The organism is Methylocystis sp. SC2, assembly GCF_000304315.1.
Taxonomy (GTDB): domain Bacteria; phylum Pseudomonadota; class Alphaproteobacteria; order Rhizobiales; family Beijerinckiaceae; genus Methylocystis.
Genome location: NC_018485.1, coordinates 3,532,951 through 3,648,293 on the forward strand (window position 1 = coordinate 3,532,951; position 115,343 = coordinate 3,648,293).

100 protein-coding genes, 3 tRNA genes and 1 pseudogene (1 of these 104 running past the window's edge) are annotated in these 115,343 nt (G+C 62.5%); 42 read left to right on the forward strand and 62 right to left on the reverse strand.

Going from position 1 to position 115,343, the window contains the following annotated elements:
- Both BN69_RS17095 and BN69_RS17100 read right to left on the reverse strand, forming a co-directional pair.
- Window positions 1-932 carry the beginning of a circularly permuted type 2 ATP-grasp protein gene (locus tag BN69_RS17095; protein WP_014892907.1) on the reverse strand. The gene continues 1,564 nt to the left of window position 1, outside the view, so the window shows 932 of its 2,496 coding nt (coding positions 1-932); it begins with the start codon at window positions 930-932; the stop codon falls past the left edge of the window.
- Between the two features lie 7 nt (window positions 933-939).
- On the reverse strand, window positions 940-4,248 hold the full coding sequence (locus BN69_RS17100) for a transglutaminase family protein (RefSeq protein WP_014892908.1): 3,309 nt from the start codon (window positions 4,246-4,248) through the stop codon (window positions 940-942).
- 295 nt (window positions 4,249-4,543) lie between these two features.
- Between BN69_RS17100 and BN69_RS17105 the strand changes: the two genes are divergently transcribed.
- Window positions 4,544-5,626, forward strand: coding sequence for a zinc-binding metallopeptidase family protein (locus tag BN69_RS17105; protein WP_014892909.1), 1,083 nt, complete (start codon window positions 4,544-4,546; stop codon window positions 5,624-5,626).
- A gap of 205 nt (window positions 5,627-5,831) precedes the next feature.
- Window positions 5,832-6,965 (forward strand): FMN-dependent L-lactate dehydrogenase LldD, encoded by a 1,134-nt coding sequence (gene lldD / locus BN69_RS17110; protein WP_014892910.1) that lies wholly within the window; start codon window positions 5,832-5,834, stop codon window positions 6,963-6,965.
- Between the two features lie 102 nt (window positions 6,966-7,067).
- Here the strand turns inward: lldD and BN69_RS17115 are convergent, their stop codons facing one another.
- Window positions 7,068-7,835: a carbonic anhydrase gene (locus BN69_RS17115; protein WP_014892911.1), complete on the reverse strand. Its 768-nt coding sequence runs from the start codon at window positions 7,833-7,835 to the stop codon at window positions 7,068-7,070.
- A gap of 344 nt (window positions 7,836-8,179) precedes the next feature.
- Between BN69_RS17115 and BN69_RS17120 the strand changes: the two genes are divergently transcribed.
- Window positions 8,180-8,371: a NepR family anti-sigma factor gene (locus BN69_RS17120; RefSeq protein ID WP_148277306.1), complete on the forward strand. Its 192-nt coding sequence runs from the start codon at window positions 8,180-8,182 to the stop codon at window positions 8,369-8,371.
- 257 nt (window positions 8,372-8,628) lie between these two features.
- Window positions 8,629-8,886, forward strand: coding sequence for a PsiF family protein (locus BN69_RS17125; protein WP_371212431.1), 258 nt, complete (start codon window positions 8,629-8,631; stop codon window positions 8,884-8,886).
- A gap of 43 nt (window positions 8,887-8,929) precedes the next feature.
- Here BN69_RS17125 and aqpZ read toward each other — a convergent pair whose 3' ends face one another.
- The 12 genes from aqpZ to BN69_RS17190 all read right to left on the reverse strand — a co-directional run bounded on the left by aqpZ (window position 8,930) and on the right by BN69_RS17190 (window position 20,625).
- Window positions 8,930-9,631 carry an aquaporin Z gene (aqpZ, locus tag BN69_RS17130; RefSeq protein ID WP_014892914.1) on the reverse strand — a complete coding sequence of 234 codons (702 nt, stop codon included), beginning with the start codon at window positions 9,629-9,631 and terminating at the stop codon, window positions 8,930-8,932.
- Window positions 9,632-9,807: 176 nt separating this feature from the next.
- Entirely contained in the window at window positions 9,808-10,776 is a 969-nt protein-coding gene (locus tag BN69_RS17135; protein WP_014892915.1) for a DUF5996 family protein, read from the reverse strand.
- A 30-nt stretch (window positions 10,777-10,806) separates the two neighbouring features.
- Window positions 10,807-11,769, reverse strand: coding sequence for an L-histidine N(alpha)-methyltransferase (gene egtD, locus BN69_RS17140; RefSeq protein WP_014892916.1), 963 nt, complete (start codon window positions 11,767-11,769; stop codon window positions 10,807-10,809).
- On the reverse strand, window positions 11,769-13,073 hold the full coding sequence (gene egtB / locus BN69_RS17145; RefSeq protein ID WP_041927522.1) for an ergothioneine biosynthesis protein EgtB: 1,305 nt from the start codon (window positions 13,071-13,073) through the stop codon (window positions 11,769-11,771). Before egtB ends, egtD begins: the two co-directional genes overlap by 1 nt.
- 100 nt (window positions 13,074-13,173) lie before the next feature.
- Window positions 13,174-13,890: a glutathione S-transferase gene (locus tag BN69_RS17150; protein ID WP_014892918.1), complete on the reverse strand. Its 717-nt coding sequence runs from the start codon at window positions 13,888-13,890 to the stop codon at window positions 13,174-13,176.
- 236 nt (window positions 13,891-14,126) lie between these two features.
- Complete coding sequence (locus BN69_RS17155; protein ID WP_014892919.1) at window positions 14,127-14,735, reverse strand: nucleotidyltransferase family protein; 609 nt, start codon at window positions 14,733-14,735, stop codon at window positions 14,127-14,129.
- A complete protein-coding gene (locus tag BN69_RS17160; protein WP_014892920.1) occupies window positions 14,732-15,748 on the reverse strand; it encodes an XdhC family protein in 1,017 nt (338 codons plus the stop codon). The genes BN69_RS17155 and BN69_RS17160 overlap by 4 nt, the downstream gene beginning before the upstream one ends.
- Window positions 15,749-17,998, reverse strand: a complete 2,250-nt coding sequence (locus BN69_RS17165) for a xanthine dehydrogenase family protein molybdopterin-binding subunit (RefSeq protein WP_014892921.1) — start codon at window positions 17,996-17,998, stop codon at window positions 15,749-15,751.
- 8 nt (window positions 17,999-18,006) lie between these two features.
- The gene (locus tag BN69_RS17170; RefSeq protein ID WP_014892922.1) at window positions 18,007-19,023 is read right to left on the reverse strand and encodes an FAD binding domain-containing protein; all 1,017 of its coding nucleotides are present in this window, start codon (window positions 19,021-19,023) and stop codon (window positions 18,007-18,009) included.
- Window positions 19,020-19,556, reverse strand: a complete 537-nt coding sequence (locus BN69_RS17175) for a (2Fe-2S)-binding protein (protein ID WP_014892923.1) — start codon at window positions 19,554-19,556, stop codon at window positions 19,020-19,022. Before BN69_RS17175 ends, BN69_RS17170 begins: the two co-directional genes overlap by 4 nt.
- Before the next feature lie 249 nt (window positions 19,557-19,805).
- Window positions 19,806-20,165 carry a hypothetical protein gene (locus BN69_RS17185; RefSeq protein WP_014892925.1) on the reverse strand — a complete coding sequence of 120 codons (360 nt, stop codon included), beginning with the start codon at window positions 20,163-20,165 and terminating at the stop codon, window positions 19,806-19,808.
- Between the two features lie 384 nt (window positions 20,166-20,549).
- Window positions 20,550-20,625: transfer RNA gene (locus tag BN69_RS17190), tRNA-Ala, on the reverse strand.
- 459 nt (window positions 20,626-21,084) lie between these two features.
- On the opposite strand from BN69_RS17190, the gene BN69_RS17195 reads away from it, so the two are divergent.
- From BN69_RS17195 to BN69_RS17210, 3 genes are all read left to right on the forward strand, one after another.
- Window positions 21,085-21,834, forward strand: coding sequence for an outer membrane protein (locus BN69_RS17195; protein ID WP_014892927.1), 750 nt, complete (start codon window positions 21,085-21,087; stop codon window positions 21,832-21,834).
- A 559-nt stretch (window positions 21,835-22,393) separates the two neighbouring features.
- Window positions 22,394-23,398, forward strand: a complete 1,005-nt coding sequence (locus tag BN69_RS17205) for an SIR2 family protein (RefSeq protein ID WP_158491329.1) — start codon at window positions 22,394-22,396, stop codon at window positions 23,396-23,398.
- Window positions 23,391-26,216: a hypothetical protein gene (locus BN69_RS17210; RefSeq protein WP_148277163.1), complete on the forward strand. Its 2,826-nt coding sequence runs from the start codon at window positions 23,391-23,393 to the stop codon at window positions 26,214-26,216. The genes BN69_RS17205 and BN69_RS17210 overlap by 8 nt, the downstream gene beginning before the upstream one ends.
- A 158-nt stretch (window positions 26,217-26,374) precedes the next feature.
- On the opposite strand, the gene BN69_RS17215 is transcribed toward BN69_RS17210, so the two are convergent.
- The 3 genes from BN69_RS17215 to BN69_RS17225 form a co-directional block, all read right to left on the reverse strand.
- Window positions 26,375-26,451: transfer RNA gene (locus tag BN69_RS17215), tRNA-Pro, on the reverse strand.
- Between the two features lie 67 nt (window positions 26,452-26,518).
- Window positions 26,519-27,043, reverse strand: coding sequence for a dihydrofolate reductase (locus BN69_RS17220; RefSeq protein WP_014892930.1), 525 nt, complete (start codon window positions 27,041-27,043; stop codon window positions 26,519-26,521).
- Window positions 27,044-27,049: 6 nt separating this feature from the next.
- Window positions 27,050-27,853, reverse strand: a complete 804-nt coding sequence (locus BN69_RS17225; protein ID WP_014892931.1) for a thymidylate synthase — start codon at window positions 27,851-27,853, stop codon at window positions 27,050-27,052.
- 143 nt (window positions 27,854-27,996) lie between these two features.
- Between BN69_RS17225 and BN69_RS17230 the strand changes: the two genes are divergently transcribed.
- Window positions 27,997-28,977: a TIM44-like domain-containing protein gene (locus tag BN69_RS17230; protein ID WP_014892932.1), complete on the forward strand. Its 981-nt coding sequence runs from the start codon at window positions 27,997-27,999 to the stop codon at window positions 28,975-28,977.
- 151 nt (window positions 28,978-29,128) lie between these two features.
- Window positions 29,129-31,717 (forward strand): ATP-dependent helicase HrpB, encoded by a 2,589-nt coding sequence (gene hrpB, locus BN69_RS17235; RefSeq protein WP_014892933.1) that lies wholly within the window; start codon window positions 29,129-29,131, stop codon window positions 31,715-31,717.
- A gap of 29 nt (window positions 31,718-31,746) precedes the next feature.
- Here hrpB and BN69_RS18940 read toward each other — a convergent pair whose 3' ends face one another.
- Window positions 31,747-34,413, reverse strand: a complete 2,667-nt coding sequence (locus tag BN69_RS18940; RefSeq protein WP_014892934.1) for a DUF2235 domain-containing protein — start codon at window positions 34,411-34,413, stop codon at window positions 31,747-31,749.
- 141 nt (window positions 34,414-34,554) lie between these two features.
- On the opposite strand from BN69_RS18940, the gene BN69_RS17245 reads away from it, so the two are divergent.
- A complete protein-coding gene (locus BN69_RS17245; protein ID WP_014892935.1) occupies window positions 34,555-36,054 on the forward strand; it encodes a phosphomannomutase/phosphoglucomutase in 1,500 nt (499 codons plus the stop codon).
- 59 nt (window positions 36,055-36,113) lie between these two features.
- On the forward strand, window positions 36,114-36,881 hold the full coding sequence (gene cobS, locus BN69_RS17250) for an adenosylcobinamide-GDP ribazoletransferase (RefSeq protein ID WP_014892936.1): 768 nt from the start codon (window positions 36,114-36,116) through the stop codon (window positions 36,879-36,881).
- A 4-nt stretch (window positions 36,882-36,885) separates the two neighbouring features.
- Here cobS and dusA read toward each other — a convergent pair whose 3' ends face one another.
- Window positions 36,886-37,914, reverse strand: a complete 1,029-nt coding sequence (gene dusA / locus BN69_RS17255) for a tRNA dihydrouridine(20/20a) synthase DusA (RefSeq protein WP_041927029.1) — start codon at window positions 37,912-37,914, stop codon at window positions 36,886-36,888.
- A 452-nt stretch (window positions 37,915-38,366) separates the two neighbouring features.
- Between dusA and BN69_RS17260 the strand changes: the two genes are divergently transcribed.
- From BN69_RS17260 to BN69_RS17280, 5 genes are all read left to right on the forward strand, one after another.
- Window positions 38,367-38,855 (forward strand): DUF2948 family protein, encoded by a 489-nt coding sequence (locus BN69_RS17260; protein ID WP_014892939.1) that lies wholly within the window; start codon window positions 38,367-38,369, stop codon window positions 38,853-38,855.
- Between the two features lie 28 nt (window positions 38,856-38,883).
- Complete coding sequence (hisD, locus tag BN69_RS17265; protein ID WP_014892940.1) at window positions 38,884-40,185, forward strand: histidinol dehydrogenase; 1,302 nt, start codon at window positions 38,884-38,886, stop codon at window positions 40,183-40,185.
- A 2-nt stretch (window positions 40,186-40,187) separates the two neighbouring features.
- Window positions 40,188-40,667, forward strand: coding sequence for a UPF0262 family protein (locus BN69_RS17270; RefSeq protein WP_014892941.1), 480 nt, complete (start codon window positions 40,188-40,190; stop codon window positions 40,665-40,667).
- Window positions 40,668-40,750: 83 nt separating this feature from the next.
- Complete coding sequence (locus BN69_RS17275; RefSeq protein ID WP_014892942.1) at window positions 40,751-42,178, forward strand: GNAT family N-acetyltransferase; 1,428 nt, start codon at window positions 40,751-40,753, stop codon at window positions 42,176-42,178.
- A gap of 6 nt (window positions 42,179-42,184) precedes the next feature.
- The gene (locus BN69_RS17280) at window positions 42,185-42,634 is read left to right on the forward strand and encodes an arsenate-mycothiol transferase ArsC (protein ID WP_014892943.1); all 450 of its coding nucleotides are present in this window, start codon (window positions 42,185-42,187) and stop codon (window positions 42,632-42,634) included.
- Between the two features lie 150 nt (window positions 42,635-42,784).
- On the opposite strand, the gene BN69_RS17285 is transcribed toward BN69_RS17280, so the two are convergent.
- Window positions 42,785-43,960, reverse strand: a complete 1,176-nt coding sequence (locus BN69_RS17285; RefSeq protein ID WP_014892944.1) for an amidase — start codon at window positions 43,958-43,960, stop codon at window positions 42,785-42,787.
- A gap of 124 nt (window positions 43,961-44,084) precedes the next feature.
- Between BN69_RS17285 and BN69_RS19525 the strand changes: the two genes are divergently transcribed.
- Window positions 44,085-44,243 carry a hypothetical protein gene (locus BN69_RS19525; RefSeq protein ID WP_158491330.1) on the forward strand — a complete coding sequence of 53 codons (159 nt, stop codon included), beginning with the start codon at window positions 44,085-44,087 and terminating at the stop codon, window positions 44,241-44,243.
- A gap of 35 nt (window positions 44,244-44,278) precedes the next feature.
- Here BN69_RS19525 and BN69_RS17290 read toward each other — a convergent pair whose 3' ends face one another.
- Genes BN69_RS17290 through BN69_RS17305 form a run of 4 tightly spaced genes read right to left on the reverse strand, consistent with a single transcriptional unit; the run spans window position 44,279 to window position 48,171 of the window.
- Window positions 44,279-44,749 (reverse strand): DUF2269 family protein, encoded by a 471-nt coding sequence (locus BN69_RS17290; RefSeq protein WP_014892945.1) that lies wholly within the window; start codon window positions 44,747-44,749, stop codon window positions 44,279-44,281.
- Entirely contained in the window at window positions 44,746-46,038 is a 1,293-nt protein-coding gene (locus tag BN69_RS17295; protein WP_014892946.1) for an SDR family oxidoreductase, read from the reverse strand. Before BN69_RS17295 ends, BN69_RS17290 begins: the two co-directional genes overlap by 4 nt.
- 12 nt (window positions 46,039-46,050) lie before the next feature.
- Entirely contained in the window at window positions 46,051-46,635 is a 585-nt protein-coding gene (locus BN69_RS17300) for a hypothetical protein (RefSeq protein WP_014892947.1), read from the reverse strand.
- A gap of 12 nt (window positions 46,636-46,647) precedes the next feature.
- The gene (locus BN69_RS17305) at window positions 46,648-48,171 is read right to left on the reverse strand and encodes an FAD-dependent oxidoreductase (RefSeq protein WP_014892948.1); all 1,524 of its coding nucleotides are present in this window, start codon (window positions 48,169-48,171) and stop codon (window positions 46,648-46,650) included.
- A 483-nt stretch (window positions 48,172-48,654) separates the two neighbouring features.
- Here BN69_RS17305 and BN69_RS17310 point away from each other — a divergent pair, with 483 nt between their 5' ends.
- The 4 genes from BN69_RS17310 to BN69_RS17325 are packed head-to-tail and all read left to right on the forward strand — an operon-like array spanning window position 48,655 to window position 53,626.
- Entirely contained in the window at window positions 48,655-50,442 is a 1,788-nt protein-coding gene (locus tag BN69_RS17310) for a thiamine pyrophosphate-requiring protein (protein WP_014892949.1), read from the forward strand.
- On the forward strand, window positions 50,439-51,374 hold the full coding sequence (locus BN69_RS17315) for a hypothetical protein (protein ID WP_014892950.1): 936 nt from the start codon (window positions 50,439-50,441) through the stop codon (window positions 51,372-51,374). Before BN69_RS17310 ends, BN69_RS17315 begins: the two co-directional genes overlap by 4 nt.
- Window positions 51,375-51,398: 24 nt before the next feature.
- The gene (locus BN69_RS17320) at window positions 51,399-51,995 is read left to right on the forward strand and encodes a gluconate 2-dehydrogenase subunit 3 family protein (protein ID WP_014892951.1); all 597 of its coding nucleotides are present in this window, start codon (window positions 51,399-51,401) and stop codon (window positions 51,993-51,995) included.
- The gene (locus tag BN69_RS17325; protein ID WP_014892952.1) at window positions 51,992-53,626 is read left to right on the forward strand and encodes a GMC family oxidoreductase; all 1,635 of its coding nucleotides are present in this window, start codon (window positions 51,992-51,994) and stop codon (window positions 53,624-53,626) included. The genes BN69_RS17320 and BN69_RS17325 overlap by 4 nt, the downstream gene beginning before the upstream one ends.
- On the opposite strand, the gene BN69_RS17330 is transcribed toward BN69_RS17325, so the two are convergent.
- The 4 genes from BN69_RS17330 to BN69_RS17345 form a co-directional block, all read right to left on the reverse strand.
- Window positions 53,598-54,698: an SDR family oxidoreductase gene (locus tag BN69_RS17330; protein WP_014892953.1), complete on the reverse strand. Its 1,101-nt coding sequence runs from the start codon at window positions 54,696-54,698 to the stop codon at window positions 53,598-53,600. The genes BN69_RS17325 and BN69_RS17330 overlap by 29 nt on opposite strands.
- A 32-nt stretch (window positions 54,699-54,730) precedes the next feature.
- The gene (locus BN69_RS17335; RefSeq protein WP_014892954.1) at window positions 54,731-56,008 is read right to left on the reverse strand and encodes an alpha-hydroxy acid oxidase; all 1,278 of its coding nucleotides are present in this window, start codon (window positions 56,006-56,008) and stop codon (window positions 54,731-54,733) included.
- Entirely contained in the window at window positions 56,005-56,943 is a 939-nt protein-coding gene (locus BN69_RS17340; protein ID WP_014892955.1) for an SMP-30/gluconolactonase/LRE family protein, read from the reverse strand. Before BN69_RS17340 ends, BN69_RS17335 begins: the two co-directional genes overlap by 4 nt.
- A 90-nt stretch (window positions 56,944-57,033) precedes the next feature.
- On the reverse strand, window positions 57,034-58,302 hold the full coding sequence (locus BN69_RS17345; RefSeq protein WP_014892956.1) for a family 1 glycosylhydrolase: 1,269 nt from the start codon (window positions 58,300-58,302) through the stop codon (window positions 57,034-57,036).
- Window positions 58,303-58,478: 176 nt separating this feature from the next.
- Between BN69_RS17345 and BN69_RS17350 the strand changes: the two genes are divergently transcribed.
- A complete protein-coding gene (locus BN69_RS17350) occupies window positions 58,479-61,118 on the forward strand; it encodes a TonB-dependent receptor (protein ID WP_014892957.1) in 2,640 nt (879 codons plus the stop codon).
- Between the two features lie 10 nt (window positions 61,119-61,128).
- Here the strand turns inward: BN69_RS17350 and BN69_RS17355 are convergent.
- Together BN69_RS17355 and BN69_RS17360 are read right to left on the reverse strand one after the other, a co-directional pair.
- Window positions 61,129-61,206: transfer RNA gene (locus tag BN69_RS17355), tRNA-Pro, on the reverse strand.
- A 49-nt stretch (window positions 61,207-61,255) separates the two neighbouring features.
- Window positions 61,256-61,831 (reverse strand): MerR family transcriptional regulator, encoded by a 576-nt coding sequence (locus tag BN69_RS17360; RefSeq protein ID WP_014892958.1) that lies wholly within the window; start codon window positions 61,829-61,831, stop codon window positions 61,256-61,258.
- Window positions 61,832-61,989: 158 nt separating this feature from the next.
- Between BN69_RS17360 and BN69_RS17365 the strand changes: the two genes are divergently transcribed.
- From BN69_RS17365 to BN69_RS20140, 4 genes and pseudogenes are all read left to right on the forward strand, one after another.
- On the forward strand, window positions 61,990-63,102 hold the full coding sequence (locus BN69_RS17365; protein WP_014892959.1) for a COX15/CtaA family protein: 1,113 nt from the start codon (window positions 61,990-61,992) through the stop codon (window positions 63,100-63,102).
- A gap of 10 nt (window positions 63,103-63,112) precedes the next feature.
- Window positions 63,113-64,036, forward strand: coding sequence for a TIGR04222 domain-containing membrane protein (locus tag BN69_RS17370; RefSeq protein ID WP_014892960.1), 924 nt, complete (start codon window positions 63,113-63,115; stop codon window positions 64,034-64,036).
- Window positions 64,017-64,859, forward strand: a complete 843-nt coding sequence (locus BN69_RS17375; RefSeq protein WP_014892961.1) for an MbnB/TglH/ChrH family RiPP precursor modification enzyme — start codon at window positions 64,017-64,019, stop codon at window positions 64,857-64,859. The genes BN69_RS17370 and BN69_RS17375 overlap by 20 nt, the downstream gene beginning before the upstream one ends.
- A gap of 101 nt (window positions 64,860-64,960) precedes the next feature.
- A pseudogene (locus BN69_RS20140) lies at window positions 64,961-65,167 on the forward strand (SCO6045 C-terminal-like domain-containing protein); the annotation flags it as partial.
- A 256-nt stretch (window positions 65,168-65,423) separates the two neighbouring features.
- Here BN69_RS20140 and BN69_RS18945 read toward each other — a convergent pair.
- Window positions 65,424-65,828: a flagellar export protein FliJ gene (locus BN69_RS18945; RefSeq protein WP_083858791.1), complete on the reverse strand. Its 405-nt coding sequence runs from the start codon at window positions 65,826-65,828 to the stop codon at window positions 65,424-65,426.
- A gap of 174 nt (window positions 65,829-66,002) precedes the next feature.
- On the opposite strand from BN69_RS18945, the gene BN69_RS17385 reads away from it, so the two are divergent.
- Entirely contained in the window at window positions 66,003-66,476 is a 474-nt protein-coding gene (locus tag BN69_RS17385) for a cupin domain-containing protein (RefSeq protein ID WP_148277164.1), read from the forward strand.
- 1 nt (window position 66,477) lies between these two features.
- On the opposite strand, the gene pqqE is transcribed toward BN69_RS17385, so the two are convergent.
- From pqqE to pqqB, 3 genes are read right to left on the reverse strand one after another with little or no spacing between them, the layout of a single operon-like run.
- A complete protein-coding gene (gene pqqE, locus BN69_RS17390; protein ID WP_014892964.1) occupies window positions 66,478-67,950 on the reverse strand; it encodes a pyrroloquinoline quinone biosynthesis protein PqqE in 1,473 nt (490 codons plus the stop codon).
- Window positions 67,943-68,713, reverse strand: a complete 771-nt coding sequence (gene pqqC, locus BN69_RS17395) for a pyrroloquinoline-quinone synthase PqqC (protein WP_014892965.1) — start codon at window positions 68,711-68,713, stop codon at window positions 67,943-67,945. Before pqqC ends, pqqE begins: the two co-directional genes overlap by 8 nt.
- Window positions 68,710-69,639 (reverse strand): pyrroloquinoline quinone biosynthesis protein PqqB, encoded by a 930-nt coding sequence (gene pqqB / locus BN69_RS17400; protein ID WP_014892966.1) that lies wholly within the window; start codon window positions 69,637-69,639, stop codon window positions 68,710-68,712. The genes pqqC and pqqB overlap by 4 nt, the downstream gene beginning before the upstream one ends.
- Before the next feature lie 273 nt (window positions 69,640-69,912).
- Here pqqB and BN69_RS17405 point away from each other — a divergent pair, with 273 nt between their 5' ends.
- Window positions 69,913-71,076, forward strand: coding sequence for an alpha/beta hydrolase (locus BN69_RS17405; protein ID WP_244434988.1), 1,164 nt, complete (start codon window positions 69,913-69,915; stop codon window positions 71,074-71,076).
- 495 nt (window positions 71,077-71,571) lie between these two features.
- Here BN69_RS17405 and pssA read toward each other — a convergent pair whose 3' ends face one another.
- The 12 genes from pssA to BN69_RS17465 all read right to left on the reverse strand — a co-directional run bounded on the left by pssA (window position 71,572) and on the right by BN69_RS17465 (window position 83,752).
- The gene (gene pssA / locus BN69_RS17410; protein WP_014892968.1) at window positions 71,572-72,420 is read right to left on the reverse strand and encodes a CDP-diacylglycerol--serine O-phosphatidyltransferase; all 849 of its coding nucleotides are present in this window, start codon (window positions 72,418-72,420) and stop codon (window positions 71,572-71,574) included.
- A 7-nt stretch (window positions 72,421-72,427) separates the two neighbouring features.
- Window positions 72,428-73,177: a phosphatidylserine decarboxylase gene (locus BN69_RS17415; protein ID WP_014892969.1), complete on the reverse strand. Its 750-nt coding sequence runs from the start codon at window positions 73,175-73,177 to the stop codon at window positions 72,428-72,430.
- Between the two features lie 36 nt (window positions 73,178-73,213).
- The gene (locus BN69_RS17420; RefSeq protein ID WP_014892970.1) at window positions 73,214-74,416 is read right to left on the reverse strand and encodes a molybdopterin molybdotransferase MoeA; all 1,203 of its coding nucleotides are present in this window, start codon (window positions 74,414-74,416) and stop codon (window positions 73,214-73,216) included.
- Between the two features lie 142 nt (window positions 74,417-74,558).
- Entirely contained in the window at window positions 74,559-75,038 is a 480-nt protein-coding gene (moaC, locus tag BN69_RS17425; protein WP_014892971.1) for a cyclic pyranopterin monophosphate synthase MoaC, read from the reverse strand.
- A 1-nt stretch (window position 75,039) separates the two neighbouring features.
- Window positions 75,040-75,879: an indole-3-glycerol phosphate synthase TrpC gene (gene trpC, locus BN69_RS17430; protein WP_014892972.1), complete on the reverse strand. Its 840-nt coding sequence runs from the start codon at window positions 75,877-75,879 to the stop codon at window positions 75,040-75,042.
- 123 nt (window positions 75,880-76,002) lie between these two features.
- Window positions 76,003-77,025, reverse strand: coding sequence for an anthranilate phosphoribosyltransferase (gene trpD, locus BN69_RS17435; RefSeq protein WP_014892973.1), 1,023 nt, complete (start codon window positions 77,023-77,025; stop codon window positions 76,003-76,005).
- 70 nt (window positions 77,026-77,095) lie between these two features.
- The gene (locus BN69_RS17440) at window positions 77,096-77,710 is read right to left on the reverse strand and encodes an anthranilate synthase component II (protein ID WP_014892974.1); all 615 of its coding nucleotides are present in this window, start codon (window positions 77,708-77,710) and stop codon (window positions 77,096-77,098) included.
- Window positions 77,711-77,779: 69 nt separating this feature from the next.
- On the reverse strand, window positions 77,780-78,892 hold the full coding sequence (locus BN69_RS17445) for a site-2 protease family protein (protein WP_014892975.1): 1,113 nt from the start codon (window positions 78,890-78,892) through the stop codon (window positions 77,780-77,782).
- Between the two features lie 162 nt (window positions 78,893-79,054).
- Window positions 79,055-79,564: a transcriptional regulator LdtR gene (gene ldtR / locus BN69_RS17450; protein ID WP_041927543.1), complete on the reverse strand. Its 510-nt coding sequence runs from the start codon at window positions 79,562-79,564 to the stop codon at window positions 79,055-79,057.
- 198 nt (window positions 79,565-79,762) lie between these two features.
- Window positions 79,763-80,269, reverse strand: a complete 507-nt coding sequence (locus tag BN69_RS17455) for a DUF6163 family protein (protein WP_014892977.1) — start codon at window positions 80,267-80,269, stop codon at window positions 79,763-79,765.
- A gap of 49 nt (window positions 80,270-80,318) precedes the next feature.
- Complete coding sequence (gene trpE / locus BN69_RS17460; RefSeq protein ID WP_014892978.1) at window positions 80,319-81,848, reverse strand: anthranilate synthase component I; 1,530 nt, start codon at window positions 81,846-81,848, stop codon at window positions 80,319-80,321.
- The gene (locus BN69_RS17465; protein WP_014892979.1) at window positions 81,845-83,752 is read right to left on the reverse strand and encodes a peptidylprolyl isomerase; all 1,908 of its coding nucleotides are present in this window, start codon (window positions 83,750-83,752) and stop codon (window positions 81,845-81,847) included. Before BN69_RS17465 ends, trpE begins: the two co-directional genes overlap by 4 nt.
- A 207-nt stretch (window positions 83,753-83,959) precedes the next feature.
- Between BN69_RS17465 and ppk2 the strand changes: the two genes are divergently transcribed.
- Entirely contained in the window at window positions 83,960-84,967 is a 1,008-nt protein-coding gene (ppk2, locus tag BN69_RS17470) for a polyphosphate kinase 2 (RefSeq protein WP_014892980.1), read from the forward strand.
- Here ppk2 and BN69_RS17475 read toward each other — a convergent pair.
- Window positions 84,964-85,524 carry a hypothetical protein gene (locus BN69_RS17475; RefSeq protein ID WP_014892981.1) on the reverse strand — a complete coding sequence of 187 codons (561 nt, stop codon included), beginning with the start codon at window positions 85,522-85,524 and terminating at the stop codon, window positions 84,964-84,966. The genes ppk2 and BN69_RS17475 overlap by 4 nt on opposite strands.
- A gap of 249 nt (window positions 85,525-85,773) precedes the next feature.
- Here BN69_RS17475 and BN69_RS19905 point away from each other — a divergent pair, with 249 nt between their 5' ends.
- Window positions 85,774-86,187 carry a ferritin-like domain-containing protein gene (locus BN69_RS19905; RefSeq protein ID WP_014892982.1) on the forward strand — a complete coding sequence of 138 codons (414 nt, stop codon included), beginning with the start codon at window positions 85,774-85,776 and terminating at the stop codon, window positions 86,185-86,187.
- Here the strand turns inward: BN69_RS19905 and BN69_RS17485 are convergent.
- The gene (locus BN69_RS17485; protein WP_014892983.1) at window positions 86,118-87,332 is read right to left on the reverse strand and encodes a glutaredoxin family protein; all 1,215 of its coding nucleotides are present in this window, start codon (window positions 87,330-87,332) and stop codon (window positions 86,118-86,120) included. The genes BN69_RS19905 and BN69_RS17485 overlap by 70 nt on opposite strands.
- A gap of 388 nt (window positions 87,333-87,720) precedes the next feature.
- On the opposite strand from BN69_RS17485, the gene BN69_RS17490 reads away from it, so the two are divergent.
- The gene (locus BN69_RS17490; RefSeq protein WP_148277308.1) at window positions 87,721-88,128 is read left to right on the forward strand and encodes a hypothetical protein; all 408 of its coding nucleotides are present in this window, start codon (window positions 87,721-87,723) and stop codon (window positions 88,126-88,128) included.
- 3 nt (window positions 88,129-88,131) lie between these two features.
- Here BN69_RS17490 and arsB read toward each other — a convergent pair whose 3' ends face one another.
- From arsB to BN69_RS17505, 3 genes are read right to left on the reverse strand one after another with little or no spacing between them, the layout of a single operon-like run.
- Window positions 88,132-89,199 (reverse strand): ACR3 family arsenite efflux transporter, encoded by a 1,068-nt coding sequence (gene arsB / locus BN69_RS17495; protein ID WP_014892986.1) that lies wholly within the window; start codon window positions 89,197-89,199, stop codon window positions 88,132-88,134.
- Window positions 89,200-89,202: 3 nt separating this feature from the next.
- The gene (locus tag BN69_RS17500) at window positions 89,203-89,730 is read right to left on the reverse strand and encodes an arsenate reductase ArsC (protein WP_014892987.1); all 528 of its coding nucleotides are present in this window, start codon (window positions 89,728-89,730) and stop codon (window positions 89,203-89,205) included.
- The gene (locus BN69_RS17505) at window positions 89,727-90,065 is read right to left on the reverse strand and encodes an ArsR/SmtB family transcription factor (protein WP_014892988.1); all 339 of its coding nucleotides are present in this window, start codon (window positions 90,063-90,065) and stop codon (window positions 89,727-89,729) included. The genes BN69_RS17500 and BN69_RS17505 overlap by 4 nt, the downstream gene beginning before the upstream one ends.
- Window positions 90,066-90,178: 113 nt before the next feature.
- Here BN69_RS17505 and tpiA point away from each other — a divergent pair, with 113 nt between their 5' ends.
- From tpiA to BN69_RS17525, 4 genes are all read left to right on the forward strand, one after another.
- A complete protein-coding gene (gene tpiA / locus BN69_RS17510) occupies window positions 90,179-90,931 on the forward strand; it encodes a triose-phosphate isomerase (protein WP_014892989.1) in 753 nt (250 codons plus the stop codon).
- A gap of 92 nt (window positions 90,932-91,023) precedes the next feature.
- Window positions 91,024-92,109: a hypothetical protein gene (locus tag BN69_RS17515; protein ID WP_014892990.1), complete on the forward strand. Its 1,086-nt coding sequence runs from the start codon at window positions 91,024-91,026 to the stop codon at window positions 92,107-92,109.
- 75 nt (window positions 92,110-92,184) lie between these two features.
- Window positions 92,185-92,607: a nucleoside-diphosphate kinase gene (gene ndk / locus BN69_RS17520; protein WP_014892991.1), complete on the forward strand. Its 423-nt coding sequence runs from the start codon at window positions 92,185-92,187 to the stop codon at window positions 92,605-92,607.
- 143 nt (window positions 92,608-92,750) lie between these two features.
- Window positions 92,751-95,039, forward strand: coding sequence for a patatin-like phospholipase family protein (locus tag BN69_RS17525; RefSeq protein WP_014892992.1), 2,289 nt, complete (start codon window positions 92,751-92,753; stop codon window positions 95,037-95,039).
- A 28-nt stretch (window positions 95,040-95,067) separates the two neighbouring features.
- On the opposite strand, the gene BN69_RS17530 is transcribed toward BN69_RS17525, so the two are convergent.
- From BN69_RS17530 to purM, 3 genes are read right to left on the reverse strand one after another with little or no spacing between them, the layout of a single operon-like run.
- Window positions 95,068-95,775, reverse strand: a complete 708-nt coding sequence (locus tag BN69_RS17530) for a glutathione S-transferase family protein (RefSeq protein WP_014892993.1) — start codon at window positions 95,773-95,775, stop codon at window positions 95,068-95,070.
- A gap of 10 nt (window positions 95,776-95,785) precedes the next feature.
- Window positions 95,786-96,445: a phosphoribosylglycinamide formyltransferase gene (gene purN / locus BN69_RS17535; protein ID WP_041927030.1), complete on the reverse strand. Its 660-nt coding sequence runs from the start codon at window positions 96,443-96,445 to the stop codon at window positions 95,786-95,788.
- A complete protein-coding gene (gene purM, locus BN69_RS17540; RefSeq protein ID WP_173370398.1) occupies window positions 96,442-97,503 on the reverse strand; it encodes a phosphoribosylformylglycinamidine cyclo-ligase in 1,062 nt (353 codons plus the stop codon). The genes purN and purM overlap by 4 nt, the downstream gene beginning before the upstream one ends.
- Window positions 97,504-97,651: 148 nt before the next feature.
- Between purM and BN69_RS17545 the strand changes: the two genes are divergently transcribed.
- From BN69_RS17545 to BN69_RS17555, 3 genes are all read left to right on the forward strand, one after another.
- On the forward strand, window positions 97,652-98,737 hold the full coding sequence (locus BN69_RS17545; protein ID WP_014892996.1) for a DUF2157 domain-containing protein: 1,086 nt from the start codon (window positions 97,652-97,654) through the stop codon (window positions 98,735-98,737).
- Window positions 98,738-98,907: 170 nt separating this feature from the next.
- Window positions 98,908-99,624 (forward strand): DUF1013 domain-containing protein, encoded by a 717-nt coding sequence (locus BN69_RS17550; protein WP_014892997.1) that lies wholly within the window; start codon window positions 98,908-98,910, stop codon window positions 99,622-99,624.
- Window positions 99,625-99,779: 155 nt separating this feature from the next.
- Window positions 99,780-101,438 carry an acyl-CoA synthetase gene (locus BN69_RS17555; RefSeq protein WP_014892998.1) on the forward strand — a complete coding sequence of 553 codons (1,659 nt, stop codon included), beginning with the start codon at window positions 99,780-99,782 and terminating at the stop codon, window positions 101,436-101,438.
- Window positions 101,439-101,549: 111 nt separating this feature from the next.
- Here the strand turns inward: BN69_RS17555 and BN69_RS19605 are convergent, their stop codons facing one another.
- On the reverse strand, window positions 101,550-101,717 hold the full coding sequence (locus BN69_RS19605; protein WP_014892999.1) for a hypothetical protein: 168 nt from the start codon (window positions 101,715-101,717) through the stop codon (window positions 101,550-101,552).
- Window positions 101,718-102,027: 310 nt separating this feature from the next.
- On the opposite strand from BN69_RS19605, the gene BN69_RS17560 reads away from it, so the two are divergent.
- A complete protein-coding gene (locus tag BN69_RS17560; RefSeq protein WP_041927031.1) occupies window positions 102,028-103,854 on the forward strand; it encodes an ABC transporter transmembrane domain-containing protein in 1,827 nt (608 codons plus the stop codon).
- A 13-nt stretch (window positions 103,855-103,867) separates the two neighbouring features.
- On the opposite strand, the gene BN69_RS17565 is transcribed toward BN69_RS17560, so the two are convergent.
- Window positions 103,868-105,805, reverse strand: a complete 1,938-nt coding sequence (locus tag BN69_RS17565) for an adenylate/guanylate cyclase domain-containing protein (RefSeq protein ID WP_244434989.1) — start codon at window positions 105,803-105,805, stop codon at window positions 103,868-103,870.
- 355 nt (window positions 105,806-106,160) lie between these two features.
- On the opposite strand from BN69_RS17565, the gene guaB reads away from it, so the two are divergent.
- Window positions 106,161-107,648, forward strand: coding sequence for an IMP dehydrogenase (gene guaB / locus BN69_RS17570; RefSeq protein ID WP_014893003.1), 1,488 nt, complete (start codon window positions 106,161-106,163; stop codon window positions 107,646-107,648).
- Window positions 107,649-108,287: 639 nt separating this feature from the next.
- Here guaB and BN69_RS19910 read toward each other — a convergent pair.
- From BN69_RS19910 to BN69_RS17590, 5 genes are all read right to left on the reverse strand, one after another.
- Window positions 108,288-108,431 carry a helix-turn-helix transcriptional regulator gene (locus BN69_RS19910; RefSeq protein ID WP_244435100.1) on the reverse strand — a complete coding sequence of 48 codons (144 nt, stop codon included), beginning with the start codon at window positions 108,429-108,431 and terminating at the stop codon, window positions 108,288-108,290.
- Entirely contained in the window at window positions 108,374-109,384 is a 1,011-nt protein-coding gene (locus tag BN69_RS17575; protein ID WP_014893004.1) for a hypothetical protein, read from the reverse strand. Before BN69_RS17575 ends, BN69_RS19910 begins: the two co-directional genes overlap by 58 nt.
- Before the next feature lie 106 nt (window positions 109,385-109,490).
- The gene (locus BN69_RS17580; RefSeq protein WP_014893005.1) at window positions 109,491-109,889 is read right to left on the reverse strand and encodes a c-type cytochrome; all 399 of its coding nucleotides are present in this window, start codon (window positions 109,887-109,889) and stop codon (window positions 109,491-109,493) included.
- 16 nt (window positions 109,890-109,905) lie between these two features.
- Complete coding sequence (locus BN69_RS17585; RefSeq protein WP_014893006.1) at window positions 109,906-110,979, reverse strand: metallophosphoesterase family protein; 1,074 nt, start codon at window positions 110,977-110,979, stop codon at window positions 109,906-109,908.
- Window positions 110,980-111,034: 55 nt separating this feature from the next.
- Window positions 111,035-112,183 (reverse strand): cytochrome-c peroxidase, encoded by a 1,149-nt coding sequence (locus BN69_RS17590; protein WP_014893007.1) that lies wholly within the window; start codon window positions 112,181-112,183, stop codon window positions 111,035-111,037.
- A 389-nt stretch (window positions 112,184-112,572) separates the two neighbouring features.
- On the opposite strand from BN69_RS17590, the gene BN69_RS17595 reads away from it, so the two are divergent.
- Both BN69_RS17595 and acpA read left to right on the forward strand, forming a co-directional pair.
- On the forward strand, window positions 112,573-113,610 hold the full coding sequence (locus BN69_RS17595) for a cytochrome-c peroxidase (protein ID WP_014893008.1): 1,038 nt from the start codon (window positions 112,573-112,575) through the stop codon (window positions 113,608-113,610).
- Window positions 113,611-113,730: 120 nt separating this feature from the next.
- The gene (gene acpA, locus BN69_RS17600) at window positions 113,731-115,170 is read left to right on the forward strand and encodes an acid phosphatase (protein ID WP_014893009.1); all 1,440 of its coding nucleotides are present in this window, start codon (window positions 113,731-113,733) and stop codon (window positions 115,168-115,170) included.
- Window positions 115,171-115,343: the final 173 nt, after the last annotated feature.

Below are 115,343 nucleotides of genomic sequence, written 5' to 3' on the forward strand. Positions count from 1 at the left end.
TCGAACATGCCGGCGACGCCCAGACGCGACGCGGCGTTCTGCTCCAGCGGATCGCACCAGTCGGCGTCGACGCGACGCCAGATGACGTCGGCGCGTTTCAGGCCGGCGATGGTGCGCACATGCAGCTTGCCGTCGCTCGCGACGAGATCTTCGCCTTCGACGAGCGTAAGGCCGAGATAGCGGGCGAGATGCACCTGTTCGGAATAGGTCTCGCTCCAAGGGCCAGGCGTCAGCAGGCAGATGCGCGGATCGGCACGCTGCGCGGCGCCGGAAATGCTCGCACGGAAATCCCGGAAAAACGGCGCGAGGCGACCGACGTTCATGTCTCGATAGAGACTCGGCAGAGCGCGCGACAGGATCATCCGATTTTCTAAGGCGTAACCCGCTCCCGAAGGCGCCTGCGCGCGATCGCCGAGCACCCGCCAGGCGCCATCGGGCCCGCGCCCGATATCGGCGGCGTAAAAGCGAAGCCAGCGTCCGCCGGGCGGCGTCGCTCCGCACATCGGCCGGATGAAGTCGGACGACCCGGTGACGGCCGCAGCCGGCAGGAGGCCCTCAGCGACAAGCCGCGCCTCGCCGTAGACGTCATGCAGGATCTGATCGAGAAGCTCGGCGCGCTGCGCCACGCCCGCTGCAATATCGCGCCACTCTGATTCCGGGATCAGAAGCGGCAAACGCCCCAGCGGCCAGCTGCGTTCCTTGGCCTCTCCGTGAACCCGGTAGGAAATCCCCATATCGTCGATGCGGCGGCCGGCCGCGGCGAAGCGTTGCTCAAGGCCGATATCGCCGAACGCGGCGAGCGATTCGAGGAATTGGAGCCAGTGCGCGCGCGGCCGTCCCTCTGGGTCAAGGAGTTCGTCCGGCGCGTCGCGCATCGGCGCATATTGAGCGATCCAGGCGGCGACGCGCTGCGACGCCTTGTCCGTTTCCATCGGGCGCTCAGCGGACAATGCTCCTCCGAAGATCCAGCGTCAGCGGAAACTCTTGGCCTGGCTCCTCGCGCGGCGGATCGACAGGCCCGGGCGTGTGCCCGTGATCCTCAAATCGCGCCAAGCGCCGCGCTTCGGCTTCGTTACTGTTGACGGGGAAGGAGTCGTAATTGCGGCCTCCGGGGTGCGTCGCGTGATACACGCAGCCGCCCAGCGAACGCCTGCTCCAGCAGTCGATGACGTCGAATGTCAGCGGCGCATGAACGGGGAGCGTCGGGTGCAGGCCGGAGGGCGGCTGCCAGGCCTTGAACCGGACGCCCGCCACCGCCTCGCCGGGGACGCCGATGCCGGTCATCGGGACCCGGCGTCCGTTGCAGGCGATGATGTGTCGGCCTGGAACGAGACCCTTCGCCTTGACCTGCAGGCGTTCGAGCGACGAATCGACGTAGCGCACCGTGCCGCCATTCGCGCCTTCCTCGCCCATCACATGCCAAGGCTCGAGCGCGCCGCGGATTTCCAGATGAACGCCGCCGTGCTCGACGCCGCCGGCCAGCGGGAAGCGGAACTCGCGCTGCGCCTCGAACCATTCCGACTCGAAGGCGTAGCCGGCGCGGCGCAGATCATCGATAACGCCGAGGAAGTCCTGCCAGACGAAATGCGGCAGCATGAATTTGTCGTGCAGCGCCGTCCCCCAGCGCACCAGATCGCCGTGCTGCGGCTCTCGCCAGAACCAGGCGACGAGCGCGCGCAGCAACAACTGCTGCGCCAGACTCATGCGGGCGTCGGGCGGCATTTCGAACGCGCGGAATTCGACGAGCCCGAGACGCCCGGTCGGTCCGTCGGGCGAATAGAGCTTGTCGATGCAGATTTCGGCGCGATGGGTGTTGCCCGCGACATCGACGAGCAGATTGCGAAACAGCCGATCGACCAGCCATGGCGGCACATGGCCATCGTCGGGAGACGGCACCTGCGCCAGCGCGATCTCCAGCTCATACAGCGAGTCATGCCGCGCCTCGTCGACCCGCGGCGACTGGCTGGTGGGCCCGATGAACAGTCCGGAGAACAGATAGGACAGCGACGGATGCCGCTGCCAATAAAGCACAAGGCTCTTCAACAGGTCGGGCCGGCGCAGGAAGGGGGAGTCGGCCGCGGTCTTGCCCCCAAGCACGACGTGATTGCCGCCGCCCGAACCGATCTGCCGGCCGTCGATCATAAATTTGGCTGTCGTCAACCGCGCCTGCCGCGCGTCCTCATAGAGCGCGGTCGTCGTTTCGACCGCCTCACGCCATGTGGCGGCCGGGTGAATATTGACCTCGATGACGCCAGGATCAGGCGTCACCTTGATCACTTCAAGGCGCGGGTCGTCGGGCGGCGGATAGCCTTCGATATAGAGCGGCAGCTTTGTCGCCTTGGCGCTCTCTTCCACCGCCTCGAGCAGTTCGAGATAATCCTCGAGCGTTTCGACGGGCGGCATGAACACGCAGAGATTGCCGTCTCGCGGTTCGATGGTGAAGGCGGTGCGCACGGCCCCTTCGACGATCGACTGTTCGTGCACGTCCTGGCGCGCGTGACCGACGGAGGTCGCGCCGCCGCCTTGAATGCGGCGAAAATGTCCGGGTTCCGGCAGCGGCTCGCGGGGCGCGAAAGGATCCTGCGGATAGATGAACGGATATTCGCCTTCGGGCAGCTTGGGCAAGGACGCGACGGGGAGCCGCAGCCCGATAGGCGAATCGCCCGGGGCCAGGAACAGCTTTCCGCGACGCAGCGTCCACTTCTCCGACGTCCAGCGCGACTGGGAATCGGCGCGCGCGTTCCAGCGCTGAATCGGCAGGACGAAACCCGTCGGCTTGCTCAGGCCCCGCTCGAACACCCGCATCATGCGCGAGCGTTCCTCCGCATCGTCGATCTTGGGATCGGAGGGATCGACATTGATCGGGAGGACGCTCTCCTTGATCATCCAATGCGCGGGATCTTCGTAGGCCGGCAAAGCATGTTCGGCGCCCACCCCGAGACGCTCCGCAAGATCCTGCACAAAGACTTCCGCTTCCGCCGTGGTCGCGCCTTTCGGCTCCGAGATCTCGGCGATCAATTGCGGCTGCGACCAAATCGGCTTGCCGTCCCGGCGCCAGTAAAGCCCAAAGGCCCAGCGCGGCAGGCTTTCGCCGGGATACCATTTGCCCTGGCCGTAATGCAGAAACCCGTTTGGCGCGAAGCGCGCGCGCAGCCGGCGGATAAGATCATCGGCCCGCTCTCGCTTGGTGGGACCGGTCGCCGCCGTGTTCCACTCGGGGGATTCGAAATCGTCGATCGAGACGAACGTCGGCTCGCCGCCCATGGTGAGGCGAACGTCCAACGCGCCGAGATCGGCGTCGACCTTGTCGCCCAGCGCGTCGAGCCGTCGCCATGCGTCGTCCGAAAAAGGCGCGGTGATGCGCGGCGCCTCATTGATGCGGTCGACGCGCATCTCGAAACTGAATTCGACTTGAGCGGGCTCTACGAGGCCCGACAGAGGCGCGGCGGAGCGATAGTGCGGCGCGCTGCATAGCGGCAGATGACCTTCGCCGCAGAACAGTCCTGACGTCGCGTCAAGTCCGATCCAACCGGCGCCGGGCAGAAAAACCTCCGTCCAAGCGTGCAGATCCGTGAAGTCGTGATCGGTTCCCTTCGGGCCTTCAATCGGATCGACATCGGCCTTTAACTGGATGAGGTAGCCGGAGACGAAACGCGCCGCGAGACCGAGCTTGCGTAAGATTTGCACGAGCAGCCAAGCGGAATCGCGGCACGACCCTGTTCCAAGCGTGAGAGTCTCTTCCGGCGCCTGCACGCCAGGCTCCATGCGAATGACGTAGCGAATGTCGCGGTGCAGCCGCGCATTAAGTTCGACGAGAAAATCGATTGTCCGCATTTTTTGCCGCGGAAGGCTTCGGACGAAGTCTTCCGTCAGAGGTCCGACGTCTTCGGGTTTAAGATAGGCGGCAAGCTCAATTTTCTGTTCGTCGGGATAAGCGAAGGAAAATTCTTCGGCGTAAGGCTCGATGAAGAAATCGAATGGATTATAGACGGCGAGATCCGCCAGCAGGTCGACCTCAATCTTGAATTCACGCGCGCTATCGGGAAACACCAGACGCGCCAGCCAATTGCCGTGCGGGTCCTGCTGCCAGTTTATGAAATTTTCCGAAGGCGCGATCTTGAGCGAATAGCTCAAGATTTTCGTGCGGCAATGCGGAGCGGGACGCAGGCGGACGATCTGCGGACCGAGCGAGACCGGCCGGTCATATTTGTAGTGGGTGATATGGTGAAGCGCGATCTGGATGGACACGTTAATCAGCGTCTCGTTTCAGCGCCATTCACTACACGAATTAGCGCAGGGCCACTGCCGAGAGTTTAGCGGGGCCGCGCCGCGCAGTGTCAATCTGAAGAGCCGCCAAAATGGCGGCTTTGTCCGAAATTACGGCAATAAGCCTAGCAGGTGAATACAGGCTGCGCATTCAATTGGCGCCAGAAGAGTCTGCCCCGGCCGATCGAGGCTTCCGAGCGACCACCGCTCCGCTCGACCAGGAACATTCCGCCTGCAGCGCAGTTATGGCGGCAAGCGCGCTCCCGAAAGATCCTGCATGAAAGCCTTTCGATGCCAAGTCTGCCGCCAGAGCATACTTTTTGAGAACACCAAATGCGAAAGTTGCGGGCGCACGCTCGGCTATTTGCCGGCGCATGGCGAGATGAGCGCAGTCGAACCCGTCGGCTACGGATGGCGCGCGCTCGCTGACCGAACTTGCGAATATCGCTTCTGCAAGAACTGGGAGCTGCATGGATGTAATTGGATGGTCGAGACGGGGGGGCCGTCGGAGTATTGCCTCGCCTGCCAGCACAATCGAACCGTGCCTGACTTGTCGGACGACAAGCGCCGCGCCGCGTGGCAGAAAATCGAAGCCGCCAAACGGCGGCTCTTTTACAGCCTGATCAGATTGAATCTGCCTGCGCCAACGGCTTCCGAGAACGACGGCGAGCCGCTCATCTTCGATTTTCTCGCGGAGGAGCCGTCGCAAAAGCCTGTGCTGACCGGCCACAGCTCGGGCCTGATTACGATCGCCTTGAAGGAAGCGGATGACCCCGTCCGCGAAAAAATGCGCGACGAGATGGGCGAACCTTATCGTACGTTGCTCGGGCATTTCAGGCATGAGATCGGCCATTATTATTGGGACCGCATCGTGCCGCGCTCCAGATATCTGAGGCCGTTTCGTGAACTCTTTGGCGACGAGCGGGAAGACTATGCCGCCGCCCTCAAGAGACATTACGACGAGGGGCCTCCGGCCGACTGGCGACAAAAGCACATAAGCGCATACGCCTCCTGTCATGCGTGGGAAGATTTTGCGGAAACCTTCGCGCATTATCTCCATATCGTCGACACGCTCGAAACAGGTCGCAGCGCCGGGCTCGTCGTGCGGCGCGACGACGGTTCTCCAGCGCTGGTCGATTTTGATCCTTACGGCTATCCTGACATAAATGAGATGGTGGATAGTTGGCTGGACATTTCATTCGCGTTGAACAACATCAACCGATCGATGGGGCAGCCGGACATCTATCCCTTCGTGATTTCGCCGGTCGTAAAAGACAAACTGGGCTTTGTCCAAAATCTTCTGATGGATCACGCCCAGCGGCGCGCCGCCGTCGCCGCGCCGCGCGCCGCGTGTCGCTGATCCCTCCAATCGCGGCGACAGGCCAGCCCGCAGGCGACGCGCTCATGAGCTGCGCCGAAGCGGCAAACTCCCCAAGGCGATAGATCAGTTTGACGATGCGCCGCGCGGCTGCGATCAAAGGAGCAGGGCGGCCGGAGGCGCGCCTGTGCGTTCAGGCGCGGTCGCGCGCCCCCCTTCGGCGTCCGAGCAGCCTTTGGAGAATCGAATGATCGTTTCGTCAGCTTCGGATTATCGAAAGGTCGCGCAGCGCAAGCTGCCGCGCTTCCTTTTTGATTATATCGATGGCGGCGCGAACGCCGAAGACACCCTGCAGGCCAATGTCGCCGATTTGAGAGCCGTGAACCTCAGACAGCGCGTGCTGAAGAACGTTTCCGACCTCAGTCTCGCGACGGCGTGGTTCGATCAGCCTTCCGAGCTTCCCGTGATCCTGGCGCCTGTGGGCCTGACTGGATTGTTCGCTCGTCGAGGCGAGGTTCAGATGGCAAATGCTGCGGCGAACAAGGGCCTTCCTTGCGTGTTGCCGACGCTCTCGATCTGTTCGCTCGAAGAAGTCGCGTCGCAATGCAGCGCGGGAACCATCTGGTTCCAGCTCTATGTGCTCAAGGACCGCGGATTCATGCAGTCGATGTTAGAGCGCGCCCAACGCGCAGGCGTTAAAAACCTTGTCTTTACGGTCGACCTTCCCGTGCATGGATCGCGCTACCGCGACGCCCATTCCGGCTTGTCGGGGCCCTACGCCATGCAGCGGCGCATACTGCAGTCGATAACAAAGCCCGCTTGGGCTTTTGACGTCGGCATTCGCGGACGACCGCACGATCTCGGCAATATCTCAGATTATCTCGGCAAGGCGGCTGGACTGCAGGATTACATGGGCTGGCTTGGAAAAAACATTGATCCGTCGATCGACTGGTCGGACCTCGAATGGATCCGCGATTTTTGGAAGGGCCCTCTGATCCTGAAGGGCATATTGGATCCTGAGGACGCCCGGGACGCGGTGCGGTTCGGCGCCAATGGGATCATCGTTTCCAATCACGGGGGACGGCAACTCGACGGAGCATTGTCGACAGCCAAAGCCTTGCCTCCGATCGCCGACGCCGTCGGAAGCGATCTCGAAGTATTTGTCGATTCAGGCGTTCGATCCGGATTGGACGTCGTCCGCATGCTGGCGCTCGGCGCTAAGGGCGTCCTCCTTGGCCGGGCCGCGGCCTATGCGCTCGCCGCGGCCGGACAGGCGGGCGTCGAGAATATGCTCGAGATCTTCGCCAAGGAAATGCGCGTGGCGATGACTCTGACGGGCGTCGCTTCGGTTGCGCAGATCGATCGGCGGATACTCGCTTGACAGCAGGCGCGCTTGGCCTTTCGCGCTCGATTGACGCTCCCGCGCCGCGCCCGACGTTACGCTTTGTCGCCGCGGCGAGGAGCCCGCTTCAGCTGCTGAGGCTCACGCAAAAAGATCGACCCGACCGTCGCCAAGCCGGTAAATGCCGCTTGCGATTTTGAAGCGCTTTTCATTGAAGGCGGCGCTCAGCAAAGGCGTTGCGGTCTTCAGCGTCTCAACGCCGAGTCGGGCGTTTTCCATCGTCGCATTTTCCAATTGATCGCCTGGACGCCCAGCGACTGCTTTGACCGCCGGGGCAAGAGCTGCGACGAGCGAGGGAAGGTGGCCAGGCAAAGTCGTATGATCCTGGATTGAGGAAATTGCGGATTTAACGGCGCCGCAGGCTTCGTGACAGAGCACCAGAATGAGAGGCGTCTTTAGGACCTCGACGGCATATTCCATGCTCGCAATATTGTCCGGGTTGGCGAAGTTGCCAGCGACGCGCACGACGAAGAGATCTCCGCGCGAACTGTCAAACGCGTATTCCGGCGCGATCCGCGAATCCGCGCAGCTGAGAATCGCGGCGTAAGGATTTTGTCCGCCGACGAGCGCCTCGCGCTCGGCGATGAAGTCGTGCCGTTTTGCGATCCCTTTCTGATATCGTCTATTGCCCTCCATCAGGCGCGCCATCGCCTCGTCCGGAGTCATCACATTATCAGGCTTGGGCGGCGCGCTAGTCTGCTTAGCTTGTTTTGACTGAGATTTGCGGCCCTGCGCGTGCGCGTTTGCGACGACTGTCAGCGCTCCCGCCGTAGCGGCGCCGAAGACAAAGGCTCTGCGGCGCATTTTGCCGCCATGAACGATATCGGCAAAGCCACACGCCTGACACATACGCGATCCTCCGAGAGAGAAAACAAGCGCCCTGCGCTGGTCGGGCAAACATAGCGCCAAAGCGATCGATATTGAAAGCGCCTACTCGAGCTCAGCTTTTTGGCCAGCGGTCAAAAAAGGCGTTTGACTTCAATGAAGACAAGGGCGCGATGCGATCGGCCGCCGCTGCCGAAGACCGATCGCGGGCCGATTGAGCAGGAGAGGTGTGTCCAATTTACCATAAAATTTACAAATCGTCCGTCGCAGGCCCGCCGAGGAGCGTCGCTCACATTCTGGCCGCAACCTAAGTCGACGCTCTCACGTCCGCTGTGGACAAGTGGAGGCGTAACATGCGTCGGTCCCCTATGCATGGCCGAAAGGTCGGCGATGAAATCGGCGAATTGCTACGGCAAACGTATGACGACGTTCTTCGAGAGCCGCTTCCCGATCGGTTCCGCGATCTGTTGGAGGGGCTGGAAATGGACAGGCGGTTCTCTTTAGCGGAAGCGCGAGCGCGCGAAGATAGCGACGCCGATCATGCGCTCGCGGAGCGCTGACGTCGTTGACGCTGGGCGCGTGTCATGGTCTCGGGTCAGGTCAGCGGATCGCGTCGTCATCTTGTTCAATTGCCTTAGAGCAGGTTCCGAAAAACTTGACAGACCTTGTCGATGAGAACCTGCGCCAACATTTTGATTTTGAGCGATTCCTTATCGATCACATGATTCCATGCGATCGGGAAGCGCTCTGGTCTCTTCTCCGAAGCTGCAGGAATTTCTGAGAGGACAACATGTCGACAAGAATTTTGACCGCCACTATGTGTGCGGCCGCCGTTTTGGTTTCGGCTGCTGCTTTCGCTCAAAACCCGCCAGCTGGCCCGGACTGCGCCGCCCAGGCGACTGAAAAGAAGCTGCGCGGCGCAGCGCTGACAAGTTTCATGAGAAAGTGCGACAGAGACGCCGCCGCGAGCGCCTGCGATGCCGCTGCTGCTGAAAAGAAACTGGCGGGCGCGGCTCGGACGAGCTTCACGAAGAAATGCGTCAGGGACGCTGCGGCGAAGCCGAGCGTCCACTGAATGCGTCTAGCTTCAGCTGTTTTTCGCGCAAGTGATCGGGGACTCAGTCATCGGCGAGGGTGAAGCGATGAATGAGTCCCCCGATGACGGCGCCGACGAGCGGCGCGACCCAGAACAGCCAAAGTTGTTCGAGCGCCCAGCCGCCGACGAAGAGCGCTTGGCTTGTCGAACGCGCAGGGTTCACGGAAGCGTTGGTGATGGGGATGTCGACCAGATGGATCAGCGTCAGCGCCAATCCGATGGCGATGGGCGCGAAGCCGACCGGGGCGCGGCCTTCGGTCGTTCCCAGAATGACAAGCAGGAAAAAGGCCGTCAGCACGATTTCAGCAAGCAGGCCGGACTGCCATGTGTAGCCATTGGGCGAATGTTCGTCATAGCCGTTAGCGGCAAAGCCGCTCGCGAGCGAAAAATCAATGTTGCCCTGCGCGATCTTGAGCAGCACGAAAGCCGCAAAAGTCGCGCCGAGAAGCTGCGCCACCCAAAACGGTCCGACGTCCCTCCAGGAGAAGCGGCCGGCCGTCGCGACGCCGAGCGTCACCGCTGGATTGAAATGGCCGCCGGATATGGGGCCGAAAGCGTAAGCGCCCGTTAGCACCGTGAGCCCGAAGGCCAGCGCCACGCCGAGGAAGCCAATGCCGAGCTGCGGAAAGCTCGCGGAAATCACCGCGCTGCCGCAGCCGCCGAACACGAGCCAAAAAGTCCCAAGGAATTCCGCGAGAAGCCTGCGTGGAAGAGAATGCCGCATTTAAGTTCTCCATCTGCCGCTGAACCAATGAATCTGTGAACAAAGTAAAATCTAGCGCAAAGCCTTGGTCTGTCGAGCGCCGAGATGCCGCGGCGTCGCCAAGCTGGGACCACGCCGTGCGCCGAGATCCGAGTGGGCAAGGACAGAGAGTCGCGCGCAATCGACCGGTCGAAGACCTATCCTTGAACCGGACGCGGGACGCCGACATGTCCTAACGGGCATTCGAGCGCGGCGCGGTCCCATCCGCCGGCGTCGGCGGCCGCCTCATATGTGCTCTGCAAAAAGCGAAGCAGCGTCGCATCCGGATGCTTGGCGTTTCGCACGATGTCATAGGGCAGGATGAATTCCTTGAGATCTTCGCTAAAAAATGCGCCGTCCGGCGCAACCGTCGCGCGAGCGAATTCAGGCGGCGCAGGATAGGCGTAGGAATAAAAAGCGGGAAAATCGATCGAGCCGCCGCCAGGCCAGAAGCCGGCGCTGCTCACCTCATGCGAATACGCTTCGCGCACAACGGCGTCGGAAAGATTTGGAACGCCGCCAGGATGGCGCGGCGCACGACGACCAGAAAACCTTGTCACCGCCAAGTCAAAACTCCCCCAGAAAAAGTGCACAGGGCTGACCTTGCCAACGAAGGCCGTGCGAAAGATTTTGAATACGCGGTCGGCTTGTACAAGCAATCTCCAAAAGCAGTTTGCATAAACAGGATCGTAAGCCGAATGAATCCGGTCCTTGGTGAAGGGAAGCGCATCGGGCATCTCGTTGGGATGCTCATTGATATGGACGAAAATGTCCAACTCCTCGAGCGTGCTGAAAAGATCCGCGTAAAAGTCGGCGACTGTCTGAGGTCGGAGCTGCAATTGGCGCTCTCCGCCGTCGCTCGTCGTGATGCGCAGCACGTGGTCTATGAAATCGAAATCGATCTGAAAGACTCTTGCGCCATAGGCGATGGGCGACGTGGCGAGGCCGCGCGTCGTCACATACAGCGCAACATGCCAGGAGTGGTTTAGCCAGGGAGTGAGCGACAACCGGATCTTGCCGACGATCTGAGTCCAGAGATGCAGAGTCGTATAGGTCTCTCGCCAAGCGACGTAAGGCAATGCCGGCCACGCGTCTCGCTCTGCTTCGCTCACCTTCGTGGCAGTCATTCAGCTGGTCTCGGCTGTGTCGCCTTCAGCTTAAGGCGCGTCCAATTCATGTACGCTGAACAGATTTAGCTCATCCTTCCACACGCGCAGAGGGGTCCATCCCGCCGCCTGCGCGATCAGACGGAACTCCTCGATCGTGTATTTGTAAGCGCTCTCAGTATGAATCGTCTCCGCTGCACGGAAGCGAATTTTTCTTCCCGCCACCCAGACATCCTGATCCTTCACACTGACGAGATGCATTTCAATGCGTCCTTCAAAGGGCTCGTAGGTCGCGGCATGGCGAAAAGCTTGAAGATCGAACGTCGCATCGAGTTCACGATTGATGCGCGCAAGGAGATTGAGATTGAATGCGGCGGTGACGCCATTGGCGTCATCGTAGGCTGCGACAAGCTGGCGAACGTCCTTTTTCAGATCGACGCCGATGATCAGCTTTCCGCGCGGCGAAAGCGTCTCTCGCATCGCCCGTAGCAAGCGCGTCGCCTCCGCGGGGACAAAATTGCCGATCGTCGATCCAGGAAAAAATCCCAGCTTAGGCCGCGGCGCCAGTTCGGGAGGAAGCTCGATCGGATGCGAAAAATCAGCCAAGAGCAGCTGGATGTTGAGCCCGAAAAATCGTGCCGTCAGTCGCTCTCGAGCATTAATGAGAGCGCTTTCTGAAATATCGATCGGCACATAGGCGTGTAGACGCCGCATGTGTGCAAGCAGGATTTCCGTCTTGACGCTCGAACCAGAGCCGAACTCGACGAGAACCGTCTCTTCGAGCGCTCCGTCGAGCATCTGCATCGCATTGGCTGTGAGAATCCCAACCTCGACTCTTGTGGGATAGTACTCGGGCTGGCGCGTAATGTCTTCGAAGAGCGCGCTGCCTTTAGCGTCATAAAAGAAGCGACAGGGAAGACTCTTCTTTGGCCGGGACAGGCCCTCCAGCACGCTCACGGCGAAGTCGTCCGCTTGCCGCACGAGGGGCGTTAAGCGCTCCGTCGCCTCTGACATCAGCCAATCTCCGAAGCGAGGCGCAGGCCCAGAAATTGCCAACGCTGATGGGGGTAAAAGAAATTGCGGTAGCTCGGGCGGATGTGATCTTGCGGCGTCACGCAGGAGCCGCCGCGCAGCACGTGCTGACCAACCATGAACTTGCCGTTGTATTCTCCCAGCGCGCCCTCGGGGGCGCGATAGCCCGGATAAGGCAGATAGGCGCTCTGGGTCCATTCCCAGACGTCGCCGAACATCTGACGAGGCGATCCGTTGAGTTCGGCTTCAGCCGGTCGCGGGCGCAATGCCGCCGTTCCCAGAAAATTGCCCTGCCTTGGCGCTTTGGCCGCCGCGACTTCCCATTCGAATTCCGTCGGCAACCGCTTGCCAGACCAGCGCGCAAAAGCATCGGCTTCGTAGTAGCTCACATGCGCGACCGGCGCATCGAGGCTCAGCAACTGTCGTCCTTCGAGCGACATTTCAAACCACTCTCCGTCTTGACACTCCCAATAGAGTGGCGCGCGCCAGTTCTCGCGAATGATCGCGGCCCAGCCGTCAGACAGCCACAGGGTCGCCGTTTCGTAACCGCCGTCGGCGACGAACTCCAACCATTCCCCATTTGTGACCAGGCGGTCCGCAAGCCGGAACGGGTGGAGGAGCGCTTCATGGCGGGGCTCCTCATTGTCCCAAGCGAAACCCTTTCCGTCATGGCCGATCTGGTAGACGCCGCCGGGAAAATCAATCCAGCGCAGCGGTTCAGATGGCGCGGGAATGGAGCGCGGCTGCGCCGGGCGGTAGGCCGGCCTCAGGGGATTTGCAGCGAAAAGCGAGAGGATGTCCGTGAGCATCAATTCCTGATGCTGCTGCTCGTGATGAATTCCAACCTCGAGCCTATGGATCAAGGCCGGCGGCGCGTTGCTTCGCGCAGCCAGAAGCTGCGCCAACGCCAGGTCCACATGCTCGCGATAGGCGAGGACCTGATCGAGCGACGGCCGAGTGAGAAGCCCCCGCTTTGGCCTGGGTTGCCGGGGCCCCTGGTGCTCATAGTAGGAGTTGAAGCAATAGTTGAACGCCGCGTCGAACAGCGAATAGCCAGTCAGATATGGCGTCAAGACAAAGGTTTCGAAAAACCACGTCGTATGGGCGAGGTGCCATTTGGTCGGACTGGCGTCTTCCATCGCTTGGACGACCATGTCTTCGGCGCTCAGTGGAGCCGCAAGTTCGATGGAAAGTTTGCGGGTTTCAAAAAGACGGTCGCTCAAGGCGCCGTGGGCGGGCGCCGAGAGTTGCGTATCCGGGACCACGGCTGATTTACCCATCAGCATCTCTCCAAGAAGCAAGCCGAACCCGAGCTGCATGCCCGGACAGGTGAGCATATAGGGCGAGCGATCGATCTAAGATCCGTGTCAGGGCTGACCCGGCTGATCAGCCATCGAGTTCAGGATAGCGGCGAAATATCCCTTGTTCGTTGAATTCCGCCCGGCGCGCGCTATCGAGATAGGCGCGAATGCGCGGGCGTTGCGCGACCATCATGCGAAGAGCGGCGACTCGCGGCGACTCGGCGAGAACGGCCTTTGTCGCCTTGGGAAACGCATAGAGCAAGCCTTCGACGACCTGGAACAGGGAAAGGTCGGCGTAGCTTAAGGCGTCGCCGGCGAGATGCCCGTCACCATCGGGGTTGCGTGCGAGAATCGTTTCGAACCAATCAAGATATTTTTGTATCCTTTCGTTACGGAACCACTTCGCTCTGCGCGAGGCCTCCGGTTTCTGCTCCTCATAGTACATATCGCCGCCCAAAGGGTGATGTGTGTCGTGAGCCTCGCCGACCAAATCTGCGATCGTCAATTGAATTTGGTGAACCCAGAGCCTGCGCGCCAGATCTTTCGGCGCGAGACCGTGACGATCGCCGAGATAAAGCAGTATGGCTGCGGTCTGTCCGACGATCACATGTCCGTCTTTCAAGAACGGCGGTGCGAATGACGGATGGGCGAGGTCGGTCCGTTCGAGGAAGGCTATAAGCGTCGCCTCGGCGTTCGGCTCACGCGCCATATCAATATAATTGGCGCCGGCTTCTTCCAGCGCGAGTCGGACGAACTCCCCACGCCCCTGAATGCCGGGCCAATAATAGAGCTCATAGGACATGACTGGCCTGCTGTTCACGGCGCCGGAACCCTCCTGCGCCGAAGGTCGTCTCGAACGTCAATCGCTTGTTGGCCGCTTATGCTGCAAACATATCCCTTGAGCGGCACACATCAAGGTCGCGCCGCTTTTCGGGGCGCATCAGAGCCCGGACGCAGTCACGCGGCGACTCTTTCTATCGCGCGCAAAAGTGACAAGCGGCCAATTCGCATGGCGAATTCCCCGGCGGCGAACAGCCCCTAAGGATTCGCAATGTTCCATCGCGAACGGACGGCTTCCATATCAGCGGGCGCATCAACGTCGATAAAAACGCCCTCGTCGAGGACATGCGCCTGTTTTTGAGCATTCTCGCAGTTCTGGAGCAATTGCCTGGCGCCCAACGCCCCAGAGAGCGCCGCCAGGGAAGGGAAGAATCGTCGGGGCCACAAAACTGGGTTTCGCTGCTCGCCCTTTGACGTCGTTGGATAGGTGATCAAAGCTCCCCGGCTCTCCAAAAAGACGGCCGTCAGCTCTTTGATCAGATCCGACGTCAAAAAGGGCAGATCGCCCGGGACGACAAACGCCCCTGGCGTGTGCTGGCCGAGCGCGCTGACGCCGACGGCGATCGACGATCCCATGCCGCTTTCCCAGTTCAAATTGTGCGCGAGACGCAGTGGCAGGCCTTCGAGAACTTTTTCGATCCGTGCGCGATCGCAGCCGGTAACGACGACGACGTCGACGCCGCTGCAGACGACCGCTTCGGCGACCCGGCGGATGAGCGGCTTCCCGCCAAGGTCGCAGAGAAGTTTGTTCTTTTCGCCGAACCGCTTCGAGGCTCCAGCAGCCAAGAGCACAGCTGCGATGGTCACAATGGCCTCGTTCCGCGCGCCACCTGCACAATTTCCGCGAGAATCGAGACGGCGATCTCGGCCGGGCCTTTTGCGCCAATCGGCAGTCCGATCGGGGCGCTGATGCGCGCGAGTTCCGTATCGTTGAAGCCTGCGGCGGCGAGACGTTGCAGGCGCTTGGCGTGTGTCCGCGTCGAGCCCAGGGCGCCAATATACAGGCAGTGCGAGCGCAGCGCCTCGGTGAGCGCTTCATCGTCAATCGCGGCGGCGTGGGTCAGAGCGACCACCGCGGTCCTAGGGTCGAGCCCCAAGCGCTTCAGCGAAATTTCAGGCCAGTCGGTGAGACTTTCGAAATCGCCCACACGATCGGCGCTCGCAAATGCGGCGCGCGGGTCGACGATGACGACGTCGTAGCCAATGCGGTTCGTCAGATCTGCAAGCACTTGGCCGACATGCGTGGCGCCGACGATGATCACGCGAACCGGCGGGGTGAGCGCATGCAGGAAGACTGGATCATCGTCGAGACGGGTTACCCGGCTCTCACTCGAAATGAGACATTGGGCGATTTCGGCCGGCATCGGCTCCCCGGCGTCGAATAGGCGCCGCTCGCCGCTCGCGAGCGTCGTCAGCACGGCAAGCGACGTCCGCGCGCGGCGCGCTGAAAACACTCTCTCCAGAAAGGCTGAATCTCGCTCATGACGCAGCGGCTCGACGTAGATGCTGATCGCGCCGCCGCAGGGCAGGCCGGCCCTCCACGCCAGTTCCTCACCGACTCCGAACTCTAGCAGCTTCGGCATGTCGCGCGTCAGAATGTCCGCCGCTTCGGCAATCACTTCCGCTTCGACGCAACCGCCGGAGACCGAGCCCTCGAACTGTCCGTCTGGACCAATGGCCATTTGGCCGCCGACGGGGACGGGCGACGACCCCCATGTGGAGACGACGGTCGCCAGCGCGACCTGGCCGAAGTCCTCCAGCCACCTGTGGGCGCTGGTGAGCGCGTCTCTCGATTGGCGGAGGTCTGGGACGCAATTCATTTACGCCGCGTGGTTGCTCGTGGGCTGCCTCAGTTCGAGCAGCTTATCGATGGTGATCGGAAGATCGCGGACGCGCACGCCGGTGGCGTGAAAGACGGCATTGGCGATCGCGGCGGCGGTGCCGACGATGCCGATCTCGCCGACGCCCTTCACGCCGAGCGGGTTTAAACGATCTTCCTGCTCGTCGACAAAAATAACGTCGATGGCGTGGACGTCGGCATGCACCGGCACGTGGTATTCGGCGAGATTGTGATTCATGAACCGACCGTAGCGATGATCGATCACCGTCTCTTCGTGAAGCGCCATGCCGATGCCGCCGACGACGGCGCCAAGTATCTGACTCCTTGCCGTCTTAGGATTCAAAATGCGCCCAGCGGCGATCGCGCTGACGACGCGCGTGACGCGCAGCATGCCCAGCTCCTCATCGAGCCTCACTTCGGCAAACACCGCCGAATGCGCGTAATGTGAATAATCCTGCAAGACCCGCTCGTGTGGCGTCGACGAAACTTCCGCCACGAGAGGCTCATTGAGGCCGAGTAGCGCTTCCGACAGCGGCATGGCGCGCGAGGGGTCGCTCGTCATCCGGATCTCGCCGTCGACCCACGTGAGATCGGCCAGATCAACGCCTCTGAGCGGCGCGTTGGCGCGCTTGAGCAGTTGCTTGCGTATGCCGTCACAGGCCTCCATCACCGCGGAGCCTGCGGAGGCGGCTGTCCAGGATCCGCCTTCGACTGGCGCGCTTGGCAAATCTGAGTCGCCAATTTTGACAAGGACTTTGTCGAGCGGAAGGCCGAGCATCTCGGCGGCAATCTGGGCCAAAATCGTATATGTCCCAGTGCCAATGTCGGCCGTCGCGCAGGCGATTTCCAATGTCCCGTCAGGCGCGAGAGTCGCCCTCGCGCTCGTCGGCACGCGAAACGCTTCCCAGATCCCCGTCGCCATGCCGTAGCCGACCAGTTCGCGTCCCTCGCGCATCGAACGCGGCTGGGGCCGACGCTTGGACCAGCCGAAACGTTCGGCGCCCTGAAGATAGCAGTCCTTCAACGCTTTGCTTGAGATTGGCTTGCCATAGTTCTGATCCGTCTCGGAATAGTTTTTGAGGCGAAGCTCCAATGGATCGACGCCAACCGCATAGCTGAGCTCGTCCATGGCGCTTTCAAGCGCATACATGCCGACCGCGCCGCCGGGCGCCCGCATGTCGCAAGGCGTGAAGAGATCGAGTCGCGCAAGCCTCGACGTGACCGTCGAATGATCGCACGGATAAAGCGCGCCAGACCAAACGACGGTCGGCTCCTGATAGTCTTCAAAGCGGGACGTATTGGCGATCGCATCATGCTTCACGGCCACCAATCGTCCATCGTTCTCCGCTCCCAGTGTGAGCGTCTGGATTGTTTGCGGACGATAGCCAAGCGTGAACATCTGTTGGCGCGTCAGCGTGACCCTGACCGATCGCTTGAGGCCAATGGCGGCGAGCGCCGCCATGAACAGCTGATAATTTGGCCTAAGACCGACTCCGAAGGCGCCGCCGACATACGGAGACAAGACCCGGACCTTGTCCTTGGTCAGCCCGAACACGCTGCACAAATATTGCTGGCAATTGGGCGCGCCCTGCGTTTTGTCGTAAATCGTGAGGCGGCCGTCCTTCTCCCAAACCGCCGTGCTCGCAAAGGTTTCCATCGGGTTGTGGTGTTCGACCGGCGTGCGATATTCAGTTCGAATATGCATGGGCGATCGCGACAAGGCGCTGTCGACATCTCCGCGGGCGGCCGGATTCCAGTCCGGCGTTCGCTTCTCCGGCGGCTCAAAAGCTTTGTCGATCTGCGTATCGAGATCGGTGACCGTCTCTACCGTTTCATATCTTATATCGACAAGACTCGCGGCAAAGCGCGCAATTTCGAGCTCCTCCGCAACGACGAGCGCAACGGGTTGTCCCGAAAACAAAATCTCATCGTCATAGAGCGGCCGGAAGGGCGCGCCTGGCGAAGCGACTTCATCCGAATATTTTTCATGCGAAGAGGGGAGGGAGGGCCTGTTGTCGTGCGCAAACACTTCGATCACGCCCGGCACAGCGAGCGCCGCGCTTCGGTCGATGCTTTGAATTCGGCCTTTGGCGACCGCGCTTGAGACGACAAAGCCATATGCGAGGTCGCGCGCGCTGAATTCAGCGGCGTATTTCGCCCGGCCCGTGACCTTCGCCGGGCCGTCAATTCGCGAGACCGGCTTTCCGATGCAATTCGTTCCGACGGACATGGCGCGACCTAAACGACCACTTTCACGGACTGGGACTGCGGCGTTCCGGCGGCCGCCTGCTCAAGGGCGCGGACGATCGCCCGCCGCGCAAGTTCGATCTTGAAGCGATTATGGGCAAAGCCGACAGCTCCCTGCAAGATGATATCGGCGGCTTCGACGAACGCCTCTCGACAAGGCCGCTTGCCCTCGAGACTCTGCTCGGCGTCGGGCGCGCGCCAGGGCTTGTGCGCGACGCCGCCCAAGGCGAGGCGAGCGCAGGTCATCGCCCCTTCTTCAATCCTCAGAGCGGCGGCGACGGAAACAAGCGCGAAAGCGTAGGACAACCGATCCCGAATCTTGAGATAGCTGTAATGGCGAGGGAATTCCTCAGGTGGCAGCTCGATCGCCGTTATGATTTCATCACGAGCGAGATTTGTGTCGATTTCGGGCGTGTCGCCCGGCAGACGGTGAAAATCGGCGGATTTGATCGCGCGATCGCCCCTGGGGCCGGTCACGTGAACCACGGCCTCGAGCGCCGAAAGCGCGACGCACATATCCGACGGGTGCACGGCGATACAGGATTCGCTCCAACCCAGTATCGCATTCATGCGATTGAACCCTTCGATAGCGCCGCAGCCCGACCCTGGACGTCGCTTATTGCAGGGAGTCGTCGTGTCGTAAAAATAGAGACACCGCGTTCGCTGCAATAAATTGCCGCCGGTCGAGGCCATGTTGCGCAATTGAGGCGAGGCTCCCGCAAGAATGGCGCTCGAGAGAAGGGGATAGCGCCGTGTGATGCGTTCGTCGTAAGCAAGGTCGCTGTTGGGCGCCAAAGCGCCGATCTTCAGCCCGCCTGTTTGCGTCTCATGAATTTCGTTAAGCGGCAGCCCTGTGATGTCGATCAAGCGCGTCGGTCGCTCGACCTCCTCCTTGATCAGATCGATCAGGTTGGTGCCCCCCGCGATGAACTTCGCGGTCTGGTGTTTCCTGATCTGGCTAAGAGCGTCGCCGACGTCATGCGCCCGGACATAATCAAAATCGATCACGTCTCGGCTCCTTGCATGACCGCCTCGATCGCCGCGAGAATGTTGGGATAGCAGCCGCAGCGACAAATATTGCCGCTCATCAATTCTCTGATTTCGTCGCTCGTCTTGGCGCGGCCCTCGGCGATCAGTCCCACGGCCGAGCAGATCTGTCCGGGCGTGCAATAGCCGCATTGAAAACCGTCATGCGAAATGAAGGCGGTCTGAAGCGGATGCAGCTCGCCATTTTGCGCCAATCCTTCAATGGTGGTGATCTCGGCGCCGTCCTTCATGACGGCGAGCGTGAGACATGAAAGGACGCGCCGCCCGTCGATGAGCACCGTGCATGCGCCGCATTGACCGTGGTCGCAACCCTTCTTGGTTCCGGTGAGGTCTAGATGTTCTCGAAGGGCGTCGAGGAGGGTGGTCCATGGCCGCAGGGCCACGCGGCGTTCCACGCCATTGACGCGCAAGCCCACCTCGAGCTCCGGCGGCAACGTCCGCTGAGGCGAGGTCCGCTGAGGAAGGTAAGATGTCGCCTGCGGTCTTCCTTGCATGGCCTGATCCGAGAACGCGGAACTAGAACCGCCAGCACAGGGATTGGTTCCCCTGCAGTTTCAGGAGACGATCGCAAATCAGATCGACAATATGCTTTCTGGCTCACCTGTCGCGCCCGAGTCGGCGCGCGGCCGTGGAGAGGGCGCGACGCCGGACGGGTTCTTGCGGCGCCGTCCGGCGCGCGATCGCGTCGATATCTTGGATTCGATAGTTTGGTGGAGCGTTCGAGGCGCCCGAAAATCCTGAGTCTATTTCTGTTCGACGCACGCGCCGTTGATCGAGACCGTCATTTGATGCGAGGCGGCGTTCACGGCGTATAATTCCACTGCGCCGGTGGAACGGTTGAGGTTGCCCCCCTGATTCTTCTTATTCTTAAAGACGTAAAAGGCGTCATTCTTTCGAATGAGAGAAAAATTGCCATCGAGGGCGCTGACGTTGCTGAGCTTCACCGCGGCGCCTCTGATCTCGATGGAAAATGGCGCGGACTGGCTTGAGTCGCTTTGTTGAGCCGAGACTTCGCATTGATATGTCACCGGCGCATCTTCAGCGACGGCCCAACCCGAGCCGAGCAAAGATATGATCGTCGCAACGAACAGTCGTGATTTCATTTCGTAAGTCCTTTCCTTGGGAAGCGCGCCAGCTGCGCGCCGCCCTGAGCGCGGCGTGGGTTGGCGTGACGCTGAACGGATTTCGCAGCGCGCGGATGGCGTCGCCCGACTCCGCTGGCGGGGATGTGTCGTTGTCGCGAATGCACTTTGGATTGATTCGTCTCATCGCTCAGAGTCTGCGAACAGCTCTTTAGACATCGTCGAGCCATGGTCGCGGGATCACCGTTTCGAACGCATAATTTTCTTCGCACACAGGACCCGGCGGCGAGGTTCAGAGGCTGCGAGACGTTCTTGCGATTCGGCTGGGGTCGCGTCCCGGATTTGTCGAGAGCCGTTTCATGGGCTTCTCGAAAGAAAGCCTTGAAAAGCAGCTAATTACAATAGTGGTGGAGCCAGACGGAATCGAACCGACGACCTCTTCAATGCCATTGAAGCGCTCTCCCAACTGAGCTATGGCCCCGTTCTATTCGGACGCCTCTTGGGGGAGGCCGGACGGCGTGACGTCGTCGCGCGCTGTATAGTTCAGCCGTGCGTCGCCTGCAAGCCCGCTTGAAGAGGCCTGTCGATAGCGCACGATATGACCGGTTTAGGTAGCGCACGATCATCGGGTAGCGTCGCGGCCCTTTGCGGAGGTTTTGATCAGGTTCGATAAACGTCGATGCTGACCGCGCCAGTGTAATGAAAACGGCTCACCAGGCTATTTGCGGCGCCGCATATACCTCGATCGACGATGCAAGAGCGTTTTTTGCGGATCTCTGCTGTGGCGCCCCCGCCACAGTCGCCCGGAAAGCGTATCGGGAGCGCCGAGTAGCGCGTTAATTGCTTTGACTGTGCAAGGGTTTGCGATTTCCTTACCTTCTATCGCCCTAGGCGCAAGGGATTCGGTCCAAGGCGTCTTTAACCTTTAGGAGAAGGTATAATGAATAAGGCAACTTTTGCCGCTTTGGCCATGGCTCTGACGGCAGGGTCGGCGATGGCCGCCGACCTTCCGTCCTACAAGGCGCCGCCGCCGCCGCCTCCGCCGCCGATCATGACCTGGACGGGCTTTTATGCCGGTCTCAACTTTGGCGTCGGCTTTTATGAGCGAAATTCATCCAACGTTTGGGGCGTCGGCTTTAACAATCACGGCGGCAGCCGCGCGGGCGTCGTCGGCGGCGGTCAGATTGGCTACAATTACCAAATCACGCCGATGTTCGTCGTCGGCGTCGAGAGCGATATTCAGGGCACCAGCATCGGCTCTGGCGCTGGCGGCAACACCTTCAACTGGCTCTTTGGCCTTCCTCCGGTGACCACCGCGACTCTGAACTGGTTTGGAACCGTGCGTGGCCGCGTCGGCGTCAGCCTGCTGACCCCGCAACTGCTGCTCTATGGCACAGGCGGATTTGCCTATGGCGAGGTGCAACGCAATGGCTGGTTGAACCAGAACAGCACCGTGCAGACGGGCTGGACCGCCGGCGGCGGCGCCGAGTATATGTTCGCTGCGCTGCCGAACTGGTCGGTCAAGGCCGAGTATCTGTATACGCAGCTCAGCGGCGCCAACAACAACGGCTTCAATTTCGGCTGGGGGTTGAACAACGTCAACAACCGCACCCGCTTCCACACGATCCGCTTTGGCGTGAACTATCACTTCCACTTCGGCTCTTCGGCGCCGGTGTTGGCGAAATACTGAACTATCGTTCGAGCCAGATACATCCAGGAAAGCCCAGCCCTCGCGGCTGGGCTTTTTTCTTTCTCAGCGCGCTGATTGGCGACGCCGCGGGCCGCGACCCAGTCGGACGTCGGCCCGGCCCGAGCGATGGCGAATTGTAAGATTGCCCCGCGAGAGGTCGCCGCAGACTGAATTGTGAAAGTCTGAGTAATGGTCGGAGTGAGAGGATTCGAACCTCCGACCCCCTCGTCCCGAACGAGGTGTCCTGTTACAATAGCACTTGAATTCAACAATCTCTGATTACATTCGCCACTGAATGGTCGCCTTCAGTTCCGCGCAATCAGTGGCCAATCAGTGGCGGCTTCCGACCCTACTGCGACCTTCCGCATCCATCCGGTTGCTACCATTGGGGGACATAAATTCTGCTCCCAAATGTGTCAGCCAGATCCCCAAAAATTGTTCCTAAACCACCGCAATGCCGGCCGATCACCCGTTGCAGACGCTATGCCGAGCAACTACAAACGGCCGACGCTCTGGCAGGTCAAGACGAATCTTAGGACAATTTCTCCCAGGCTTTTTCATGAGCGATCGGATTTTGCCGATACCGAGCATCCCCCCGGGTCTGACAGATGCGGCACAGCGCGGAGTGCTGATTCCTTTTGTGGGCGCTGGGGTATCGGTTCTCGCTGGTTGCCCCACTTGGACCCAATTGGCCGATGGAGCACTACGAGCCTGCGTGGAGGAAAACAAGTTTTCCTATGGTCAATTGGCGCAAATCGAGGACCTCCCGCCCCGCATGAAACTTTCCATAGCTCGCGGCTTGGAACTCGAACATGGCTTCAATATTGACTACACCAAACTCATTCAGATCAGTGTCAACGAGGAGAAAAGGGAGATCGGCAACCGGGCTTATCGCTGCCTCGGAAAACTGGGAACCACATTCGTTACTACCAACTACGACGGATGGCTTGATACGGAAATCCCCGACGTTCAGCGCCCAATGATTTTGCCAGCCGCGCCGTCGACCACCACGTCGAATGCCCCGTCTCGTCGGCGTTCAATTTACAAGGTGAACGAGTTTACACCGGCGAACCTGAATATTGAGCGGACTGTCTTTCATTTGCATGGCTCGATTGACGATCCGAGCGGGATGGTAATGACTACAAGCGAATACATAGAGCGGTACAGGAATGACCGGGCTGGAGACGATCCCAAGCGTGAAAACAGGACGCTCACTTTTCTGGAGCATCTCTTTTCGTTCAAAACCGTTTTTTTTATTGGCTATGGCCTCGAGGACTTAGAAATCCTTGAGTACATCATTCAGAAGGCTCCCGTGCCGCAGCAGCGAGTGCAGGCAGAAGCTAGGCATTTCATGCTTCAGGGTTTTTTCGCGCACCAACACGAACTGATGCGCTGCCTGACGCAGTACTATCGCCACTGTGGGATCCAGCTCCTGCCCTTTCAACGCGACCAGAAGGATTGGTCGCAACTCATCGACGTCCTCGAAAATTATGCGGGAGTGATGCCTGCGACATCACCGCTGAATCTTCAGATTCAAGCGGAGATGGAGAGCTACTTTGACTAACCTCACCTCAAAATTCGAATCCTTCATCGAGACAATGCGGCGAAGCGAAGAGTTCGCCCGGCACGGCTTCGACCTTTTGTCTAAGCGCCCGGAGCCGGAACAATACTTTGAGCAGCTTATCCGCGAAGGGTTTTTCAATCCTGCAAACAACTCAGGACCGGTTCCGTCGAAGGAGCCCGGCTTTGTCCAAATACCGTTCTGGGCGGCGCTGAATTACTTGGAAGCAGTGGCAAAACGTGCAGCTGATCGCAATGATGATCAACTTGCCGGTAAGGTGCTAAAAATAATTCGTGATGTAACGAACTTCCGCGATCCAACTGGAGAGGCGCGCGACAATTATCATACGTATTACAGATTCGCCGAAATATTGGGTATTCTGCCCCTCAACGTAGTTACAAGGGAAGACATTCATCTTGTGAGTGGCTGGCTCTCCTCGCGCTACGATAGCAGTCTTGTCGGAAGCTCTCTTGGCAAGGGTCTCCTGAAAAGGCTTCTCGCAAGGGGAGAGCCCGAAGATATCGAGCGCGCTTGTCTTTTGATGAAGGAGTGCATGGCGTTCCGCTGGCTATCCGAAAATGACCAGCGCGGAAGAGAGTTAGTCACGAATATCGATGACTACTGGCTCCGGAAGCTTGTTGATAACTACGCAAAAGAATTGGGAGCGAAAGCGGGGAAGCCGGCGATCGAAATTTTCGAGGATGGTTTGCGCGCGATTTTCTCAGACCCGCGCCGCAGTTACGGAAGTACGTTGTGGCGACCGGCCATCGAGAACAATTCACAGAACATGGACTTCCGAGGACCAGAAAATCGCTTCGTGGAGGGCATGCGGGACGCCCTCGCGGGATGGATTGAAACCAAGCCTGACGAAGCGGTGGGTTACGTGGAGCGAGCTCTTCATGATGAAGCCGAGATTATTCGGCGTATTGCTATCCATACGATAACTGAGCATTTCGAGCTTTTGAGCAACCCCTTTGAAGCGGTGATTGATGCCAAGTTGTTTACTTCGGCACATCGCCACGAACTGTATCGGCTACTCAAAGAGCAATTTAGCGCACTCACGCAATCGGGCAAGGAAAAGGTAATTTCTTCGCTACGCGCTCTACCTGAACCAAAGACCGGCGAGGAATCCAAACGCCGATTGAGATACACGCAGCGTGAATGGTTAACTGCCATCAAGGATCAACCTGAAGGAGCCGAGTGGTTTGCGGAGCTGTCGTCCGATCGCGGGCTCGGTTCACCGAACGACCACCCCGACTTTCTCAGCTATCGCGAAACGCGTGTTGGGCCGGGTCCCGCGCCATTTGGCGAAGAGTCGCTCGTCGCATTCGCCGAGGACGGCACCATTGTCGATCGGTTAAATGCATTTCGGGAAACGGACTCTTGGAAAGGGCCAACTTTGGGAGGCTTGGTCGCAGCCCTTGAGGCTACAGTTGCGGCTTCTCCAAATACATTCCTTCCGCTTTTGTTCGAATTTCATCATGCAAAAATTCCATTCCAGCATGCGCTGATTTCCGGCTTTAGGCGGGTATTCGGTTCTTCCGATGCGAATAAGCCATCGTTCGACTGGATTGTCGCGTGGCCCAAGCTCATGAAGTTCTTTTCAGAATGCCTAAATGATGAAGCGTTCTGGATTTCGAAGTCCGAAGAAAATGTCAATTTGGTTCCAACCCGATCATGTATGATGACCTTGATCGCTGACTTCCTCGAAGCTGGCACGAAGGATGATGAGACGGCTTATCCCCCTGAGCTTCTTCCGAAGGGCTGGGACCTGATCAAGATTTTGCTTGAACGAGCAGCAGAGGAGGAGGCGAACCTTACCGATCCGATGATGCATGCCCTCAATACGGAAAAAGGGCGCGTGATCGGTGCGATGTATAACCACGCACTTCGCGTCTGCCGCGTGGCTCAGAACATTAATCAACCGCTTGAGCAGGCGTGGGCAATGCTGAGGCCAGTCTTTGATGCAGAGATTGCGAAGTGTCGCGACGCCAATTTCGAGTTCTCGACGCTATCAGCTTCATTTATCGCCAACATCGACTACATGAGTCACGATTGGCTCGTCGCACATGTGAAGCCCCTTTTCCCGACCGAATATCCGGTTAACTTCAAAGTGGCGCTCGGAGGGCTCGCGTATGCAACGTCGACCCGCGCAATTTATAAGCTCCTGGCGTCCAATGGGATTTTAGATGCCGGTCTAAAAGCCGATCTAAAGGACTCGCATAGTCGAAAACACATCATCGAATGGATTTGTCTCGCCTATCTGTGGGGCGACGAAACTCTGGATACGCCTCCGATGGCCGATGTTTTTGCTGCTGGCATCGACGACCTTCGGAATGCAGCGGAATTTTTCTGGCAAGTTCACGGCGAAGAGCTAACGCCTGAACAGGTAGAGCGCGTCCTAGCATTTTGGGCGAAGTGCCTCGAATGGGCCAAGACGCAGTCCGAGGCACCCGCCAGTCTGCTTTCACGCCTGAGCCGTCTAGCTCCATACCTTACGACGCTCGATGAGCGGGCCAAACGACTTTTGCTTCCTGTCGTCCCGTACGCTCATACCGACTACTACGCCGAGCAAATGGTCGAAGAACTTGGGCGTTTGGCCGACACCAATTCTACCGGAACGGTTGAGCTGCTCGAACGTATGCTCGATGCGAACACGCCGAACTTCGACTTGGATGACAACCTTAAGCGACTGCTGCATAAACTTGCGGGCATGGGACACCGCGCGGCAGTCGTTCGCTGCATTGAAAAGTTGCGCAAGACATTGCCCGGCATGTTAGAGTTCTATAAACAAATCGTTTCGGAAGCACCAGAAACCTGAAGAAAGGACGTTGTATGTAAACATTTCTGGAAAGCTCAAACATCGGGTTGTTTGCTCAAGTAATATAGCGGTCAAGGCGAAGACAACGCGTACTCTCGTTTCCGTGGCCATTTCAGTGGCCGCCGAAGCATTCTAATTTCGGAAGCTATTGAAAACATTGGTCGGAGTGAGAGGATTCGAACCTCCGACCCCCTCGTCCCGAACGAGGTGCGCTACCAGGCTGCGCTACACTCCGATTGAAATGGCTCAAAGCCGCTTTCGAGGCGTTTTATATCGATAGCCGCATTGCCCCGCAACTGGTTTCAGGCGCCTTGGCCACGGCGCCGTTCAAGCGTGACGAAAGCGAAGTCCGCTTCGTCTTTCGGCCCCCGCGGCGGCGTTTCGCGCGCGATCTCGCGCCAGTCCTTGGGGTCGAGCGCCGGGAAATGCGCGTCGCCGGCGATATCGAGCGCGACTTCGGTGAGTTCAATCACGTCGGTGAGATCGAGAAAGGCGCGATAGATGTCCTCGCCGCCTGCGATGATGATTTCGTCGACGCCGAGCAGCCCGGCCAGCCGTCGCGCCGTCGCCAAGGCTTCGGGGGCATTTGCCGCCACATGGGCGCCTTCGGCCCTGAAATGTGGATCACGCGTCAGCACGACGCTTTCCCGCCCGGGCAGCGGCCGCCCGATCGATTCGAAGGTGCGCCGTCCCATGATCATCGGCTTGCCCCAGGTGCGCGCCTTATAGCGCTTGAGGTCGCTCGAAATCCGCCAGGGAAGGCCGTTGGCGACGCCGATCACGCCATTGCGTCCGCGCGCGACGACCGCGACGATTTTGGGCTGCATCGCCGTTTACACCGCGATCGGCGCGGCGATCGCCGGCCACGAATCATAGTTCTCGACGTTCACGTCTTCGTATCGAAAGTCAAAGAGGGAGCGCACCGAAGGATCGAGCTTGAGGCGGGGCAGGGGCTTTGGCTCGCGCGAGAGCTGAAGTCGCGCCTGCTCGACGTGGTTCAAATAGAGATGCACGTCGCCGAAGCTGTGCACGAAATCGCCCGGAACGCAGCCCGTGACCTGCGCGACCATATGCGTGAGCAGCGCATAGCTCGCGATATTGAACGGCACGCCGAGGAAAACATCTGCCGAGCGCTGATAGAGCTGGCAGGAAAGACGCTTTACGCCGTCAATTTCCGCGACATGAAACTGGAACAGGCAATGGCAGGGCGGCAGCGCCATTTCCTCCACCTGCGCCGGGTTCCAGGCCGAGACGATCAGCCGGCGCGAGAAGGGATTGCGCTTGATCTCCTCGACGACATGGGCGAGCTGGTCGATATCCCTGTCGCCGTCGGGCCAGCGCCGCCACTGCATGCCGTAGATCGGACCAAGGTCGCCGTCTTCATTCGCCCATTCGTCCCAGATGGTGACGCCATTGTCGCGCAGATATTTGACGTTGGTGTCGCCCTGCAGGAACCACAGCAATTCGTGAATCACTGATTTGAGATGCACGCGCTTGGTCGTGACCAGCGGGAAGCCTTGCGAAAGGTCGAAGCGCATCTGATGGCCGAACAGCGACAGCGTTCCGGTCCCGGTGCGGTCGTCCTTGCGCGCGCCGTCGCGCAGCACTTTGTCGAGGAGGTCGAGATATTGACGCATGGCGAAGGTTTAGCGCGTCCGCGCCGCGTCGAGAATGCCCTGACGGGTTACATTTCCCCCGGCCAAGCCTTTGCGGACCCGTCACGCGGCCCCTATATATTGCCCGCTGGGGAGCGTCGCTTCCCGACAGATGGGGGATGCACATGTCGCGTTTCTTCGCGCTGAGGCGCGGATCGCTGTTTTCTCTTGCGCTTGCGGCGCTGTTGGCGCTCGCGCCCGCCATCGCCGAAGCGCGGATGGGCGGCGGCGGCAGCTTTGGCAGCCGCGGCTCGCGCAGCTGGTCGGCCCCGCCGTCGACCCGAACGATGCCGGGCCAGGCCTCGCCCTTTGAGCGCAGCGTCACGCCGCGCGCCATCCCGGACGCGGCTGGGCCGCGGCAAGGCGCCTTTGGCGGCGCTTTCGGTCGCGGCATGCTCGGCGGTCTTGCCGGCGGCCTGCTGGGCGCCGGCCTCTTCGGCCTGTTGACGGGCCACGGCCTCTTCGGCGGCATGATGGGCTTCATGTCGATCATCGGCCTGCTGTTGCAGATCGCGCTGATCGTCTTCCTGGCCCGCATGGCCTTCAATTGGTGGACGCGCCGCAATGCGAACGCCATGGCGGGGGCGGGTCACCGTCCGAGCCCGGGCTTCACGTCGCCCTTTATGGCGCGCGCGCCTTTCGGCGCGGCGGGCTTCGGTTCGGGCGCCGCGCCGGAGGCGGCGATGGCGACGCCGATCAAAATCGCGGCCGAGGACTTCAACGCCTTCGAACGCCTGCTCGGCGAAGCGCAGGGCGCCTACAGCCGCGAGGACCTTGGCGCGCTGCGCGGCATGTCGACGCCGGAAATGGCCTCCTATTTCGACGACGAATTGGAGGACAACCGCCGCAAGGGCGTCATCAACCGCGTCTCGGACGTGAAATTGCTGCAGGGCGATCTGTCGGAGGCGTGGCGCGAGGGCGTCGACGAATACGCCACCGTCGCCATGCGCTTCGCGCTCAATGACGTGATCGAGGATCGCGCCACCGGCAAGCCCGTGCCCGGTTCGCCCGGGCCGACGGAGACGTCCGAGGCCTGGACCTTCCGCCGACCGGCGGGCGCCGGGCCGCAGGAGTGGAAGCTCTCGGCGATTCAGCAGGCGGCGTAAGTTCGCCATTGGCTGCAATCTTTTGCCCCTCCCGCAAGGGAGGGGCTTTTTTATTGCCGGGCCGGCGCGACGCGGCGTCTTGACCCTTTGACCGGCGTCCGCAATGTGCGTCGCGCTATGGAATCTGGAACTTTTAACGCGCGCGCCTCCGATGCTGCATGACCTTTCGTCGCTGCCGATCGACGACGCGCTGCCGGCGATCCGCGCCACGCTTGAGGCGTCGTCCAACCTCGTCGTCGTCGCGCCGCCCGGCGCCGGCAAGACGACTCGCATTCCGCTCGCGCTGCTCGGCGCCGAATGGGCCAAGGGCGGCAAGCTCATCCTGCTGGAGCCGCGGCGTCTCGCGGCCCGCGCGGCGGCCAGCCGCATGGCCGCGACGCTCGGCGAGAGCGTCGGCGAAACGATCGGCCTGCGGATGCGCCTCGAATCGAAAGTCTCGGCGCGAACCCGCGTCGAGGTCGTCACCGAAGGCGTGTTCGCGCGGATGATTCTCGACGATCCGGCGCTCGAGGGCGTCTCCGGCGTGCTGTTCGATGAATATCACGAACGCTCGCTCGACGCCGATCTCTGTCTTGCGCTGGCGCTCGACGCCCAGGCGGGACTGCGCGACGATCTGCGGCTCATCGCCATGTCGGCGACGCTCGACGGCGCCCGCGTCGCCGCCCTGATGGACGCCAAGACAATCGAGAGCCAGGGTCGCGCCTTCGACGTCGAGACGCGCTATCTTGGCCGCGACGCGGATGCGCGCATCGAAGACGCGATGACGCGCGCGATCCTGCGGGCGTTGCGCGAAGAGCGGGGCTCGATTCTCGCGTTTCTGCCAGGGCAGGGCGAAATCATGCGCGTCGCGTCGCGTCTCGCCGAGTCGCGCCTGCCGGACGACATCGACGTCGCGCCGCTCTATGGCGCGCTCGATCGCGGCGAGCAGGACCTCGCCATCGCGCCGGCGCGGCCCGGCCGTCGCAAGATCGTGCTCGCCACGTCGATCGCGGAGACCTCCCTCACCATCGACGGCGTGCGCGTCGTCGTCGACAGTGGGCTGGCGCGCGTGCAGCGCTTCGAGCCCGATCTCGAATTGTCGCGGCTCGAGACCGTGCGCGCTGCGCGCGCCAGCGTCGATCAGCGCCGCGGCCGCGCCGGCCGCACCGAGCCCGGCGTCTGCTATCGCCTGTGGGACGAACCGCAGACGGCGGCGCTCCCGGCCTTCGCCGCGCCCGAAATTCTCGACGCCGATCTTTCAGGACTGGCGCTCGATCTCGCCGCCTGGGGCGTGAGCGATCCCGGCGATCTCAAATGGCTCGATCCGCCGCCGGCGCCCGCCTGGAAGGAGGCGGTCGCGCTCGATCGCGAACTCGGGGCGCTCGATGACGATGGGCGGCTGACCGACATGGGACGCGCCATGCGGGCGCTGCCGCTTGCGCCGCGTTTGGCGCGAATGGCGCTCGAGGCGGCGGGCCATGGCGAGGCGAAGCGCGCCGCCGAACTCGCCATGCTGCTTTCGGAGCGCGGGATCGGCGGCGCCGACGCCGACCTTTCGCATCGGCTCGAGCGCCTGCACGGCGAAAACGCCAAACGCGCGCGCGACGCCCTGCGCCTCGCTGCACAATGGGCGCGGCAGGCGATGGCGGCGGCAGGCGTTTTGCCCCCTCCTCAACCCTCCCCCGCTAACGCGGGAGAGGGAGTGGACTCGGCGCTTCATCGAGAGAGAGCGAAAGGCCGATCATTATCGTCCCCTCTCCCGCGAAGCGGAGGAGGGACAGGGAGGGGGCAGTTATCAGACGGCGCGCTGATTGCGCTCGCCTATCCTGACCGCATCGCGAAATCGCGCGGCGCGCGCGGCGAATTCCTGATGGCGAACGGCCGCGCAGCGATATTGCCGATCGAAGATCCGCTGTCGCGCGCGCCATTCCTCGCCGTCGCCGAGCTCACCGGCCGGGCGGCGCAGGCGCGCATCCTCGCGGCCTGCGCGCTCACTTCCGACGAGGTCGAGGCGATCGCAGCCGACCGCATCGAGACGCGCGATGAAACCATTTTTGATGCGGCGAGCGCGAGCCTGCGGCGCCGCGCGTTTCGGCGGCTTGGCGCGATACGTCTTTCCGAACGCAATCTGGCGGTCGAGGCGTCCGACGAAAACGCAAGGATGCTCGCGCGCGGCGTCGCGTCGCTCGGCGTCGCGCGCCTGCCATGGACGAAGGCGCAAATGCAGCGGCGCGACCGCGTCGACTTTTTGCGCCGCGCAGAGGGCGACGAATGGCCGGACCTCTCCGACGCCGCTCTGGCGGCAAGCGCCGACGACTGGCTTGCGCCTTTCATCCATGGGCGCGCGTCGCTCGCCGACATTTCGGCTGACGACCTCGAGGCGGCGCTCGCCGAGCTTCTTCCCTATGAGTTGTCGCGCAGGCTAGACGCCGAAGCGCCGGCCTATTTCGAAACGCCCGCCGGCGCGCGTCACGCGCTCGACTATTCGACCGAGAATGGGCCGATCCTCGCGGTGCGCGTGCAGGAGCTTTACGGCCTTTCGATTCACCCGACGCTTGCGCGCGGCCGCGCGCCCTTGACGCTTGAACTGCTCTCGCCGGCGCATCGGCCGATCCAGACGACGCGCGATCTGCCGAGCTTTTGGAAGGGCTCCTGGAGCGAGGTCAAGAAGGAGATGCGCGGACGCTACCCGCGCCATCTCTGGCCGGACGATCCGGCGGCCGCGCAGCCGACGACCCGCGCCAAGCCGCGGGGCGGGTGAGCCCTGCGGCCGGGCGAAGCGTGGAACCCTTATGGCGCGCTCGCGGTCGTGGCGCGCGCGGCGTCGCGCGGCAATCGCTCGATCGTCACTTTCGCTGTGCCGGTGTTGTTGTCGTAAAAAATTTGCTTGCGACCATCTAGGGACACATGCGCCGCGTCGTTGACGAAAAGGAATAGTTCTCCCGTATCGCTCGCAACGAATTCCGACACGAAGGTTTTGCGTGGAAACACCGAATCGCAGCTCTTGCCGTCGTAGGAGTAGCTGTCTCGCGCCCAAGCCGTCTTGGCGGCATCCAATTCGTCGGCGGGCAGCGGATCGATGCTCAGCGACAGGCCGCCGTCGACACAAGATTTCACACCGGGGTGATTGGCGCAAAAAGACTTATGTTCGGCTGTTTCGCTGTAATTCAGCGGGAGAACTGAGCATCTTCGCCCGCGCGGCGACAGAGCGCCGCCGCCGTCGATCGGGACCAGCGGCCACTCTGAAATCCCTCGTGCTCCGATGCGGGCGATGGGATGGAACCAAGCGGCTGAAGGCCAACGACGTAAGGCGACGCCGGCGGTCTGAACCCAACCTTTCGAATCGAAGCCGTAAGGATCGGTGAGCATCAGCTGATCAAGCCAGGGATCATCGCTCTTAGGGTCGATGCTGATCGTCAGGCGATAAACAGCGCCGTGCTCAAGCATCCAGCCGCTCGCCCAGCACGGATCGCTGGTCGTAAATCTTCCGCTTCCGCGCGATACCCATTCGGGCAGACTGGAACCTTCGCAGACGCTCCCGGATCCCGCGAGATAATTAAAGCCAATCCGATTGGCTGCGACGAGGACGGGGACGAATATGAAAGCGATCGCATAGATGTAACCCAATATTGCGCGGCTGACGCCCAGAACCGATCCTGCCCCAAATAAGTTTCTCAACTCGCGTACTATATTCGACGTTGGGCTCGGCGCACGCGTGGGACCTTCTTTTATCTTGTCGTTCTTAATGTTCCAGGCTAGGCGCGCGTGATAGCGGATCGCGTTCTGATACCAGTCACTCCTCTGGCGAAGAAGGAAATAGTACAGCCCCAGAGCTATGCAAAAAAATGGATGATTTAATGCGGTTTCCACATGGGCGTAGAGAAAGGTGGGCGTGAAGGACAGGATTATATCGCCGACGCCGCGCAGCACATTTTCGAAGCCTGACAGGAATCGCGACAGAGCGTCGCCAATAGGGCCGAGCACGCGCAGAAGCCACTGGAACGGGAGCGCGACTACCGAAATCTGGCTCCAAATGCCTTTATTAAAATCCTCGATCACCGGAGCAATCACCGGTAGGGCGAGCACCGTGATGAACAGGGCCACAAAGAAATAGTAACCTATTCGATTTAGCCACACATAGTTGAGAGCAATCTCCATTTCTACTGGGGCGGGAGTGCCAAGGCTCTCGATAGCTCCTTCTACAAGGCCAAGTTCTGGCTCAACACGGCGAACAGTCGTCGAATTGAATTCGGAGTCTACCTTCCTCGCGACCTCTTTCGGTTCGGTGTTGGGTCGTGTGATGAAGCCACTTGGCATCCAAACGGCGTATTGTTTGGTAATCAACAGGGGTTGATAGTCATAATTTGGGTCGACCAGCCGTTCGATGACCGAAAAATGAACGATAGGGTTACAATAGGGATTGCCCACCGCGTCATGAAGCGTGTTTACGCGTTGCGCCCATCGATAGATGCGCCCCGCACCTGAGCGAGAGCTATGTAATGGTCCGAAAGGCGTTGCAAGTTCATTGAATCTTTCCAGCGCTCCCGGGTGAAATTTCAGGACGCGTAAAGGGTCCTGTTCGACTGAGTTAAAGGCTTCTTGCAGCAACCAACATAGTGGCACATGTGCGGCCATGTCATCGGGATAGCCTCCTCCGACGTCAGAATGTACTCCAGCAAACCATACCTCTTGTATGCGCCCAGGAGATGGGTTTGGCTCTCTAGCAATTCTAATAGGCTGGAAGGTCAAACGCTCGTCATCCAAAGACAAGGCGTGCCTGACACAGCAAACATTCCTAGGAATAGTATGATCATCAAGAAATTTCACAGGAAAAAACAATAGATGGATCACCGCCCGCAATTCCTCAATCGGAACTCCTAAGGCATCTACTGTATCAAAGAGGCCAACAAAGGCTATGCTAACATCGTGACGACCCATTGCATATAGATTTTCATAGTAATCAAATCTAGAGCGATAAAAATACCTGCTGAGCAAACGAAATAGATAAATTATTTTGTTACTGAGTCTATGAACTAGGTTTTTTGAGGCCGTCTCCGAAGTTGCTTGAAAAGCGTTCCACGCGGCCCTTACAGCTCGCTCCCTATGCAACTGTGAGCCGTGGATCCGTGGCAAGAGCCCTCTTTTGGCAATAAATTCGATTAGCAAACGAATTGTGAAGGCGCCGCGGCTGAAACCGAACATGTAAATTTCGCAATCAGGCTCCCAGTGCCACGACAGAAACCAATAAAGCCTTCGAACGTTAGCAGGGACACCAAATCCGGTTGCGCTGTCGAGCCATGCCAAAGGGAGAAAGGACTCTGTTCCCACTCCTGGAATGTAGCAAACGACCTGGTCTTGAGAAATTTCCAGCGCTTCCATGATGCGCGCGATGTTTGAAACTTGAACCCTAAGCCCGTTTCCCGTGCCGTCCGCGAGAAGAACAATTTTTTTGGCCATAGCCAAACCTCAAATAACATTAGCTGCTACGCGAAAAATCGTAGGACCGTTCGCAGCACTCGGCAAGCGCGTTGGATGTCTTGGCGCGGGGCGGATTTTCGCTTATGCCAAGGCGACGCTCGTCCAAGCGAAGGACTGTCAATGTTTCCCAAGCCCGTCCCGAATTTGCGCCCCAACACATTCGAATATGAACAAGCGCCGCTCATCAAATCGACCGGCTTTCGCGAATATGACGCGCGCTGGCTGTTTGGCGCCGACCTCAATTTGATGGGCGTGCAGGCGCTCGGCATGGGCCTCGGCGCGCTGCTGCGCGAATTGGGCGTCGCGCCCGAGATCGTCGTCGGCCACGACTATCGCAGCTATTCTTCTTCTATCAAGCTCGCGCTTGTAAGCGGCCTGATGGCCGCTGGCGTGCGCGTGCGCGACATCGGCCTCGCTTTGTCGCCGATGGCCTATTTCGCCCAGTTCGATCTCGATGTCGCGGCGGTCGCGATGGTGACGGCCTCGCATAACGACAATGGTTGGACGGGCGTGAAAATGGGCGCGCGCCGTCCGGTGACCTTCGGGCCGGAGGAGATGGGCCGTCTGAAGGAGATCGTTCTCGCCGGCGAATTTCACGAGGCGGAAGGCGGCTCTTATCGTTACATCGAGAATTTCGGGGCGCGCTACATTGACGATCTCACCCGTCGGCCGCCGTTCACGCGCAAGATGAAGGTCGTCGCCGCCTGCGGCAATGGCACCGCCGGCGCCTTCGCGCCGCAGATGCTGGCGCGCCTCGGCTGCGACGTCATTCCGCTAGACGTGACGCCGGACTACACTTTCCCGCGCTACAATCCGAACCCTGAAGATTTGCATATGCTGCACGCGATCGCCGACAAGGTGCGCGAGACCGGCGCCTGCGTCGGCCTTGGCTTCGACGGCGACGGCGATCGCTGCGGCGTCGTTGACAATCATGGCGAGGAGATTTTCGCCGACAAGATCGGCGTCATGCTGGCGCGCGATCTCTCGAAGGTCCATCCGAACGCGTCATTCGTCGTCGACGTGAAATCGACGGGACTTTTCGCGACGGACCCGGAGCTCGTCGCCCGCGGCGTCGTCACGGAATATTGGAAGACCGGACATTCTTACATCAAGCGCCGCGTCAGCGAGAAGAAGGCGCTCGCCGGATTCGAAAAGTCGGGGCACTTCTTCTTCAACGAGCCGATCGGACGCGGCTATGACGACGGGCTGCTCACCGCCGTGCATGTCCTCGAAATGCTCGATCGCAATCCAACGAAGTCGATGGCCGAACTCTACGCCGAGCTGCCGAAGACCTGGGGCTCGCCGACGATGTCGCCGCATTGCGACGACGAAAAGAAATATGGCGTGATCGACAAGGTGACGGCGCGCATCGAGGCGATGCGCGCGCAGGGCGAGCAGATCATCGGTCAGCCGATCCGCGACGTCGTCACCATCAATGGCGTGCGGGTGACGGTCGCCGACGGCACCTGGGGCCTCGTGCGCGCATCGTCGAACAAGCCGGAACTCGTCGTCGTGGTCGAAAGTCCCGTCTCGCCGTCGCGCATGAAGGAGATGTTTACGGCGATCGACGCCGTGCTGCGCGAAAATCCCGAGGTCGGCGCTTACAACCAGACGATTTAGAGCCGCGCGGAGGCGTTCGGGTTCTCGACAAATCCGACGCGGCGCCGAAAGTAGAACCGATGCAGCGCGCGCTCCTCGCCGACGTCCAGAGCTTTTTGCGATTCTATACGCGCCTTTCAATCGGGGAGGGCGCGCATGCGCCGCTTGATTTCGCGCGCATGGCGCCTGCGCTGCCGATCGCCGGCGCCTTGATCGGGACCACAGCCGCCGCGGGTCTGATCGTGGCGCGCGCCTGTCATCTTCCTGCGCTCGTCTGCACGCTCGTCGTGGTCGCGGTCCTCGCGCTGGCCACAGGCGCGCTGCACGAGGACGGACTCGCGGATGTGGCGGACGGGTTCGGCGGCGGCGCGACGCGCGAGTCGAAGCTCGCCATTATGCGCGACAGCCGCGTTGGGACCTATGGCGCCCTGGCATTGTGTTTCTCGATCCTGCTGCGCGTCGCGGCGCTCGCGTCGATTCTGGAGCGAAGCGGGACGCTCGCGGCCGGCGCCCTCATCTTCGCGGGCGCCTTGTCGCGCGTCGCTGGATTGGCGCCGATAATGTGGCTTCCGCCAGCGCGCGCTGATGGTCTGGGCGCGACCGTCGCTGCGCCCTCGCGCGAGATTTGGACTCGCGCCTGGCTTGTCGCCGCCGGCTTTGGTCTCGCGCCGTGGCTCGCCGGCGCCGGCTTCATCCAGATCGCGGTCGCGATCTTCGCCGCCTTCGTCGTCGCTGCGCTTATCACCAACCTCTCAAAAAAGCAGATTGGCGGCTACACGGGCGATGTGCTTGGCGCCGCGCAGCAGCTTGCCGAGATCGCCGCTCTGGCGGCGCTGTCGGCAGCGTGATCCGTCAGTTTGTTTCGGCCGGTTCCGCGAGTTTCGCCGTTTCGGCGAAGCGCGCCCGAGCGGCGCGCACTTCGCCGACGGCGTCGAGTAGGGTTTCAATTCCGGCGCCAGGCGCAACGGCCTCGAGCGCCAGCCGTCGGCGGAACGACCGCGCGCCCGGCATTCCAGCAAATAGCCCGAGAAGATGGCGCGTCATGGCGGCCAGCCGCTCCCCCTGTGCGAGCTGCCGCTCGACATAGGGAAGGAAGGCGCCGACGGCCTCGAAGAGGTCTGCCGCCGGCGCGGGCTCGCCGAACAATTGCTGATCGACCGCAAGGAGCAGGGCGGTGTCATGATAGGCCGCGCGCCCGATCATCACGCCGTCGACGAAACTGAGTTGCTCCTGCATTTGCGACATGCGCGTCAGTCCGCCGTTGATGGCGATCGGGACGTCCGGCATGGCCTGCTTGAGACGGTGCACGAGGGCGTAGTCCAGGGGCGGGACGTCGCGGTTTTCCTTTGGCGAGAGCCCCTTGAGCCAGGCCTTTCGCGCATGGACGAACAGCGCGTCGGCGCCGCTTTCGACGCAGGCTTCCGCAAGCGCGAAGAGCGCCTGCTCCGGCTCCTGATCGTCGACGCCGATGCGGCATTTCACCGTGACGGGAATGTCGACGGCGTCCTTCATCGCCTTGACGCAGTCGCCGACCAGCGCAGGCTCGCGCATCAGACAGGCGCCGAATGCGCCGTTCTGCACGCGATCCGAGGGGCAGCCGACGTTAAGATTGACTTCCGCGTAACCGAATGTCTCGACAATCGCCGCCGACTTTGCGAGCGCGGCCGGTTCGGCGCCGCCGAGCTGCAGGGCGACGGGCTGCTCAAACGGATCAAACGCCATCAGCCGGGCCCGATCGCCATGGATCACCGCGCCCGTCGTCAGCATTTCCGTGTACAGGCGCGCGCGGCGCGACAGCAGCCGATGGAAGTATCGGCAGTGCCGATCCGTCCAATCCATCATCGGCGCCACGGAGAATCTAATCTCTTGATTGGTAAGCATTATCTCTTGACGCTCAACGGCATGGGCCGCGTCGTGCGCATTCCCTTTTATGCCTCGATACGACACTTTTCGCGACTTTTCGACTTCTCAGCGCACACAGACCGCACCCGAAATGGCGGCGTTTACGAAGCTGATCGCGGTGAATCTCCAACCAAATGCGCGCGAAGGAGCGCCAAGACGTTCGGCGATTTCATGCGTCTCCGTCGGCAGGACCTTCAGGATGTAGGAAGGCGGATCGTTCGATCAAAACTTCCAGCCTGATCTTTCTCGCGCGACGCCTTGAGAGCTATCAGCGGCGAGCTGAACCGCGAGCGCCGCGTTCAATTCGTCGGGATCGGGCAAGAAAAGGGGCGGGCGTGGAAACGAGAACATCCCATTAACTTAGCCAGGGGTCGCCTATAGGGTTGCGGGCCTTCCCCTCCTTCGCCATATCGGGCGAAGGAGGAGAGGACATGGAACCACCCAATCGGCCTTGTGAGCTCGCCTTGCGTCTGCATGCGCTCGACAGCGAAGATCTTTCGCTCCTGTCGGCGCATTTGCAGGACGCCCTGGTGCGCGTTGGCGACATCGCCTTTCTAGCCGACAAGCGCCGGTTCGCCCTGGTTGGATCGCGTTTCGACTGGGCCGCTGAACTCGACGGGCGACTGGAGCGCTGCCGCTGCGGACTCCATTTCGAAGGCGTGCAGCGCGTGCGCTGCCAGCGTATCTGCCGCGACCAGCCCGACGCGATCCTCGAACTTCTGGCGGTCACTTTCGAGCCCGATCCCGAACCGCCGTCGGGAGTCATCCGGCTGTTTTTCGCCGGCGGCGCGTCGATCGCGCTCGACGTCGAATGCGTCGAGGCGCAGCTTTGCGACGTCGGTCCGCGCTGGAAGGTCGCCGCCCGGCCGAACCATGATTTCAGCGGCGAACTTGACGAGCACGCTCCCCGAGGGCCATGACAGCCGGACTTCCCGGCTGGAGAGGATCATGACCTTGCGTTTGGACGCCGCGGCGCCCGATTTCGAACAGCGTTTCGCGTCGCTGCTGGCCATGAAGCGCGAGGCGTCGCAGGATGTCGACGATACGGTCCGCGGCATCATCGAGGACGTGGTCGCCCGCGGCGACGCGGCGCTTGTCGACTTTTCCAAGCGCTTCGACCGCATCGACCTTGAGGCGACCGGCATCGCGGTCTCCCACGAGGAGGTCGCGGCGGCGGAAGCCAAATGTTCCGCGGAGCAGCTCGCGGCCCTCGATCTGGCGCTTGAGCGAATCACCGCCTTCCATGAGCGGCAGAAGCCGCAGGATCTGCGCTTTCGGGACGCCGCCGGCGTCGAGCTTGGCTGGCGTTGGACCCCGCTCGACTCGGTGGGGCTCTACGTGCCCGGCGGCACCGCCGCCTATCCGTCTTCCGTGCTGATGAATGTCGTGCCCGCGAAGGTCGCGGGCGTGAAGCGCATCGTCATGGTGGTCCCGACGCCCGGCGGCCATGTGGAGCCGCTCGTGCTCGCCGCCGCCAAGCGTTCAGGCATCGACGAGATCTACCGCGTCGGCGGCGCGCAAGCCGTGGCGGCGCTGGCCTATGGCACGAAGACGATTGCGCCCGTCGTCAAGATTGTCGGGCCGGGCAACGCCTGGGTGGCGGCGGCGAAGCGCCGCGTCTTCGGTCAGGTCGGCATCGACATGATCGCCGGCCCCTCTGAAGTGCTGATCCTCGCCGACGCGACCGCCAATCCCGACTGGATCGCCGCCGATCTGCTTGCGCAGGCCGAGCATGACGAATCCGCGCAGTCGATTCTCATCACCGACGACGCCTCGCTCGCCGACTCGGTTGTCGCCGCCGTCGAGAGGCATCTCTCGACGCTTTCGCGCAAGGAGATCGCTAGCGCCTCCTGGCGCGACTATGGCGCGACGATCGTCGTGAAGACGCTCGCCGACGCGCTTCCGCTCGCCGACCGCATCGCCGCGGAACATCTCGAGATCATCAGCGAAGACGCCGAGGACCTCGCCGCGCGCGTTTCCAACGCCGGCGCCATCTTCATCGGCGCCTATACGCCGGAAGCCGTCGGCGACTATGTCGGCGGCTCGAATCATGTGCTGCCGACGGCGCGCTCGGCGCGCTTTTCGTCGGGTCTGAGCGTGCTCGACTTCGTCAAGCGCACGTCGATCCTGAAATGCGATGCGGATTCGCTGCGCGCCATCGGCGCCGCCGCAGTGACGCTCGGCGACGCCGAAGGCTTGCAGGCCCACGCGCGTTCGGTGTCGATCCGCCTCAATCAGCTCGAGGCGTGAGGGTGGAGTCAAACGAGTCGAAGCGGCTGATCTCCGTCACGCTCGACGAAAACTCGATCGGCCGCGGCTCGGCGGATCAGGAGCATGAGCGCGCCATCGCGATCTACGATCTCATCGAGGAAAACAGTTTCGCGCTGATTGGCCATCAAGGCGGACCTTATGCGCTGCTGATTTCGCTCGTCGACGCGAAACTGGTTTTTAAGATCTGCGACGCGGAGGGCGTCTGTCTCGTCACGCACATTCTCTCGCTGACGCCCTTCAGGCGCATTCTCAAAGATTATTTCATGATCTGCGAAAGCTATTACGCGGCGATCCGCCATGCGACCCCGAGCAGGATCGAGGCGATCGACATGGGGCGTCGCGGCCTCCATAACGAAGGCGCGCAGCTTCTCCTCGAACGCTTGAAAGGCAAGATCGACACGGATCAGGATACGGCGCGCCGCATCTTCACGCTGATCACGGCGCTGCACTGGAAGGGCTGAGCGCCGCGCTCGGTCGCCGATGATGAGAGCGCTGCGCGGCGCAGCGTTCGGCGCTGTCACATTGTCATCATGGACTAATCCGCATGGGCAAAAGTAATTCGGATCATTTCGCCGAGCTGCGGCTGTCGATGGAAGCGGAAGGGGGCGAGCTGCTCCGCGCTTTCGTTCGCGAAGCGTCGCTGATCGAAGGGGTGCCGCCGATGACCGCGAGCCTGATCGCCGCCGACGCCGCGCAAATATGGCGGATTCTTTGCGGGTCGCGCACGAACGCCGAGCGCGCCGCGGTTCTTCTGTCCTCTCCCAAAGGCGAGGCGCGCGCGCGGATTCTGCTCAACGGCCATTCCCGTTTTTCCGCCGTCGTCGGTTCGCTCAGCGCGCAGGTGCGGCAAGACGCGGGCTTGTCTTACCGGGAACGCGGCGTCGACGGATGGGAGATCACGATCCATCGCGGTTTCGATTCCTCTCGCGAAGCGGCGGAACATAAGCAAGAGCCGATCGCCGAGGCCGCAGAGACGACGGAAACGGTGCGGATCGACGTGCCTCAGAAGGACGACTCGGCGGCGATCGCGCGCTGCTTTCTCGCGGTCTATGGACATAATTACGTTCATCGGGAAGTCTTTTCCCCGCATCGCTATTGGCGGAAAGTCCAAAGCGGAGAGCTCATTCCGGTCGTGACCCGCGACGCGCGCGGCGAGGTCATCGGGCATGTCGCGCTCGAGCGCGAGCCCGGCGCGGCGATCGCGGAGCGCGGCGAAGCTGTCGTGCTTCCGTCCTACCGGGGACGTCATCTCCTGGAGCGCATGACCGAGCGGCTGTCCGACGAGGCGGCGAAACTCGGGCTCGTCGGGATCTACGCCGAGCCGGTTACGACGCATACATTCTCACAGCGCAACGACGAGCGGGCCGGCATGCCGACATGCGCGATCCTGCTCGGCGCCGCGCCCGAAAACTCGCATTCGAAGGATTTGCCCGTGCCGACGGCCGGACAGCGCCAGAGTTTTCTGCTGACGTTCCGTTTCCTGCAGACGGCGCGGGCGTCCGAGATCGTCGCGCCGCCGGCGTATCGCGACGTCATGGCGGCGACGTACAGCCGCCTCGGCGTCGGCGTTTCTCTACGCGAGCGCGAAACGCCAGCGGAGACTCGGTCGATGACGAGCGTCATGGTCAACCCATGGGGCTACGGCAGGATTCGCTTCGAGACGATCGGATCGAACGCCAGCATCGAACTGAGCCAGGCGGTGAGCGACGTCAGCGGCCTCGGCGCGCGCGCCCTGCAGCTTTCCGCGCATGTCGACGACCCGGGCTTGCCGCTTCTGGTTGAGAGCGCGCGCCGCCAGGGATTTTTCTATTGTGGGCTGGCGCCGGCCTTCTCTGAAGGGCGAGATCTGCTGCTGATGCAGCATGTGAGCGAGCCGCTCGACATCAATGAACTGCAGCTGTTCACGGAGCAGACGAAGGAGCTTGCGGCGTTCATCGAACAAGACCGTCAGTCGGCGCAGAGTCAGCGATGAGATCGCGTGAGCAACGTGGCGCGCCCCCAATCCATTCTCTTCGCCTGCACGCTGAACACTGTCCGATCGCCGATGGCGGAGGCGATCGCGCGGTATTATTTCGGCCGCGAAACCTATTTCGCTTCCGCCGGTCTGAAGCGCGGGGCCCCCGACCCTTTCGCCATAGCGGCAATGGACGAGATCGGCGTCGACATTTCAGCGCATAGGCCGCACACGTTTGAAGATCTCGAAGATTCGAATTTCGATCTGATCGTGACGCTTTCCCCAGAGGCGCATCACAAGGCGCTCGAGTTTACGCGCACGATGGCCGTCGACGTCGTCTACTGGCCGACGCCCGACGCGACCGCCGCGCAGGGCTCGCGTGAGGCCATTCTCGACGCCTATCGCGACGTGCGCGAGCGGCTGACGGGGCGGATCAAGGATCTGCTCGGACACGGGCCGCCGCTGAGCGAGTGATTACGTGTCTGGCGGCTTCCGCCATATTATCCCCGGCGCGCGAAGCGCGATCGTAATCCAGAGTTGCGACGCTGAGAGGATTTTGCTCTGGAATCCCGGTCAGGCCTTCGCCTGCCGGGAAGGACGACCGGTTGCATAACGGAGAAAAACTTAAAGAGACTTCTTCATCTGCGCGCAGAAGCGCTGCGCAAGGGCGATCAGCGCGTGGTCCGATCCGCGCCGGCCGATGAAAGAGAGCGCAACCGGCGCATCGGTCGTCGGAAGGGGAATGCTGATCTGCGGAAGGCCAAAGAAGCTCGCGATGAGAAACAGGCGCATCATCTGATAGCGCTTGGCGTCGAGCGTTTCCTCGCTTTCGGTGAGCAGCGGCGCGCGAAACGGCGCCGTCGGCGACACGAGGAAGCCTTGCGAACCGAGGAGCGCGTCGATTTTCTTGCGCGCGTCGTCGCGGAAGGCTTCGGCGGCTTTCTTTTGGTCAGGCGTGATTTTCGCCGCATAGGCGAAACGCTGCTCGACGCCCTTGCCAAAAGTCGGGCTGTTCGCCGAAATCCACGCGCCATGCGAGGCCCAGGCCTCGAAGGCCTGCATGTTTCGGAAATGTCCGAGCGCCGTCTTGAAGAAGTCGTCGCCGAGCGTCGCCTCGCGCCAGGGGCCGGACGTCTTCAGAGCGTCGACGGGACCCGCCGCCGCCGAAGCGAAATCCATCCCGACTCCCGAGAAGGCGTCGGTGAGCAGCACGGCTTCTTTGAGCTCGGCGTTCTCCGCGTTTGCCGGCAGTAAAGCCTCGCCGACGGAGGCCATGACGCCGATGTCGCGGGCGAACCAGCCGATGGCGTCGAAGGACGGCGCAAGCGGAATGATTCCATCCATCGCAACCGCGCCATGCGACGCGCGGAAGCCGAACACCCCGCAAAAGGCCGCCGGCGCGCGGCAGGAGCCGGCGGTGTCGGTGCCGATGGCGAAATTGACGAGGCCGGCGGCGACGGCGACCGCCGAGCCTGAAGACGAGCCGCCGGGGTGGCGATTTTGCGCGGCCGGATTGATCGGCGTGCCGTAATGCGGATTGGCGCCGAGCAGGCTATAGGCCATCTCGTCCATTTGCGTCCTGCCGACGAGCCGCGCGCCCGCGTCGAGCAGGCGGTCGACGACGGGCGCATCGCGCTCGGCGGGGGCGTGGGTCGCCGCCCATTTCGGATGGCCGTTGGTCGAGACGTTTCCCGCGACGTCAATGTTCTCCTTGACGACGAAGCTCGCGCCGGACAGGCGTCCCGCCGTTTCCGTGCTCCGGTTGAGAACGACGGACAGCGCGCCGAGATCGTCCTTCATCGCGGCATCCTTCCTTCCAGCGGCTCTAGCATCGGCGGGCGCGGCGAGCATCAAAACAGCGCCCGCCGCGACTATACTGAAGAATGTGGCGAGACAAAATGCAGACGCCGCGGGGAGGCTGCTGTTGCGCCATTCGCAGGGTTACGCCAAATTGTCCGCTGCGGCGCGCGACCATTGGAGACGCAACATGGATGAGTTCGGCGGGGGCTTTATACGCAACGTCATGATTGGCTTTGCGCTGGCTTTGGCCTTTTCCATCATCTACGTCTGGTACACGCGATAAGCGACCGTCGCGCGCTCGGAGACCGTCGCCCCGCGTCAGAATATCTGCGGCTTGGCGATCATCAGCCATATGATCGTCATAACGGCGCCGAACGCCGGAAAGCCGAAAGCGAACCACCACCAGAAAAATCGATGGTAGACCTGCGGCAGCGGCTGGTTCGCCGCTACCGCGGCTTGCGCGATATCGCGCATGCGCATCTGCATCCACACGACAGGCAGCCAGAAGGCGCCGGTCAAGAGATACAGCGCGATCGAGAGCGCGATCCAGCCTTCGATGAGCGAATAGCCGGCCAGCCAGGCGAGCGCGACGCCGGTGATGGGCTGAACCACCACGGCGGAAGCGGTAAAGACGAAGTCCGCGATTACAACGATACGCGCGACCCCGGCGATGACGGGCGCGGAGCGGGAGAAATGCGCCATCAGCATGAAAAATGCGATTCCGGCGCCGGTGCCAAGCAAAACCGCGGCGCCGATGATGTGAATATATTTTAGGAGGAGATAAATCATCGGTCGTCGACGATCGCCAGAGAAACGATGTTCAGCACCATCACAGACCAGATCTTCAGCATCGGCCCGAGCGGCTCCATCCAGAGGCGCGGCACGAGTATGGTGCCAAGGATCAGGTAAATGAAGGATAGGACAAGCGCGGCGAGGAGCGCAATTTTCGATGTGCGGCGAAAGGCGATGGCTATCCCGATGATGAGATCGGATGTGGCGCCCGCGATCACGGCCAGCGGCACGATTGGGCCCGACAGTCCGCCCTCGTACAAAAGCCCCAGCCCGATCTCCCATCCCGGCCCGAAGGAAACCAAGGCGGTCGAAATCCAGAACAGCGCCGTAACGGCGAAAATGAGCGGCTTGAGCGCGTAAATGCGCGAAAACCATTTTTCGCGCACGTCGGCGGGCTCGGCCATAAGCGCCGCTTCAAGCGGCTGCGGCTTGAGTCCCGTCGTGTTTGTCCACGGCGTGGGATCGCCGATGGCGCCGCGGACCATTTCCTGTTTTGCGATGCTGCGGATCGGCGTGCGCCAGCCCAGCCAAGCGAGGAAATCTCCCAGGCGGTACATGCCGTCGATCAGCCAGTCGGGGAGGTCGACGAGCAGGGCGGGACGCCATCCGAGCCATTTGCGGTAGATCGCGACGACCTCGTTGAAGGTCATGCGCTGCGGACCGACGATCTCCAGCTCCACACGCGCGGGCGCCGACGGCGCGAGGAAAAAGAGCGCGGTCGCCACGACGTCGTCGAGCTGAACGATCTGCAGTTCTCCCGCATCCTTGAAGCGTGGCAGCGCCGGCAACGCCGCCAGTCCGCGAAACAACGCGCTGCCGCCGTAAGCGCGGCGTCCGACGACGACCGAGGGACGAAGAATGACCCAATCGAGCGCCGTCGCTTTCAAGGCGGCGTCGCCCTCCGCCTTGCTTCTCGAGAATTCGCTCGGCGTCTGCCGATCGACGCCGACGGCGGAGAAGTGAACGACCCGCTTGACGCCAGCCTGTTCGCAGGCGGCGAACAGGGTCGCCGGACCTCGGCTATGCGCGGCGTCGGTGGAATCGGCGGCGCTTTCGCCAAGCACGCCGGCGCAATTGACGACGGCGTCGACGCCCTCGAGAAGGGGCGCCCATTTCTGCGCCTCCGCCATTCTGAGGTCGAGCGATGTCCATTGCGCCTGTGGAAACTGCCGTCTCACATTCGCGCGTCCGCGCGAAACCGCGATCACGGCGTGCCCGGCCGAGAGGAGCTTGGCAAGGATGCTCGATCCGATAAGGCCCGTCGCGCCCAGGAGAAGAATTTTCATAGCAGGCCTCGACTATTGCGCGGACGATCTTGCGGCGAGCGGAACGAAGCGACCGTGATTTGAGCGCAAGCCGCGCAAGAGTTCCTCCATATACGGCAAAACCGCAAACAGCAGCGCTGCGACAATGGCGCCTATGATATAGGCCAAGGGCAGCGGATTGGCTTTAAACGCGATATCAAAGCGCGGCGCTTCATCTCCGAGCCCAAAAAGCGCCAGGAACTGCGGCCAGTGCCTGGCCGAGATCATCAGCACGGCCGTCAGCGGCATCAGTTCGAGGTAGCTGTGAACGTGCTGCTCGATGGGGGTGATTTTCCGTAACCTGACAGCATAGCTCAAATCCCAAAGCGTGGTGGCCTCGTGAACGAAAAACATCACGATCATAAAGGCGATCACAAGCGCATTGACCTCAAGCAAGAGGACCGCGAGGAATGGCCCCGCGACTTCTGCAAAGAGCAGCAGATGAATAATCGATTCCTTTGCGCCAGCGGTTGTTTCGATGTTGGTGGCGCGGTGACACAGCCAATCGGCGAAACCCGCCATCAGCCAGACAGGAACGACAAAATACATCAGCAGGAGTAATGTCGGATCCTGTTCCATGCTCATCCGCTCTCAAGGCTTGTATTCATGGAGCGGCGCGAAAGCGGGGCCATTGAGCGCTTCGCCGTCGGGTGCAAATTGCGATCCATGACAGGGGCAGTCCCAGCATCGCTCGAAGGCGTTCCAATGCACGAGACAGCCTAGGTGAGAGCAGACAGCTGAACGCAGGAAGAGTTTCCCGTCTTCATTGCGGAAGGCGGCGACCTTGCTCAAGCCGCTGCGAACGATCGCGCCTTCGCCGGGCTTCAACTGATCCCATGAATCGATCTCGCCGGGCGTGACATATTCGGCGAAGTTCTTGGGCGCGGCGAGATTCTCGCTCAAATATTCGCCGATCGCGCTGATGGGTTTCCGAGCCGGCTCATAGGTCTCGGCCCAGCGATTTGCGCCCGTCAGGATCAGGTCCTTGATGATCAATCCGGCGAGCGCGCCATGGGTCATCCCTTGCCCTGAGTCGCCCGTCGCGACGAAAATACGGTCGCTTCCCGGATCGCGGCCAATGAAAGCGACGCCGTCGACAGGTTCGAGCACCTGGCCGGACCAGCGGCGCAACTCCTTGCCCAGCGGCGGCAACAGTCGACGCATCCAATCTTCAAGCGCCGCAAAGCGGCGATCTGCGTCATTCGCCTCGCCCGAGCGATGATCCTCGCCCCCCACGATCAAGATGTCGAGGCCGTCGTCGCCGGGCTGCAGTCGCACATAATGATAAGGATCGAGCGTGTCCCAATAGAGAGCGTCGGGAAGCGCGCCCGAAGGCGATTCGAACGCCATGGCGTAAGTGCGGTAAGGCGCCTGCTTCGTGTGAATGGCGAAGCGATCGCTGATCGGCGCGTTCGTGGCGACGACGGCGTAATCGGCGCGCACAGCCCGGCCGTCAGAGGTCGCCACACGAACCCCGCCGTCGTCTTCCACGACGTCAACCACCGTCGTGTTCGCGTAAAAATGGCCGCCGGCCTTGGCGATCGCCCGCGCAAGACCCTGCAAATATTTGAGCGGATGCACGCGCGCCTGGTCGGAATAGCGGAGCGCCAGCGTGCATTCATGACCGACAAAAGGCGCGCCCATCTGCTTGATGACAGGCAGCCCCGCCTTTTTTGTCGCGATGAATTCGCGCTCCAGAAATGCCGCGTCTTCTTCCCTCGCCGCAAAGAGATAGCCGTCGACCCGCCGAAAGTCGCAGTCGAAGTTGAGCGTCTGTTGCAGGCTCTCGATGCGATCAATGGCGGCCTGCTGGCTTTCGCGCCAGGCGCTTGCGATTTCTTCGCCGCGCAGTCGGATAAGTTCGTCGAATCCGTCGTCGCTTGCCGAAGCGAGATGCGCAGTGGTGCGCGCCGTCATTCCCTTGCCGATCGGCCCGCGATCGAGAACAATAACCTTTCTGCCGGCGGCCGCGAGTTCATATGCGACTGACATGCCCGCGATGCCGGAGCCGATAACGACAACGTCGGCGCGTTCGTCATTGAGGAGAGGGCCGGCCCCCTCGATGACCGGCTGATCCGTCCAATAGGACCGACTTCTTTCGGAAGCGACATTCATCGGATATTCGACGCTCTGCAATGTGTGTGAACGGCGGCTGCAGACTAAAACGAACGCGCGGGCTCAGTGTTCCCTCACGCCCTGGTCGCTTGGGAGGACATGCGGCTTAACAGCCAGGAAGACGCAGCCTTCCCTCTAGCGCACCATCCGATAAATCACGCCGAATAAGGTGGCGTTGACTGTCGCCAACATGAATACGATCAGCAACGTCTCAGCTACTCGACTATGCCGGGACGACATGGACGCCTCACGCACGGATTGCAAAGCGGCAAATTAGTTAGAGCGGCTGCGTGAAGCGACAATGCGAAATGCGCTTCCTATTTCGAATGGCGCCGTCCACAGCCCCAAGCTCAGCGAATGTTCCCGTTCAGGTGCAATGGGCGCACGACGCCGATGCGCTGTCGGAACATGCGGACCGGCGGCCGGTTATCCCGATAGCGGGCGTCGGAGCGTCCTTCAGCTTCACAATCGAGCGAGACGGCCATGAGCGGCACTGTTGGCGATTTCTTTGTCCGCCGGCTGCACGAATGGGGCGTGCGGCGCATTTTCGGCTATCCCGGCGATGGCATCAACGGCGTGCTGGGGGCGTTGCAGCGCGCCAAAGGCAAGATCGAGTTCATTCAGGTGCGGCACGAGGAGATGGCCGCTTTCATGGCCAGCGCGCACGCTAAATTCACTGGAGAATTGGGCGTGTGCCTTTCAACCGGCGGACCCGGCGCCGCTCATCTCATCACCGGACTCTATGACGCCAAATGCGATCACATGCCGGTTCTCGCGATCTCCGGCCAAGCGCCGCGTACGGCGCGCGGCTCGCACTATCAGCAAGAGCTCAACCTTGATCGGATGTTTTCCGACGTCGCCGCCTTCGTGCAGGAAGCGGAGACGCCTTCGCAAGTCAGGATGCTGACCGACCGCGCCATTCGTATCGCCAAGGCCGAACATGCGGTTTCCGTCATCATTTTCCCCGCCGACCTGCAAGACCTCGAATATGAGGAGCCGCCGCGCGAGCATGGATCCGTGCGAACGGGCGTCGGCTATTCGCGTCCGGTGATTGTTCCGCGGCACAAGGATCTGCTGCGCGCCGCCGAGGTCTTGAACGCGGGCCGCAAGGTCGCTGTGCTCATCGGCGCGGGAGCGCTTGGCGCATCGAAGCAGGTCGTCGAAGTCGCCGAGAAGCTGAAGGCGGGCGTGGCGAAGGCGCTGCTCGGGAAAGCCGCCTTGCCGGACGCTTTGCCTTGGGTCACCGGCTCCATCGGACTGCTTGGCACCAAGCCAAGCTATGATCTGATGATGGAGTGCGACACCTTGCTGATGATCGGCTCCGGCTTTCCATATTCGGAGTTTCTTCCGCGCGAGGGCCAGGCGCGGGGCGTACAGATCGACATCGATCCATCCATGCTCAGCATTCGCTTCCCGATGGAGGTCAATCTCCATGGCGACGCCGCCGCGACGCTCGAAGCGCTCCTGCCGCTCATCGAAGAAAAGAGCCATTTCGGCTGGCGCGACCGCATCGAGAAAGACGTGCGGGACTGGTGGGAGCTGATGGAGCAGCGGGCGATGGCGCCGGCGCGCCCCATCAATCCGCAGCTCGTCGCGTGGGATTTGTCGCCGCGGCTTCCGGACGGCGCCATCATCACGTCAGACTCCGGCTCTTGCGCCAATTGGTATGCGCGCGATCTCAAGATCAGGCCGGGCATGATGTGCTCGCTTTCGGGCGGGCTCGCGTCCATGGGCGCGGCCGTGCCTTACGCGATCGCCGCCAAACTTGCGCATCCCGAACGGCCCGTCATCTCCCTCGTGGGAGACGGGGCGATGCAGATGAACAATATGGCCGAGTTGATCACGGTCGCGAAATACTGGCGCGAATGGAGCAACCCGAGCTGGATCTGCTGCGTGTTTAACAACGAGGATCTCAATCAGGTCACGTGGGAGCAGCGCGTCATGGAGGGCAACCCGAAGTTCGAGGCGACCCAGAATATTCCTGACGTTCCCTACCACCGCTTCGCGGAATTGATCGGGTTGAAGGGCATTTTCGTCGACGATCCAGACCGGCTTGCCGCGGCGTGGGAGGAAGCGTTGTCCTGCGACCGTCCCGTCGTGCTGGAGGTCAAAACGGATCCCGAAGTGCCGCCGCTGCCGGCGCATATCTCGTTCGAACAGGCGCGAAATTTTGCAACGACTCTTTTCAAGGGAGATCCCGAGCAGAGCCGTTTGATACAGGGAACGGCGAGGCAGGTTCTCGCCTCTGTTCTCCCTGGCGGGGAAGAATGAGTCAGCGGCTGCGCATCGCGGTGCCGAAGCTGGCGGGCGCATTCGTCTTGGGAGTGGTTTGCGCGCAAGGGGCGCGTCTCGTCGGCGTCCTTCCACGGAAGGCCGCCGGGCTGTCGCGCGCGCATGAATTGCCGAGCCGCGCACGCGCGCTGGAGGGCTCGGCCGCGCTGCTCGCCGCCTCGGTCCTCGCTGACAGCGCCGTCGAACATTATCGAGGGTCTTTTGAGAATCCGGGAATGTTCGCGCCTCTGATCAGCTCGGCGTTGACGCTGCTTGCCGGGGGCGAAGGCGCCGCGTTCGGCGCGGCGCGGGCGCGCGCCTTTCGAAAGAGCTCCTTCGCCATGGCCGTTGCGGTGGGCGCGATCGGCGCCTCTTTTCACGTCTATGACGTCTTTCGCCGACCGGGTGGGGTGAGCTGGTTGAATCTCTTCTATGGCGCGCCGCTCGGGGCGCCGGCGGCGCTCTCCGTCGCGGGCGTCCTCGGCCTTTGCGCGGAGCGCCTCGGCGCTGGCGCAACGCGGCTCTTTGGCCTGCCCGCGGGTCGGGCGCTGGCGGCGCTCAGCAGCTTCGCGCTTGCCGGAACGGTGGCGGAGGCGGCGCTCCTGCATTTCAGGGGCGCCTTCCATAATCCCTTCATGTGGGTTCCGGTGACGCTGCCGCCGGTGGCGTCAGGGCTGATGGCCAAGGCTGCCCTTCAACGACCGACCAAATCGCGCCATCCGCTGGCGCGCGCCTGGCTGTGGGTCACCGCGATCGCCGGCTTTCTTGGCGTCGGGTTTCACGCCTATGGCGTTTCGCGCGCGATGGGCGGCTGGCGCAACTGGAGCCAGAACGTCATCGACGGACCGCCCTTGCCGGCCCCGCCCGCCTTTTCCGCGCTCGCGCTTTCGGCGCTCACCTCGTTATCGCTTTTGGAAGAGAGCGGCGCCTGAGGCAAGCGCCGCAGAGGCCGAAACATGGATACGCCCTATCGAGGCTACGACGTCCTCGCCAAATGGAACACCGTGTCGTTCGACGATCGAACGCGCGAGGCGCTGACCCGGCGACTGCAAGGCGGTCTTGAGCGGCGCTTTCTCTCAAAAGAGGAGTTCGAGCTCCTCGCCGCGATCGTCGAGCGGCTGGCGCCCGTCTTTTGCGAGAGTGCGCGCCGGGCGATCGCGCAGTGGATCGACGATCGACTGTTCCACAATGTCGGCGAAGGTTTTCGATATGCGGGCGAGCCGCCGATGCGCGAGACTTGGCGCAAAGGCCTCGCGGCGATTGACGGGGAGGCGCGCCGCTTGTTCGCGGTGAGCTTCACGCTGCTCGACGGCTCACGAAAGGATGCGACGTTGCGCGCCATTCAGAAGGGCGTCGTCGACGACGCCCTTTGGCGGGGTCTACGCCCCTCTCTGTTCTTCTCCCATACGCTGTTGAAAACCATCGCAGGCCTTGCTTATGCGCATCCGTCTGCGTGGAGCGACATCGGCTTTGGCGGTCCAGCCAGTCCGCGCGGCTATGTGCGTCTTGGCTTCAACCAGCGCGATCCATGGGAAGCGAAGGAATCTCGATGAATGTCGAGCGTCCGCGCGCAAAGGACGGACGCGCGCCAGACGTCTTCACGCGCGGCGGCTGGACGCCGATGCGGCAATACGCCGAACGCGCGCCCGTCGATTTTCTGATCGTCGGCGCCGGCGCAGGCGGCGCGACGCTCGCATGCAGGCTCGCTGAAAAGGGCTTCTCGGTTGTCGTGCTCGACGCCGGACCTTTCTGGCGGCCGCTCGACGATTTCGCCTCCGACGAGCTGGCGCAGCAAAACTTGTTTTGGACCGACGACCGCATCACCGGCGGAGAAGATCCGATCGCATTGGGCGGCAACAACTCCGGTCGCGGCGTCGGCGGCTCTACGATCCATTTCAGCATGATCTCGCTTCGGTTCCGACCGGAATGGTTCAAGTCGAAGAGCGAACTCGGCTACGGCTTCGACTGGCCGATCTCGTACGAGGAGATCGCGCCTTATTACGAAGAGGTGGAGGAGGCGCTGAAGGTCGCGGGCCCGGTGAACTATCCCTGGGGTCCGCCGCGCCGGCGCTATCCCTATCGTCCGCACGAGGTGAATGCGGCGGGGCTCGTTCTGGCTCGAGGCGCAGAGAAGCTCGGGGTGAAATGGGCCGCAACGCCGCTTGCGACGGTTTCGGCGCCGCGCGGCGAATCTCCCCCATGCGTCTACAGAGGTTTCTGTAATTTCGGCTGTTCGACGAACGCCAAACAGAGCGCGCTCATCGTCTGGATCCCGCGCGCGCTTCGCGCCGGCGCCGAGGTGCGCGATCTGGCGATGGCGGGGCGCATCGAGCTGGATCAAAAGGGGCGGGTGTCCGGCGTCGAATATTTTCGCGAAGGCGATTGGCGCTTTCAGAAGGCGCGCAACGTCGTTGTCGCCGGCTATGCGATCGAAACGCCGAGACTGCTGCTCAACTCGGCTTGTCCGAAGTTTCCACAGGGGCTCGCGAACAGCTCAGGCATGGTCGGCGCGCATCTTCTCACCCATGCAGGGCCGGGCGTCTGGGCGACATTCGATGACGAAATTCGCTGGTACAAGGGGCCGCCCAATATGGCGGTCACCGAACATTGGAACTACACGGATGAGGGCAAGGACTTTCATGGCGCCTACGCTTTCATGAGCCAGGGACCCTTGCCGATGGCCTGGGCGCAAGTCCTAGCGACCTCGCGCGGCCTTTGGGGCGACGAACTGCGGCGCGAGATGCAGAAATACAATCACACAGCCGGATTCGTTCCCGTCGCCGAGACCGAGCCGCGGCAAGAGAATCGAGTCGAGCTTGCGGAGGATGCGGATCAGTTCGGACTCAGGATTCCGCGCGTCACATTCTCCTATTCGGAAAATGATCTCCGCTTGCAGCGCCATGCGGTTCGCTTCATGAGCGAGATGCTTGAGGCTGCGGGCGGCTACGACCTCTGGACCAACAGCGACACCAGCCATATCCTCGGCACATGCCGCATGGGCGACGATCCGCGAACGAGCGTCGTGGACGCGGACGGCCGCAGCTGGGATATCCCCAATCTGTGGATCTGCGACGGCTCGCTTTTTCCAACCTGCGGCGGCGTCAACCCGTCTTTGACGATTCAGGCGCTCGCCTGCAGGATATCCGACCGCATCGCTAGCCTCGCGGCGTCGGGACAGCTCTAGCGCCATTCGGCCGGCGTAAGGCGCGCGCTTGGACGCCTCCGCGCGAACGGCCGAAAAGGAATGCGCCCGCAAGCAAGCCCAACCCGGCGAGCAATGCGCCGCTGCGCAGATGGAACGGATCGATCGCGATGAGCTCATGCTTGGCGCGCGCGCTGAAGCGGCCGCGCGCCCCATGATCCTCGCTCGCTGGCCCAAGCAATTCGTCGGGATCGCCAGGCAGGACAGGATCGTCGGAGATCTGCTGTTCGTAAGAGTGACGCGCCAGATAGCGATCGGTGAATCCCGGCGCAGCTATTGCTCCCGCTATCGCCTGCAGAGTCGGAAAGCCGAGCCAAAGCTCACGCGGGATGTGGGACGATAGCGCGATGTTTACGACCGCCTGCGCCACGGCCTCCGGCTCGTAGCAGGCGCCGATCGGCTGGTGGCGATGCGCGAAGTGCATGTGCGACCAGTCGAATTGCGGCGTATTGACGCCCGGCAGCTGAACCATCGTCAGTCGAATGGGACTATGATCATGGATCAATTCGGTGCGCAGCGAATCCGTAAATCCACGAATGGCGAATTTCGACGCGCAATAGGCCGATTGCAGCGGTATCGCTCGGTAGGCGAGCGCGGAGCCGATCTGAATGATGGTTCCTGCGCCGCGTGGCCGCATATGGCGAAGCGCCGCCAGCGTCCCGTGCACATATCCGAGATAGGTGACTTCCGTCACCCGTTTGAACTCTTCAGCGGATATCGTGTCGACAGGCCCGACCACGGTCTCCATGGCGGCGTTCACCCAAACGTCGATCCTCCCCCATCGATCGGCGACATGTCGCGCGGCGGCGTCAACCTGCTTGGGATTTGCGACGTCGGTCATTATCGCAAGCGGCTCGCCGCCAAGCCGCTCGACATCTTCGCGCGCGCCGTCAAGACCCGCTTGACCCCGCGCAAGAAGGGCGACCCGGAATCCGCGCTGAGCGAAAGCCGCGGCGATCGCGCGTCCAACCCCCGCAGACCCGCCGGTGACGATGGCGACGGGGGCGTCATTCGGCAAAGTGCCGGGTTCGGTCGAGTCTGCGGCGTTTTCCATCGAATGTGTCCTTGGCTTTGCTCGCGCTCGGCTTAGCGGGTCAGAAACTCCGGCCCGAGCGCGCTTATGGAAGGAGCGCCCAAGAGGCCGAGATCGCGATCGATCTCCTCGCGCAAAATGTCGATCGCGCGCTCGACGCCGGGTTCGCCCGCCGCCGACAAGCCGTAAAGCGTCGCGCGGCCGAGCAGCACGGCGTCGGCTCCGAGCGCCAGCGCCTTCACCACGTCCGTTCCGCGGCGAACGCCGCCGTCCACGATCAGCGTCTTGCCGTTGCGAATAAAGCCGCGCGCGGCGGGCAGCGCGTCCAATCCGGAGATCGTCCAATCCAATTGCCGTCCGCCGTGGTTGGAGAGAATGACGCCGTCGGCGCCGATCGCCATGGCGCGCTCCACGTCATGAACGTTGAGCAAGCCCTTGATCAGCAGCTTGCGTGGCCAGAGAGCGCGAATCCGCGCCATTTCCTTCCAGTCGAGCGTATGATCCATATTCGCGCGAATCCAGAAGGCGCTCTCGAAGAAGCCCCGACGATCCTTGGGAAGGTAATCGATCAGGTTGACGAAAGAAGGCATCCCTCGCCGCAAAGTCGTCGCGATCCATTGTGGATGCAGCGTGGCTTCAACGAGCGAAGCCAGCGAGAGCCTGCCAGGATGCGCGAACCGTCGCTCTTCCCATTCCCGGTCGCCGTAAAACTGCGCATCGATCGTTACGACGAGCGCTTCGCAGCCGGCATTGCCCGCGCGGTCGATCAGATCGTCGCGGATCCAGCGATCGCCAAAGACGTAGAGTTGCCACCAATGCCGCAGTCCCGGAATCGCGGAGACGTCTTCCATCGAGTCGTTCGACATGGTGCTTTGAATGAAGGGAATGCCGGCCTTTGCCGCGGCGGTGCCCAAGAGCACATCCGCCTTGCTCCAAAATAATCCGTTCAAGCCGGTCGGCGCGATCGCAAACGGAAGCGGCATGGAGCGGCCGAATAGAGATACGCTCAGATCGCGATGGGCGACATCGACCAAAGCCCGAGGCAACAGGCGGTAGCTGGCGAGCGCCGCAAGATTGCGCGAGAGGGTCGCCTCTTCTTCGGCTCCGCCTTCCAGATATTCGAGCGCAAAGTCGGGCAGGCGGCGATGGGCCATCGCCCTGAGATCATCGACGGTGCGCGCGTGCTCGAGCGCATGGCCAGCGTAGAGCTTGCGTCGTGGCGTACCCTTCACCGTCGCGGGGCTTGCGTCGAGCCGCGCCGCCGCGGCGCCCGCCTCCACTTGAGATGACGCCCCATTCTCGCGGCGCAGCGCGCGTAACGACGGCCTCATGACGGCGCCTCATCCGCGAAGAGGTTTGGCGGACGTCCTTCGACGCCCGGCCGACAACGAAAAATGCCGCCCGCATGAGGCTCTTGCTGCTTTGAAACGCCTTGCGACGCGGAGGTGACATAGAGCGAGCGATAATCTGCGTCTCCGAACGCGCACATCGTCGGTTGACTGACGGGCAGATGAATTTGGCGGTCGATGGCGCCGCTGGGCGCGATGCGCAGAATGCGTCCCCCGCCATACAGCGCGCACCAGTAGAAGCCATCGCTGTCGACCGCGGCGCCGTCGGGCTTTCCGTCCGATCGCTCGAATTGCGCGAAGGTTCGCGGAGACGATAGGGCGCCGCTTTCAATGTCGAAATCAAAAGCCGTCACCCTGCGCGTGGGCGTATCCGCAAAATACATGATGCGATTGTCCGGGCTCCAAGCCATGCCATTGGCGATCACCGCACTCGCGGAAGTCGAAGTCAGCGCCTGCCCATGAGCAAGAAGATGAACGGGCGCGGCGCCGCCGAGAGGGCCGGCGGCGCTTGCGCTGCGCTCGCCGGGCGGGCTTGGCAGGGGATCGTATTTCGCGCCGATCCAAAAGCGGCCGCGAGCGTCGCATTTGCCTTCATTGAATCGGTGCGAGAGCGGATTGTACGGCAGCGCGTCGAGCGAGGCGAAATTGCCTTCAAATAGTGAGATCCTTGCAAGTCCCAGCCGCAAGGCGACAAGAACGTCGCCGCTGCGGCAAAGCGCAAAGGCGCCGATCTGGCACGGCATGACCCACCGCTCGTCCTCGCCGCTGCTGGGATCGAATCTGTGTAATGCAGGCTCTTCGATATCGATCCAGTAGAGGCGCTGCTCGCGCTCGGACCATGTCGGGCTTTCGCCGGTGATCGCGCGCGCGTCATGCACGAGCTCCACCTGCTCAAAATGTTCAAAGCGCGACGTCATGATCTAACTCGAGCCCGATTATTGTCGTGCAGGCTTAGAAGTTAGGGCGCCGCCGGAATCAGTCACCCCGTGAGACCCCTACTTGAAGGATCAAGCGTGTTCCGATTGCTCCGCTTGGATGGGCGTTTTGGGGGGATGAACGCGCGGACGCCGCGCCAAGGGCACAGTGAGGCACACGCTTTGCGCCGGCAAGACCTCGCGCCAATCCTGGATCAGCTGCTTGTAGGCCTTCCCGACTGGACGCGGCTTCCGGTCGAGATCGTACAGGCCCAGAGGATTCACATGTCCCCGCTTCTCGCGCAGAGCTATATCCCAGTCCACTTGATCCGTCAGCGAATACCAAGTGAATCCGACGATCGGCACGCCGCTATTGCGCACGCGTAGAACGTTCGCCCATTCCTTGCGAAGCCAATAAACCGCTTCATTTCCTTCCGGCCCTTCGCAGGTGTTTGTCTCCGTGTGCATGACCGGCAGACCATACCGATCATAATACTGGCGGGTGATCTCATTGTATCCGAAGATCTCACCGCAGGATTCGGCCTCGCCTTTGGCGTCGACCATGTGCTCGTTCCTGCTGTAATAGTCATTGCCCATGATGCAGTGACTCTTGAGATGTTCGTTCATGAAGAAATCGTACTCCTGATCGGTCATTCCGTTGTCCGCCAGGAATCGATACATTTCGGAATTCACTCTGTGCCCATAATTGAGATCGAGCGAAAGAAAGCGGCGCTCGTTCATGATCTCCGCGGGCCCTATGGCTTTGGGATTGGCGGCGTGAAAATATTCCGTTGACTCGCTTTGCACGAAGATCGCGTCCGGTCGCACCGCAAGGATGGCATGCATGGCGAGGACGTTGGCTTTGACGATATGTTTGAGCGCCGTCACGAAACTCCTGTCGCTTTGCAATTGCTCGTTCCACCAGCCATAGGCGGCGGAGAAGGTGGCGCAGACGAACATTTCATTGACGGGCGTGTAGAGCTGCACCCAAGGATAGCGCTCGGCGAAGGCTCTCGCGTAACGGGCGAAGAGTTCGGGAAAATCGGGATTTTGAAAATCTCCGATCCAATCCGGCACCCCAAAATGACAGAGATCGGCGATGGGGATGATGCCGCGCGCGTCGAGTTCGCCAAAGGTCAGGTCGGTGAACTCCCAATCGAACCGATTGGGACCCAAAAAGACCTTGTAGAGCGGCGGACCGTATCGCAGGCACCCGATACGAAGTTCGTTCTGAACAAGAGCGAAATCTTCGCGCCAGCATTGGTAATGCCTGCACGCCTCCATCTCGTCGATGCGCCTGCGGCCGTTATCAATGGTCGGACTGCTGTTTTCTATGCCTGTGCTGAACATGAAATGCGTCATCGTCCGGCTCCTTGAGAGCGCACAGGATGCTAGCTATAGAGCCTTGCCGGAATTGAAAGCGCCCAGGTGAGAAAAGCCGCCGCGCTCAAGTCGCGGCCCCGCTTGGCGAGCGTCTTGACGCACATTCGAGCGCTTGCGGCGCGTCTGAGAGAGGCGCTCCCTCAAGACGCGCCGTGATGTTTCTGCATCACTGCCGAGAAAAAGATGCGCCAGAGAATAGCGCGTCTTTCATCGGCTTGCTGAAAAGCAAATTTAACGCATACTGCCAGTCACATTCCCGCAGGGCGCGGTTAAGCCGGCGATGGCGCGTTCGTGCTCGACTCGGCGTGACCCTTCGCAGTGATGGCCCATGTTTGCTGCGGAGTTTGCAAGTGTCATTTCGTTCAGCCTTGGCCTGCGTCCTGACGGCGATCGTAGCGGCGCCGCCTTCTTTCTCCGCGCTGGCGCAAACCGCGCTTCCGACAATCCAGGTTGGCGGGCGTCGGACTGCTCCGTCGGTCCATTCTCACGCGGCCGCGCCCGGACCGGCGGCGCGCACGCATTCAGCTCCGCCGCCGCCGCGCGCCTCGCCGGTCGTCGCCGCAGTCAGTCGACCGCCGGCGGAGCCGTCGGGCCCAAAGCCGCCGCCGATCACCGCCTCGAGCGAGAAATTCTTCACCGGCCAGGAGGTCAACGCGCTTCCCTTCGCGCGTCCCGGCGACGCGCTGGAGATCGTGCCCGGACTCGTCGTCACGCAGCACAGCGGCGAAGGCAAGGCGAACCAATATTTCCTGCGCGGCTTCAATCTCGACCATGGCACTGATCTCGCGCTCTATCTCGACGGCATGCCGCTCAATATGCGCACCCATGGCCATTCGCAGGGTTACGCCGACAGCAATTTCCTGATTCCCGAACTCCTGTCCTACGTTCTCGCCCGCAAGGGCCCCTATGACGCGCAGGACGGCGACTTCTCGTCGGCGGGTTCGATCTACATGCAATACAAGGACAGGATCGACAAAGGCTACTTCCAGCTCACCGGCGGCAGTTTCGCCTATGCGCGCGCGCTCGCCGTCGCGCCTTACCAGGATTTTGCCGGCGGCTCCGCCTATGGCGCGGTCGAAGCGCAATATTACAACGGACCCTGGGAGCGCGGCGACAATATGCGGCGGCTCAACAGCGTGTTGCGCTGGTCGCGCGGCGCGCAGGAAGACGGCGCCTCCGTGACCTTCATGGGCTACGCCAACAAATGGTACGGAACCGACCAAATTCCGAGTCGCGCGGTCAGCGCAGGATTGCTGTCGCTCTGGGGCACGATGGACCCGACCGCCGGAGGCGCGACCTCGCGCTTCTCGCTCTCGTCGCGCTGGAGTCAGGTTGAGGGCGATCACGCCTCGCGCGTCGAAGCCTATCTCGTCCATTCGACCTTGGACCTCTACAGCACTTACACCTACTTCCTGGCGCATCAGAATTTGGGCGACCAGATCCGTCAGTTCGATTATCGGACGCTCGTCGGCGTTAACGCGCAGCATGCGATCAGATGGGCCGACGTGAATGGCGCGCCGGTCGAGACCCGCGTCGGCTTTCAGGGCCGCTACGACGACATTCGCCTTGGCCTGCAGGAGAGCGTCCGTCGACAAATCTATGACACGCTCAGCAACAATGCCGTCGGCGAAGGCAGCATCGGCCTCTGGACCGATACGGCGGTGCGCTGGACGCCCTGGCTGAAGACAGTCGCCGGCGCGCGTTTCGACTATTACAACGCCGCCGTCAGCTCGCTGCAGGCGCTCTATGATGCGCCGAAACTCGCGGCGAGCACTGGCCTGCCGGCGTTCCTTCTCACGGGGCCGTTCAATCAGGGCGTCAAGAATGCGTCGCTGTTCAGCCCGAAGCTCTCGATCATCGTCGGCCCCTTCTCCAAAACCGAATTCTACGCCAATTACGGCGAAGGCTTCCATTCGACCGACGCGCGGGGAACGGTGCTGCGAGTCTCCACTGCCGAACTTGCGGACAATGACGGTTTCGTTCAGGCCGCTTCAATTCCGCTGCTGGTGAAATCACGCGGCGCCGAGATTGGCGCCCGCACGAAATTCATCGAAGGGCTCGATTCCAGCATCAGCCTGTTCTGGCTCAATCTTGAATCGGAGAACCAGTTCGTCGGCGACAGCGGCACGACCATCTTCGGCCGCCCGAGCCGCAGATATGGCATTGAACTCGCCAACAAATACGCCCCGAACAGCTGGATCAGATTTGACGGCGACGTGGCGCTCGTGCAGGCGCGCTACCGCGGCGTCGACGTCGCGCAGACTCTGGCGTGGCTCGATCTGATCACGCCTGACGCATTGCCCTATGGGACATTCCTCGGCAATGCGCCCGGCAATTATCTGTCGAACGCCATCGCGGTGACGGCGTTGGGCGGATTGGAACTCGGCGAGACGACAGGCTGGTTCGGCGCGCTGAAATATCGCTATTTCGGGGCGAGGGCGCTCACCGAGGACGGCTATTTCAATTCCCCGGCGACCGGCGCGCTGAACGCGCGACTGGGCTATCGATGGGCGGACGGCTGGCGATTGCAGTTCGACGCCTTCAATATTTTCAACTCGCGCTCCGACCAGATCACATTTGCCTATGGCTCGCTCCTGCCGAGCGACCCTCTTTACGCGCAATGCGTCGCCGGCGTCGCGCCGGCCCAGGTTTGCGGCGTCGGCGTCATGGACCGCCATCTCAAGCCGCTCGAGCCTGCGGCCGTGCGCGTGACATTTGCCGGGCCGCTCAATTTCGACGCTTCGCTCGTCGGCGCGTTTGATCGCGCGGCGCTTTTCTCACCGCTGCCGAACTGATCCGCCCGAATGGTCGGAGTGGCGGGATTCGAACCCACGACCCCTTGTCCCCCAGACAAGTGCGCTAACCGGGCTGCGCTACACTCCGACTGGCGCCCTTATAGTGAGGCGGCGCGGCGCTGGCAACGCCCGGCCCGCTATCGCCTGGTCAGTCTGAGCAGGCGTTTGCATTCCTCGATCTCGGCCAGAACCTCGCGCAGGATGCGCGTTTGCGGCGCGGCAAGAGAGCGCGGGTCGCTGTGGGCCGAGGGCGGCGCAAACGGCTCGTCAATTTCGACGATCGGAGCCGCGTCCTGGGCCTCGATTCCCGCAAGATTTGGATTTTGCGCGCGCAGAGCGGCGAGGCCATCGGCCGAGAGGGCGGCGTCCGTCTCGTCTTCATCTCGCGCGGGCCCGCCCGGACGGAACGGGGAGGCGCTCGCGGGCGGGTCCCCTTGGCGGCGCCCGGCGCCCGCCAGGACCGCCTCGACGCCAGCCTCCTTGAAGATGCGCTGCACGCCCTTGATCGTATAGCCTTCGTCATAGAGCAGGCGGCGGATCGCGATCACCAGTTCGATGTCGCGCTCCCGGTAGAAGCGCCGCCCGCCGGCGCGCTTAAGAGGATTGATCTGCTTGAAACGGGTCTCCCAGAAGCGCAGCACATGCGCGGGAAGGTCGAGGCTCGCCGCGACCTCGCCGATCGTGCGCATCGCTTCATCGCTCTTGCCCGACACCTGATCCCTCGACTCAAGCCGCGCTAGTCTAACATCCGCGGCGGCGCAGTTCTCAGCCAAATTGACCCGCCGCGCCGTAGACGGCCGCGGGGTGTGGACAAGCGAGGGCCGCATCCCTTAACTGGCCCTGTCATCCGCCTCGCAACCCTCGGCGTCTCATGGAAGATTGGCTGCACTTTCCCCAACCGGTTCCGGCGATCAGGCACCACGCGACCGCGGCGAACGCCCTGGCGGTGCGCAATTGGCTGTGGCTTGTCGCGGGGCTGGTCTTTCTGATGGTCATCGTCGGCGGCGCGACCCGGCTGACCGAATCGGGCCTCTCCATCGTGCAATGGAAGCCCGTCACCGGCGTGCTGCCGCCGCTGTCGCAGCAGGAGTGGCAGGAGGCGTTCGAGGCATACAAGCAGATTCCGCAATATAGGGAACTGTTCCCGAACATGGATGTTGCGGGGTTCAAATACATCTACGCCTGGGAATGGGCGCATCGTCTTCTGGGACGAGTGATCGGCGTCGTTTTCGCCGTCCCCCTCATATGGTTTTGGGCGACCGGCCGCCTGCCGCGTTCGGCGAAGCCGAAGCTCGTCGGCATTCTTGCGCTTGGGGCGCTCCAGGGCGGCGTCGGCTGGTGGATGGTCGCGTCCGGCCTCGTCAATCGCATCGAGGTGGCGCAGGAGCGCCTCGCGATCCACCTGCTGCTCGCCGCGCTGATCTTCTCCGCATGCCTATGGGTGGCCGGCGGCCTCGGGCCGCGCGCCGTCTCTCTCGCGCATGGGGGCGCAGGTCGGCTGAAGGCGGTGGCGCTGACGATCCTGGCTTTCGTGTTTCTGCAGATTTTCGTTGGCGGTCTCGTCGCAGGATTGCGGGCGGGCCTCGTCAACAACACTTGGCCGCTGATGGACGGCGTCTTCATTCCTCCGGCCGACGTCTTGTGGCGATTGGAGCCTTTCTGGACCAATCTCGTCGACAATCCTGTCACCGTCCAATTCTTCCACCGCATGATCGCCTATCTGATTTTCGCTCTGGCGCTCGGGCATCTTCTGGACGCGTGGATGAACGCGGAAGGACGCGCGCGCCGCGGCGCCGCGATCCTGTTCGGCCATGTGCTCATGCAGATCGCGCTTGGAATCGCGACATTGGTGCTGGTCGAGCCGCCCTTCGCCGGCTCGCCGCATCTGGCGCTGGCGCTCGCGCATCAGGCGATCGGCATGGCGGTGTTGGCGGTCGCGACGCTGCAGGCGCGACGTCTGGTGCAAGACGTGACCTCGAACTGAGGCGGCTGGCGTGCAGAATATTGCGATCCTCAATCTTCCCGGGCCCGAATTTCTCAATGTCTTCGGACTCGTCGTCATCCTCGTGCTGGCGGCCGCTTACCTTTGCATTCGGCTCGCAGATCGCACCGATCGCCGCCCGCCGCCGCCCGTGCCGCAGAACCCCGACGCGATGGAGGTCGCCTTCCTGCAGGGCGGCGTCAATCAAATCATCCGAACGCTGATCTATGATCTTGCGCAGCGCGGCTTCGTCGTCCTCGCCGCCGAGGATCACGTGATTCCCACAGAGAAACTGCCGGAGCCGGGCGAGCTCAACGCCTTGGAGACGCGCCTGCTCGAAGCCGTGCAGGCGAAGCCGAAGGCGCATGCGCTGTTCGAAGATCGCGGCTTGCGGCGCTGGCTGCTGGAGCGGCTCGCGCCGCTGCGCGCCAAGCTCGCCGCGGAGGCGTTGATCAAGCCCAAGTCGGTGAAGATCTGGCGCCGGCGCGCGCAGATCGGCGGAACTATGGTCATCGTCGGTCTGGCGCTCGCCAAGATCTATGTCGAATGGACGGCAGGCGCCGAGAATGTCGCCTATCTGATCTTTCTTACCGCGGCGTCGGTCGCGTCGCTTTTCGCGCTTGCCTATGTGCTGACCAGAACCCACGCCAGCCGTCGCGGCCACGCCTATCTCGACGCGATGCGGCTCGCCTATGGCGGCCGTCTGAAGGAGGCCGTCGGTCACATCGGATCGCCCGGACCCGAAGCGCGCGCCTTCCGCGGCGCCGCGCTGTTTCTCATCGGCCTCTACGGATTCGCGCCGCTCAAAGGCACGACGGAGGCGATGTTCGCCGAAGCCTTCAGTCGCGGCTCGGGAAGCGACGGCGCCGATTGCGGAACAAGCTGCGGCGGCAGTTGCGGCGACGGCGGAGCGAGCGATGGTGGCGTCCGCGATTGACGCGCCGGCGCTCGGGTCCGGACTTGGCTATCGTCCGCAGTGTCGCGCCGATCTCTTCGCCCGACGGGAGGATGTCGATTTTATCGAGATCATCGCCGATCATTATCTCGACGCATCGAAAGAAAAGCGCGCTGAACTCGAGCTTTTACGCGCGCATTTTCCGCTCGTCGCGCATGGTCTCGATCTCTCGATCGGCAGCGCGGACGGCGTCGACTCTTGCTATCTCGATAAAATCGCCGCGATGATCGAACGCATCGATCCGCCCTGGTGGAGCGAGCATCTCTGCTTCACGCGCGCCGGCGGAATCAGCATCGGCCATCTTGCGTCGCTGCCCTTTACGCGCGAGGCGGTCGACGTCGTCGCGCGCAATGTCGAAATTGTGCGCAGGCGCATTAAGGCGCCGCTGCTCTTGGAAAACATCACTTGCGTGGTGCGCATTCCTGGCGGCGAAATGGACGAGCCTGAATTTTTGTCGCGCACGCTGGAAGCGACCGGATGCGGTTGGCTGTGCGACGTCGCCAACATGCATGTGAATGCGACGAATTTCGGCGTCGATCTCGAAAGCGACTTCGAGCGCTGGCCATGGGACAGGCTCGTGCAAATCCACTACGCGGGCGGGCGCCAGCGCGACGGCCTGCTGATCGACAGCCATGACGCCGCGACGAGCGACGCGGTTTGGCGGCTCTATGATCGCGTCGTCGCCCGTGCGCCGGTCAAGGGCGTCATTCTCGAGCGCGATGAGAAAATGCCGCCGTTTGGCGAACTCATCGATGAAGTGGCGCGCGCGCGACGATCCCTCGCGGAGAACGGGCGATGGCGTTAGCGCAGATGCAGGCGCTGCTGGCGCGCCTCTTCACCGACGATGATCTGCGGCGGGAGTTCTTTGAAGCGCCGATCGCCGTGGCGACGCGTTTCGGCTTGAGCATGCATGACACGCAGCGTCTCGCCGGAATCGACAGGCGCGAAATCGAAGCCTTTGCGCGGAGTCTGATCGGCAAGCGCTCGCTCTATGCGCGCAGGGCGCTGCCGCTCACGGCGCGCGCGTTGGGCGATCGATTTGATGCGCTTTTCCGGCAGGCGATCGGCGGCGCTGCGCGAGAGGCGACAAATCGCTCGGACGCTGCGGCGCTGACGGCGTTTCTGGATACGCGTGGCGCAAAGCGCGAATGGGAGCCGGCCTGGGTCGCCGACCTCGCGCGTTTCGAACTGGCCTTCATCGACGCCGGGGGTTCCGGCGCGACGTTTTTTTCCGCGCGTTCGATTTCAATGTTGCATCCATCGCCCAGGCTCTCGCCAGAGGCGAAGAGATCAGCCCCGTTCGACGAACAACATTTGGCGTTTGGGCGCGCGCGCCGCGCGGCAGGCTGCGCTGGCGGCTGTTTCAGCCTTAAGCCCTGCGCAGGACTTCCGGCATTTCGGCGTGGCGCCGCTCGGCGACGACGTCAACCATGCGCTCGGCGCCGCGATCCCGCGCTTCCTGGCTTTGCGCCTTGGCGAAGTCTTCGCTGGCCTCTTTGAACTGCGCTTCGGCTTCTTCGAGTTGGCCGCGCAGTTCCGCGATCGACGCAAGGATGTTGTCGCGCCGCGTGCGCGCCGCCCGCGCATAGGTCGGATAAGCGAAATGATTGGGATCGTCGATGTTGGCGCGCCGCTCTTCCTGACCGATTTCACGCTCGAGCTCATTGGCCATGCGCGTGAATTCTCCGATCATTGCATTCAATTGGATGACGCGCCGACGTTTTTCCTCGGCCTGGAACCGTTTGAGACGGACAAGCGTATCCCGCGACTTCATGCGACAAGCTCCATCACGCAACTTATGCGAAACAAATCCTTAACTCCGCGAGACAGGCTTAATATGCCCGGTGGAAGTTGCTCGTTTGTTACCGAAATCGAATTTTTGAATTCTTCGCCTCTGTGTGTCTTCGGCGCACTATCTCAAGCGAGGGGCGCATTGGAGGCCCAAGCTATGCGAAATCTTGCTGCAATTCTTGCGGGCGCCGCCATAAGCCTCGCAGCTCCCGTCGCCGTGATGGCGGAAGCTCCAGGCTTCGTATTCTCGCAAGACAAACTCGAATGGCGGGCAGGTCCGCCGGAACTGCCGAGGGGCGCGGAAGTCGCGATGCTGTTCGGCAATCCGATGCAAGGCGGACCCTACATCCTGCGCATGCGCGCGCCGAAGGGGTATAAGATCGGGCCGCACAAGCACAGCGGAATCGAAACCATGACCGTCTTGACGGGCGCCGTCCGCTACGGTCAGGGCGATCAACTCGAGTCAAACGCCGAGAAAACGCTATCGGCCGGAGGCTTTGCGGCTACGCCCGCGGAAGCGGGCCATTGGGTGAGCTTCGAAGACGATACGGTGATCCAAGTGACCGGCGTCGGTCCCTGGAACATCACCTATCTTGACCCGCGCGACGATCCGCGCGCGGCTCAGCGGTAGATCACGCCGGCTCCTTGGCGCACGCCGTTGACGCCGCGGCGCCGCCATAGCGACGATAGATGAAGTCCGGCGCCGGGACGTGCGATTCGATTTCGGCGTAAGCGGCGAAGCGCGCATGGTCCGGCGATAGATGGCAGGCGGGGTCCGTCGCCGCGGCGTCGCCGGCGATCGCGAAGGCCTGACAGCGGCAGCCGCCGAAGTCGATTTCCCGGCGCTCGCAAGAACGGCAGGGCTCCTTCATCCAGTCCACGCCGCGGAAGGCGTTGAAGGCTGCGCCATTGCGCCAGATATCGCCGAGCGGCTTCTCGCGCACAGTGTCGAAGGCCAATCCCGGCAGGGTCTGCGCGGCGTGGCAGGGCAGGGCCTTGCCGGATGGCGTCACCGCCACGATCGATCGGCCCCAGCCGCCCGTGCAGGCTTTCGGCCGCGTCGCGTAATGGTCGTGAATGACGAAATCGAAATTGAGCACGCCGGCGAGACGTTTCTTCGCCGCGTCGACGATGCCGACCGTTTCCATGAAGGCTTCGCGCGTCGGGATGAGCGCGGCGCGGTTCATCTGCGCCCAGGCGTAATATTGAATATGCGCGATCTCGATGCGCTGCGCGTCGACCTCGACGGCGAAGTCGATGATCTGCGGCAGATGCGCGATGTTCTGACGGTGCATCGGCGCATTGATCGTCAACCCCATGCCGAATTCGCGCGTCCAGCGCGCGACGTCGCGCTTCTTGGCGACGCCGCCCTGAAAGCCCGAGATTCGGTCGGCGCTCTCGGGAACGACGTCCTGAATGGAGACCTGCACATGATCGAGGCCGATCTCGGCGAGACGCTGCAAGCGCTCGCGCGTCAGCAGCACCGCGGAGGTGACGAGATTGGTGTAGAGTCCCGCGTCGACCGCATGTGCGAGTATCTCTTCAAGATCGCGTCGCACGGTCGGTTCGCCGCCGGAAAGATGCAGCTGCAGCGCGCCGATCGACGCCGCCTGACGGAAGGTCTCGCCCCATTCATCGGCGGTGAGCTCCACGTTCGAGCGCTCGAGTTCGAGCGGGTTGGAGCAGTACGGACATTGTAGCGGGCAGCGATGGGTCAGCTCGGCGAGCAGCCCCGCGGGTCCGCCGGCGAATGGCGCGATCGACGTGGCGAAGGCGGAAGGCGGCGGCGGCGCAAATTTGTCGGTCCCGTCGCGCAGCAGCCGCTTGTCGGCGAGGCCTTGCAGCAGCGCCGTGACGTCGCGCGTAATAACGTCGAGCGGCGCGGAATATTGCTGCGCGAGCCGCGCGCAAAGATCGGCGAGGCGCGTTGCGCCGTCGATCGCGCGCAGCACGATGAGCCCAATCGGATCGAGTTCATAGGCGCGCTCGGGCGCCAGAATAACCGTTCGAGACCGCGCGCGGTCTTCGTGCAGCCGCGCGTAGCGTGTGAAGGCCGGACGCGAGTCCGGGCCGATCACGAACCGCGCGGCCTGCGCCTCAGACATGGGCTTCTCCTGGCCGCCATGCGCCGGGCGGGATCAGCCCGGGCGTGACGTAGGCGTGATGTAATGCGTCAAGCTGCGCCCACAAGACGTCGCATTTGAACCGCACGGCGCCGACGCAGGCTTCTTGTTCGGCGCGCGTCCTGGCGTTGTCGAGCACGTAGCCGAGCGCAAACTCCGAATCGCGCGGCGCCTGCGTCAGCCGGCGTTTGAAATAGGCCATCACCTGGTCGTCGACGAAATCGTAATTTTCCAGCATTCCGACGATGCGTTCGCGATGGATCGACGGCGCGAAGAGTTCGGTCAGCGAAGACGCGACCGCAACGACGAGCGGCTGCTCGACGACAAAGCGCACATAGGCTTCGACGGCGAATTTCGTCGCGGGCAGGGCGCCGCGCCGGGAGGTGACGTAATCGCGCGAGAAGCCGAGCGCGTCGGTCAGCACGAGCCAGCGCTCGATGCCGCCGCCTTCTTCGCCGAGGCCGTCATGATCATGGATGCGATGTATCCATTCGCGGCGCAGTTCGCGATCATGGACGCGGCTCATGAACGCCGCGTCCTTGCGCGGCACAGCTTCTTGATAGCAGTAGCGGTTCAGCGCCCAGGCGGCGACCTGATCCTTGCTGAGCTTGCCGCCGTGCAGCAGCTTATGAAACGCGTGTTTGTCGTGATAGCGCTCGGCGCCGACGGCGCGGATCGCAGCTTCGAATTCATCGCGGGCAAGCGGCGCGGCCCCGCGCCAATCAATGGCTACGATCTCGTTCACAGGTCGACCTCCATGCCATCCTCGCCGATTTCCCAGCCGGCCGCGCGAGCGGTCGCATATTCATCCGAGAACTCGTTCAGTAATGGGTTCGAATTGTTGATGTGCACGTAGATTTTGCGTTTCACGCCGAGCGGCTCGAACGCGGCGATGGAGCCGTCGGCGCCGCTGACATTGATATGGCCCATGCGCGAACCGGTCTTGCCGAGCAGGCCTTGCTCGATCATCTCGTTTTCGTGGAAAAGAGTCCCGTCGAGGAACACCAGCATGGCGCCCCGAAGCCGCTCGGCGAGTTCCGCGTCAACTTTGGCGCATCCGGGAATATAAAAGAATGAGTCGCCCGTCGCGGTTTCGATGATCTCAAGCCCCAGCGTGTCGCCGGCGCTCGTGCCGAAATTCGGCGCATTGGCGTTTTCGAGATAGAGCGCGATCTTGCCCGGAACGGGAAAGGCGCGGATCGCGAGCCCAAGATCAATGCCCGCTCCGGTGACAGGCGCCGCTTCCTCTGTGTGCAGCTCGATGCGGGGCACGAGCTGCGTCTGCAGGATCGTGAAAATGGGATTGGCGCCGAGCGCGTCGAGAACGCGTCCTGCGGCGTAAAGGCTGAACGGCTGGGCCTCTCGCATGTTGAGAAGACCCGCGACGTGATCCACGTCGCCATTTGTCAGCGCCACCGCCTTGATCGGGCTCGCGCGCAGACCGTCATCGGGGCCGGGAGCAAGCTGGGGCGCGGCGGCGATTTGCTGGCGCAGATCAGGCGAGGCGTTGAGCAGCAGCCAGTCGGAGCCATTGACGCTCACCGCCAATGACGACTGCGTGCGCGGCGAAAAACCGGGCGCTCCGGCGCGGACAGCCCGGCAATTGGCGCAGTTGCAGTTCCATTGCGGGAAGCCGCCGCCGGCGCCCGACCCCAAGATTCTGATCCGCATTGGCTTTTCGACCTAGCGGGCGCGCCGCCACGTCGGATCTCCCTGAATGTTATTTTCCTGGCACTATGCGCAGGCGGCCCGCATTCGCGCAAGTGCGACCGATTTGCGCAGCGCCCATGAAATGTTGAGATTTTTTCCCTGTTGCGGCGGGCGTCTCGCCCCGCTTTGGTCGCTTTCTTTCGTCAGAAACGACGGCGGAGAGGCGAGGCGCCTCAGTCGAAGCGCGCCGCTCAGGATTCACTTCCGAGCAGGCGCTGGATCGAGCCAACCAATTTGCGCATTCATGGAAAAGAAACGCTGACGCGCTTAAGCGCGCTCTTGATCGCGGCGTCGCTTGCCGGCTGCGTGTCGGACGGCATGCGCATGGTCGACGGCCACGTCGGCAACGCCGTTTCGCTTGTCTCGGGAGTCCAGGGGGAGCCGTCGAATGTCGCCATTTTCGTTGCATCGACGCGGCGTTCCGAAGGCGCGACTGACGATGGCCGGGCGCATTTTTCGCTGACGTCGATCGGCGTTCCCTTCAACCATCGCGCCGGCAATATCGAGCGCCCAAGCTTCGGCGGCGCCGATCGGCGACGGCATTTCACCGTGCTGTCGAAGCGCAATATGGATGAGCGGGAGTTCTACGGCGAAGTCGCCTCGCATGTCTCGGGGCGCATCGGCAATTCGCGCGACGTGTTGCTTTACGTGCACGGCTTCAACACCGGAGCCGAGGAGGCGCGCTTTCGTCTGGCGCAGATCGTCGCCGACGGACGCTTCTCCGGCGTTCCCGCGCTCTTTGCCTGGAATTCCCGAGGCGGGCTGTTCAATTATGAGTCCGACAAGGAAGCGGCGACGGTCTCACGCGACGCGCTTGAGAAGCTCGTCGTCGAACTGTCGCGCACGCCCGGCGTCGGCCGCATCCATGTGCTCGCCCATTCGATGGGCGCCTGGCTGACGATGGAGACGCTGCGCGGCGTCGCGCAGTCCGGCCATCCGGATCTCGACGGGAAGCTCGGCGAAGTCATGCTCGCGGCGCCCGACATTGACCTCAACGTTTTCCGGCAGCAGATCGCCCGCCTCGATCCGCGGCACGTGTCGATCTTCGTCGCGAACAATGATCGCGCCCTATCGCTGTCTTCGCGCATCGCCGGCGACCGGCCGCGCCTCGGCGCGATGAACCCGACCAATCCCGAAGACAAGTCGGAACTCGACCGGCTCGGCGTCGCCGTGCACGATATTTCGTCCTTCTCGACGGATTTCGTCGGTCACGGCGCATTCGCCGAAGCGCCCGACGTGGTGCGAAAGATCGGCGCGCAGCTGACGGCCCCGCGCCCGGGGGAGGCCGAGACGCAAGCGGTGATTGACGCGAGCGGCGGAACCGCCCCCGTCGGGCCGCCGCCGCTTAATCAGAAAGTCGAGGTCCAGCCCCTGGCGCCGCTCGCCGCCGCCCAGTGAGCCGATTTCGAGAGTCTGTGCCATGTTATCGAGGAAGTATGGAGCCTTGTATGACGTTCGAGCGCGCTCTGGAAGAAGACATCCTGTTAGTTCTGCCCTCTGTTGGTCGATTTAAGTCGGGGAGCGAGATCGCCCAAAAGGTAGCGCCGCTGAGGGAACGAGAAGTTAGGAGCTTGCTATGTTCGTAAGGCGGGGCGCTCTGACGCTCAATCGGGGCGGCGGCGGTTGGCCTTGGCTATACGGAAGACCCGCGTTACGCCGGATTTAAGCCATTGCCCACCACTCCTAAAGGCGAAAAGCCATCCCTCAGACCGCGACGCGAGAACCCTCAAACGTCGTGCCAATCTGGTCAGGATTTCGCATTCATCCCCAAAGGATCTGGCGTACTGCTCGTTCCCGTACCTGAGCGCGATCAACTGGCCGGGATCGCAAAGTGTGCAAAGGCGGAAAACCATCGCGATCGCAAAGATCGCTTTTGACGTCAGCGCTTATTGCTTACGGTAACGCCTCTTTCGGAGCCGCCGCTTTTTCCGCCTCCGCTTTCGCGAGCTTGTTATAGCGCCTCACGCTGAGCGGAATGGCCGCCAGAAACGCGACGCTGAGCACGGCGAGCAGCTCCATCGGATAGATCGCCAGCAGCAGCGCCGTGACGCCCACGCCGAACAGCACGGGAATGACCAGATCGCGCGGGATGCGGCCGATGCGCTTGCCCGAAAAATGCGGAATCCGGCTCGCCATCAAGAAGGCGATGCCCAGCACGTAAACGATATAAAAGGGCGTCAGCGCCTTGGACGCCGGCAATTCCAAGACCGAAAAATGCAGGTAGAGGGGCAATAGCACCGTCACGGCGCCGGCGGGCGCCGGCATGCCGACAAAGAATTCGGCCTGCCAGGCGGGCTTCGTCGGATCGTCCATCGTCACATTGAAGCGGGCGAGCCGTAGCGCGCCGGCGATGGCGAAGACGAGCACGGCGAACCAGCCGAGGCCTTTGATCTCGTGCAGCGTCCACAGATACAGCAGCAGGCCGGGCGCGACGCCGAAATCGACGAAATCCGAAAGCGAGTCGAGTTCCGCCCCGAAGCGCGACGTGCCCTTGATGGCGCGCGCCAGGCGGCCGTCCAGCCCGTCGAGCACCGCCGCGGCCATCACCGCCGTCACGGCCGTTTCGAAGCGGCCTTCGATTCCATAGCGGATCGCCGTCAGCCCCATGCACAGGGCGAGCAGCGTCACGAGATTGGGAAGAACGATGCGCAAGGGAATATTGCGAAATCGCAGCCGACGCTGTTCGGAGGGCGTCAGGGTTCCTTCTTGTGAATTGCGCCCGGAGAAGAACGGATCGGCCATGGCGTGTTCAACCCGCCTTGAAGGACAGCGCAGGGGCGCCGGCGGTCATGTCGGCGAGTATCGTCTCGCCGGCGATGGCCCGGGACCCGATCGCCACCATGGGCCGGGCCGATGACGGCATATAGACGTCGACGCGCGACCCAAAGCGAATCAGACCGAAACGGTCGCCGACGCCGATCTGCTCGCCTTCCTTGACGAATCCGACGATGCGCCGTGCGACGAGACCAGCGATCTGCACCACCCCAAAGCGCCCCGACGGCGCTTCGATGACCATGCCGCTGCGTTCATTGTCGTCGCTGGCCTTGTCGAGGTCGGCGTTGAGGAACAGGCCCGGCTTATAAGCAATTCTCGAAATGCGGCCGGTGATCGGCGCACGGTTCACATGCACATCGAAGACGCTCATGAACACGGAGATGCGCTGCATCGGCTCGGCTCCCAGGCCGAGTTCGGCCGGCGGCAGAAAGAAGCCGACGGCGCTGACCACGCCGTCTGCGGGCGAGATGACGAGCCCTTCCCGCAGCGGCGTCACCCGCGGCGGATTGCGGAAGAAATAGGCGCACCAGGCGGTGGCGATGAAGCCCATCCAGCCGAGCGTCGGCGACAGCCAGTCAAGCAGAAAGGAAACGGTGGCGAAACCGGCGATGAAGACATAGCCTTCCGGATGGATCGGAACGAGCGATTTACGGACGGAATCGATGATCGACATGCGGGCCTGCTTTCGTGGCGGGCTGAACAGCGCGCGCGTTTCCTTTGCCATGTTGCGGCGCCAAAGTCACGGATGCGCGGCGCCGGATCATGGCAGCCGCAGGATGCGGCACGGGTCGCCGTTCGTCAGGGGCGGCGCGCCCGGCTCGCGGATCAGCAGCGCCTGCGATTGCGCCAGTTCGGTGAGCAGCGACGAATCCTGCAGCGGCTGCGGCGTCGCGACGGTCCGGCCATTTTCGTCCACGGCGAGCCGCGCGCGCATATAGTCGCGTCGCCCCTTGTTGGCGGGAAGATCGGCGCCGGCGACGGCCGTCTCGGTTCGGTCGGCGCCGGCGTCCGGATCGCCCTGCAGTGCGCGCAGGAGCGGCGCGAGGAACACCAGAGCGCAGACAAAGGACGCGACCGGATTGCCGGGAAGGCCGAGGATGCGCGCCTCGCCCAGCGCCCCGTAAATCAGGGGCTTGCCCGGCCGCATCGCGATCTTCCAGAAGTCGAGCGACATGCCCTGCCGCGCCAGCGCCGGGCGCAGCAGATCGCGGTCGCCCACCGACGCGCCGCCGAGCGTCACCAGAACGTCGGCGCGCGCCTCGCGGGCAAGGCCAATGCCGCGTTCGAGTGCCGCGAGATCGTCGCGGAAGATGCCGAGGTCGATCACTTCGGCGCCGGCGTCTTCGGCGATGGCGGCGACAGCCAGATTGTTGCAGGAGATGATCTGCGACGGGCCGGGCTCGGCGCCCGGCGGCACGAGTTCGTCGCCCGAAGCGATGATCGCCACGCGCGGGCGCCGCGCGACAGGAATTGCAGCGTGGTTCATCGCCGCCGCGAGCGCGAGTTCGGCCGGGCCAAGGCGCACGCCGGCGGCGAGCGCGACCGCGCCTTCGCGAAAGTCGAGGCCAGCTCCGCGAATATGCGGGCCGGGCGGGGCGCCTGCCGTCAACGCTCCGTCGGCGACGACAGCGTCTTCCTGCAGCAATATCGCGTCGGCGCCCTCGGGGACCGGCGCGCCGGTGAAGATGCGGATGGCTTCGCCCGCCCGGAGCGCCGCTCCATAGCTGTGGCCTGCGGCGCTTTCGCCGACGATGCGCAGCGGCCCGGCGACGAGATCAGCGGCGCGCAGCGCAAAGCCGTCCATGGCCGAGACGGCGACGGGCGGCTGGCTGCGGCGGGCGGCAAGGTCGGCGGCCAGGGTGCGGCCGCGCGCGCGCGCCAGCGGGGTCAATTCTTCGCCAAGCCTTGAAGCCCCAGCGAGCACCCGCGCCAGCGCGTCGGGAACGGAAAGAAGCTTATCCACGCGAAAATCTATCCCCGGTTCGCAACGCGGCGGAAATGAATGCGCAGAGGCTTTCGGCCGCGAGCGCGACGAGCACGAACACTGTCGCAAGCGTCGCGTCAATGTCGACGCCGGGGTAAGCGATGACGCCGCCCAAGTCGATTTATCCGTCGCGTCGCCAGTCCCCGGACTTGCCGCCGCGCTTCTCGACGAGTTCGACGCCTTCGATGCGCATGCCGCGATCCGCGGCCTTCAGCATGTCGTAAATGGTCAGACAGGCGATGGAGACGGCCGTCAGCGCCTCCATCTCGACGCCGGTCCTGCCGGTGACAGAGGCTTCGGCCAGGACGCGCAGGCCCGGCAATGACTCGTCGGGCGTGATCTCGACCGAGACGCTCGACAAGGGAAGAGGATGGCACAGCGGAATGAGGTCGCTCGTCTTCTTGGCCGCCAGAATCCCTGCAACGCGGGCGACGCCGAAAACGTCGCCTTTCTTGGCCTGACCTTCGACGGCGAGACGCAGAGTTTCGCGCGCCATCGCCACATGGCCGCGGGCAAGCGCGACGCGCGACGTCTCGGCCTTCGCCGACACGTCGACCATATGCGCTTCGCCTGACGCGCCGATGTGAGTCAGCGCGCTCATGTCACGCGCCGGCGGGGGACTTATGCGCGCCTGAATTCTGACTGGCCGTCGCGCCTTGCAGGAGTTCGCGCGCAGCCGCTTCGACGTCATGTTTGCGCATCAGGCTCTCGCCGACGAGGAAGGTGAAGATGTGCGATTTTTCGAGGCGCACGCAGTCGTCATGCATCGTGATGCCGCTTTCGGCGACAATGATCCTGTCGCGTGGAATCTTCTCGGCGAGTCTCTCGCTGACTTCGAGCGACACTTTGAAATCGCGCAGATCGCGATTGTTCACGCCGATCAGGCGCGTCTCCAGCGCCAGGGCGCGATCGAGCTCCCGCTCGTCATGCACTTCGACGAGCACGTCCATGCGCAGATCATGCGCGGCCGTGTTCAGCGCCTTCGCTTCGTCATCGTCGACGGCGGCCATGATGATGAGGATGCAATCGGCGCCGTACGCGCGCGCCTCATAGACCTGATAGGGATCGAACATGAAATCCTTGCGGAGCGCCGGCAGAAGCGTCGCTTTTCGCGCGGCTTCGAGATCTTCGAGCCTGCCCTTGAACGAGGGCGCGTCGGTCAGCACGGAAAGACAGGCCGCGCCGCCGGCTTCATAGGCGCGCGCCAATTTCGGCGGATCGAAGTCTGGGCGAATGACTCCCTTGGAGGGGCTCGCCTTCTTGATCTCGGCGATCAGCGCGATCCGACGCTCATTCAGTTTCTGCTCGATCGCATGGACAAAGCCGCGCGGCGGATCATGATCGCGCACGTTGCGCTCGAGCGTCGCGAAGGGCATGCGCACTTTGGCCTCGGAAATCTCGGTGCGCTTATAAGCTTCAATCTTTCTTAGGATGTCGGTCATTTTCTCGCCTACGGCGGGCGGGCCGCGACCGCCATCGCTCGAATTCGTTCCGCCGACTGCCGGCTGCTCATGAATAGCCGATAAACGGGCGCAATCCTATCCCGATCGACAGGCGAAGAGCGATCAGCCGTCTCGATGGGAGCAGCGGATCAGCGCGTCGAGCTTATCCCGCGCCGCGCCGGAATCGAGCGCCGCCTCAGCGAGCGCCGCGCCTTCGCGCACGTTTGCGGCGCGCCCGGCGACGACCAGCGCCACGCCGGCGTTGAGGACCGCGATGTCGCGGTAGGGGTTCTTCGCGCCTTCCAGAACGGCGCGCAGGGCTCTTGCGTTATGCGCCGCGTCGCCGCCGACAAGCGCCTGAATCGTCGCGCGGGGCAATCCGGCCTCCTCCGGCGAAAGGTCAAAGCTGCGGATCTCGCCGTCTTCGAGGGCGACGACATGGGTCACCCCCGTCGTCGTCGCCTCATCCAGCCCATCGCCGCCATGCAGCAGCCAGACGCGCTTTGCGCCGAGTTCCCGAAGCGAACGGGCCAAAGGTTCGAGCCAGTCGCGGGAGAAGACTCCGATCATCTGCCGCTCGACCCGCGCGGGGTTACACAGAGGACCAAGCAAATTGAAGATGGTGCGCACGCCGAGTTCGCGTCTCACCGGCGCGGCGTGGCGCATGGCCGGGTGGTGCGTCGTCGCGGCCATGAAGCAGATTCCGGCGTCTTGAAGCGATGCGGCGGCGGCGGCCGGCGAAACGCCGACCTTGACGCCGAGTTCGCCGAGCACGTCGGAGGAACCCGAAAGCGACGACGCCGCCTTGCCGCCATGTTTGGCGACGATCGCGCCGGCGGCTGCCGCGACGATCGCGGCCAGAGTGGAAATATTGTACGTGCCGGCGCCGTCCCCGCCGGTTCCGACGATGTCGATTGCGCCGGCCGGCGCTTCGACCGGCGTCATCGCTGCGCGCATCGCCTCCGCGGCCCCGATGATCTCGTCGATCGTCTCGCCGCGCAGGCGCAGGCCCATGAGAAAGGCCCCAAGCTGCGCCGGCGTGGCGTCGCCACGAAAAATAAGAGAAAACGCCGCTCGCGCCTCGTCGCGGGCGAGGGGCGCGCCGGAGACCAGCGCGGCGATGTAGGACTTGAAATCCTCGCTCACTGTCGTTCAGCGCCGTTGCGCAAGGGCCGGGGCGTCGGCCGACCGCTGCGGGCGACCCTCGAAGCGGTCCTCACGCGGCCTTCTCGCGCCGCCGGGGCCCCTGGTTCCATTCTCGCGCGAGATCAAGGAAATTTTGTAGAATTTTGTGGCCGTGCTGCGAGGTGATGCTCTCGGGATGGAACTGCACGCCATGCGTTGGCAGCGTCTTATGCGACAGCGCCATGATGAGGCCGTCCGGCGTCTCGGCGGTCACGCGCAAGCAGTCGGGAAGGGTGTCGCGGCTGACGATCAGCGAGTGGTAGCGCGTCGCCTGAAATGGCCCGTCGATGCCGCGAAACACGGCGTCGCCATGGTGGAGAATGGTGGCCATCTTGCCGTGGATCGGCAAGGGCGCCCGAATGACGTCGCCGCCAAACACCTCGCCGATCGACTGATGGCCGAGGCAGACGCCGAAAATCGGCACGGTCTCGGCGGCGGCTGAGATCAGCTCCATGCAGATGCCCGCTTCATGCGGCGTGCAGGGGCCGGGCGACAGCACGATCGCGTCGGGTCCGCCGGCCAGCACTTCGGCGACCGAAACGGCGTCGTTGCGGTGCACGGTGACGTTCGCGCCCAGCTGGCCAAAATAGTGAACCAGGTTGAAGGTGAAGCTGTCGTAGTTGTCTATAAGCGTGACGTTGGACATTGGGCTGCTGTCCAGCCTCCTGGCGCGGGTTTGACCGGTTTTGAGAGTGCAATAGGCCGGGCGGCGGGCTTAAGCAACCGTCGGACGGCTATCGTCCCGCGGCGAGAAGCGCCAGTCCGGCCGAACGTCTTTGATCATCATGATCTCCGCCAGCGACTGACGGGTCAGGAGACCCAAGAACCGCCCCTCCTCGTCGGTGACGCCGACCGTCTCTCCCCCCGTAAGCTTAGGCAGGACGGCGTCGATGCTCTCGCGGCCATCGATCGTCTCAGGCTCCTGGCGAACGAAAGGCGCGATGGGCGCGCCGGGTTCGGAGGCCCGCAAGGCTTCGATGATGTTGGTGCGGGACAGGAAGCCGTTGAGCCGGCGGGAGCCGTCCACGACCGGGAATTCGTCCTGAGAGGTGGCCAGAAGAATGTCCACCGCTTCGCGCACGCTTGCGCCGCGCTCGATCACGGCGATGCGCGTCTCCATGGCGTCGGCGGCTCTCAGGCCGCGCGCCGCCTCGGACATCGACGTCATCTGCGCTTCGCCCGCCGCCGCGATATAGACGAAAATCGCGATGAACAGCAGCAGCGGATTTCCGAACAGCCCGATAAATCCGAGGAGGAACGCGAAACCCTGACCGATCTGCGCGGCGATGCGCGTCGCACGGCCCTTGCCAATCCAGATCGACAGCGCCGCCCGCAGCACGCGGCCGCCGTCCATCGGAAAGGCCGGGATCAAGTTGAACGCCGCAAGAAAGATATTCACCGCCGCCAGACGTTTCAGAAGATTGACGGACGGGTCGCTGATCTGGATTCCGTCGGAAACGTCGACGGCGCCAAGAAACAGGATCAGCGCAGCTGCAATGACGAGATTGACCGCCGGACCCGCGAGCGCGATCAGCAACTCCTGGCGGGGCTTGTCGGGCATCTTTTCCATGTCGGCGACGCCGCCGATCGGCAGCAGCGTGATCACCGGCGAGACGATGCCATAGCGCCGCGCGGTCAATATGTGGCCGAACTCATGCAGCACGACGCAGATAAAGATCGCGACGATGAACAGAACGCTGTCGCGCGCTGCGACGGCGCCGCCGCGCTGGTAGGCCGCAAAGCCGATCCAACCCAGGAGCAGCAGGAACGTGACGTGAATGCGCACGGCGGTCCCCATGAAGGAGCCGATCGTGAGGGACCATCGCATTTGAGCTCCTGCGGTCGTGGTTAACAGCGGGTAAGATAGGACTGAGCGGCGCTTTGCGCTAGAGCGCGGGGATGCGCACGAAAAACGCCGGCGAAGCGGCCCTGGGGCGCTTGCCGGCGAGAGAGAGACTAGGGTTGAGAGACGAGAAGAAGCGAGATCGCGTCAGAGGCGATAGCGGACCTGGTCGGTCCAGAAGCGCTCCAGCCGTGACAGCGACGTATTGAGGGTGCGAAACTCGTCGCAGGAGACGCCGCCGATCTGCTCGACCGTCAGCGCGTGCTTCTCATAAAGCTGCGCAACGATATCGTGAATTTGCTTGCCCTTCGGGGTCAGGCTGATGCGCACTGAACGGCGATCGAGGCGCGAGCGGGCGTGATGCATATAGCCCATCTCGACGAGCTTCTTGACGTTGTATGAAACATTGGAGCCGAGATAATAGCCGCGCGTGCGCAGTTCGCTCGCGGTCAACTCCTTGTCGCCGATGTTGTAAAGCAGCAGCGCCTGCACGGAATTGACGTCGCCAAGATCCCGGCGGTCGAATTCGTCCTTGATGACGTCGAGCAGACGGCGGTGAAGGCGTTCGACGAGCGTAAGCGCTTCGAGATAAACCGGTCGGATATCGCTGGCGCGATCCTCGCGAGCCTGCGGGGCGGTCTTCATCATGGCGCTCATCGTCTTCTCCATCACAGCGGATGCGTCGGGCATCTCTTGATCGGCCTTCGATGAAACCAAATTAGATCGACGCAGATGAAAGGCGGTTTAAACAACAGCCTGAATCCCGCGTTTACCGCGATAGGGCTGTTTGCGGTGAATGATGGATGAACTTAAAGGTTCGATTTACGCTAATGATTGCTCCAACAACCTTGCGGATCAGGAATCTTTTGGCGTTTTCCTGTCAAATCTGCGGCGACGGCGGCGTTCGCGCATGCGCTGCGCCTCAACGTCGCGTCCGGCCTCGAAGGTCAGCCCGAAATACATGGCGATCAGCACGGCGTTGACGCCGATCAGCCAATAGCCGCCGGTGAAGAATCCCGGCATGCTGAGCGTCAGAAAGATCTGCGCGCTGGCGACGAGCAGCCACAACACGCCGCCCCAGGGCGTCGCCAGCCACAGGCCGACGCCGGCGATGAGATCGAGCACGGCGAAGAAAATAACGGCGGAGGCTGCGCTCTGCGGCATGGTTTCAAAGATCGAGCGTTCCGCGGCGAGAATGATCCGCCACTGCATCAAGCCTTGCACGAGCCAAAACAATGCGACGATGCGCATGAAGCGCGAGAGCAGCACGCCCCATTTCGCGGCGTCGCCGCCGTTCGGTTCGCCGACCCGAATTGCGCGGTAGGGATCGTCGCCGTCGTCGTAGATCGTTGGACCGTCCATCAGATGCGACGCCGCCTGTTTCGCCGTCCCTGCGCTTTGGCGGAAATGGCTACTGCCCCCGCCGCGCGCGCGTTGCGAAGCGAACCGCTTCCTCGGCGGCGCGGAAAAGCGCCTTCGCCTTGTTGACGCATTCGCGGTGCTCATAGTCCGGTTCGCTGTCGTAGACGACGCCGGCGCCTGCCTGCACATGCATCTTGCCGTCCTTCACGATCGCCGTGCGCAGCACGATGCAGGTGTCCATTTGGCCGCCGGCGCCGAAATAGCCGATGCAGCCGCCATAGATGCCGCGCTTGTCGGTTTCAAGTTCGTCGATGATCTCCATGGCGCGCACTTTCGGCGCGCCGGAGACGGTGCCGGCAGGAAACCCCGCGGCGAGCGCGTCGATGCAATCGTGGCGCGCATCAAGCTCGCCTTCGACATTGGAGACGATGTGCATCACATGGCTGTAGCGCTCGATCGTGAAACTGTCGGTGACGCGCACCGTGCCGGTCCTCGCGACGCGGCCGACGTCGTTGCGGCCGAGGTCGAGCAGCATCAGATGTTCGGCGCGCTCCTTTTCATCGGCGAGGAGATCCGCCGCCAGACGCTCGTCCTCCGCCTTCACCTCGCTGCGCCAGCGCGTGCCGGCGATCGGGCGAATCGTCACCTTGGCGTCGGCGACGCGCACGAGGATCTCGGGACTCGAACAGACGATCTGGAATTCGCCGAAATCGAGAAAGCATAAAAAGGGCGCCGGGTTCACGCGGCGCAATGCACGATAGAGCGCAAAGGCCGGCAAAGCGAAAGGCGCGGTGAACCGCTGCGACAGCACGACCTGAAAGATGTCGCCGGCGCGAATATATTCCTTGGCGCGCTCGACCATTTCGAGAAAACGCGCTTGCGGCGTATTCGAAACCGGCTCCTGAGCGAGGAGCTGCACATCTACCCCGCCGTCGCGGTGCTCCAGCGGCGCCTCCAGCGTCGCGACGACCTTGTCGAGGCGCGCGAGCGCCGCTTCATACGCCGCTTTCGCCGCAACGCCGGCCTTTGGCCGAGCGGGCGTGACAATGGAGATTTCGTCGCGCACCGTATCGAAGACGATCATGACCGTCGGACGCACGAAAAGCGCGTCAGGCGCGCCGATCCTGTCCTCCTTGGCCGGCGCGAGGCGCTCCATCTGGCGCACCATGTCATAGCCGAGATAGCCGAAGACTCCCGCCGCCATCGGCGGCAGCCGCACGGCCTGTGGCACGGCGGACTCGGCGATGAGCTGACGCAGGGCGACGAGCGGCGCCGCCTCGCAGGGCGTAAAGACGCTCGAGTCGTCGAGCGCGGCGCGGTTGATGTCCGCTCGATCGCCGATGACGCGAAAAATCACGTCCGGGTCGAGGCCGATCATCGAGTAGCGGCCGCGAGCGGCGCCGCCTTCGACGGATTCGAGCAGAAAGGCGGCGCCGCGCCGATCGCGCGTGAGCTTGAGATAGGCGGAGACCGGCGTTTCGAGATCGGCGATCAACCGGGTCACGACCAGCTGCGGCCGATCGGCGTCGTATTCGGCGCCGAAGGCGTCGACGTCGGGCTCGAACAGCGCGCCGCTCACTTGTCGCGTTCCGCTCCGCTCGCGGCTTCCAAGGCCTTCTGGTTGATATCGACGCCGAGCGCCTTCTCGAGGCCGCCGACATATTGCTCCAGCAGGTCGTTCTGAAATGCAGGCTTCAGTTGCTCGGCGATCGTCTTCGCTTCGATCGAGTTCGGGTCGAATACGGGAGTCGTCGAGTCGCGGACGAAAAACACCAGCCGGCCATTGTCGACGACGACGGAGCCGGCGTTGCGCGGCGCCACATCGAAGAATCGGACGATGACGTTGGTGTTGAAGTCGGGACGCGCCTCGCGCTTCACCTCATTGGCGCGCTGGGTCTGAACGCCCAGCTCCTTGGCGATCTCTTCGATCGGCCGGCCCGCGTTCAGCTTGGCGACGATTTCGTCGGCCTTGGCGGCGAGCGCCTTTTGCGCCGCGTCGCTGCGCATGGCGTCGGCCACGGCCGGCTTCACCTCTTCGAACGTCTTCTGCCGGGCGGGTTCGATGCCGTTAACCTCGTACCAGACATAGCCGCCGTCACGCGTCGCGACGGTGTCGTTGTCGACGCCGATATCCGATGCGAAGGCCGCTTTCACGAGGTCCGGACCGGCAGGAAGGCCGGCGATCGGCTTGCCGCTGCGGTCATTGCCCGCATCGTCGACGCCGTCATAGACCTGCGTCTCCAGCCCCACGGCCTTTGCCGATTCGGCGAGCGTCTTGCCGGCGGCGCGTTGATCCTCGATGGCCTCATGGAGCCGGCGCACTTCAGGCATGGCGCTCTGCGCGGCGATTTCCGCGCGCAGTTCCGGCTCGGCCTGCTCGAAAGTCTTGTTGTAGACCGCCGGGGTGATGCTCTTCACCTGGGACACGACGGCGCCGAAGGCGGTGTGAACCGGCTCGGTCAGCCCCGGCCCGGCGAGCGCGAATACGGCCGCGCCGACCTTGGGATCGCCGAAGTCGCGCTGCTCGACAAGGCCGAGGTTGACGTCTTTGGGATTAAGTTTGAGCTCGGCCGCCATTGCGTCGATGTCCGCGCCGGCTTTGAGCTTGGCGAGCGCGGCTTCGGCTTCCGTGTCGGTCTTGAACACGATCTGCCGCACGTCACGCTTTTCCGGGGTTCCGTAGCGTTTCGATTTGACCTCGTCGTAAAGCTTGCGCACCTGCTCGGCAGGCGCGCTCTCCGGCTTCCCGACCGTAGAAGGGCTGACGACCAGCGCCGTCAGCTTGCGGTATTCCTTGGCGCGGAAGGTCTGCTCGCGTTCGTCGAAGTATTTTTTCAGTTCTTCGTCGGATGGCGTCGCCGCGGCGCCGACCAGCGACGGCGGCAGAATGACGTAGTCGATCGTCCGCGATTCATTGCGGAAACGATAAATCGCTTCGACCATCAACTTGGGCGGCTCGACTCCGGCGACGGCGATGTCGGTGATCATCTTGCGCAGGTAAGCGTTCTTCTGATCCGCGACGAAGCCGCGCTCGGTGTAGCCGGAGTCATTGGCGATCTGCTTGAACCGCGCGGCGTCGAATTTGCCGTCGGGGCCTTGAAACACCTTTTCAGACGCGAGCAGTCGCTGGGTGGTCTCGTCGCTCGCGGCCAATCCGAGCTGCCGCGCCTTTTGGTCGAGCGCGACCTCGGTGATCAGGCGCTCCAGGATCTGCAGATCCAGTCCTGACTGATGGGCTTCCTCATTGGTGATCGCGCGCCGCATCCGCTGCTGAATGCGGCGGAGCTCGTTTTGATAGGCGCTGCGATAGGTCTCGACCGTGACTTCGCCGCTGCCGACGCGGGCGAGCCGCTGGGCCGTCATGCCGCGAAACACGTCGCCAACGCCCCAGATCGAAAAACTGATGACGATGACGCCCATGACCAGCGCCATGATGGAGCGGCCGATCCAGTTCTGCGAGGCGACGCGCAGGCCTTCTAGCATGGGTATTGCTTCCTTGGGTGCGTTGGATCCGGCTTCGGCGGCGGACTATAGGGAGGGGGCGGGCGCGTGGCAATGCGCTCCGCACAGAACCCCGACGCCCCGAAATGCGCTATTGCCCCGTGTTTCGAATGCTTGCAGTCTCCCCGGACCAGAAATCGCGCCTGAGCAGTTCCAATACGGAACGCGCGCCGAAAACCGGAGCCGATAATGGATGAAACCGTCAACGCGGCCGCTGAAAAGGGCGTGAAGGCCCCAGCTCGCAACGTCGAGGCTGAGCCCGGAGACGTTCAAGCGGCCGAGCGCGCGACGCACGCCCATGCGCCGCATCAGGACGTGCGCCGCCTGCGGACGGACGCCGAGGCGGTCCGGAAGGCGTTTGAGTCAGGAGAATTTCCCTACAAAACCCGCCTGAGCGAGAAGGTCTACCTGCGGCATATGGAGCTCCTGCAGGTGGAGCTCCTCAAAGCGCAAAATTGGGTGAAGGAGACCGGTCAGCGCATCGTCTTGCTGTTCGAGGGGCGCGACGCCGCCGGCAAGGGCGGCACCATCAAGCGCTTTATGGAGCATCTCAATCCGCGCGGGGCGCGGGTCGTCGCCTTGGAAAAGCCGTCCGAGCGCGAGCGCAGCCAGTGGTATTTCCAGCGCTACATCCAGCACCTGCCGGCGGCCGGCGAGATCGTGTTCTTCGACCGCTCCTGGTACAATCGCGCCGGCGTCGAGCGGGTGATGAATTTCTGCACCCCGAACGAATATCTCGACTTCATGCGCCAATGCCCCGATCTTGAACGCATGTTCGTCAATTCCGGCGTCCGCCTCTTCAAATATTGGTTCTCGGTGACGCGCGAGGAGCAGCAGCGCCGCTTCCGCTCGCGCATGAACGATCCCTTGAAGCAGTGGAAACTCTCGCCGATCGATCGCGCGTCGATGGACAAATGGGACGATTACACCGAGGCGAAGGAGGCGATGTTCTTCTTCTCCGACACGGCCGATGCGCCGTGGATCGTCATCAAATCGGACGACAAAAAGCGCGCGCGGCTTAATTGCATGCAGCACTTTTTATCGTGTCTCGATTATCCGAATAAAGATCATAGCGTCGTCCACGGACCCGATCCGCTTATCGTCGGCGCCAGCGCACATGTCATCGGCCGCGACGAGCACATTCTGGGCAAGTCGCTTGCGATGGATATCGAGAAGAAGCGCAAGCGTTCCCGCTAGGGCTTTACCGTATGGGCGTGGACATCGCGCCCGGAATGGCGCGCCAAGATCTCCTTCGCCTTACGTTCGCGCTCGGCGTCCCAGGTCCGCACCCAAAGGAGCAGTCCGCCATGGCGAAGTTGTTCTTCGAGATGTTTCGCGTGATGTTCGCCGATCAGCCTGGCCAACGCCGCGCCGAGCACGCCGGCGCTTCCTCCCGCCAGCAGCGCGCCTGTGATCACCGTGGCCAGGGCGCCGCCTGACGCGAATATGGCGCTGATCGCCGCGCCGGCGCCGACATACACCAGCCCGCCGATCACGCCGCCTTCCGCATCGCCGATCGATTCCACCGAGACGTAATGCGTCCGCGGCGCGGCCTCCTCGTCTTCAAGCTCGGTGACCTTCTTGTATTTATGACCGAGCTTCTCATCGACGGCCCTCTCGCTTGCGAGCAGACTGATCTCAGCGCGATCGAACCCCGACGACATCAGATCGTCGATGGCCTCTTGGAGCGCGTCAGCGTCGTTGAAGACGCCAACGACCTCACGCGTCTGACTCCGTTCGTCTTCGATCGTCATTGACGCGTCTCCTTGAAAGAAGGGTTGGCCGGCGAGCGCAAACCGCGCCGTATCTCTTGGATGCCGTATCTCTTGGATAAGGGGCCGGGCTCGCGGAACTTCAAGCGCGCGGCTGGCCGATTGCGGCGAGCGCCGCGTGGCGAATCGACGCTCCGCCACGCGGCCGTCGCTACTAGTTGTCGCGCCTTCTTGGTCTTGAAACTCATGGCCGCCATTTGAATTGCAGCCCACTAAGTTGGAGAAGACGGCATGTCAGTCGACGAAAAGACGATCGGAGCGCTGCGCGAGGCGCTCGACGATGAGTACAAGGCTCGCGCAACCTATCAAAGCGTGATCGACCGATTTGGGCCGGTCAGACCCTTTGTGAATATCATCGAAGCCGAAGAGCGCCACGCCAACGCGCTTCTCCGTCTTTTTGAACGCTTCGGCATCGAGCCGCCGAAGGATAGATGGGCGGGTCTGGTCCCGGCGCCCTCGAGTCTCGCCGAAGCGTGCGAAGCGGGAGTCGAGGCGGAGATCGAGAACGCCGCGATGTATGCGCGGCTTTTGGCGCAAGTCAGCGACGCGCGAGTTCGCGACGTCTTAACGCGGCTTCAACAGGCTTCGCAACAGCGCCACCTCCCCGCGTTCCGACGCTGTGCGGAGCGTCGATGCGGCGTTTGAGCGCTCTCTTCCTTGCGTTGCTGTTGCACGGGGTCTTCGCCGCTATCGCCACGGCCCCGCTCGATCATGCGGCTGATGGCGGCGTAGCGGGTATTGACAATCTTCTGCACGGCGAAGGCCGCCAAACCGAAGATGACGAGATCGTCCAGCATGAAAAAGGCGACATAGAGCCCGATGTAGGCGTAGTGAAGAGCGATCGGCAGATCAGTTAACGCAAGCAAGTGCGTGTAGATCGCCGGCAATGCTGCAGAGCAGACGAATTCGATCGCATTCACCGCGAAGGCGAGCGCAATCACCATGACGAGGCTGGCGATCCCTACGGGCGCGGCGACGATCTTACGCCCCCATCGCATCGTGCGCTGGCGCTGCTCCAGGTCGCCCACGTCGCAGACGACCTCTCCGCGCGCCGCCGCGACGCTGATCAGATGGTCGAGCCCGAAACCGATGGCCGTCAGCGCGATGAGTTGCGTGAGCGGACGAATATATCCAATAAAAAGAAAAGTGTTCAGCCACACGGTCATGAACAGGAAGTACAGGACTCCTGAAGCGAGCACGAATGTGCCCACCAGCCACCAGATCTTTCGTCGATCCTGAATATTCACGATGAGAGATATCAGGTAGATCAGCACCCACATGGCGCACGGATTGAAGCCGTCCGACAAACCCATGAGCGCTGTCAGCGCGAGAAGGGAATGATGCGTCGGATCGATTTCGCCGATGAGAGGAATGATGATTTTCGACTCGGCGGCGCGCCGCGCGACAGTTTCCTGGCCGGAAAGCAGCGCGAGAATGTCGCGCCCGGTCGTTTGCGCCGAGTCAAAGCCGATGACATAGCGCGACCCGCGCACGAAGAGGGGAACGGCTGGGTTTTCTATGCCGTAGTGCTTCACGACTCTACGAAAGAGCGCCTCGCTCGACGGCTTCGAAATGTCATGTAGCGCGTAAGCAATTTTGCGCCGCTGTTTGAGAAACTCGATGGCTTCATGGCAATGCGGACAGTCGGGGGAGAAAAAGACATGCAGCTGGCCGTCCTCGCGCCAGTCGATCTGCGCGGGCGGCGGGCTGGCCGGCGCCGCAAACTGCAGCCAAGCGAAAGCAAGTCCAAGAAGAACGACGAGCGCGATGCGAAATGGAGGGAGTTTCAACCTTCGCTCCTTTGCAAAAGCGGGAAAGCAAATTTGGCGGCTCTCGAGACGGATCCGCCGTGTCCGTCAGGCGCCGAACGTGGCGCGCGCCGTGGATCTCGACATATCGCTGGGCTCAAGGCGCTAGGGCGCAACGCCGTCTCGCCAAGCGCAATCTACAAAAATTTTTAACCATAAAGTTAAGGCCCTGCTTGCACTACAGATATCGCTTGTTTAAAAAAGGAACGCTGAAGCTGGAAGAGGCGCGGTTATAGCCCTTCCCCTTCCAAATGGGCCCGAGACATGCGCTCGGTCGACTGAGCCCTGACAGCAGTGGGCGGCGCGGCCGCCCCTTACGAGCGCCCCAAAAGGAAATCCTATGCTGCGATCTCTTGGTCTTGCAGGAACGATGACGCTTGTACTTTTGACTGCGCCCGCGAATGCTTTCGATGTCATGGCCCCGGATTATGGCGGACGCGTGGAGCAATATGAAGCCAGGCTTGCGCGGGCGCGCGCTCGGGGCGAGCCGATCCGGATTGGCCCGACCGAATGCGATTCCTCATGCACGCTTTACCTGGCGAATCCTCAGTCCTGTGTCTCCGAAGGCGCGGTTTTCGGCTTCCATGCGCCCTGGTTTGGCGGGCCCGAGGGGGGCGTCGTCGATCCGCGCATGACCGCGGTCTTCGCCGCGCATTATAAGCCCCGGCTGCGCCAGGCCTTCATGGCGCATGTGCGACGCCACGGCAATCAAGCTCCGGCGCCCATGATGCGCATCACCGGCCGCCAGCTTGCGGCGTATGGCTATCGCCTCTGCTGATCTTTAGGGCAGATCGATGGGCGCGGAGATTCGATCGGCCGATCGAAGCGCTCCGCGCTCATACCAGCCCTTGCTCCGATTGACGATCCAGACGACGCTCAGCATCACTGGAACTTCGATCAGCACGCCGACAACGGTGGCGAGCGCCGCGCCAGAGTCAAAGCCGAACAGGCTGATGGCCGCCGCGACCGCCAGTTCGAAGAAATTGCTCGCCCCGATCAGCGCCGAAGGGCCGGCGACGCAATGCGCCTCTCCCGCCGCGCGATTGAGCAGATAGGCGAGTCCGGCGTTGAAATAGACCTGGATCAGTATCGGCGCCGCGAGCATGGCGATGATCGCGGGTTGCCGGATGATCTGTTCCCCCTGAAAACCAAAGAGCAGAACGAGCGTCGCGAGCAGCGCGATGAGCGACGCCGGGCCGATCTGCGCGAGCGTCCTGGCGAGACCCTTTTCGCCGCTCGCCGCGAGCAGCCGTTTGCGGGCGAATTGGGCGACGATCACCGGAACGAGGATGTAGAGGACCACCGAGAGAAACAGCGTGTCCCAGGGCACGACGATCGAGGACAGTCCAAGCAGCAACCCGACGATGGGCGCGAAAGCGACGATCATGATCGCGTCATTGAGCGCGACCTGGCTCAGCGTGAAATGTGGCTCGCCCTTGGTGAGATTCGACCACACGAACACCATGGCGGTGCAAGGGGCCGCCGCGAGCAGGATCAGGCCCGCGATATAGGAGTCGATCTGGTCCGCCGGCAAATAGGGTCGAAACAGATAGCCGATGAAAATCCATCCGAGCAGCGCCATGGAAAAGGGTTTTATCGCCCAGTTGACGGCGAGCGTGACGCCGATCCCGCGCCAGTGACGCCCGACTTCCGCAAGCGCGGCGAAGTCGATCTTCATCAGCATCGGCGTGATCATCAGCCAGATGAGCGCCGCGACGGGCAAATTGACCTTCGCGACCTCCATCGCGCCAATGGCGTGGAACACGCCCGGCAGAAAATGCCCAAGCGCGACGCCGGCGACGATGCAGAGCGCCACCCAGAGCGAGAGATAGCGTTCGAAGATGGTCATGACTTACTCCGCGACCGTGTTCGGCGAAGTTGCGCCTTCCATCTCGCCGATCTCGCGCAGGCGCTGGCTGAGCGCGAGTTTGTCGAGGCGATGCAGCGGAATCGCGCAGAACTGATCGACGCGGTTGCGTAGATAGCGGAAGGCCGTGGCGAAGGCGCGCTGCTTTTCTATGTCGCTTCCTTCGACCGCCGCGGGGTCTTCGATGCCCCAATGCGCGGTCATCGGCTGACCGGGCCACGCTGGACAGGCTTCGCCGGCCGCGCTGTCGCAGACGGTGAAGACAAAGTCCATGCGGGGCGCGTCCGGGCCGGCGAACTCGTTCCAATTCTTGGACCGATAGCCCTCGGTAGGAAGGCCCATCGTCTCCAGCGTCTTGAGCGCGTAAGGGTTCACTTCGCCCTTGGGATGGCTGCCGGCGGAAAAAACGTTGAACCGGCCGGCGCCGCGCGCGCGCAGCAGCGCTTCGGCCATGATCGAACGCGCGCTGTTGCCGGTGCAGAGGAACAGCACATTATAGATTCTGTCTGTCATTGGCGAGACTCACATTTGATGCGTGCAAGAGCGTCGGCGGGCGCGCATGGCGCGCCGCCGCAACAATCTTCGGCGAGGAAGCGCGCCAGCGCATTCAGCCGTGAAAGATCCGCCCGATAGACGATGCTGCGGCCCGTACGGGCGCTGATGACCAGCTTCGCCTGCGAAAGGACGTTGAGATGGGCGGAGAGCGTGTTTTGCGGAACGCAGAGCGCCCGCGCGACGTCGCCGGCCGGCAGACCCTCGGGCTCGTGCCGGACGAGCAAACGGAAGGTCTCGAGCCGCGTCGGCTGCGAAAGCGCGGACAGACAGGCGAGAGCCGCTTCTATTTCCATGAATCTAGATATATCGAAATAAATGACGGCGCAATGACAGTCCATGGGCGCGCGCCCGCATTGTTGCGCGCCCTTAGCTCTGTTACCCAGGCGTATTGTCAGGAGCATTTCGCATGACCCGTCGTCCGCTCGTCGCCGGAAATTGGAAAATGAACGGGCTGCGCGCCTCGCTGGCCGAGATCGAGGCGATGGGCGCCGCCTATGACGACGCGCTGCGCGCGCGCGCCGAACTGATCGTCTGTCCGCCGGCCACGCTGATCGCCCTCGCGCGCGAGATTGCGACGCGCGGCGGCTTGGGCCTTGGCGGGCAGAACTGCCATGCCGAAGCCAGCGGCGCTCACACGGGCGATATTTCCGCCGAGATGCTCAAGGACGCCGGCGCGTCCTTTGTCATCGTCGGCCACAGTGAACGTCGTTCCGACCATGGCGAGAGCGACGCCGACGTGCGGGCGAAGGCCGCCGCCGCCCTGCGCGCCGGACTTACGCCGATCATTTGCGTCGGCGAAACGCGCGTCGAGCGAGAGGCAGGCGAGGCGTTGAGCGTCGTCGGCGCGCAGATCGCGGGCTCGCTTCCCGCCGATGCGCCTGCGCATATCGTCGTCGCCTATGAGCCGGTCTGGGCGATCGGCACAGGCTTGACGCCAACCGTCGATGACGTCGCCGAAATGCATGCCTTCGCGCGCGAGCGGATCGAAGCTCGGCTCGGCGGCGGCAAGAGCGGCGACGTGCGCATTCTCTACGGCGGCTCGGTCAAGCCGTCGAACGCCCGCGAATTGATGCATGTCGCCAATGTCGACGGCGCGCTGGTTGGCGGCGCGAGTTTGACGGCCAAGGAGTTCATCGGCGTCGCGCGCGCCTATGTCTGACAAGCAAAGCTGGACAATCGGATGGGGGCCGATAAAGTCGCCTGCTGAGAGGGGCCGGTTTTCTCTAAATTGTTTGAATGAGGGGGCATGCCATGGGCCCGAATGATTTCGGCGCGATTGAATTGGTCGATGAAGACCGTGTCTATCCCGGTTCGCGATTCAGCGACGTGCGCGACGCGGTGTTCGCCAATCCCTATCAAAAGGTCTGGGGCGCGCCCGGCGAGCCGCCGCTCCCCTTCGTGATGCCGACTTTTTTCGACATGTTGCGCGTGCTTTGGCGGGGCCGGCACTTTTTGAGGCAGGCCGCCGAGCGATCGGTCGACGCGCGCAGCGATCTGAGGTGGGGGCCCGATAAAAAAGGCTTCAGACGCATCGTGCATCCCTGGGGCGTCGTTCTGACGGGCCTCTGGGAAATTACCGAGGACAGCGGCTACACCGGCTATTTCCAGAAGGGCAGCAAGGCGCTTGTCGTCGCGCGCTATTCCAACGGCGGGGCGGTGAAGCGCGGCAAACCGCGCGGGCAGGGCATCGCCGGCAAGCTCTTTCCGACGACCGACCCAGACCATAAGGAGCCGTTGCAGACGGCGAACTTCTTCACGATCGACGACATCGTCGGCGCCTCGACGCGCTACATCAACGATGTCGATTTCGTCAATGCGCCGAACGTCACTCTCTCAAATGATTGGGCGACGTCGCCCATCGTCATGACGGCGGGCATCGTGTTCGCGATCACCGATAAGGATCCGACCGAGCGGCAGCTCCACGAAGTCGCCGAGCTCGGCAAGCCTCGCGACATTCCCACCCGAGCGCCGCGCTTCATGCGCTTAAAGCTTGCGCCGGGTCATCCGCGAATTGAAGGAGAGGGACTCGATTCACGCGATGAATTGCTGGCGATGATGTTCGACAAGGGCGACCCGACGCCGAGGCGCGAGATCGTTTTCACCATCGAGGTCACCGAGGATGGCGAAGTCACCGGCCGCACCGGATTCAAGAAGGGGACGTTCCGCAACTGGCGGCGGATCGGCGCGCTGACCTTCGACAACGCCGTCGCCTCCTACAACGGCGATCACGTCCTGCATTTCCACCATCCCAATTGGCGGATCGATCGCAACGATCCGGCGACGAGGTTCCGGCCCTCGCCAACGGGCAGCGAAGTCGAAAAGGCCGAGGCGATGTAGGCTTGCCGCCTTGCCAAGCGACCGATATAAGCGCGACGCCCACACCATGCTCCAACGACGAGGCGACGCGCTCCTATGGCGATCGAACGCACTTTTTCCATCCTCAAGCCCGACGCGACGAAGCGCAATCTCACAGGCAAGATCAACGCGCTGATCGAAGAGGCGGGCCTGCGCATCGTCGCTCAGAAGCGCATCCGCATGACGCGCGAGCAGGCGGAAACATTTTATGCTGTGCATAAGGAGCGGCCGTTTTTCGGCGAACTCGTCGACTTCATGATTTCCGAGCCCGTCGTCGTGCAGGTCCTTGAAGGCGAGAACGCCATCGCCCGCTACCGCGAAGTTATGGGCGCGACCAATCCCGCGAACGCCGCGCCGGGAACGATTCGCAAGGAACATGCGCTGAGCGTCGGCGAGAATTCGGTGCACGGCTCAGACGCGCCGGAAACCGCGGCCGTGGAGATCGCGCAGTTCTTTTCCGGCAATGAGATCGTCGGTTAAGCTCTCCACGACGGATAAATTGTGAGCCCGGCCAGCGCTGCTGGTCGGGCTTTGACGCGTGTGTTACAGAAGCGTGATATTATTGTGTATTTTATCGGCGGCGCGACTGTTGCGCTATTTCATCACGTTTTTAGAGGCCAGAAATGAGCGAAGCCGTAATCGACCGCGCTGCGGATGCGAAAATTCTTGACCGCGCTTCGGATGCGAATGTTTTCGAAATCGGGGTTTCGATGTCTGGCGCGATTAGCGCCGGAGCCTACACAGCCGGCGTGTTCGACTTCCTGATTCAGGCGCTTGACGAATGGGAGAATAAGAAAGCCGAGGTCGCCGCCTCGTTGGCGAAGGGCGATGTCACCGTGGAAGAGGCGGACCGCATCCTACCGCGACATTCGGTGGGCCTGAAGGTGCTCACCGGCGCCTCGGCTGGCGCGATCACCGCCGCGATCGGCGTTTTGTCGATGGCGACGCAGGCGCAGTTCGAACCATTCACGCGAGAAGATGAGGAAACGCTGTTCCTCAACGTTCCGCCCGATGCGCAAAAGGTGAAGTGCTGGCTGCCGAAGCTATACGACGCCTGGGTCGTGCGCCCGTCATTGCTTCCCCGCCTGTCCCCGGAAGGCGCGCGTCTCGGCTTCGGCATGCTGGAGACGTTCGACGTCCGAGAAGACAAGGATACGCCTACGGTAGGGGTTCCCGACTATTTCGCGGCGAGCGAGGCGCCACCGCCCAACTGGCGAAACGGCAAGCCGCTTTGCGCGCTGCTCAATACGGCGGTGCTCGACGAGATCGCGCAGAATGTGCTTGCGACAGCAGAAACGGCTCCGCCGCGCTCCTACGTGTCGCAGACTTTGCATGTGTATATGACGCTCGGCAATCTGCGCGGCACGCCCTATTCGATCACCTTCGGCAACTCCCGCTACGGCATGCTGACCCATGGGGATCGGGCGCATTTTCGGGTGCAGGGGCTCGGGAGTTGGAAAACGTCGAGCGTCTTCGCCGACAACGACTATTCGATCCTGCTCAAGAAAGACGCGCTGAAAGACGCCGATGCGGCAACGTCAACGAAAGGGCCCTGGCGTGACTTCGCCGTTTGCGCGCTTGCGTCGTCAGCCTTTCCGATAGGGCTTTCGCCGCGTCTGTTATCATTGCCGCTCAATGATTATCGCGACCGGCTTTTTCCCGAGCCGACGCTCGCCGCGCGCCAAGTCGTGTCGCTCAAGTCTGGGAAGCGTGTGCTGGCGCCCTATTGGCCGAAATGGGAGGAATTCGACGACCCCAACGGCTACAACCCCTTCGTCACGGTCGACGGCGGGGTGATCAACAACGATCCTTTCGAATATGCGCGATTTACGCTGATGGAGGAACTCGGCGCGCCTAACGAGCGGGACGTTCTGACGGCGAAACGCGCCGTCATCATGGTTGCGCCATTTCCCGATCCGCCGGAAATGCTTACCGCCGATAAGCCGGATGTTGACGTCATCTCGATTCTGCGGGCGCTCATTCCAGCCTGGAAAAACCAGGCGCGCTTCAAGCTGAGCGAACTGGTGCTGGCGCTTGATCCCGACATCGGGAGCCGCTTCATGATCAGTCCGGTGCGCGACGGACGCCCGTTCACGATTGCGAGCGGGGCCATCGGCGGCTTCGGCGGCTTTTTCGCCCGTCAATTTCGCGATCATGATTTCCAACTCGGCCGGCGCAACTGCCAGGCGTTTCTGCGCCGCTATTTTGCGCTGCCTCAAGGTTCGCAAATCTTTGCCGGATGGCGTGGCGGCGACATGGTGGAGGGCGTGACGACGGTGCATGCCGACACAATCCCCGCCAACTGCCTGTTGCCCTTGTTCGGTTCGGCAAACAAAGACGTTCCCGAACCGAAATGGCCGCAGATGACGCAGGCCGAATTCGCCAAGCTGATGGAGTTTTTCAATGCGCGCTTTGACGCCGTGGTGAAGCGCGTCGTCGATGATCAGGTGAAGTTCTGGCCGTTGAGATATGTGCTCAAATTCGCGCTGCGCTGGCGTGCGGGAGGCCTTGCGGGTCGCAACTGGATGCTTTCGAAGCTGCACTATGGCGTCGAATCTGAACTTCTTGCGCGCGGCCAGATCGCATTCGCTGACGAAACGGCGCAAGCGGATGATAATACGCGCGCCGTGCTTGCGGCGTTGGTCGATCCGAATTTCGATTTGCGCACGCCGTCCGGCATTGCGTCTTCGCTCTCGCTCGATCGCGCCAAGGTCGAAGAGATTCTTCAAAATGGCGCACGACCGGAATTGGCGCCTTACGGCGTATGGCGGACGCCATGGACGGCCGACAATCACGAACCGCTTTACACGAGCGAGTTGCGCAGGCCCGTCGGCTTGAAGTGGTCGCTGCTGAAACGCTGGACAGGCCGCGATCACTACGGCCCGTTGGGATCCGCGCCATCGATCGGGTAAGCCGGCGACCGTCTCGGAAGCAATCGTCTCAGGGCGCGGTGGAGAAATAGGCGCTCATCATCCTGTCGCGATAGGCGACAAGATTGGGTTCCGCCAGCGCCGCGTCGCGAACGGCGCTCTCCGACATCGGCGATAAAACCGACGCGACGAACGCGAAGACCGTGGCGTCGGCGCCGCAGGGCGCATCGCCGAAGAGATAGGGCTTGTCGCCGATCAGCGTCGCGAGCGCCTCGATGTCGCGCACGCCGAGCGCGTCGATTTCCGACGGGCGGTGACGGCCCATGCCCTGCGCCCAAATCGATTTGGCGATCTTGCGGCGAATGAACCATTTCGCCAGCGGGCGCGCGAGGGCGGGCACGCTTTCGAAGAAGCGCGCCGGACCGCGGTTGAAATTGGCGTCATCCATCCAACGCGCATGGACGATGACCCAATAGAGATGTTCTTCGCACATCTTCTCGACGCACCAGCCGATCGCCTTTTGCGTGGCGCTCAATTGCGCGTCGAAGTCCACGCCGTATTTATTTTCGATATGGAATCGGATGAAGGTCGAATCGGCGATGATTTCGCCGGCGTCGTCGATGTAGGGTTGCTTGCCTTTCGGCGCTTTCGAAAAGCCGCTGCGGTCTTCGACATAGTCGAGGCCAGCGATCTTTAAGAGCACCATCGCTTTCGTCACGAAAGGCGATGCGTCCGGCAGTCCGGCGGCGGGGCGGAAGCAATACAGCGTGATCGTCATGAAATCCTCCTTAGCGCGCCGCAGCGGCGTCAGGAACGATAAGCGCCGATTCATGCGCCGCAGGCGCGCCGAGCACGCGATTGCCTTCGATCCGCACGGCGCCGGACGCGACCAGCCGCAGCGCCATCGGATAGATGACATGCTCCTGGGCGAGGACGCGTGCGGCGAGCGTCTGCGGCGTGTCGTCGTCGAGCACGGGCACGGCGGCCTGCGCGACGATCGGACCTTCGTCCATTTCCGGCACGACGAAATGCACGGTGGCGCCGTGAATCTTTACGCCGTCGGCCAGCGCGCGCGCATGCGTGTCGAGTCCGCGATAGGAGGGCAACAGGGCAGGGTGAATGTTGAGCATGCGCCCGCGCCAGAGGCCGACGAACCAGGGCGTGAACATGCGCAGAAAGCCTGCGAGGCAAATGAATTCGATGCGATAGGTTTCCAGCACCAATTGCAGCGAACGCTCGAATTCCTCGCGTCCGGCATAAATCTTGTGGTCGACCGCGGCCGTCGCGACGCCGGCGGCCTTCGCCTTGGCGAGGCCCGGCGCATCGGGGCGATTGGAAAGCACAAGGGCGATTTCAGCCGGAAAGCTGGGGTCCCTGGCGGCGGCGATCAGCGCGTCCATGTTTGAGCCGCGCCCCGAGATGAGAATCGCGGTGCGTAGCCGCGTCACAACGTCAGCGTCCCATGCGTCACGACCCGCTCGCCGTCGGTCTCGACGACTTTGCCGATGCGCACGGGCTTCTCGGCGACGGCGCGCAACGCCGACTCCACCTCGCCGGCGGCGGGCTCGGAGGCCACCACCACCATGCCGATTCCGCAGTTGAAGGTGCGCAGCATCTCGCTCGCCGCGATGCCGCCTGTCTCGGCGAGCCAACGGAAAACCGGCGGCGGCGCGAACGTCGACAGGTCGAGCGCGACGCCGAGCCCGCTGGGCAGCACGCGTGGGAGGTTGTCGGGAAAGCCGCCGCCGGTGATATGGGCGAGGGCGACGATGTGCGGCGTCGCCTTCAAGGCCGCGAGCAGGGGCTTCACGTAGATGCGGGTCGGCGTCAACAGCGCCTTGGCCAGATTGAGGTCGCGCGCGAAAGGCGCGGTGGCGCTCCACGCGAGTCCAGCGTGCTTCACAACGCTGCGCACGAGCGAATAGCCATTGGAATGGACGCCGGAGGAGGGGAGTCCGAAAAGGACGTCCCCGGCGTGGACGTCGCGGGGGAGAAGGCGATTGCGCTCTGCGGCGCCGACCGCGAATCCGGCGAGGTCATAGTCGCCGCGCGCATAGAGGCCCGGCATTTCGGCGGTCTCGCCGCCAAGCAGGGCGCATCCCGCCTCTACGCAACCGGCGGCGACGCCCTTCACCACCGACGCCGCGACGGCGGGGTCGAGTTTGCCCGCCGCGTAATAATCAAGGAAGAAAAGCGGCTCGGCGCCCTGAACGACGAGGTCGTTGACGCACATGGCGACGAGATCGATTCCGATCGTTTCGTGCAGACCGGATTCGATCGCGATCTTCACCTTGGTGCCGACGCCGTCGTTTGCCGCGACGAGGACAGGATCGGAAAATCCGGCCGCCTTGAGATCGAACACGCCGCCGAAGCCGCCGATCTCGCCGTCGGCGCCGGAGCGCCGCGTCGAGCGCACGGCGGGACGGATCATGTCGACGAACCGATTGCCCGCGTCGATGTCGACGCCGGCGCCGGCGTAGGTAAGGCCCGAAGTTCTCTGTTGCATTTCATCCTTCGCGTCATGGGCGCCGGCGTTAGATGGGCGCAAGCGGCGGCGGCTGTCAAATTGGCTCGGAACGGCTACGCTCTTGTGCGTTTGCACAAAGTTTTTTCCGTAGCGCGGCATATGACTGTCGCCGCAAAGGAGCAGCGCCATGAAGATTCGGTTCACCATTGACGATCTCGCGGCCGCCCGCGACGCCGGCGCGATTGACGCGTCGTCCTTCGAGCGGCTGTCGCATTTTCTCGCGTCGCGGCGCGCGGCCGCAGCGGAGGCGACCTCCCAGGCGCCGCGCTATGACGTCGTCAACCTGCTTTGGTACGCCGGCGCGCTGATCGTGCTCGGCGCCATGGGCATGTTCTCGACGACGGCCTTTGGCCTTTGGGGCGATAAGGCGCTGCTGGTCACCGCGATCGTCTACGCGGTCCTGTTCGCCTTCGCCGGCGCTTATCTTTGGCGTAAGCGCGACCTGCATACGCCGGGCGGGCTGCTCATCGCCTGCGCGGTCGGCATGGCGCCGCTCGCGATCTTCGCGCTGCAGTCGATGTATGACGTCAGTCCGGCGGGGGAGGCGCGGCACTACCGGGACTTCTACATTTGGATTCAATCGAGCTGGCTCCCCATGGAGCTTGGAACGATCGGCGCGGCGTCTGTCGCGCTGCTCGCCTTTCCCTTTCCGTTCCTCGTCATGATCATCGCCTTCGCGCTCTGGTTCATGTCGATGGATCTGACGCCCTGGCTGATGGGAATCGCAGAATTTTCATGGGATCAGCGGGCGACGGTGAGCATGTATTTTGGCCTCGTCGTTCTCGCCGTCGCCTGGCTCGTCGATCTTAAGCGGTGGCGGAACGGCGATTTCGCCTTCTGGCTGCATCTCTTCGGGCTGCTGGCCTTTTGGGGCGGATTGACCGCGCAGCACAGCGGCGACGAATTGGGCAAGGCGCTCTACTGCGGCGTCAACGTGGGACTGATTTTTCTGTCGATCTTCCTGATGCGCCGCGTCTATGCTGTATTCGGCGCCGTTGGCGTTACGACCTATCTGAGCTATCTCGCTGGCAGCGTTTTCAAGGATTCGATCCTTTTCCCCTTCGCGCTGTCGGGCATCGGCGTTCTGCTCATCGTCTTCGGCCTCCTGTTTCACCGCTATGGCGCCGCCATCGGCGAAACGATCGGCGAATTGTTGCCGGCGCATTTGCGCGGATTGCGCCCGGCGCACGCCCGCGAGCAGGACCCCGCATGAGCGCTTGCCGAGTTGGCGGCGTTTGAGCGGGAGCTTCCGGCTTGATTGCGCTTTAGGCGGCGGCGGATTATATAGGCGAAATCCCAACATGGACGGTCGTTCTGTGGGTCGCTGGCGCCGGGCGGCGCGGCGCCGGACGTCGCCCCCATGCCTGATCAAGGAGTTTGCAGATGGGCAACGCCCCGCTGATGCCGAAGGCCACGGCCGTTTGGCTCGTCGAAAATACATCATTGACGTTCGATCAGATCGCCGATTTCTGCAAACTGCATCCGCTCGAGGTGAAGGGCATCGCCGACGGCGAGGTCGCGGCTGGAATTCGCGGCCATGATCCGATCACCTCCGGGCAGCTCACGCGCGAGGAGATCGAAAAGGCCGAGAAAAACCCGGCCCATCGCCTCCATCTCTCCGTCTCCAAGGTCGTCGTGCCGGAGGTCAAGAAGGCGCGCGGTCCGCGCTATACGCCCCTCTCGCGCCGCCAGGACCGGCCGAACGCGATTCTATGGCTCGTGCGCAATCATCCGGAGCTGAAGGACGCCCAGGTCATGCGTCTCGTCGGCACCACAAAGACGACGCTGAAGGCGATCCGCGAGCGCACCCACTGGAATTCCGCGGCGCTGACGCCGATGGATCCGGTGACGCTCGGGCTTTGCTCGCAGATCGATCTCGACTTCGAGGTCAATCGCGCGGCGAAGGACAAGCCGGCGACCGTGGAGGATCAGGGCCAGACGCTGGTCCCTGCCAGCGTCACCACCAGTCCGCGGCCCGAGCCGTCCACGACCGAGGACGTCTTCGGCAAGGCCAAGCCAGCGGCGCCGCCGGACGATGAAGATAATTTCGACGCCGATCGCGTGTTCGGACGACTCAAGGACGTCGATTTCGGCGAGTGACGACGCTAGTCTTCGCGCGAGCGCCAATTGATCAACCGGTAGCTCGCGCGTATCTTTCACACAGAGCTTAGCCGCGCGGACGCTACGCATATCGCGCTGGCGAAGTCGTTTTCGCCGTGATCCTATTCTCGCTGGCGAACCTTTGGACTCTCCGGATGACCGACTCGCCTTATGATCGCGACCTCGAACGAAATCCCGCCAATTTCCAGTCGCTGACTCCGATCACCTTTCTGGAGCGCGCCGCAGCCGTCTTTCCTGACCGCATCGCGATCGCGCACGGCCAGCTGCGGCGCAATTATCGCGATTTTTACGCCCGCAGCCTGCGGCTCGCGAGCGCGCTGGAGAAGGCGGGGCTTGGTCGCGGCGACACCGTCTCCGTCATGCTCGCGAACACGCCGGCGATGCTTGAATGCCACTACGCCGTTCCGATGATGGGCGCGGTGCTCAACACGCTGAACACGCGGCTTGACGCGTCGATCCTCGCCTTCACGCTCGATCATGCCGAGGCGAAGGCGCTGATCGTCGATCGGGAGTTCTCAGACGTCATTCGCGAGGCGCTGGCGCTCGCGAAGGCGCGGCCCTTGATCATCGACTACAGCGATCCGGAATATGACGGGCCCGGCGAGCCGCTGGGCGCCGTCGACTATGAGGAGTTCCTGCGGTCTGGCGACGCCGATTATCAATGGTCGCCGCCGGGAGACGAATGGGATGCGATCTCGCTCAATTACACCTCCGGAACGACGGGCGATCCGAAAGGCGTCGTCTATCATCATCGCGGCGCCTATCTGACCGCGCTTGGCAACGTCCTCACCGGCGACATGGGCCGCCACCCGATCTATCTGTGGACGCTGCCGATGTTCCATTGCAACGGCTGGTGCTTCCCCTGGTCGATTTCGGTCAACGCCGGAACTCATGTCTGTCTGCGACAGGTGCGCGCCGGCCACATTTACGAGTTGATGGCGGAGCACGGCGTCACGCATCTGTGCGGCGCGCCGATCGTCATGTCGACGCTTCTCAACGCGAGGGAATCGGAAAAGAAGCCGCTGAAGCGGGCCGCCCGCTTCTTTACCGCCGCCGCGCCGCCGCCGCAGGCGGTGCTCGCCGGCATGAAGGCGGCCGGATTCGAAGTTACGCATCTTTATGGACTGACCGAGACCTATGGCCCTGCCGCCGTCAATGAATGGCACGACGACTGGGATTCGCTCGACGGCGGCGCACAGGCGCAAATGAAGGCCCGCCAAGGCGTGCGCTATCTCGTCCTCGAAAATCTCGACGTGATCAACCCGGACACCATGCAGCCAGTGCCGCGCGACGGCGCGACGATGGGCGAGGTCATGTTCCGCGGCAACGTCGTGATGAAGGGCTATCTGAAGAACAAGGGCGCCTCGGAGAAAGCCTTCCACGGCGGCTGGTTTCATTCAGGCGATCTGGGCGTGCGCCATCCCGACGGATACATTCAGCTGAGGGATCGCTCGAAGGACATCATCATTTCGGGCGGCGAAAATATTTCCTCGATCGAGGTCGAAGACGCGCTGTTTCGCCATCCCAAGGTGCGCGCCGTCGCGGTGGTCGCCGCCCCTGACGACAAATGGGGCGAAACGCCTTGCGCCTTCGTCGAGCTGAAGGATGGCGAACAGGCGAGCGCGGAGGAGCTGATCGACTGGACGCGTCAGCATCTGGCCCATTTCAAATGCCCGCGCCACGTCGTCTTTTGCGAGTTGCCGAAGACCTCGACGGGGAAGATTCGCAAATATGTTCTGCGTGAACGCGCTCGAGAAATCTGGCCGGCGAGCGCGACGACGGCGTCCCTATAAAAGATGCCGAAGGAACGGCCCAAAAAGAGAAGCCAGCAGTCTTTACGACTGCCGGCTTCGCGTCGGGGGCGGAAGGCCGAAACTTTCCGCGCCCCGCTATGTCGCTTAGGTCTAGAAGAAGAGTCCGAGGCAGCCGCCAGCCAGAGCGCCGACGACAGCCGCCGCGATCGTGTTCGGAAGGCCGCCAAGCGCGACAGACGCGAGACCGCCGAGGATCACGGCGCCGATGCCAGCGAAGATGTAGGTGTTCGTCGTGATTTCGAGTTCTTTCTGAGCCATCGTTCTTCACTCCTCTTATTTTCGTTCCCTGAGTCGCGCCTTGTCCGCCGGCGCATTCTCATCCCATGGGCGCGTCATTTCGACGCAGGCGGGAGGTTAGCATAAGTTGGCGCTGAGTCAATTGCGCATGCGACAGGATGTCGCGCATGTAAGTAAATGATAAACAATATTGTTCTGCGTGTAATGCGATTTTTTGCCGTTCAGGAGCGAAAAAGAAAATTCGATTTCGACCCGCTTCCGCGTCGGTTTCCGTCGCGGAGCGCCCGCTTCAATTCGTTTTCGTCGAACACGGACGTTATACCCCCTGCCGATGACAAAAAAGAACGCTGACGTCGATTCCGTCGATCCCGTGGCGCGCAAACCAGATCGCGGTTTGAAAGCCACTCTCTCTCCGCTTCGGCCCTTGCTGCCCTATGCGCTGCGCTACAGGCGAACGATCGTTCTCGCCTTTGTCGCGCTGCTCGCGGCCGCGGGCGCGACTCTCACCCTGCCGCTCGCCGTGCGCGGCATGATCGACCACGGCTTTTCGGCCGACAGCGCCGGCGCGGTGAACGCCTATTTCGGCGCGATGATCGCGGTCGCCGCGACGCTCGCGATCGCGTCCGGCACACGCTACTATTTCGTCATGACGCTCGGCGAACATGTGGTCGCCGACCTGCGCGCCGATCTCTTCCAACATCTCACAGCTCTCGACGCCGCCTTCTACGACACGGCGAAAACGGGCGAGCTTCTCTCGCGGCTGACCGCCGATACGACGCAGCTGAAGTCCGCCTTTGGCTCATCGGCGTCGGTGGCGCTGCGCAATCTCTTCATGTTCTTCGGCGCAATCATCATGATGGTGGCGACGAGCCCCAAGCTTGCCGGCATGACGCTCGCGGCCATCCCGATCGTCGTTCTGCCGCTCATCGCGTCGGGTCGGGCGGTGCGTCAGCGCTCCCGCTCCGCTCAGGACACGCTGGCGCAGGCTTCCGCCTACGCCGGGGAAAATCTCTCTGCCGTGCGCGCCATGCAGGCCAACGGCGCGCAGGCGTCGACGACGGCGCGATTCACGCGCGCGGTGGTGGCCGCCTATGACGCGGCGCAGGCCGCGACGCTGCTTCGCGCCTTCGTGACCGCCGGAGCGATTCTCGTCGTCTTCACGAGCGTTGTCGGCGTGCTCTGGTTGGGAGCGCAGGACGTGCTCGCCGGACACATGACGTCGGGCGTTCTGTCCCAGTTCGTCCTCTATGCGGTGCTTGGCGCAAGCTCGCTCGGCGAGCTCACTCAGACCTGGAGCGAACTCTCGGCCGCCGCCGGCGCCGCCGGCCGCATCGCAGAAATTCTCGCCATTCAACCGCGCATCTTGGCTCCGGCGCGGCCGACCCAGCCGCCCGCGCGCTGGCAGGGGCGCATCGCCTTCGACCACGTGCGCTTCGCCTATGCGACGGCGCCGGAGAATCCGGCGCTGCAGGATTTCTCGCTCGTCGTCGCGCCCGGCGAGCGCGTCGCGCTGGTCGGGCCGTCCGGCGCGGGCAAATCGACGACCTTTGCGCTGCTCCTTCGCTTCTACGACGTCGACTCCGGCTCCATAACTCTGGACCGCGTCGACCTGCGCGATCTTGATCCTGTGGCGCTGCGCAGGGCGATCGCGCTCGCGCCGCAGGATCCGGTGATCTTCGGCCTCTCCGTCGCTGAAAACATCGCCTACGGCCGCGACGACGCGTCGAGCGGGGAGATCGTCGCCGCGGCGAAGCGCGCCCAGGCGCATGACTTCATCATGGCGCTGCCGATGGGCTACGACACGCTGCTCGGCGAGCGCGGCGTCACGCTTTCTGGCGGGCAGCGCCAGCGCCTCGCCATCGCGCGCGCAATCCTCGCCGACGCGCCGGTGCTGCTCCTGGACGAAGCCACCTCGGCGCTCGACGCGGAGAACGAGGCTCTGGTGCAGGCGGCGCTGCATGACGTCATGCAGGGCCGCACGAGCCTCGTCATCGCCCATCGTCTCGCGACAGTGTTGGAAGCCGATCGAATCATCGTGATGGACGAAGGCCGCATCGTCGAGCAGGGCACGCATTCGAGCCTGACCGCCGCCGGCGGCCTTTATGCGCGGCTTGCGAAACTGCAGTTCGACACGGACCGCGCCGGCGCCGCCGCCTGAGCGCGGATGTGGCTTATTCGCTTGAACGGATGCGCTCGATCGTCGCCTTCAGCAGACTGATCGCCTCGTCCTTATTGGCTCTCAGGAGGTCGACGTCGACGCGCAGACCCTCACGCTCTTCGTGAATGGCCTCCGTCATGGGCGGCGCCTTTTTGCCAATCGCCCTGTATGTGCGGATCGGGCCGCTGACGCCCTTCACATGAAGCGGAGATTGTTCTTCGACTTCGATCGCGTCGCTGACAAGCGTCATCGTCTCATGAGAGATGAGGATCGCGCCCGGCGCGGCCGACTGCTCAAGTCGCGCCGCCACATTCACCTGGTGACCGACGATGGTGTAATCCATCCGCTCCTGGCTGCCGAAATCGCCAACGGTGCAATAGCCCGTGTTGACGCCGACGCGGATCTGGAATCTCTGGTCCAGGCCTTGTTCGCGCCACCGGCGCTCCAATTGTCGGGTCATCGCCTGCATGTCGAGCGCCATCAGAATGCACGCCACGGCGTCTTCCTTGACGCCGCGCGTCTCCGGGTCGCCGAAAAAAATCATGACCGCGTCGCCGATATATTTGTCGATGGTGGCGCCATAGGCCAGGGCCAGCTTCGCCATCTCGTTGAGGAAATCGTTGAGCATGCGCGTGATGTCTTCGGATTCCAGCCGCTCGGCCATTTCGCTGAAGCCGACGACATCGGAAAAAAAGATCGTCAGCTTCTTCCGCTTCGCTGAAATCGAGGCGACGGTTTTATTCTTGAAAAGCGTGCCGTAGAGCTGGGGCGAAAGATATTTCGAGAGGCGCGCCGACAGTCTTTCGAGCTCCGTATTTCTCTCTTGGAGCGCCTGGGTTCGTTGCGTCACGAGCGCGTCGAGCGTTCGTTCGCGATCGAGAAAGTCGAGCGCCATTTTCTTGAAGACGCGCGCCAATTGTCCCACTTCGTCGGCGCGCTCCTCGACATCCGACAATTCGCCGGCCGAAAACGCCCTGCGCTCGACGTTACGCGCGGCCCGGGTGATCGCCACGACAGGCGCCGTCTGTTTCCGCGCGATCCAGACCGCGATGCCGCCGCCGAGCAGGGTTGCGGCCAAAGCGATCGCGAGCGCCGTTTCGATTTGCGAGGCGAGAGCGCTGTTCAGTCGCGCCGTCGGCATTCTGATCAAAGCGGCGCCGATCGCGCCGCCGCCGTCTTCCGCATCGATCGGGGAGATGACGCTGAGCTTTCCGGCGCCGTTCACCGACCGTGGCTTGCCGCTTGCGATGACGGTCCGGACGGGCGCCAGCTCCTCATCCGTCAGCCGGTCGCGGCCATTGTTGAGCCGCGCGGCCTTTGGACTGGCGATCAGCTTGGAATCCTTGTTGAAAACGAAGATCGCGTCGATTTCGCCGCTGCCCAGAAGATTGTCGATGGCGCGCGGAAGGCCGATCTGCTCGTCAACTTTCTCAAGAATGCGCGCATTGTAGCCGACCTGCACGATCCGCGGCTTGTCTACGCCGCGCACGCCGACATATTTGAACCGCTCATTGTCGATCTCCCGCTTCCTGGCGTCCTGGACGACCGCGTCCGTCGCGCCGCTCAAGAGCTTCCAAAATTCATGCGCCTGGGGCTGCGCCTCGGCGGACGGGCTGAACTGGAAGTCCGCGTTGTTGTCGCGGTGGATGTAGGCGTAGCCTTTTTCGTCGGTCACCCAGAACTCGTCGAGAACGGTCTTCTCGGTAATTGCGCTGAGCCGGTTCTTGATCTCCGACGACGTCATGCCAGCCTTTTCCGCGGCGTCGATAAACTGCGCCAAAAGCTCGGCCGAAACGATCATGTGCTGCGAAAGCATTTGCTCGACTTCGAGCGGAAGTTCGCGCGCGAGGCTTGCGCTTCGCGCCAGAAGCCGCGCGATGCTCTCGCCTTCAACTTCGGCTTCGGCGAGCATGGCGCGGTAGTTGGACCAGGAGAGCAGTATCGAGGACATCAGCGTCGCGCCGACGCTTAGCGCAGCGACCAATGCAACGAGGCGCGAAGCAAAGCTAAGTTGAATAAGGCGCATAATCTGCTCGCGGACGGATCATTCCTTGAAAGCATAGCAAATTTTCCCGGTCGCCGACCCGCGCAGACGCCGGACGCGCCAACAAGGCCTGCGCGCGCGGACTCTCAAGCGGAGCTATTCTCGAAGACTCTGTCGGTCGGCTGTACAAGGCGAGTTTCCTGTCATTTGCCTTCGTCCTGAATAATGCTATGAGCACGCGCCAACCCCAGACGGCGCAGGCCGTCAAATTTCCATCCCGCGGCTGACGCGTTTGCATCGCCGCTCAGAGGAGTTGGCGCCAATGGCCATATCGCCCGTCACGTTGCCCGAGGCGTTGACCTTCGACGACGTGTTGCTGCGGCCCGGCCATTCGCGGGTGATGCCTTCCGGCGTCGACGTCACGACCCGGCTGACGCGCGAGATCACGCTCAATCTGCCGATCGTTTCGGCCGCGATGGACACCGTCACCGAGGCGCGTCTCGCGATCGCCATGGCGCAGGCGGGCGGCATCGGCGTCATCCACCAGAACCTGTCGCCGGCCGCGCAAGCCGCCGAGGTGCGCAAGGTCAAACGCTACGAAAGCGGCATGGTGGTCGATCCGATCACCATTTTCCCCGACGAAACCCTCGCCGATGCGCTCGCGCTGATGGCGGGCCACGGCATTTCGGGCATTCCGGTCGTCGAGCGCGCCGGCGACGGCGGCAGGGGCAAGCTCGTGGGCATTCTCACCAATCGCGACGTGCGTTTCGCCCAGGACCGCAGCCAATCCGTGGCCGAGCTGATGACGAAAAAGCTCATCACGGTTCAAGAAGGCGTGGGGCAGGCGGAGGCGCAGCGGCTGCTTCACGAACATCGCATCGAGAAACTGCTCGTCGTCGACGAGGATTACCGCTGCGTCGGCCTCGTCACCGTCAAGGATATCGAGAAGGCGACGCTGCATCCTTACGCCTGCAAGGATCACGAGGGGCGGCTGCGCGTCGCCGCCGCCTCGACCGTCGGCGATCACGGCTTCGAGCGCGCGCTTCAGCTCATCGACGCCGGCGTCGACTGCGTGGTGATCGACACCGCGCACGGTCATTCGCAGTCGGTGATCGACCAGGTGACGCGGGTCAAGAAGGCGTCGAACAAGGTCTCGATCATCGCCGGCAACATCGCCACCGCCGAGGCGGCCAAGGCGCTGATCGGCGCCGGCGCCGACGCGATCAAAGTCGGCATCGGCCCCGGCTCGATCTGCACGACCCGGATCGTTGCGGGCGTCGGCGTGCCGCAGCTCACCGCGATCATGGAGGCCGCGGACGAGGCGCGCAAAGCCGACGTGCCGGTGATCGGCGACGGCGGCGTCAAATATTCCGGCGACCTCGCCAAGGCGATCGCGGCGGGCGCCGATGTCGTCATGATCGGCTCGCTGTTCGCGGGAACCGAGGAGTCGCCCGGCGAGGTGTTTTTGTATCAGGGCCGCTCGTTCAAGGCCTATCGCGGCATGGGTTCAGTGGGCGCGATGACCGCAGGGTCGGCGACGCGCTATTTCCAGGGCGACGTGAAGGAACAGCTCAAACTTGTTCCAGAGGGCATCGAAGGACAGGTGCCCTATCGCGGCCCCATCGCGCCGATTCTCTACCAGCTCGCGGGCGGCCTGCGCGCGGCGATGGGCTATGTGGGCGCGCCGACGGTCAGGGAGTTCCAGGAGCGCGCGCAGTTCGTGCGCATCACCAACGCCGGATTGCGCGAGAGCCATGTGCATGACGTCGCGATCACCCGCGAGAGCCCGAACTATCCGACGGGCGTCTGATGCGCTGGGTAAAAAAAATGGGGCCGCGCAACGGCCCCTAAGAGATGGGAGAAAAGTCGAGGAGGAAACATGCTGGTAAAAGTTTCACTGAGAAGTGAGCGCCAGATAAGCGAACAATGAGAGCGTTTGCGCCCGTCTAACTCCTTGCGCCCCTCACTGTTCATAAAAAAACTACGACCAAAGGCGCTTCTCCGCGTCATGCGAATTGATGATGCCGGCGCTTTTTTTGAAGCATGGCTCAAGTATTTGACGAGAGCAGGCTTGGAAAAAGTTGATAGGCTTTTTCGATGAGAACCTGCGCCAATGTTTTGATTTTCGAGCGCTTCTTCTTCCCGATCACATGGGTCGACGTGATCGGGAAGAAGCGCTCTGATGGCGCGCCCTTAAGCTGATGTGGGTGAACAGAGGGCCTCGCGAAGACCCTCCAAATTTAATCTCAAAATGGCTGCTGAAAGAGTCGAGCTCAAAAGGCAGGCTGAAAATTGAGCGGGTAGTATCGAACCCCGAGTTACTGAAGCGTCCGCGGCAATTTCGTCCGCCCCCCCGACGTTCAAGAAAACGTTAAGACCAAACAAAAGGGCCGACATCATCCAAACGGATGAGGCCGGCCCTCAATTCCTTGAAATCAAATGTATACGCTTATTCGCCCCTCGGCGGGTTGAGCGGCGCGAGACCGCCGAGAAGCGCGACCACTTCCGCCTGACGGTTGCATCCGGTTTTCTCCATCACGCCGCGCAGATGCGTGCGCACGGTGTTGCGCGACACGGACTGCTCGGTGGCGATTTCCTCGAGCGTTTTGCCCGCCACGAGGCCGCGTGCGACGCGCGCCTCGGCCGGCGTGAGATCATAGAGCGACTGAACCAGTTCGATCGCCGGCGCCTGCGGCGAACCCACCGGGGTCTCATCACCAGAACCGCCGCGCAACGCACGAAAATGTCGCGCGCCGCGCCGCGGATGGGCACCAGATTGGCGATCATCGGACTTTCGTCTTCGCCGGCCCGGGCGGCGAAGGATTTCGGCGCCCCGACGAGATCGTCGTCGAGCGTGTCCATCGCCTGACGCAGCAGCCCGTCGGCGGAGGCGTCGACGAGCGACACGCGGTCGTGGGCCCGCCAGCGGACATATTTGTTCAGCGCGTTGCTCGGGTCATTGGCGGAGATGACGCGCCCGTCGTCGTCGAGCACGAGCGCCGGGAGGCCGATGAGCGCGAAGGTTTCGCCGGCGACGCGGGCGCGCTCGAGTTGCAGACGGGTGGCGAGGAAGGCGGCGCGCGCGAGGTGCGGCCGCAGTTCGTCGAGCTTGCGGATGACGGACGGCTCGACCGGTCCGCGGTTATGCGCGCGTTCGAGGCAGATGATGCCGGTGTCGCCGGTCGGCAGCGAAATCGCCGTCGCCGCGCTGAACCCCAGCCCGCGGGGCCGCAGGAAGTCGCTGTAGTTGGTGTCGCGCTCAAGCTCCTCGGCCGTATAGACGTCGTCGTCGGTAAGGAATCCCGGATGTCGGCGACTGAACAGCCTGCCGCCGCGCGTGCAGTTGCTCAGCCAGTCGCCGCGCATGAAGTTCTCGACATGTTCGCAGATCGCCGGAGACGCCGTCCAGCGCGAGACTTTTTCGCGCGCCGCGAAAAGCACGCCGCCCTGGGCCTCGGCAAGGTGTGAAAGTTCGTCGAGCACGTCGGGCCACATGTCCGGCGCGAAGGAGCATTCGTAAATGCGATCGATGAGTTCCTGAACCATATTCAATATCTCTAGTTGGCGGTCGCGCTAAAGGCGCGTGCGCTTTGAAATAAACCGTATGCAAACGTGCAGCCGGCCGGATGGTTCCAACCGGCCGCGAATTTGATCAGTGCTTGCCGGCGTCGATGGCGACTCCTTTGCGCTCCTTATGAATATAAGCGACGAGCGCCGTCATCTTCGGGTCGTCGGCCGGAAGCGCGGCCCCCTGCAGCGGGTTTCTGATGCACCAGTTCACCATTTCAAAGAGCTGCGCGACCTTGCCAAGCTGCTTTTGGAATTTTGGATAAGTCTCCGGATGGGTGTTGGCGGCGTTGGGATGGCACTGCGCGCAGGCGACGCCGTTCGTGCCCACAGCGCCACTGGTCCAAAGTTCGCGGCCTTTCTTCGCGACGGAATCAAATTCGCCCTGCCAGCGGTCGACGTCTGTCACCGTGAATTCGTCCGCGAGAGTTGCCGGCGAAAGCAGCACAGCGCTTAAAACAAGCGCAATCGTTAAGCGGCGCATCGTCATTCTCCTTGAGCTAGTAATGCAGCTGCGGCGCCTTGCGGACGATCGCCTCTTGATATCTCTTGTCGACCGGCTTCCCGAGCCTTTGATCGTAGCCGACGACGCGCTCCTGGTTGTCCCACAGCTGATAGCGCGCGGTGACGCGGCCGGAGTTGACGTCGATCATCTGCCAGCCTGTGGCGTCGCGTTCGAAGAAGGGGTCAGCGCGGTTCATCGGAACGGTCAGCACAGGAACATGCGCGCCGGCCTGCGCATAGGTGTCGGGATACGGCCAGGGCCAGGCCGTCGCCATCACCGCGTTGAAGGCGATGTTGCCGATCTGATTATACTGGATCTGGTGCACATGGCCGTAGATCACATTGACCGTCTTGAACGGCTGCAATAGCTCCTGCACCTGCTCGGCGTCGTCGGTCCAGAAATTCCAGCCCTTGTAGATCTTCTGCAGCGGCGAATGCGAGAAGACGATCAGCGGCGTGTCCTTGGACACTTTGCTGAGATCTTCCTTGAGCCAGGCGCGCTGCTTTTCGCCGACCATGAACGGCGAACCGTTCGGATTGTCGAGGCCGGCCATCTCGAGCATGCGCTGCTCGGCCGTCGGCCACCGATGAAACGTCCATTCATCCGTTGTAAGAATCGAATTCAACACGACGAAATGCACGCCCTTGTGATCGAAGCTGTACCACTGCGGACCATAGAGCTTCGACCAATATTCGCCGAGGTCGAGATAATAGTCGTGTTCGCCCATGACGCAGTGGAGCTTGCCCTTCACGTGCGAAAGCATCTCGGCGCCGTGATCGAGCTCCTCCTTCTTGCCGAGCTGCGCGAGATCGCCGCCGAACATGACGAAATCCGCCTCCGGGAGGATCAGATTGGCTTCGGCGACGGCGCGCTTCAGGCCCATGTCCCAGTTGCGCACGAAGCTTGCGCCCTTGATCTGCTGAATGTGCGAATCGGAAATATAGGTGAAGCTGAAATCCTCGCGCGTTCCGCCAAAGGCGAGGCGCACCATGGAGATCGGCAGGGTCGTCAGCGTACCGGCGGCGGCGCCGGCGGCGATCACGCTGCGCCGGGTGATCAGTCTGGTCATGTCCTATCCTCCCTCGCGGCTTCGCGCTTGCGCGGCGACGCCGTTTTCTAGCGTCTTATTTCGTCTGCGCCGTCACAAAAGCGGGGCTCGTCAGCGTCTCAAGGAAGGCGACGAGATCGTCGATCTGCTGATCCTTCAGATCCAGCGGCCGGATGCCGCCCGAGAGATAGGGATTGACCGGCGTCGGGTCGCCGGGACTCTTGCCGCCCTCATTGTAATGTTTGACCACGTCCTTGAGCGTCTTGAGCGAGCCGTCATGCATATAAGGCGCGGTCATCGCGATATTGCGCAGCGTCGTGGTCTTGAAGGCGCCGATTTCGTCGAAGGAATTCGTCACCGCAAACCGGCCGAGTTCGGAGACCTTCGGATCGGCGAGCACGGTCTTGTCGACGGAGGCGCCCGCGGCTTTCGCCTTGAGGAATTCGGCGGCGAGGCGCGGCACGTCGGCTTGAATGCGGTTGATGCCGACGCCGATATTGTGGAACCGGTTGTCGGTGAAGAGCGCCTGCGTCTGTTCGATGGCGTGGCAGGACACGCAGCGTCCCTGACCGACATAAAGGTCGAAGCCGCGCTTGGCCTGATCGCTAATGGCGTTGCGGTCGCCGCCGAAATACCATTTGTCGAAGGGCGAATCGCCCGAGATGACCGTGCGCTCGAAGCTCGCGATCGCCTTTTTGACGTCATCCATCGTCACGTCTCGGCCGCTCTTGCCGAACGCCTTCTTGAAACCCTCGATATAAGCGGGATCTTCGCGAACGATCTTGAGCACCGGCTCGTGATCGGGCAGCCCCATTTCCACCGGATTGACCATCGGGTGCTGCGACTGATCCTCCAGCGAGATCGAGCGGCCGTCCCAGAACTGCGACGTGTAAAACGCCGCGTTGATGACCGACGGGGCGTTGCGCGTGCCGGTCAATTTGTTGTGGCCCTCGGAAACCCGCAACGGACTGTCCGTGAAAGCTTTTTTGTCGTTATGACAGGTCGAGCAGCTCACCGTGCCGTCGATCGAGAAGCGCGCGTCATGGAACAGCTTGTCGCCGAGCGCGACCTTTTCCGGAGACTGCGGATTGTCGGCCGGAACCGGGACTTTCGGCAGGCCGAGCGGCTCGGCCATCGCCCAGCCGCCGGCGGCGAGCAGCGCCACAAGCGGAAGCGAAACAAGCGTCGTCTCAACGGATTTGCGAAACTTAGGAACGCACGCCATGAGCCCCTCCGAGACCGCTCGGCTTCTCGCCGGCTTTGTTTTCACATTAAGTTTGCTCTGCTTTTAGCGGCAGGGCAAGTCATAGCTGTGACGCTCGGCGCGGACGTGAAAGAACTCGCCGGACAAATATTGCGTCGTGGCGAGTAGTGATTGTGCATTGCATTAGAGTGGCGCAATAAATCACCCGATATGGTGCTTGGCCTGTGCTTGACGTTCCGTTCCGGTCCTGCGCTCTTCAAGTCGTGTTCATGCTACACTGGACTGTTTTTAAACAGGTCACTCCCTGGGCGCCCTTCCGCCGACAGCGTGGCTGTGGTAGCTGACGTCCGCAGAGAGGCCCTCCTCGCGGCGCGAAACAGCGCCTCCGCAATCAACTGCAGGAGTAAGGGATGTATTTGACCAGGTTCGCCGCGCTGGCAGCGATTCTGCTGGCGCCGGCCATGGCCGTAGCGGGCGACTTGCGCGCCGACGCCAACGCCATCTTCAAGCCGATCGACGCCGCGAGCGTCGCGAGCGTCGTCAAGAACAACGAGATCACGCCCGCCAAGATCGAACTCGGCGGGAAGCTCTTTTTCGATCCCCGGCTTTCGAAGAGTCAGATCATCAGCTGCAACAGCTGTCACAATCTCGGAACCGGCGGCGTTGACGCCGGCCCGACGTCGATCGGCCACGGATGGGCGAAAGGACCGCGCCGCGCGCCGACGGTTCTCAACGCCGTATTCAACGTCGCGCAATTTTGGGACGGGCGCGCCGTCGACCTCAAGGCGCAGGCGAAAGGCCCGGTCCAGGCCGACGTCGAGATGAACAACACGCCGGCGCAGGTCGAAAAGATGCTGAACAGCATGCCGGCCTATGTCGCGGAGTTCAAGGCCGCCTTTCCCGCCGACCCTAAACCGGTCAGCTTCGACAATATGGCGAAGGCCATCGAGGCGTTCGAGGCGACGCTGACGACGCCGAATGCGCCTTTCGACAAGTTCCTGAAGGGCGACGTCAACGCGCTCAATGACGTTGAGAAAAGAGGCCTGCGGCTTTTCATCGACAAGGGCTGCGCCGCTTGTCACGGCGGCGTCAACATCGGCGGCAACGGCTATTTCCCATTTGGGGTCGCTCAAAAGCCGGGCGTCGAGATTATGCCCGTCGCCGACAAGGGCCGCTCCAAGGTCACCAATGACGTCGCGGACGATTTCGTCTTCCGCTCCGCGCCGCTGCGCAACGTGGCGTTGCGCGCGCCTTACTTCCACACCGGCTCGGTCTGGACGCTGGAAGAGGCGGTCGACCTGATGGCCAAAGACCAGCTCGGCGAGAAACTCTCCGATCAAGACGTCAAGGCGATCGTCGCATTCCTCGGGACTCTGAATGGCGACCAGCCTAAGGCGGTCTATCCGGTGCTGCCGCCGCGCACCAAGGACACGCCGCTTCCGCAGTAGCGCGCCCGAGCGATTGGGCCGCTTGAACACTTAAAAAAGAAGACGGCGCCGTCACAAATTGTGATGTGTCGCCAGCTACATTCTCCGCGCGGCGTTGCGCCGCGCGGAGAAAATCTTTCAATGAAAGCCGTCGGACGGTTCATAATCTCGCTCGTCATTTGTGCGACCGCGACCTGCGCATGCGCCGCGGCGCAGGACCAAGAAAATCCTTTCGCGCGCATTGGCCATATCGTTGTCATTTTCACCGAGAACCGCAGCTTCGACCATGTGTTCGGGCTGTTTCCGGGCGCCGAGGGCGTCAATTCGGCGCAGCACCCGCCACAAGTCGATTTTGACGGAAGCCCGCTGCCCGCGCTGCCGCGTCCCCGATGGGACGATCGCTTCCCGCGACGCTTGCCCAACGCGCCGTTTCGCCTCGAGCCCTATGTCGACGTCGATGGCCACACCATGGACCCGGTGCATGATTTCTATCTCGAGCAGGAGCAGATCGACGGCGGAAAAATGGACCGTTTCGTCGAGGCCTCGAACGCCGGCGCGCTGGTCATGGGCTATTACGATGGTTCGCCGCTGAAACAATGGGCCCTGGCGAAGGAATTCACCCTCGCCGACCATTTCTTTCACGCGGCCTTCGGCGGCTCGATGCTCAATCATTTCTTTCTTATTTGCGGCTGCGCGCCGGTCTTCGACAATCCGGTTGAAATAACGAAAAAGAAATTCGATCCGAAGCTCGACGCCATCAAGGACGCCAAGGGGGCGGCGCTCGTCATTCGCGCCCGACAGCCCGACTCGCCGCGAAACGTGCTCGACGGCCCGCCGCGGCATATGAACCTCGCCCCGCTGACCAAGAAGCTGGAGGCGATTGGCACGCTTCAGCCGGGAAATCCGGTGTCGAAGCATGACAAGACGGAAGCGCAGGAGCGACTCCCGCCGTCGCATTTGCCGACCATCGGCGATCGCATGACCGAGAAGGGCGTCACTTGGGCGTGGTACGCGGGCGGCTGGCGCGACGTCGTCGACGGGCGCCTCAAGCCTTATAGCGAAGGCAAGCCCGACTTTTTTCAGACCCACCATCAGCCGTTCGCCTATTTCGCCAATTACGCGCCGGGCCAGAACGGCCGCAACAACCTCAAGGACGCCGACGAATTCTACAAAGCCATCGACGACGGCGATCTGCCGCAGGTGAGCTTTTACAAGCCGCTCGGCGTGTTCAACGGCCACCCCGACTATTCCGATCTCGCCGCCGGCGACGCCCATGTCGCCGACGTCGTCGCAAGGCTGCGCAAGAGCCCCGATTGGGCCGACATGTTGATCATCGTCACGGCCGATGAAAATGGCGGGTTCTGGGATCACGTCGCGCCGCCGAAAAGGGACGACTACGGTCCCGGCGTGCGCGTGCCGACGTTGATCATTTCTCCCTTCGCCAAGAAGGGCTTCGTCGACAAGACCGTCTACGACACCCTCTCGGTGCTGCGCACGATCGAGCTCCGCTTCGGCCTTGCGCCGCTTTCCGAGCGCGACGCGAAGGCGACGGATCTGCGCAACGCCTTGGCCGCTCCGTGAGCTCCGGTCGATTTCCGTAAGACGGTCTGTCCAATCGGCGAGGAGTCGCCACAAACAGCCACGGTTATGCCAAAAAATTGCTGCCGATGGCGCCACGCTGCTTAAGTATCTGATATATATTGATATTATTCATCAAATCACAGGCGCATGCGTAGTCTTACCCAACCCATAAG

Bases quoted from the DNA above. Each gene is read 5' to 3' on its own strand.
- pssA (WP_014892968.1), bottom strand. From the start codon at position 72,420: ATGGCCGATCCGTTCTTCTCCGGGCGCAATTCACAAGAAGGAACCCTG.
- BN69_RS17525 (WP_014892992.1), top strand. From the start codon at position 92,751: ATGAGCGAAGCCGTAATCGACCGCGCTGCGGATGCGAAAATTCTTGAC.
- BN69_RS17590 (WP_014893007.1), bottom strand. From the start codon at position 112,183: ATGGCGTGCGTTCCTAAGTTTCGCAAATCCGTTGAGACGACGCTTGTT.
- BN69_RS17365 (WP_014892959.1), top strand. From the start codon at position 61,990: ATGGAAGATTGGCTGCACTTTCCCCAACCGGTTCCGGCGATCAGGCAC.
- BN69_RS17230 (WP_014892932.1), top strand. From the start codon at position 27,997: ATGTCGCGTTTCTTCGCGCTGAGGCGCGGATCGCTGTTTTCTCTTGCG.
- cobS (WP_014892936.1), top strand. From the start codon at position 36,114: ATGCAGCGCGCGCTCCTCGCCGACGTCCAGAGCTTTTTGCGATTCTAT.
- arsB (WP_014892986.1), bottom strand. From the start codon at position 89,199: ATGACCATCTTCGAACGCTATCTCTCGCTCTGGGTGGCGCTCTGCATC.
- aqpZ (WP_014892914.1), bottom strand. From the start codon at position 9,631: ATGCGGCATTCTCTTCCACGCAGGCTTCTCGCGGAATTCCTTGGGACT.
- BN69_RS17245 (WP_014892935.1), top strand. From the start codon at position 34,555: ATGTTTCCCAAGCCCGTCCCGAATTTGCGCCCCAACACATTCGAATAT.
- BN69_RS17175 (WP_014892923.1), bottom strand. From the start codon at position 19,556: ATGCAAGGAAGACCGCAGGCGACATCTTACCTTCCTCAGCGGACCTCG.
- BN69_RS17220 (WP_014892930.1), bottom strand. From the start codon at position 27,043: ATGCAGCCCAAAATCGTCGCGGTCGTCGCGCGCGGACGCAATGGCGTG.
- ppk2 (WP_014892980.1), top strand. From the start codon at position 83,960: ATGGATGAAACCGTCAACGCGGCCGCTGAAAAGGGCGTGAAGGCCCCA.
- BN69_RS17285 (WP_014892944.1), bottom strand. From the start codon at position 43,960: ATGAAGGACGATCTCGGCGCGCTGTCCGTCGTTCTCAACCGGAGCACG.
- BN69_RS17330 (WP_014892953.1), bottom strand. From the start codon at position 54,698: ATGGAAAACGCCGCAGACTCGACCGAACCCGGCACTTTGCCGAATGAC.
- BN69_RS17320 (WP_014892951.1), top strand. From the start codon at position 51,399: ATGGATACGCCCTATCGAGGCTACGACGTCCTCGCCAAATGGAACACC.
- BN69_RS17475 (WP_014892981.1), bottom strand. From the start codon at position 85,524: ATGACGATCGAAGACGAACGGAGTCAGACGCGTGAGGTCGTTGGCGTC.
- BN69_RS17150 (WP_014892918.1), bottom strand. From the start codon at position 13,890: ATGTCCTATGAGCTCTATTATTGGCCCGGCATTCAGGGGCGTGGGGAG.
- BN69_RS19905 (WP_014892982.1), top strand. From the start codon at position 85,774: ATGTCAGTCGACGAAAAGACGATCGGAGCGCTGCGCGAGGCGCTCGAC.
- tpiA (WP_014892989.1), top strand. From the start codon at position 90,179: ATGACCCGTCGTCCGCTCGTCGCCGGAAATTGGAAAATGAACGGGCTG.
- BN69_RS17195 (WP_014892927.1), top strand. From the start codon at position 21,085: ATGAATAAGGCAACTTTTGCCGCTTTGGCCATGGCTCTGACGGCAGGG.
- BN69_RS17300 (WP_014892947.1), bottom strand. From the start codon at position 46,635: ATGGAACAGGATCCGACATTACTCCTGCTGATGTATTTTGTCGTTCCT.
- BN69_RS17325 (WP_014892952.1), top strand. From the start codon at position 51,992: ATGAATGTCGAGCGTCCGCGCGCAAAGGACGGACGCGCGCCAGACGTC.
- BN69_RS17275 (WP_014892942.1), top strand. From the start codon at position 40,751: ATGGGCAAAAGTAATTCGGATCATTTCGCCGAGCTGCGGCTGTCGATG.
- pqqB (WP_014892966.1), bottom strand. From the start codon at position 69,639: ATGCGGATCAGAATCTTGGGGTCGGGCGCCGGCGGCGGCTTCCCGCAA.
- egtB (WP_041927522.1), bottom strand. From the start codon at position 13,073: ATGCTGATGGGTAAATCAGCCGTGGTCCCGGATACGCAACTCTCGGCG.
- ndk (WP_014892991.1), top strand. From the start codon at position 92,185: ATGGCGATCGAACGCACTTTTTCCATCCTCAAGCCCGACGCGACGAAG.
- BN69_RS17565 (WP_244434989.1), bottom strand. From the start codon at position 105,805: ATGTCCTCGATACTGCTCTCCTGGTCCAACTACCGCGCCATGCTCGCC.
- BN69_RS17125 (WP_371212431.1), top strand. From the start codon at position 8,629: ATGTGTGCGGCCGCCGTTTTGGTTTCGGCTGCTGCTTTCGCTCAAAAC.
- BN69_RS17545 (WP_014892996.1), top strand. From the start codon at position 97,652: ATGAAGATTCGGTTCACCATTGACGATCTCGCGGCCGCCCGCGACGCC.
- BN69_RS17580 (WP_014893005.1), bottom strand. From the start codon at position 109,889: ATGCGCCGCTTAACGATTGCGCTTGTTTTAAGCGCTGTGCTGCTTTCG.
- BN69_RS17560 (WP_041927031.1), top strand. From the start codon at position 102,028: ATGACAAAAAAGAACGCTGACGTCGATTCCGTCGATCCCGTGGCGCGC.
- BN69_RS17530 (WP_014892993.1), bottom strand. From the start codon at position 95,775: ATGACGATCACGCTGTATTGCTTCCGCCCCGCCGCCGGACTGCCGGAC.
- lldD (WP_014892910.1), top strand. From the start codon at position 5,832: ATGATCGTTTCGTCAGCTTCGGATTATCGAAAGGTCGCGCAGCGCAAG.
- BN69_RS17105 (WP_014892909.1), top strand. From the start codon at position 4,544: ATGAAAGCCTTTCGATGCCAAGTCTGCCGCCAGAGCATACTTTTTGAG.
- dusA (WP_041927029.1), bottom strand. From the start codon at position 37,914: ATGCTTACCAATCAAGAGATTAGATTCTCCGTGGCGCCGATGATGGAT.
- BN69_RS17455 (WP_014892977.1), bottom strand. From the start codon at position 80,269: ATGGACGGTCCAACGATCTACGACGACGGCGACGATCCCTACCGCGCA.
- acpA (WP_014893009.1), top strand. From the start codon at position 113,731: ATGAAAGCCGTCGGACGGTTCATAATCTCGCTCGTCATTTGTGCGACC.
- BN69_RS17575 (WP_014893004.1), bottom strand. From the start codon at position 109,384: ATGGTTCAGGAACTCATCGATCGCATTTACGAATGCTCCTTCGCGCCG.
- BN69_RS17500 (WP_014892987.1), bottom strand. From the start codon at position 89,730: ATGACAGACAGAATCTATAATGTGCTGTTCCTCTGCACCGGCAACAGC.
- purM (WP_173370398.1), bottom strand. From the start codon at position 97,503: ATGCAACAGAGAACTTCGGGCCTTACCTACGCCGGCGCCGGCGTCGAC.
- BN69_RS18940 (WP_014892934.1), bottom strand. From the start codon at position 34,413: ATGGCCAAAAAAATTGTTCTTCTCGCGGACGGCACGGGAAACGGGCTT.
- BN69_RS17305 (WP_014892948.1), bottom strand. From the start codon at position 48,171: ATGAATGTCGCTTCCGAAAGAAGTCGGTCCTATTGGACGGATCAGCCG.
- BN69_RS18945 (WP_083858791.1), bottom strand. From the start codon at position 65,828: ATGAAGTCGCGGGATACGCTTGTCCGTCTCAAACGGTTCCAGGCCGAG.
- BN69_RS17555 (WP_014892998.1), top strand. From the start codon at position 99,780: ATGACCGACTCGCCTTATGATCGCGACCTCGAACGAAATCCCGCCAAT.
- BN69_RS17490 (WP_148277308.1), top strand. From the start codon at position 87,721: ATGACGCTTGTACTTTTGACTGCGCCCGCGAATGCTTTCGATGTCATG.
- BN69_RS17345 (WP_014892956.1), bottom strand. From the start codon at position 58,302: ATGACGCATTTCATGTTCAGCACAGGCATAGAAAACAGCAGTCCGACC.
- BN69_RS17120 (WP_148277306.1), top strand. From the start codon at position 8,180: ATGCATGGCCGAAAGGTCGGCGATGAAATCGGCGAATTGCTACGGCAA.
- egtD (WP_014892916.1), bottom strand. From the start codon at position 11,769: ATGTCAGAGGCGACGGAGCGCTTAACGCCCCTCGTGCGGCAAGCGGAC.
- BN69_RS17115 (WP_014892911.1), bottom strand. From the start codon at position 7,835: ATGTGTCAGGCGTGTGGCTTTGCCGATATCGTTCATGGCGGCAAAATG.
- hisD (WP_014892940.1), top strand. From the start codon at position 38,884: ATGACCTTGCGTTTGGACGCCGCGGCGCCCGATTTCGAACAGCGTTTC.
- BN69_RS17225 (WP_014892931.1), bottom strand. From the start codon at position 27,853: ATGCGTCAATATCTCGACCTCCTCGACAAAGTGCTGCGCGACGGCGCG.
- BN69_RS17440 (WP_014892974.1), bottom strand. From the start codon at position 77,710: ATGTCCAACGTCACGCTTATAGACAACTACGACAGCTTCACCTTCAAC.
- BN69_RS17340 (WP_014892955.1), bottom strand. From the start codon at position 56,943: ATGACGTCGCGCTTTGAACATTTTGAGCAGGTGGAGCTCGTGCATGAC.
- BN69_RS17415 (WP_014892969.1), bottom strand. From the start codon at position 73,177: ATGGCAAAGGAAACGCGCGCGCTGTTCAGCCCGCCACGAAAGCAGGCC.
- BN69_RS17515 (WP_014892990.1), top strand. From the start codon at position 91,024: ATGGGCCCGAATGATTTCGGCGCGATTGAATTGGTCGATGAAGACCGT.
- trpC (WP_014892972.1), bottom strand. From the start codon at position 75,879: ATGACCGACATCCTAAGAAAGATTGAAGCTTATAAGCGCACCGAGATT.
- BN69_RS17505 (WP_014892988.1), bottom strand. From the start codon at position 90,065: ATGGAAATAGAAGCGGCTCTCGCCTGTCTGTCCGCGCTTTCGCAGCCG.
- BN69_RS17135 (WP_014892915.1), bottom strand. From the start codon at position 10,776: ATGACTGCCACGAAGGTGAGCGAAGCAGAGCGAGACGCGTGGCCGGCA.
- BN69_RS17315 (WP_014892950.1), top strand. From the start codon at position 50,439: ATGAGTCAGCGGCTGCGCATCGCGGTGCCGAAGCTGGCGGGCGCATTC.
- BN69_RS17260 (WP_014892939.1), top strand. From the start codon at position 38,367: ATGGAACCACCCAATCGGCCTTGTGAGCTCGCCTTGCGTCTGCATGCG.
- BN69_RS17445 (WP_014892975.1), bottom strand. From the start codon at position 78,892: ATGCGATGGTCCCTCACGATCGGCTCCTTCATGGGGACCGCCGTGCGC.
- pqqE (WP_014892964.1), bottom strand. From the start codon at position 67,950: ATGTCTGAGGCGCAGGCCGCGCGGTTCGTGATCGGCCCGGACTCGCGT.
- BN69_RS17550 (WP_014892997.1), top strand. From the start codon at position 98,908: ATGGGCAACGCCCCGCTGATGCCGAAGGCCACGGCCGTTTGGCTCGTC.
- hrpB (WP_014892933.1), top strand. From the start codon at position 29,129: ATGCTGCATGACCTTTCGTCGCTGCCGATCGACGACGCGCTGCCGGCG.
- BN69_RS17290 (WP_014892945.1), bottom strand. From the start codon at position 44,749: ATGATTTATCTCCTCCTAAAATATATTCACATCATCGGCGCCGCGGTT.
- BN69_RS17165 (WP_014892921.1), bottom strand. From the start codon at position 17,998: ATGTCCGTCGGAACGAATTGCATCGGAAAGCCGGTCTCGCGAATTGAC.
- BN69_RS17585 (WP_014893006.1), bottom strand. From the start codon at position 110,979: ATGACCAGACTGATCACCCGGCGCAGCGTGATCGCCGCCGGCGCCGCC.
- ldtR (WP_041927543.1), bottom strand. From the start codon at position 79,564: ATGAGCGCCATGATGAAGACCGCCCCGCAGGCTCGCGAGGATCGCGCC.
- moaC (WP_014892971.1), bottom strand. From the start codon at position 75,038: ATGAGCGCGCTGACTCACATCGGCGCGTCAGGCGAAGCGCATATGGTC.
- BN69_RS17335 (WP_014892954.1), bottom strand. From the start codon at position 56,008: ATGAGGCCGTCGTTACGCGCGCTGCGCCGCGAGAATGGGGCGTCATCT.
- BN69_RS17465 (WP_014892979.1), bottom strand. From the start codon at position 83,752: ATGCTAGAAGGCCTGCGCGTCGCCTCGCAGAACTGGATCGGCCGCTCC.
- BN69_RS17350 (WP_014892957.1), top strand. From the start codon at position 58,479: ATGTTTCTGCATCACTGCCGAGAAAAAGATGCGCCAGAGAATAGCGCG.
- BN69_RS17310 (WP_014892949.1), top strand. From the start codon at position 48,655: ATGAGCGGCACTGTTGGCGATTTCTTTGTCCGCCGGCTGCACGAATGG.
- BN69_RS17205 (WP_158491329.1), top strand. From the start codon at position 22,394: ATGAGCGATCGGATTTTGCCGATACCGAGCATCCCCCCGGGTCTGACA.
- BN69_RS17595 (WP_014893008.1), top strand. From the start codon at position 112,573: ATGTATTTGACCAGGTTCGCCGCGCTGGCAGCGATTCTGCTGGCGCCG.
- guaB (WP_014893003.1), top strand. From the start codon at position 106,161: ATGGCCATATCGCCCGTCACGTTGCCCGAGGCGTTGACCTTCGACGAC.
- BN69_RS17185 (WP_014892925.1), bottom strand. From the start codon at position 20,165: ATGAAATCACGACTGTTCGTTGCGACGATCATATCTTTGCTCGGCTCG.
- BN69_RS17295 (WP_014892946.1), bottom strand. From the start codon at position 46,038: ATGAAAATTCTTCTCCTGGGCGCGACGGGCCTTATCGGATCGAGCATC.
- BN69_RS17375 (WP_014892961.1), top strand. From the start codon at position 64,017: ATGGTGGCGTCCGCGATTGACGCGCCGGCGCTCGGGTCCGGACTTGGC.
- BN69_RS19605 (WP_014892999.1), bottom strand. From the start codon at position 101,717: ATGGCTCAGAAAGAACTCGAAATCACGACGAACACCTACATCTTCGCT.
- BN69_RS17160 (WP_014892920.1), bottom strand. From the start codon at position 15,748: ATGAATTGCGTCCCAGACCTCCGCCAATCGAGAGACGCGCTCACCAGC.
- BN69_RS17385 (WP_148277164.1), top strand. From the start codon at position 66,003: ATGCGAAATCTTGCTGCAATTCTTGCGGGCGCCGCCATAAGCCTCGCA.